Source organism: Pseudodesulfovibrio piezophilus C1TLV30 (assembly GCF_000341895.1).
GTDB classification, from domain to species: domain Bacteria; phylum Desulfobacterota; class Desulfovibrionia; order Desulfovibrionales; family Desulfovibrionaceae; genus Pseudodesulfovibrio; species Pseudodesulfovibrio piezophilus.
This window is the reverse complement of the sequence record NC_020409.1, coordinates 1-115,343: the sequence shown is the minus strand read 5'-3', so window position 1 is coordinate 115,343 and position 115,343 is coordinate 1. Positions and strand designations below refer to the sequence as shown.

Annotated in this window: 109 protein-coding genes and 5 tRNA genes (1 of these 114 running past the window's edge); 65 read left to right on the top strand and 49 right to left on the bottom strand. The window is 47.3% G+C overall.

All coding sequences use genetic code 11. The features are described 5' to 3' along the window. From BN4_RS00615 to BN4_RS00580, 8 genes are all read right to left on the bottom strand, one after another. Window positions 1–763, bottom strand: the start of a protein-coding gene (locus BN4_RS00615; RefSeq protein WP_015413407.1) for a 2-isopropylmalate synthase. Its footprint begins 773 nt before the window's first position; only the first 763 of its 1,536 coding nucleotides appear in the window; the start codon lies at window positions 761–763; its stop codon lies off the left edge, out of view. A 131-nt stretch (window positions 764–894) separates the two neighbouring features. Beyond that, on the bottom strand, window positions 895–1,665 hold the full coding sequence (gene pssA, locus BN4_RS00610) for a CDP-diacylglycerol--serine O-phosphatidyltransferase (RefSeq protein ID WP_015413406.1): 771 nt from the start codon (window positions 1,663–1,665) through the stop codon (window positions 895–897). A gap of 29 nt (window positions 1,666–1,694) precedes the next feature. Continuing rightward, complete coding sequence (locus BN4_RS00605) at window positions 1,695–2,342, bottom strand: phosphatidylserine decarboxylase family protein (protein ID WP_015413405.1); 648 nt, start codon at window positions 2,340–2,342, stop codon at window positions 1,695–1,697. 340 nt (window positions 2,343–2,682) lie between these two features. Continuing rightward, window positions 2,683–3,708 (bottom strand): hypothetical protein, encoded by a 1,026-nt coding sequence (locus BN4_RS00600; protein ID WP_015413404.1) that lies wholly within the window; start codon window positions 3,706–3,708, stop codon window positions 2,683–2,685. Window positions 3,709–3,882: 174 nt separating this feature from the next. Then, a tRNA-Gly gene (locus BN4_RS00595) sits at window positions 3,883–3,957 on the bottom strand. A 42-nt stretch (window positions 3,958–3,999) separates the two neighbouring features. Next, window positions 4,000–4,074, bottom strand: a tRNA-Gly gene (locus BN4_RS00590). Between the two features lie 4 nt (window positions 4,075–4,078). Further along, a tRNA-Cys gene (locus BN4_RS00585) sits at window positions 4,079–4,153 on the bottom strand. 5 nt (window positions 4,154–4,158) lie between these two features. Beyond that, a tRNA-Gly gene (locus tag BN4_RS00580) sits at window positions 4,159–4,233 on the bottom strand. Between the two features lie 217 nt (window positions 4,234–4,450). Between BN4_RS00580 and dksA the strand changes: the two genes are divergently transcribed. Both dksA and BN4_RS00570 read left to right on the top strand, forming a co-directional pair. Beyond that, the gene (dksA, locus tag BN4_RS00575; protein WP_015413402.1) at window positions 4,451–4,813 is read left to right on the top strand and encodes an RNA polymerase-binding protein DksA; all 363 of its coding nucleotides are present in this window, start codon (window positions 4,451–4,453) and stop codon (window positions 4,811–4,813) included. A 168-nt stretch (window positions 4,814–4,981) separates the two neighbouring features. After that, entirely contained in the window at window positions 4,982–6,361 is a 1,380-nt protein-coding gene (locus BN4_RS00570; RefSeq protein WP_231856558.1) for an NFACT RNA binding domain-containing protein, read from the top strand. Between the two features lie 24 nt (window positions 6,362–6,385). Here the strand turns inward: BN4_RS00570 and BN4_RS00565 are convergent, their stop codons facing one another. From BN4_RS00565 to BN4_RS00545, 5 genes are all read right to left on the bottom strand, one after another. Next, entirely contained in the window at window positions 6,386–7,369 is a 984-nt protein-coding gene (locus BN4_RS00565) for a VgrG-related protein (protein ID WP_015413400.1), read from the bottom strand. A gap of 101 nt (window positions 7,370–7,470) precedes the next feature. After that, window positions 7,471–8,574, bottom strand: coding sequence for an A/G-specific adenine glycosylase (gene mutY / locus BN4_RS00560; protein ID WP_015413399.1), 1,104 nt, complete (start codon window positions 8,572–8,574; stop codon window positions 7,471–7,473). Window positions 8,575–8,585: 11 nt separating this feature from the next. Beyond that, a complete protein-coding gene (gene gpmA / locus BN4_RS00555; RefSeq protein WP_015413398.1) occupies window positions 8,586–9,332 on the bottom strand; it encodes a 2,3-diphosphoglycerate-dependent phosphoglycerate mutase in 747 nt (248 codons plus the stop codon). A gap of 81 nt (window positions 9,333–9,413) precedes the next feature. Next, entirely contained in the window at window positions 9,414–12,065 is a 2,652-nt protein-coding gene (locus BN4_RS00550) for a tetratricopeptide repeat protein (protein WP_015413397.1), read from the bottom strand. 68 nt (window positions 12,066–12,133) lie between these two features. Then, a complete protein-coding gene (locus BN4_RS00545; protein ID WP_231856557.1) occupies window positions 12,134–12,985 on the bottom strand; it encodes a glycosyltransferase family 2 protein in 852 nt (283 codons plus the stop codon). A 91-nt stretch (window positions 12,986–13,076) separates the two neighbouring features. On the opposite strand from BN4_RS00545, the gene BN4_RS00540 reads away from it, so the two are divergent. Continuing rightward, a complete protein-coding gene (locus BN4_RS00540) occupies window positions 13,077–14,183 on the top strand; it encodes a glycosyltransferase family 4 protein (RefSeq protein ID WP_041720065.1) in 1,107 nt (368 codons plus the stop codon). Here the strand turns inward: BN4_RS00540 and BN4_RS00535 are convergent. The 5 genes from BN4_RS00535 to BN4_RS00515 all read right to left on the bottom strand — a co-directional run bounded on the left by BN4_RS00535 (window position 14,180) and on the right by BN4_RS00515 (window position 18,339). Beyond that, window positions 14,180–15,136, bottom strand: coding sequence for a lytic murein transglycosylase (locus BN4_RS00535; protein ID WP_015413394.1), 957 nt, complete (start codon window positions 15,134–15,136; stop codon window positions 14,180–14,182). The two genes, BN4_RS00540 and BN4_RS00535, sit on opposite strands and share 4 nt — an antisense overlap. Continuing rightward, entirely contained in the window at window positions 15,114–15,320 is a 207-nt protein-coding gene (locus tag BN4_RS18200) for a dual CXXC motif small (seleno)protein (RefSeq protein ID WP_041720064.1), read from the bottom strand. The genes BN4_RS00535 and BN4_RS18200 overlap by 23 nt, the downstream gene beginning before the upstream one ends. Before the next feature lie 4 nt (window positions 15,321–15,324). Beyond that, window positions 15,325–16,692: a TolC family protein gene (locus BN4_RS00525; protein WP_015413393.1), complete on the bottom strand. Its 1,368-nt coding sequence runs from the start codon at window positions 16,690–16,692 to the stop codon at window positions 15,325–15,327. A 109-nt stretch (window positions 16,693–16,801) separates the two neighbouring features. Continuing rightward, window positions 16,802–17,590 (bottom strand): MogA/MoaB family molybdenum cofactor biosynthesis protein, encoded by a 789-nt coding sequence (locus tag BN4_RS16980; RefSeq protein WP_015413392.1) that lies wholly within the window; start codon window positions 17,588–17,590, stop codon window positions 16,802–16,804. A gap of 14 nt (window positions 17,591–17,604) precedes the next feature. Next, complete coding sequence (locus BN4_RS00515; protein WP_015413391.1) at window positions 17,605–18,339, bottom strand: DUF1614 domain-containing protein; 735 nt, start codon at window positions 18,337–18,339, stop codon at window positions 17,605–17,607. 128 nt (window positions 18,340–18,467) lie between these two features. Here BN4_RS00515 and rfbA point away from each other — a divergent pair, with 128 nt between their 5' ends. Next, the gene (gene rfbA / locus BN4_RS00510) at window positions 18,468–19,358 is read left to right on the top strand and encodes a glucose-1-phosphate thymidylyltransferase RfbA (protein ID WP_015413390.1); all 891 of its coding nucleotides are present in this window, start codon (window positions 18,468–18,470) and stop codon (window positions 19,356–19,358) included. Between the two features lie 69 nt (window positions 19,359–19,427). Here rfbA and BN4_RS17900 read toward each other — a convergent pair whose 3' ends face one another. Continuing rightward, the gene (locus tag BN4_RS17900) at window positions 19,428–19,571 is read right to left on the bottom strand and encodes a hypothetical protein (protein WP_015413389.1); all 144 of its coding nucleotides are present in this window, start codon (window positions 19,569–19,571) and stop codon (window positions 19,428–19,430) included. Window positions 19,572–19,770: 199 nt separating this feature from the next. Here BN4_RS17900 and BN4_RS00505 point away from each other — a divergent pair, with 199 nt between their 5' ends. Beyond that, window positions 19,771–20,409: a PilZ domain-containing protein gene (locus BN4_RS00505; protein WP_015413388.1), complete on the top strand. Its 639-nt coding sequence runs from the start codon at window positions 19,771–19,773 to the stop codon at window positions 20,407–20,409. Window position 20,410: 1 nt separating this feature from the next. On the opposite strand, the gene BN4_RS00500 is transcribed toward BN4_RS00505, so the two are convergent. Beyond that, window positions 20,411–20,779: a hypothetical protein gene (locus BN4_RS00500; protein ID WP_015413387.1), complete on the bottom strand. Its 369-nt coding sequence runs from the start codon at window positions 20,777–20,779 to the stop codon at window positions 20,411–20,413. Between the two features lie 225 nt (window positions 20,780–21,004). On the opposite strand from BN4_RS00500, the gene rdgC reads away from it, so the two are divergent. The 19 genes from rdgC (at window position 21,005) to BN4_RS00400 (ending at window position 39,590) form a co-directional block, all read left to right on the top strand. Beyond that, window positions 21,005–21,619, top strand: coding sequence for a recombination-associated protein RdgC (gene rdgC / locus BN4_RS00495; RefSeq protein ID WP_041720514.1), 615 nt, complete (start codon window positions 21,005–21,007; stop codon window positions 21,617–21,619). Between the two features lie 8 nt (window positions 21,620–21,627). Next, the gene (locus tag BN4_RS00490) at window positions 21,628–22,149 is read left to right on the top strand and encodes a hypothetical protein (RefSeq protein WP_015413385.1); all 522 of its coding nucleotides are present in this window, start codon (window positions 21,628–21,630) and stop codon (window positions 22,147–22,149) included. Next, the gene (locus BN4_RS00485) at window positions 22,150–22,719 is read left to right on the top strand and encodes a GDSL-type esterase/lipase family protein (RefSeq protein ID WP_015413384.1); all 570 of its coding nucleotides are present in this window, start codon (window positions 22,150–22,152) and stop codon (window positions 22,717–22,719) included. It abuts the gene before it with no gap. A gap of 176 nt (window positions 22,720–22,895) precedes the next feature. Further along, complete coding sequence (locus BN4_RS00480; RefSeq protein WP_015413383.1) at window positions 22,896–24,611, top strand: YcaO-like family protein; 1,716 nt, start codon at window positions 22,896–22,898, stop codon at window positions 24,609–24,611. Window positions 24,612–24,889: 278 nt separating this feature from the next. Continuing rightward, a tRNA-Leu gene (locus BN4_RS00470) sits at window positions 24,890–24,976 on the top strand. Window positions 24,977–25,599: 623 nt separating this feature from the next. Continuing rightward, window positions 25,600–26,874 carry a lipopolysaccharide biosynthesis protein gene (locus BN4_RS00465; RefSeq protein WP_015413382.1) on the top strand — a complete coding sequence of 425 codons (1,275 nt, stop codon included), beginning with the start codon at window positions 25,600–25,602 and terminating at the stop codon, window positions 26,872–26,874. Window positions 26,875–27,152: 278 nt separating this feature from the next. Further along, window positions 27,153–28,151, top strand: coding sequence for an O-antigen ligase family protein (locus tag BN4_RS00460; protein ID WP_157871222.1), 999 nt, complete (start codon window positions 27,153–27,155; stop codon window positions 28,149–28,151). Window positions 28,152–28,163: 12 nt separating this feature from the next. Continuing rightward, entirely contained in the window at window positions 28,164–28,967 is an 804-nt protein-coding gene (locus BN4_RS00455) for a glycosyltransferase (protein WP_015413379.1), read from the top strand. Next, entirely contained in the window at window positions 28,957–30,021 is a 1,065-nt protein-coding gene (locus tag BN4_RS00450) for a glycosyltransferase family 4 protein (RefSeq protein WP_015413378.1), read from the top strand. The genes BN4_RS00455 and BN4_RS00450 overlap by 11 nt, the downstream gene beginning before the upstream one ends. A 17-nt stretch (window positions 30,022–30,038) precedes the next feature. Next, entirely contained in the window at window positions 30,039–31,166 is a 1,128-nt protein-coding gene (locus BN4_RS00445; protein ID WP_015413377.1) for a glycosyltransferase family 4 protein, read from the top strand. Beyond that, the gene (locus BN4_RS00440; protein WP_015413376.1) at window positions 31,163–32,464 is read left to right on the top strand and encodes a hypothetical protein; all 1,302 of its coding nucleotides are present in this window, start codon (window positions 31,163–31,165) and stop codon (window positions 32,462–32,464) included. The genes BN4_RS00445 and BN4_RS00440 overlap by 4 nt, the downstream gene beginning before the upstream one ends. A gap of 427 nt (window positions 32,465–32,891) precedes the next feature. Next, window positions 32,892–33,647 carry a DUF3450 domain-containing protein gene (locus BN4_RS00435; RefSeq protein ID WP_015413375.1) on the top strand — a complete coding sequence of 252 codons (756 nt, stop codon included), beginning with the start codon at window positions 32,892–32,894 and terminating at the stop codon, window positions 33,645–33,647. Further along, on the top strand, window positions 33,644–35,071 hold the full coding sequence (locus BN4_RS00430) for a MotA/TolQ/ExbB proton channel family protein (RefSeq protein WP_015413374.1): 1,428 nt from the start codon (window positions 33,644–33,646) through the stop codon (window positions 35,069–35,071). The genes BN4_RS00435 and BN4_RS00430 overlap by 4 nt, the downstream gene beginning before the upstream one ends. Continuing rightward, window positions 35,058–35,690 carry a MotA/TolQ/ExbB proton channel family protein gene (locus tag BN4_RS00425; protein WP_015413373.1) on the top strand — a complete coding sequence of 211 codons (633 nt, stop codon included), beginning with the start codon at window positions 35,058–35,060 and terminating at the stop codon, window positions 35,688–35,690. The genes BN4_RS00430 and BN4_RS00425 overlap by 14 nt, the downstream gene beginning before the upstream one ends. 4 nt (window positions 35,691–35,694) lie before the next feature. Beyond that, entirely contained in the window at window positions 35,695–36,105 is a 411-nt protein-coding gene (locus BN4_RS00420) for an ExbD/TolR family protein (protein ID WP_015413372.1), read from the top strand. Next, window positions 36,105–36,767, top strand: a complete 663-nt coding sequence (locus BN4_RS00415) for an energy transducer TonB (RefSeq protein ID WP_015413371.1) — start codon at window positions 36,105–36,107, stop codon at window positions 36,765–36,767. Before BN4_RS00420 ends, BN4_RS00415 begins: the two co-directional genes overlap by 1 nt. A 113-nt stretch (window positions 36,768–36,880) precedes the next feature. Beyond that, window positions 36,881–37,930 carry a tetratricopeptide repeat protein gene (locus BN4_RS00410; protein ID WP_162138606.1) on the top strand — a complete coding sequence of 350 codons (1,050 nt, stop codon included), beginning with the start codon at window positions 36,881–36,883 and terminating at the stop codon, window positions 37,928–37,930. A 332-nt stretch (window positions 37,931–38,262) separates the two neighbouring features. Continuing rightward, a complete protein-coding gene (locus tag BN4_RS00405; protein WP_015413369.1) occupies window positions 38,263–38,907 on the top strand; it encodes an HD domain-containing protein in 645 nt (214 codons plus the stop codon). A gap of 185 nt (window positions 38,908–39,092) precedes the next feature. Beyond that, window positions 39,093–39,590 (top strand): DUF922 domain-containing Zn-dependent protease, encoded by a 498-nt coding sequence (locus tag BN4_RS00400; protein ID WP_157871220.1) that lies wholly within the window; start codon window positions 39,093–39,095, stop codon window positions 39,588–39,590. A gap of 52 nt (window positions 39,591–39,642) precedes the next feature. Here the strand turns inward: BN4_RS00400 and BN4_RS00395 are convergent, their stop codons facing one another. The 4 genes from BN4_RS00395 to BN4_RS00380 all read right to left on the bottom strand — a co-directional run bounded on the left by BN4_RS00395 (window position 39,643) and on the right by BN4_RS00380 (window position 45,596). Then, window positions 39,643–41,973, bottom strand: coding sequence for an FAD-dependent oxidoreductase (locus tag BN4_RS00395; protein ID WP_015413367.1), 2,331 nt, complete (start codon window positions 41,971–41,973; stop codon window positions 39,643–39,645). A 31-nt stretch (window positions 41,974–42,004) separates the two neighbouring features. Then, complete coding sequence (locus BN4_RS00390) at window positions 42,005–43,639, bottom strand: glutamate synthase-related protein (protein ID WP_015413366.1); 1,635 nt, start codon at window positions 43,637–43,639, stop codon at window positions 42,005–42,007. Further along, on the bottom strand, window positions 43,603–44,739 hold the full coding sequence (locus BN4_RS00385; protein WP_015413365.1) for a class II glutamine amidotransferase domain-containing protein: 1,137 nt from the start codon (window positions 44,737–44,739) through the stop codon (window positions 43,603–43,605). Before BN4_RS00385 ends, BN4_RS00390 begins: the two co-directional genes overlap by 37 nt. A gap of 455 nt (window positions 44,740–45,194) precedes the next feature. Then, window positions 45,195–45,596: a type II toxin-antitoxin system HicB family antitoxin gene (locus BN4_RS00380; protein WP_015413364.1), complete on the bottom strand. Its 402-nt coding sequence runs from the start codon at window positions 45,594–45,596 to the stop codon at window positions 45,195–45,197. Between the two features lie 170 nt (window positions 45,597–45,766). Between BN4_RS00380 and BN4_RS00375 the strand changes: the two genes are divergently transcribed. Continuing rightward, the gene (locus BN4_RS00375) at window positions 45,767–46,192 is read left to right on the top strand and encodes an RrF2 family transcriptional regulator (protein WP_015413363.1); all 426 of its coding nucleotides are present in this window, start codon (window positions 45,767–45,769) and stop codon (window positions 46,190–46,192) included. A 110-nt stretch (window positions 46,193–46,302) separates the two neighbouring features. Here BN4_RS00375 and mltA read toward each other — a convergent pair whose 3' ends face one another. The 3 genes from mltA to BN4_RS00360 form a co-directional block, all read right to left on the bottom strand. Beyond that, window positions 46,303–47,514 (bottom strand): murein transglycosylase A, encoded by a 1,212-nt coding sequence (gene mltA, locus BN4_RS00370; RefSeq protein ID WP_015413362.1) that lies wholly within the window; start codon window positions 47,512–47,514, stop codon window positions 46,303–46,305. Beyond that, window positions 47,511–48,620: an AI-2E family transporter gene (locus tag BN4_RS00365; protein ID WP_015413361.1), complete on the bottom strand. Its 1,110-nt coding sequence runs from the start codon at window positions 48,618–48,620 to the stop codon at window positions 47,511–47,513. Before BN4_RS00365 ends, mltA begins: the two co-directional genes overlap by 4 nt. Before the next feature lie 70 nt (window positions 48,621–48,690). Continuing rightward, window positions 48,691–50,256: a hybrid sensor histidine kinase/response regulator gene (locus BN4_RS00360; RefSeq protein WP_015413360.1), complete on the bottom strand. Its 1,566-nt coding sequence runs from the start codon at window positions 50,254–50,256 to the stop codon at window positions 48,691–48,693. 433 nt (window positions 50,257–50,689) lie between these two features. On the opposite strand from BN4_RS00360, the gene BN4_RS00355 reads away from it, so the two are divergent. The 7 genes from BN4_RS00355 to BN4_RS00325 all read left to right on the top strand — a co-directional run bounded on the left by BN4_RS00355 (window position 50,690) and on the right by BN4_RS00325 (window position 57,099). After that, window positions 50,690–51,514 carry a transporter substrate-binding domain-containing protein gene (locus tag BN4_RS00355; protein ID WP_015413359.1) on the top strand — a complete coding sequence of 275 codons (825 nt, stop codon included), beginning with the start codon at window positions 50,690–50,692 and terminating at the stop codon, window positions 51,512–51,514. A 74-nt stretch (window positions 51,515–51,588) separates the two neighbouring features. Next, window positions 51,589–52,596, top strand: a complete 1,008-nt coding sequence (locus BN4_RS00350; RefSeq protein ID WP_015413358.1) for an amino acid ABC transporter permease — start codon at window positions 51,589–51,591, stop codon at window positions 52,594–52,596. After that, window positions 52,593–53,324, top strand: coding sequence for an amino acid ABC transporter ATP-binding protein (locus BN4_RS00345; protein ID WP_015413357.1), 732 nt, complete (start codon window positions 52,593–52,595; stop codon window positions 53,322–53,324). Before BN4_RS00350 ends, BN4_RS00345 begins: the two co-directional genes overlap by 4 nt. 265 nt (window positions 53,325–53,589) lie before the next feature. Next, window positions 53,590–54,576, top strand: a complete 987-nt coding sequence (pseB, locus tag BN4_RS00340; protein WP_015413356.1) for a UDP-N-acetylglucosamine 4,6-dehydratase (inverting) — start codon at window positions 53,590–53,592, stop codon at window positions 54,574–54,576. A gap of 4 nt (window positions 54,577–54,580) precedes the next feature. Continuing rightward, complete coding sequence (gene pseC / locus BN4_RS00335) at window positions 54,581–55,696, top strand: UDP-4-amino-4,6-dideoxy-N-acetyl-beta-L-altrosamine transaminase (protein WP_015413355.1); 1,116 nt, start codon at window positions 54,581–54,583, stop codon at window positions 55,694–55,696. Beyond that, complete coding sequence (locus tag BN4_RS00330; protein ID WP_015413354.1) at window positions 55,693–55,911, top strand: cytidylyltransferase domain-containing protein; 219 nt, start codon at window positions 55,693–55,695, stop codon at window positions 55,909–55,911. Before pseC ends, BN4_RS00330 begins: the two co-directional genes overlap by 4 nt. 138 nt (window positions 55,912–56,049) lie before the next feature. Then, complete coding sequence (locus tag BN4_RS00325; protein ID WP_015413353.1) at window positions 56,050–57,099, top strand: glycosyltransferase family 9 protein; 1,050 nt, start codon at window positions 56,050–56,052, stop codon at window positions 57,097–57,099. Between the two features lies 1 nt (window position 57,100). Here BN4_RS00325 and BN4_RS00320 read toward each other — a convergent pair whose 3' ends face one another. Next, entirely contained in the window at window positions 57,101–57,304 is a 204-nt protein-coding gene (locus tag BN4_RS00320; protein ID WP_015413352.1) for a hypothetical protein, read from the bottom strand. A gap of 24 nt (window positions 57,305–57,328) precedes the next feature. Next, window positions 57,329–58,000 (bottom strand): PilZ domain-containing protein, encoded by a 672-nt coding sequence (locus tag BN4_RS00315; RefSeq protein ID WP_157871218.1) that lies wholly within the window; start codon window positions 57,998–58,000, stop codon window positions 57,329–57,331. A gap of 237 nt (window positions 58,001–58,237) precedes the next feature. Here BN4_RS00315 and BN4_RS17400 point away from each other — a divergent pair, with 237 nt between their 5' ends. The 6 genes from BN4_RS17400 to BN4_RS00290 all read left to right on the top strand — a co-directional run bounded on the left by BN4_RS17400 (window position 58,238) and on the right by BN4_RS00290 (window position 63,413). Further along, the gene (locus BN4_RS17400; RefSeq protein WP_083863056.1) at window positions 58,238–58,420 is read left to right on the top strand and encodes a FeoB-associated Cys-rich membrane protein; all 183 of its coding nucleotides are present in this window, start codon (window positions 58,238–58,240) and stop codon (window positions 58,418–58,420) included. 54 nt (window positions 58,421–58,474) lie between these two features. After that, complete coding sequence (locus BN4_RS00310; protein WP_015413349.1) at window positions 58,475–58,717, top strand: FeoA family protein; 243 nt, start codon at window positions 58,475–58,477, stop codon at window positions 58,715–58,717. Between the two features lie 3 nt (window positions 58,718–58,720). Next, window positions 58,721–60,907 carry a ferrous iron transport protein B gene (gene feoB, locus BN4_RS00305; RefSeq protein ID WP_015413348.1) on the top strand — a complete coding sequence of 729 codons (2,187 nt, stop codon included), beginning with the start codon at window positions 58,721–58,723 and terminating at the stop codon, window positions 60,905–60,907. A 105-nt stretch (window positions 60,908–61,012) separates the two neighbouring features. Continuing rightward, window positions 61,013–61,975, top strand: coding sequence for a hypothetical protein (locus BN4_RS00300; protein ID WP_041720062.1), 963 nt, complete (start codon window positions 61,013–61,015; stop codon window positions 61,973–61,975). 20 nt (window positions 61,976–61,995) lie between these two features. Continuing rightward, on the top strand, window positions 61,996–62,379 hold the full coding sequence (locus BN4_RS00295) for a Rid family detoxifying hydrolase (RefSeq protein ID WP_015413346.1): 384 nt from the start codon (window positions 61,996–61,998) through the stop codon (window positions 62,377–62,379). Window positions 62,380–62,621: 242 nt separating this feature from the next. Further along, entirely contained in the window at window positions 62,622–63,413 is a 792-nt protein-coding gene (locus BN4_RS00290; protein WP_015413344.1) for a 2-amino-3,7-dideoxy-D-threo-hept-6-ulosonate synthase, read from the top strand. A 469-nt stretch (window positions 63,414–63,882) separates the two neighbouring features. Here the strand turns inward: BN4_RS00290 and BN4_RS00285 are convergent, their stop codons facing one another. Beyond that, a complete protein-coding gene (locus BN4_RS00285) occupies window positions 63,883–64,191 on the bottom strand; it encodes an Hpt domain-containing protein (RefSeq protein WP_015413343.1) in 309 nt (102 codons plus the stop codon). Window positions 64,192–64,323: 132 nt separating this feature from the next. On the opposite strand from BN4_RS00285, the gene mltC reads away from it, so the two are divergent. Further along, window positions 64,324–65,481: a membrane-bound lytic murein transglycosylase MltC gene (gene mltC, locus BN4_RS00280; protein ID WP_015413342.1), complete on the top strand. Its 1,158-nt coding sequence runs from the start codon at window positions 64,324–64,326 to the stop codon at window positions 65,479–65,481. A gap of 21 nt (window positions 65,482–65,502) precedes the next feature. Continuing rightward, the gene (locus tag BN4_RS00275; RefSeq protein ID WP_231856556.1) at window positions 65,503–66,420 is read left to right on the top strand and encodes a hypothetical protein; all 918 of its coding nucleotides are present in this window, start codon (window positions 65,503–65,505) and stop codon (window positions 66,418–66,420) included. Between the two features lie 140 nt (window positions 66,421–66,560). Here the strand turns inward: BN4_RS00275 and BN4_RS00270 are convergent, their stop codons facing one another. The 4 genes from BN4_RS00270 to BN4_RS00255 all read right to left on the bottom strand — a co-directional run bounded on the left by BN4_RS00270 (window position 66,561) and on the right by BN4_RS00255 (window position 70,303). Next, window positions 66,561–66,917 (bottom strand): hypothetical protein, encoded by a 357-nt coding sequence (locus BN4_RS00270; RefSeq protein WP_041720061.1) that lies wholly within the window; start codon window positions 66,915–66,917, stop codon window positions 66,561–66,563. A 2-nt stretch (window positions 66,918–66,919) separates the two neighbouring features. Further along, window positions 66,920–67,522 (bottom strand): hypothetical protein, encoded by a 603-nt coding sequence (locus tag BN4_RS00265; protein ID WP_015413339.1) that lies wholly within the window; start codon window positions 67,520–67,522, stop codon window positions 66,920–66,922. 79 nt (window positions 67,523–67,601) lie between these two features. Beyond that, on the bottom strand, window positions 67,602–69,155 hold the full coding sequence (locus BN4_RS00260) for a glycosyltransferase family 9 protein (protein ID WP_015413338.1): 1,554 nt from the start codon (window positions 69,153–69,155) through the stop codon (window positions 67,602–67,604). Window positions 69,156–69,229: 74 nt separating this feature from the next. Beyond that, a complete protein-coding gene (locus BN4_RS00255) occupies window positions 69,230–70,303 on the bottom strand; it encodes a putative nucleotidyltransferase substrate binding domain-containing protein (protein ID WP_015413337.1) in 1,074 nt (357 codons plus the stop codon). A 188-nt stretch (window positions 70,304–70,491) separates the two neighbouring features. Here BN4_RS00255 and BN4_RS00250 point away from each other — a divergent pair, with 188 nt between their 5' ends. The 4 genes from BN4_RS00250 (at window position 70,492) to BN4_RS00235 (ending at window position 75,555) form a co-directional block, all read left to right on the top strand. Next, window positions 70,492–70,758, top strand: coding sequence for a DUF485 domain-containing protein (locus BN4_RS00250; protein ID WP_015413336.1), 267 nt, complete (start codon window positions 70,492–70,494; stop codon window positions 70,756–70,758). A 1-nt stretch (window position 70,759) separates the two neighbouring features. Next, window positions 70,760–72,334 (top strand): sodium/solute symporter, encoded by a 1,575-nt coding sequence (locus BN4_RS00245; RefSeq protein WP_015413335.1) that lies wholly within the window; start codon window positions 70,760–70,762, stop codon window positions 72,332–72,334. Window positions 72,335–72,539: 205 nt separating this feature from the next. Then, complete coding sequence (locus BN4_RS00240; protein ID WP_015413334.1) at window positions 72,540–72,890, top strand: hypothetical protein; 351 nt, start codon at window positions 72,540–72,542, stop codon at window positions 72,888–72,890. A 142-nt stretch (window positions 72,891–73,032) separates the two neighbouring features. Continuing rightward, window positions 73,033–75,555, top strand: coding sequence for a TIGR03960 family B12-binding radical SAM protein (locus BN4_RS00235; protein ID WP_041720060.1), 2,523 nt, complete (start codon window positions 73,033–73,035; stop codon window positions 75,553–75,555). Here the strand turns inward: BN4_RS00235 and BN4_RS00230 are convergent. Then, entirely contained in the window at window positions 75,552–75,968 is a 417-nt protein-coding gene (locus BN4_RS00230) for a hypothetical protein (protein WP_015413332.1), read from the bottom strand. The genes BN4_RS00235 and BN4_RS00230 overlap by 4 nt on opposite strands. Window positions 75,969–76,194: 226 nt before the next feature. Here BN4_RS00230 and BN4_RS00225 point away from each other — a divergent pair, with 226 nt between their 5' ends. The 5 genes from BN4_RS00225 (at window position 76,195) to BN4_RS00205 (ending at window position 81,727) form a co-directional block, all read left to right on the top strand. Continuing rightward, window positions 76,195–77,754 carry an ABC transporter substrate-binding protein gene (locus BN4_RS00225; RefSeq protein ID WP_015413331.1) on the top strand — a complete coding sequence of 520 codons (1,560 nt, stop codon included), beginning with the start codon at window positions 76,195–76,197 and terminating at the stop codon, window positions 77,752–77,754. A gap of 96 nt (window positions 77,755–77,850) precedes the next feature. Next, on the top strand, window positions 77,851–78,828 hold the full coding sequence (locus tag BN4_RS00220) for an ABC transporter permease (protein ID WP_015413330.1): 978 nt from the start codon (window positions 77,851–77,853) through the stop codon (window positions 78,826–78,828). Beyond that, on the top strand, window positions 78,829–79,746 hold the full coding sequence (locus BN4_RS00215) for an ABC transporter permease (protein WP_015413329.1): 918 nt from the start codon (window positions 78,829–78,831) through the stop codon (window positions 79,744–79,746). Between the two features lie 3 nt (window positions 79,747–79,749). Then, a complete protein-coding gene (locus tag BN4_RS00210) occupies window positions 79,750–80,730 on the top strand; it encodes an ABC transporter ATP-binding protein (RefSeq protein ID WP_015413328.1) in 981 nt (326 codons plus the stop codon). Continuing rightward, window positions 80,723–81,727: an ABC transporter ATP-binding protein gene (locus BN4_RS00205; protein WP_015413327.1), complete on the top strand. Its 1,005-nt coding sequence runs from the start codon at window positions 80,723–80,725 to the stop codon at window positions 81,725–81,727. Before BN4_RS00210 ends, BN4_RS00205 begins: the two co-directional genes overlap by 8 nt. 82 nt (window positions 81,728–81,809) lie before the next feature. Here BN4_RS00205 and BN4_RS00200 read toward each other — a convergent pair whose 3' ends face one another. The 9 genes from BN4_RS00200 to BN4_RS00160 form a co-directional block, all read right to left on the bottom strand. Further along, window positions 81,810–82,205 (bottom strand): response regulator, encoded by a 396-nt coding sequence (locus BN4_RS00200; protein WP_015413326.1) that lies wholly within the window; start codon window positions 82,203–82,205, stop codon window positions 81,810–81,812. A gap of 93 nt (window positions 82,206–82,298) precedes the next feature. Next, window positions 82,299–84,008: an FAD-dependent oxidoreductase gene (locus BN4_RS00195; protein WP_015413325.1), complete on the bottom strand. Its 1,710-nt coding sequence runs from the start codon at window positions 84,006–84,008 to the stop codon at window positions 82,299–82,301. 53 nt (window positions 84,009–84,061) lie between these two features. Continuing rightward, window positions 84,062–85,237: an aminotransferase-like domain-containing protein gene (locus BN4_RS00190; protein WP_015413324.1), complete on the bottom strand. Its 1,176-nt coding sequence runs from the start codon at window positions 85,235–85,237 to the stop codon at window positions 84,062–84,064. Between the two features lie 716 nt (window positions 85,238–85,953). Beyond that, window positions 85,954–86,127 (bottom strand): hypothetical protein, encoded by a 174-nt coding sequence (locus BN4_RS17895; protein ID WP_015413322.1) that lies wholly within the window; start codon window positions 86,125–86,127, stop codon window positions 85,954–85,956. 112 nt (window positions 86,128–86,239) lie between these two features. Beyond that, window positions 86,240–86,791 (bottom strand): Fe-S-containing hydro-lyase, encoded by a 552-nt coding sequence (locus BN4_RS00180; protein WP_015413321.1) that lies wholly within the window; start codon window positions 86,789–86,791, stop codon window positions 86,240–86,242. Next, complete coding sequence (locus BN4_RS00175) at window positions 86,791–87,630, bottom strand: fumarate hydratase (RefSeq protein ID WP_015413320.1); 840 nt, start codon at window positions 87,628–87,630, stop codon at window positions 86,791–86,793. Before BN4_RS00175 ends, BN4_RS00180 begins: the two co-directional genes overlap by 1 nt. A gap of 116 nt (window positions 87,631–87,746) precedes the next feature. Continuing rightward, window positions 87,747–88,487 carry a fumarate reductase iron-sulfur subunit gene (locus BN4_RS00170; RefSeq protein WP_015413319.1) on the bottom strand — a complete coding sequence of 247 codons (741 nt, stop codon included), beginning with the start codon at window positions 88,485–88,487 and terminating at the stop codon, window positions 87,747–87,749. A 2-nt stretch (window positions 88,488–88,489) separates the two neighbouring features. Then, window positions 88,490–90,325, bottom strand: a complete 1,836-nt coding sequence (locus BN4_RS00165) for a fumarate reductase flavoprotein subunit (RefSeq protein WP_015413318.1) — start codon at window positions 90,323–90,325, stop codon at window positions 88,490–88,492. 12 nt (window positions 90,326–90,337) lie between these two features. Further along, complete coding sequence (locus BN4_RS00160) at window positions 90,338–90,988, bottom strand: hypothetical protein (protein ID WP_015413317.1); 651 nt, start codon at window positions 90,986–90,988, stop codon at window positions 90,338–90,340. A gap of 445 nt (window positions 90,989–91,433) precedes the next feature. On the opposite strand from BN4_RS00160, the gene BN4_RS00155 reads away from it, so the two are divergent. Next, on the top strand, window positions 91,434–94,118 hold the full coding sequence (locus BN4_RS00155; protein ID WP_015413316.1) for a M16 family metallopeptidase: 2,685 nt from the start codon (window positions 91,434–91,436) through the stop codon (window positions 94,116–94,118). Window positions 94,119–94,172: 54 nt separating this feature from the next. Here BN4_RS00155 and BN4_RS16975 read toward each other — a convergent pair whose 3' ends face one another. Continuing rightward, a complete protein-coding gene (locus BN4_RS16975; protein WP_015413315.1) occupies window positions 94,173–95,219 on the bottom strand; it encodes a GGDEF domain-containing protein in 1,047 nt (348 codons plus the stop codon). Between the two features lie 134 nt (window positions 95,220–95,353). On the opposite strand from BN4_RS16975, the gene BN4_RS00145 reads away from it, so the two are divergent. The 3 genes from BN4_RS00145 (at window position 95,354) to BN4_RS00135 (ending at window position 96,983) form a co-directional block, all read left to right on the top strand. Further along, window positions 95,354–95,932 (top strand): TetR/AcrR family transcriptional regulator, encoded by a 579-nt coding sequence (locus tag BN4_RS00145; protein ID WP_015413314.1) that lies wholly within the window; start codon window positions 95,354–95,356, stop codon window positions 95,930–95,932. A 72-nt stretch (window positions 95,933–96,004) separates the two neighbouring features. Further along, entirely contained in the window at window positions 96,005–96,517 is a 513-nt protein-coding gene (locus BN4_RS00140) for a carboxymuconolactone decarboxylase family protein (RefSeq protein ID WP_015413313.1), read from the top strand. 127 nt (window positions 96,518–96,644) lie between these two features. Beyond that, complete coding sequence (locus BN4_RS00135) at window positions 96,645–96,983, top strand: hypothetical protein (protein WP_015413312.1); 339 nt, start codon at window positions 96,645–96,647, stop codon at window positions 96,981–96,983. Window positions 96,984–97,049: 66 nt separating this feature from the next. On the opposite strand, the gene BN4_RS00130 is transcribed toward BN4_RS00135, so the two are convergent. The 3 genes from BN4_RS00130 to BN4_RS00120 all read right to left on the bottom strand — a co-directional run bounded on the left by BN4_RS00130 (window position 97,050) and on the right by BN4_RS00120 (window position 101,619). Continuing rightward, complete coding sequence (locus BN4_RS00130) at window positions 97,050–98,705, bottom strand: ribonuclease J (RefSeq protein ID WP_015413311.1); 1,656 nt, start codon at window positions 98,703–98,705, stop codon at window positions 97,050–97,052. Window positions 98,706–98,708: 3 nt separating this feature from the next. Next, window positions 98,709–99,431 (bottom strand): lysophospholipid acyltransferase family protein, encoded by a 723-nt coding sequence (locus BN4_RS00125; RefSeq protein ID WP_015413310.1) that lies wholly within the window; start codon window positions 99,429–99,431, stop codon window positions 98,709–98,711. 127 nt (window positions 99,432–99,558) lie between these two features. After that, window positions 99,559–101,619: an elongation factor G gene (locus tag BN4_RS00120; protein ID WP_015413309.1), complete on the bottom strand. Its 2,061-nt coding sequence runs from the start codon at window positions 101,617–101,619 to the stop codon at window positions 99,559–99,561. A gap of 265 nt (window positions 101,620–101,884) precedes the next feature. Between BN4_RS00120 and BN4_RS00115 the strand changes: the two genes are divergently transcribed. The 12 genes from BN4_RS00115 to tsaB all read left to right on the top strand — a co-directional run bounded on the left by BN4_RS00115 (window position 101,885) and on the right by tsaB (window position 113,602). Beyond that, on the top strand, window positions 101,885–102,847 hold the full coding sequence (locus tag BN4_RS00115) for a ParB/RepB/Spo0J family partition protein (protein WP_015413308.1): 963 nt from the start codon (window positions 101,885–101,887) through the stop codon (window positions 102,845–102,847). Further along, window positions 102,840–103,958: an SPL family radical SAM protein gene (locus tag BN4_RS00110; protein ID WP_015413307.1), complete on the top strand. Its 1,119-nt coding sequence runs from the start codon at window positions 102,840–102,842 to the stop codon at window positions 103,956–103,958. The genes BN4_RS00115 and BN4_RS00110 overlap by 8 nt, the downstream gene beginning before the upstream one ends. A gap of 55 nt (window positions 103,959–104,013) precedes the next feature. After that, window positions 104,014–105,609: a glycosyltransferase family A protein gene (locus BN4_RS00105; RefSeq protein WP_015413306.1), complete on the top strand. Its 1,596-nt coding sequence runs from the start codon at window positions 104,014–104,016 to the stop codon at window positions 105,607–105,609. 172 nt (window positions 105,610–105,781) lie between these two features. Next, entirely contained in the window at window positions 105,782–106,576 is a 795-nt protein-coding gene (rpsB, locus tag BN4_RS00100; RefSeq protein ID WP_015413305.1) for a 30S ribosomal protein S2, read from the top strand. Window positions 106,577–106,578: 2 nt separating this feature from the next. Then, window positions 106,579–107,406 carry a translation elongation factor Ts gene (gene tsf, locus BN4_RS00095; protein ID WP_015413304.1) on the top strand — a complete coding sequence of 276 codons (828 nt, stop codon included), beginning with the start codon at window positions 106,579–106,581 and terminating at the stop codon, window positions 107,404–107,406. 159 nt (window positions 107,407–107,565) lie between these two features. After that, window positions 107,566–108,288, top strand: coding sequence for a UMP kinase (pyrH, locus tag BN4_RS00090; protein WP_015413303.1), 723 nt, complete (start codon window positions 107,566–107,568; stop codon window positions 108,286–108,288). A 1-nt stretch (window position 108,289) separates the two neighbouring features. Then, window positions 108,290–108,844 carry a ribosome recycling factor gene (frr, locus tag BN4_RS00085; protein ID WP_015413302.1) on the top strand — a complete coding sequence of 185 codons (555 nt, stop codon included), beginning with the start codon at window positions 108,290–108,292 and terminating at the stop codon, window positions 108,842–108,844. A gap of 10 nt (window positions 108,845–108,854) precedes the next feature. Further along, complete coding sequence (locus BN4_RS00080; RefSeq protein ID WP_015413301.1) at window positions 108,855–109,565, top strand: isoprenyl transferase; 711 nt, start codon at window positions 108,855–108,857, stop codon at window positions 109,563–109,565. A gap of 106 nt (window positions 109,566–109,671) precedes the next feature. Continuing rightward, window positions 109,672–110,475, top strand: a complete 804-nt coding sequence (locus BN4_RS00075) for a phosphatidate cytidylyltransferase (protein ID WP_015413300.1) — start codon at window positions 109,672–109,674, stop codon at window positions 110,473–110,475. 13 nt (window positions 110,476–110,488) lie between these two features. Further along, window positions 110,489–111,703: a 1-deoxy-D-xylulose-5-phosphate reductoisomerase gene (gene dxr, locus BN4_RS00070; RefSeq protein ID WP_015413299.1), complete on the top strand. Its 1,215-nt coding sequence runs from the start codon at window positions 110,489–110,491 to the stop codon at window positions 111,701–111,703. Window positions 111,704–111,774: 71 nt separating this feature from the next. Beyond that, window positions 111,775–112,836 carry an RIP metalloprotease RseP gene (gene rseP / locus BN4_RS00065; RefSeq protein ID WP_015413298.1) on the top strand — a complete coding sequence of 354 codons (1,062 nt, stop codon included), beginning with the start codon at window positions 111,775–111,777 and terminating at the stop codon, window positions 112,834–112,836. Further along, on the top strand, window positions 112,811–113,602 hold the full coding sequence (gene tsaB, locus BN4_RS00060) for a tRNA (adenosine(37)-N6)-threonylcarbamoyltransferase complex dimerization subunit type 1 TsaB (RefSeq protein ID WP_015413297.1): 792 nt from the start codon (window positions 112,811–112,813) through the stop codon (window positions 113,600–113,602). Before rseP ends, tsaB begins: the two co-directional genes overlap by 26 nt. A gap of 268 nt (window positions 113,603–113,870) precedes the next feature. Here the strand turns inward: tsaB and dnaA are convergent, their stop codons facing one another. Beyond that, on the bottom strand, window positions 113,871–115,232 hold the full coding sequence (dnaA, locus tag BN4_RS00055; protein WP_051053295.1) for a chromosomal replication initiator protein DnaA: 1,362 nt from the start codon (window positions 115,230–115,232) through the stop codon (window positions 113,871–113,873). Window positions 115,233–115,343 lie beyond the last annotated feature (111 nt).

Here is a 115,343-nt window from a genome sequence, read left to right as displayed (position 1 = left end):
ACAACTCCTTGCGGGTATTGAGAGTCATCACCAGATCTTCCAGTGCGGCATTACCGGCACGCTCCCCAATACCAAGAATCGTGCACTCCACCTGTCTGGCTCCAGCACGGACAGCCGCCAGACTATTGGCAACAGCAGCCCCAAGATCATTATGACAATGGACTGAAATAATAGCCTTATCGACATTTTTTACATTGTCTTTGAGATATTTGATCATCTCATAATACTCAAAAGGCTGCGTATAGCCTACGGTGTCAGGTATATTGACGACAGTGGCCCCTGCCTCGATGACTGTTTCCGTCACTTTAACAAGAAAATCCCAATCTGAACGAGATGCATCTTCAGCGGAGAATTCTATATTATCGGTATACTGCTTGGCATGCTTGACAGCTTTCTCCGCCATGGCAAGAACTTCATCAGCTGTTTTCCCCAGCTTGTACTGCATATGAATTTCGCTGGTTGCCAAAAAGATATGAATACGGGGGTGGTTGGCCTCCTTGATAGCCTCCCAGCATCGATCGATATCACCGCTTACAGAGCGACATAATCCAGCAACCTGCGCCGACTCAACCACCTTGGCAATTGCCTGAACGGCTTCGAAATCACCTTGGCTGGCAATAGGAAAACCAGCTTCAATTATATCAACCCCGAGGGTTTCTAACTGTCGTGCCATCCGGATTTTCTCATCCAGGTTCATTGTAGCACCTGGCGACTGCTCTCCATCACGCAATGTCGTATCAAATACATAAACTCTTTCAGCCATGGTATCCTCCGATTTTCCCTTTTGGGATATGATCAATAAATGTTGGACAAAGTATATACGAAAATCACCAACACATGCTGCATGTGGGCGATTGAGATTAGTACGACGTACTAGTATGGGATGAGTGAGAGCTAGCCTAGCTCTTCCTTGGAGCTATCCCGTAGTAGTCGTTTGCCTCTGCGGGATAGTAGGAAAAGAGTGTAGAGAGGACCAGAAATGAGATAGCCAAGAAAAATGAGGAATCCCAAGACTTTTGGTCGAGAAGCAATGAGAGAAAAAAGCAAAATGGCTGTGACCATCCAACTAAAAGGGTGCGCCTTGAAGGCACTGATTTCCTTGAATGAGTAGAAACGCACAGTACTCACCATGAAAAAGGACAGCACGTAAACAAGCACCAAGGTACATATGGGCAGGACCGTCTCCATATACGCCTGGGGAACATATTCTGTGAAAAGAACCAGTGTGGCGAGCGAACACGCTGCAGCCGGGATGGGCAGCCCCACAAAATGCTTCTTGGAACTGGTAGCAGCCTGGACATTGAACCGGGCCAACCGCAAAGCGCCACAAGCCATGAAAAGGAAAGCGGCCATAAGACCGAGACGTCCAAATCCATCCAAAGCCCATAAATAGGTCATGGTGGCCGGGACAACGCCAAAAGCGACAAGATCAGCCAAGGAATCCAGTTGTACACCAAACTCACTTGTCGTCCCGGTCAAACGCGCAACCTTTCCATCCAAACCATCGAAAATACAACTTGAAAGAATGCACATGGCACACGCAGCATAGTCACCTTGGATAGCCCAGGTGAGCCCCAAAAAGCCAATGAACAAGCTGGCCGTAGTCAGCAGGTTTGGCAGGAGATAAACGCTTTTGTGTCTGGGCAATTTCTTTTCTTTAGCCATATTGAAGATTTTTACTATGGACTTTTCGGTTAAATGCTTCGTTTTTCTGCAAGAGCAGTTTCGCCAGCAACGACCTTCTGGCCGACACTGACAGTAGGTACATAGCCGTCAGGCATGTAAAGGTCAACTCTGGAACCAAATTTGATTAACCCAAAACGTTCACCACGTTTAAGCTTATCCTGAGGCTCTGCCCAGCAAACAATCCTGCGGGCGATAAGTCCGGCGATCTGGACCATGGTAAACCGCTGGTTGCCCTTTCCTGTCACAACAACGATATTCCGTTCATTATCAGTGCTGGCCTTGTCGAAAGATGCGTTAACAAACTTTCCCGGTATATAGCGAATTTGTTCGACCTTGCCGGAAACAGGCATCCGGTTCACATGAACATTGAAGACGTTCATGAAGATGGCAATAACCTGACGCTGCTCTCCGGTAATGGGATCAGCTTCTCTGGTCACTTTGATAATCTTGCCATCAGCAGGAGAGCATACCGCATCCGCATTTTCAGGTCCCACGCGTTCAGGATCTCGAAAGAAATGCCCTATGAAGCAGGTCAGGCCCAACAAGAGCAGAGCCATGAACCAACACCCAAGAATGGCGAAAAGTAGTGTCGTAAAAGCGGAAATAATTATGTAAGGGAGGCCTTCCAGGGCCACTCCGACGGACGGTTTATGCATTGACGTCTCGCTCCTTGAATTCTTTTCATTGGTATCTACCTGCAGTCCACGTAAACCGCAAGTTTGTTTTACACTCTATAAGCCGGAATGAACAGAGACGCATTTTCATGACCACATGTCACCCTCAGAGGGTACCGAGTCACTCAGCAAAGAGAAGAAAGCATAATTCCCCCTTCAAACGAGGAAAAAGGAAATTGGTCACTTGAGCATGACATCGGACTTAACCGAATAGAAAAATGTCTCTGCTCTCTAAACAACGGGAAAAGACTCATTAGAATGAAGAAGGAAGGAAGCCCCTCTCACTCGGGACAATTAAATACAAAAAATGGTGAAGACGAGGTCACAATAAAGCGGCTTCGAAATCCCGCCCCAGCTTGTGCATGGGAAGTACTTTCCCTTCGATTATCAACCCCTGAGGAATAAATTCCGAATCCATAAATTCGGCGGGAACAGTAAATCGGTTTTCCTTGGCCAGAATCACAGAGGTTCCCTCAACCCCACTATGCGCTATCAATCCCTCCGGAAAGTACGCTGCCTTATCAGCATTGACACCAACAGCAGCAAAAAATGCACTATATTTATTGAAAAAATTATCACGAGAAAGAGACTGTTGAATCCCAGCAACCATTTCATTTGCGACATAACTTATGGGACGCCCTTGCAGCATTCCATAAGCTCCTGGCCGCGTCGGGTCCGCGAGCATGACACTGCCCATACCAAGAGAGTGGACAAGATCATGTGTCCTTTCACCCGAGATCGTATCCGTCTGATATCCCAAGGTCTGGATATCGGTAAAACCATTGCGATGCGCCTGAATCTGTTGAGCTAAAAGCATGATACCCGTGCCTGCTCCGATATCAACACCAACATATGGACCGCCTGAGGCCTGCGGTGCATCCTGCTGCCCAATAACCGCTCTCATGATGTGTGCGGCTCTGGGAGCATCGGCAAGGACGCGCAAAACCATTGACCACTGACGAAGCCTATTCATCAGCTCAATGTCATCTGCCGGTTCATTCAAACTCTGATGTCGCGAAAACTGTTCATACAGTCGTACAATCTCGGTGAAACCAATCTCTTCTCCATGAGCGCCATCATGCACATAGGAGTAGAAATATTTAACCGCAACATTCAAGAACTGTTCGTCATGTGTTGGCTCATGAGGATCACATAAGCGTTCAAGGTCTTTTACCAAACTTGCCGAGGTATAAAATTCCGGTGCAATCCCCGGCTCGGAAGAATCAATTGCTGCAGTAAAATTTCTGGCCTGCATCCCAACCGACGCTAAGGGAGAATGCACATTCATAAGCATGGATCTGCGGGATATTTTTTTTTCTGGCGTAGCAGTTTGATCTATATAATTCATAGTATTCTCTGACGAGTCTTTGTGTTGGGAAAACTTTGCCGTCATCAGACTCAGTGCAGGGACCATACCGGAGTTGATCTGTTTTCATTAAAAAACATTGGTAAATATCAAGAAAAGGAAAATGCAGAAGAAAAACAAAAAAACCGGCCCTTTCGGACCGGTCATATTTTTGTATGGAGCGGGAAACGAGATTTGAACTCGCGACTTCAACCTTGGCAAGGTTGCACTCTACCACTGAGTTATTCCCGCTTGGGGGAACAGCCGGTTCAGAGCGAACCGGCTGGTATTATCTGGAGCGGGAAACGAGATTTGAACTCGCGACTTCAACCTTGGCAAGGTTGCACTCTACCACTGAGTTATTCCCGCAAGATGGAGGCGACATCCGGATTTGAACCGGAGAATGGAGGTTTTGCAGACCTCTGCCTTACCACTTGGCTATGTCGCCTCTTTTGGAGCGGGAAACGAGATTTGAACTCGCGACTTCAACCTTGGCAAGGTTGCACTCTACCACTGAGTTATTCCCGCCCTCAAAAGCGAATCACTGTTTACCCATGCCCTCTCCGAGTGTCAAGGGTATTTTTTCTTTTTTTCCTGTCGTCTATGCCAATATGAACTAGTTGATTTTTTTTAGTTAATGGAAAGACTTTACTTTTAGAGGCTTTTTGGTATACCTACGCGGCTTAATTTAGTAACTTGGTCAAACTAACTCCCAACCGAATGATAACACCACGGGGAGAACCATATGGACGCTAAAGATCTTCAGTTTTTCAAAGACATGCTCAATGGAATGTTGGATGACACGCTCAAAAAAAGCGAAGAGACCATCGAAGACATGACAGAATCAGGTGAAGTTTATGCTGACCCTGCGGATCGAGCAACTGCTGAATCAGACCGCGCTTTTACCTTGCGTCTTCGTGATCGCGAACGCAAGTTGGTCAAAAAAATTCAAAAGGCAGTTGATCGCATTGATGATGGGGATTATGGCATTTGTCAGGAATGCGGAGATGGTATTTCCATCCCGAGACTCAAGGCTCGCCCCATGACCACTTTGTGCATTAATTGTAAAAGCAAACAGGAAGCCGACGAAGCTGTTCGTGGCGACTAGCCACTTTCATGCTTCTTTGAGGGCCACAGAGCAATGGAGGCAAATTTCTTTCGCTTCCTCGGCGCAGAATTGGCCTCTCTCCTGATTGGCCGGAGAATAGACAAAGTCTTTGCCCCTGCCCCTGGAGTGTGGACCCTGAAAATTCAAAACTCAGGTGACCCTTTACACTTGCTCTTCAGGCCTGCAAAGACGGAAGCGCATCTTTTTCTCTCAGCCGTTAAACCAATCAACCCACCCAATGCAACAGCAATGGCCATGTGGTTTCGCAAACGCTTGCGCAACCGAAAAATCATAGGATGGAAACTGGATTGGCCAAACCTGAGATTGGCACTTGAGCTTTCCCCTCGCTTGGAGCCGGCCAGTGGAAAGTTCCTGGTTCTGAATGCCCGCTCCGGCATGAAATTCACAAATGAATTAATGGAGGGTTTCGGACAATCCCCGGAGTGGCCAGCCTTGGAAGATATCTTGGAAAATAAAGATATCTGGCGTGAATACCCCCACATATCCCCCCCCTTTCGTAAGGCATTATCAAATCTTCCAGAAGAGCAGCGGCATCATTTCTATATGGAAATGGCAAGCGGGAAAATGCCCTTATTCTTTCTTCATAAGTCGAAACAAGGATGGACGTCCCCTCTCTCATGGTCAAGAAAGGAGGAAAGTGAATCGTTTGTATCTGCTCTGGAGGCCGGGAACTCATACGGTGAAAGAACCCTTTTCCCGCTTCTTGAGATGGAAGAAGAAAAACCAGGACAGACCCTTTTGAAACGTGCGCGCAAAAAAGTAGAACGCAATCTCGCCAGGTTGGAAGAAGAAGAAAATCGCCTTCAAAAACTCGCCGATGAAAAAATCAAGGCAGAAGCACTTCAAGCAGAGTTGTATAAATTCAAACTGCTGGAAGGACTTGAAGTCATCACTGCGACTCACCCTCACCATGGGCCACAGACTATTCCTCTGAATCCCTATTTGTCTCCAACTGAAAACATGGAGCATTATTTCAAGTTGGCAGCAAAAGCAGATCGCGGCTTTCCGCACATCCAGCGACGCCGCACTGAGCTTCTTGCCGAACTCAAACAGCTGGAGGCAGGAGGCATCCCAGAAAGTCAGCAACAAGGGAAAAGCCCCCTCCCGGAAGCAACTTCCTCCCTCCCCAAACGATATAAAGGGCTGGCGGTTTCCCTTTTCCGATCATCCGACGGCTTCACCATACTCCGTGGCAAAAACAAACAGGCAAACCACGCCATGCTCAGTCGAGCCTCAAGTCCATTCGACTACTGGCTTCACCTCTCTGATGGCCCCAGTTCACACGTGATTCTGAAACGAGATCACCCAGGTCAGGAAGTCCCACAAAGGACTTTGGTTGAAGCCGCAATTCTGTGTGGGTTAAAAAGCTACCGTCAAGATGATGGTAAGGCAGATATTATGTATGCTTTGGTCAAGGATATCCGAAAGATCAAAGGATTTGCCCACGGGCAAGTGATGGTTGACCAGAGAAAAGGGACTCTTCGAGTGGATCTGGACCCGACTCTTGAGAAACGGCTCGGCGGATAGTGTATTCAGAAAAGCGAAAGCTCTCTACACAACCTGATTAATCTGCGAATCTCCGAGCATATTGAGTGCTAAGGTGCGTTCTGCATTCAATCGATTCGACACAGCCTGTTGTACCCGCTTGGTTGACGAGCTAAATTGTCCCTTACGTCTGTTATAGACGCCTTCGATCAATTTGGCATTAAATTCACTTTTTCCAACAGTTCCAGTGAAGTCATCCATGACCTTATTGAAAATACGAGAGGCACCGGTAGGTCCGTGCTGCACAGAAGTACTCCACAGCACTTCCTGCAATGCCTTGGGTGCATTGTTAAAATCAACCCCGGTTTGCTTGAGAATCATCGCCCTTGCAGGTTCATACGTCTCATTGGCAATAAATTCATGCTGCAGGGCTTCAAAACGTGTCGGATTTTCCGCCGCAAGCGCCTTCCACTCTGTCGGCATTCCTCCGCTTTTGGAGCCTGTATCCGTCGGACCTGCATTTCTCAAACGAGTACTCATAGTTGGTGCTTTGTCGTCAAGGAAAGTCAAAAAGCGATCCATGGTCCCAGGCTTAGACGCTATTTGATACTTACCATAGGACGTTCCCCCGACCCGGTCATATCCAATGGTCGCAACGCCGCCACTGCCAGACTCAAACCGTGCAGAGAGTTCCCCAACGGCTGGTTGAGTTGGTTCTTCAGTAACGACTTTCTGTGGTACGACATTCTGTGTTTGTTGCAACGAGGGTTGAGACTGTCCTGACCTTGAACGCATAATCCGGGTTATCGCGGTCAAAGCTTCGAACATCATGGCGTCCCCGATTAAAGACGAATCAAGGGATCCGGCAAGCCCTCCCTCCGCTCTATTCCGTGTTGCTTCTCCAAAAAGATTCTGTGTCAACTTCATCTGCATATCAAATGCGGTTTTCACTTGAGCAGAGCGCTCAGTGCTCAGCTTCCCAGTGCCACTTTTCCCACTTTCCTGAAGCGCGGCTATGGCGTTGTAATCGGTGATCGACCCGAAAGACATAGTACAACTCCTGCGTCAAAATTTTGGTCAGCCTAAAGGCCTACAAACAGAAGTAAGCAAAAGTTGTGCCCGGCGAGAGAAAAGCCCGATTTAATGAAAAATCACACCGAAAAGGAAAAGAGGGAGGAGTAGCGCACGTCTTCCCGCATCGACTCGAGCAGGCGTCTATGCCCAGAGGGGAAAGCAAAACCATCCAACTCATCCGGCAGGACAAAAGCGCCTTCCGAGGCTTCATTAAAAACAGGGGTAACAGGAGCGGTATCAGTCAGCTTACATAAATAACAATGCATGGTGACGCGATACCGGGTGTAAGAATATTTAATGACGCCAATCTTCTCGTGCGGGATAATATCCAATTCAACTTCTTCCATATACTCTCGCACAAGAGCTTCTTCGGGAGACTCACCACTCTCGATGCCACCACCGGGAAATTCCCAGAGTCCCGGCCAAATATCATCTGGTTTGCGCTTTTGAATAAGGACTTTCCCCGCACTCAAAAGGACACCAGTCGCCATTTCAATTTGAATGCTTTTCTTTTTTGGGGAAAGCACAGGGCGCTTATCGACTGTTTTATTTTTCAAGGCAACACAGTGATCGCTGACCGGACAATTTTCACACAGGGGACGTTTTGAACAGACAAGAGCACCAAGTTCCATAAGAGCCTGATTGAAAGTCCCAGGACGTGCCTCAGGAAGTATTTGGCACACCTGTTTGGCGATCTCATCTTTGGCAGCCTTATCGCTGACAGATATTTCAATATCCAGAAGTCGGGAAAAAACGCGAAGGACATTCGCATCAATTGCCGGAACAGGAAGCCGGAAAGCTATGCTGGCGATGGCTCCGGCTGTATACTCTCCCACACCGGGCAAAGAACGTATATCCTCAGGAGTCTGAGGGAAATCCCCTCCATATTCCTGAATGATAACTGCTGCGGCTTTTTGAATATTTCGTGCCCGTGAATAATATCCCAGCCCTTCCCACGCTTTGAGAATCTGTTCTTCATGAGCTTTCGCCACAGACTCAATATTAGGGAATTGATCCATCCAGTGCTCAAAGTACCCAATGACTCTATCAATCTGAGTCTGCTGAGCCATGACCTCGGATATCCATGTCCTGTATGGCGAACGCTCCAGTCTCCATGGCAAAGCCCTCGCATGATGATCATACCATGCCAACAAATCTTTCGTGAATATGTTCCCGTTCATGCGGGAGAGGATTACCCGCCCTTGGCCTGATTGGCAACTGCCTCGGCAGCCTTGGCGGCGGCTTCCTGATCACCAAGATAATAATGCTTGATGGGCTTCAGATTATCATCAAGCTCGTAAACGAGAGGAAGACCGGTCGGAATATTGAGTTGGGTAATCGCATCATCACTCACCTCATCAAGATATTTAACCAGCCCCCGCAACGAATTACCATGGGCCACAATCAACACACGTTTACCGGATTTTATCTGAGGTTCAATTGTCTCGAACCAATAGGGCATGGTGCGCTCAATAGTTAATTTCAGACTTTCACTGCAAGGAATATCCTTTTTCGCCATACTTGCATATCGAGAGTCAAAACCAGGAAACCGTTCATCATCCATTTCCAGCATGGGAGGAGGAGTATCAAAGCTACGTCGCCAGACAAACACTTGATCATCACCGTATTTGGCCGCAGTCTCTGCCTTGTTAAGCCCCTGCAGAGCCCCATAATGACGTTCATTCAATCGCCAGGTTTTACTCACAGGAAGCCAAAAAAGGTCCATTTCTTCCTGAACCAGCCAAAGAGTGCGAATGGCCCTTTTCAATACAGAGGTATGGACGACATCAAAAGAAAAGCCACCTTCCTTAAGGAGTCTGGCCCCCTCTCTGGCCTCCTTGACTCCCTGCTCAGTCAAATCTACATCCGTCCAGCCCGTAAATCGATTGGAAAGATTCCATTCGCTTTGCCCATGTCGAATCAACACCAGTGTATGCATATCCGCCTCCGCTTAATGACGTAACAATGGTAACTGTCTTACCCAGAAAAAATACTGATGTGAAGCCGCAATGAGTTATTATCAGTAACGTCGTGATGCTGAGGACCGACTTTCCTCATCAAGTTGATCAAAAAGTTCCCGCTTTCGTTTATCAAAAGAAAGCGCGCTCTTGATGACTGCCACCGCCAGGCAAAAGACGCTCAAAATAATGACAAATCCTTTGGTAAATTCCCAACGTTGCTCCCGTATGGCATCGAGAATCCAATTGCTCTGAATATCCCTTGTAAAATAGATGGTCGCGGGAATACCAACCAGAGCCAATCCCAATCCCAACAATTCAAGCCAGATAAAATTTCTCCCAAGCATCAGGACAAACAGCGTACTATCCCGAATAATACGAAGCGTGACCAGACGCCCCTGCAATGTATCTATGCGCTCTTCAATCTCATCAAGAAGCTTGAGAGATTTTCTGAAATTGTCTGCGTCCTTGAGTCGCTGAGTCTTGATCCAATTGATCTTATCTACACAAAAATTAAAATCCTTATTGAACTCAAGCAGCAATTTGGGAAAGGGAAACCATGCAGCTTCTTTCTGAATACTTTTCACGCGATCGGATTGATAGTCCAGATTGGCATCAATTCGCTTGATTTCCCGTTTAACTTCATCACCCAAACTGGCATCAAACTTCTCTGTGCCGCGTAAAAGTAAACGGTAGGCAACATAATTTTTGGTTTTTCCCAGATTTTCAAGGCGCTCCAATTCCTCGATCGCCGGTTCAAAAAAACTATGGTTTTCATCAAAACGCTTGGAAATATCTGTTGTTAAAGTACTCACTCTTTCTCGGACAGCTTTGACTTCTTCGTCAGCTTCTGCCCATCTATCCCACAGGGAACTCATAAGCTGCACGCGCCCACGATCTATTTCCGGGTCAATAAGAATTCGATTGAATATGTGCGGGTCTCGATCGATAAGGTCAGAAAAAACATCCATGGCCTGACCAGTAAAACCCATTTTTACCATACACACGCCCTGTCTGTAGACAGGATCAATCCAGGTTGGTGATGCCGAATTGGCGTGCTTGTATGTGTTAATTGCATCTTTGAGATTCCCGTCCACTTCCATAAGCCGGGCCTGAAGGAAAGCAATGTACCCCTGCTGCAACGGGGTATAGCTCATACGCTCCGCTTCTTGCCAATGAAAGAGCGCCTGCGTCTTGTCTCCTTTTTCCAGATTCCAGAATCCAAGGAGAGAATGCGGCTGATAGCTGCGTGGATACTTAAGCTGTGCATCTTTGATGACCCCTTCTGCAACTTCCAACTCTCCCGCTTCAATGTGCTGCAAAGCATCCCAAATGAATTCACCCTCCTGAGGAACTAATTGATTCATACTCTCAGGCCATTCCTTGGCTCGACTCCGCCAAACGACACGAAGGGTCCGTAACTGAGAAGGCGCATTGATCTCAAAAACAGCGCGGGCCATGAGCCCGTCCAACCCTTTGCTGGAATTGAGTAATTCAAGCATGTCGTCAGCGAAACTCTCTTCTTTGACATGCGTATCCACCTCAAGGAATCCTTTGGTAAAATCCTTGATATCGGTTTTCGCAAGTTTCTGCCAAACCTGAGGATGTAAAGCGGTCAAAGATTTTGAAGGACAATTCTTCGGTTCATGGTTCACCTGCCCACAATAGTAGCAGCATGTCCCCTCAGCACCAACAAGGACGTTCGCAAGAACAACCTGCATGGCACCATGATCAATTTGTTCTCCCCCTTCCCTCAGCGCTATGGTTCCCCACGAATCAAGCGAAACGGCTTCACTCCCGTAACGAGCTTCATTCATGCGAAACCATTCTGAAAGAAGGAAACCATCCATGAAGCGAACATGCGGAAAATCAGGAGCAAGGCGGTTCCAATCAAGTCCTATTTTTTTGGGAAGATCCGTTGAGAACGGAAGGTTCTCCTGAGAAACAGCGACCATGACAACAGGCCAGTATCGCTTCTCTGGATCATCTTTGACCCGTTTGATCAACGTCAGGATTTCACTGCAAAAAGACCTGAGCAATTGAAAATTATCCAGGGGGAAGAAAAGAACTCCCTCCTTGATGTCAGAAATATACTTGAGACCAAGCCTCTGAAGTAACTCTATAATTTCAGCCGAGAAATCGCGCCATCCCAAAATGGCTTCCTTGTCGGACATCCGCCCCAGCGGCTTGACGACAAAATACCATTTACGGATTGTTTCATAGTCCAATCCCTGGTCGGCATGAAAGCCAAGCCAATCGACGGAAGCAAGTCCTTCGAGCATCCCTGCGTCATGCGTCGTCAGACCACGTATGGTTTCCACTTCACCTTTGAGCTTAGGATGAACGACAACCTCAAATTCATCAGGGACCGGGGTTTCCTGTCTTTCCAATTCCGGCGGCAAGGAAATGGCATATTCCATCGCATACCCCACCAGGAAGGTCATGGGGATTACCTGACAAAAAATTGACATGGGGTTGACCCGAGCCCATATCTGGAGTCTGGCAAGTGCGCGAAATATTTCTGGTGTATTACAAAACCAAAGGGCCTGATCTGTGTCTTTGACTATGCAAAGCGCACCATATTCACGAAGAGTATTTTGTACAGCATTATTCAGTTTTCCCTTCCATGAAACCCATACGCCAAATCCCGATGCAACCAATCGTGATTGGCTGATCTCGGGAAGTTCGTCTATAAGTTTGGCAATGCTTGGCACGCGGTCACCTCAATGCTTTTGTCGATAAGAGCGACAAAAGCGTTTTTTTAAACCAGATCAATAATAATTTACATTTCCATGTCACGGACCAGAACTTTCATCCCATCACGTACAGTGCAAAACAAGTTCCAAACCCTTTCAGCTTCATCACTTTTCCCTCTCTTCTCACACCCCATCCGGTATATGGATGTTTTGGTTTCCAATTCCTGCATTGCACGTTCATATTGCCGGGCATCAAGTTTCCCGCTTTGCAGAATTTTGACAAGCGCATGGATGCGATAGCGATCCGGACATGGGACATTGTTTGACAATTGATCGGCACGCCCACCATATTTTATAGTCAATTGATCAGGGACAAGTCCGATAGGATAGAACAAGCAGGCCCGAAGCCATAAATCATAATCTTCGCACGAAGGCATAGTTACATCGAATGGACCGATGTGCTTCCATGCCTGTCGTGTCAACATTGTACACGACGGGCTAATCAAACACATTTTGAGTGAATCTTCAAAGAACCACCCTTCCGGCTTGGCATATTTGGCTGGCTGATTGACTCGCTTTCCCTTACGGAACCAAATCTCATTTGTCTGACTTATCTCGTACCCTCCCTGCTGCATATACTTTAATTGAGCTTCCAATTTATTCGGTAACCATTCGTCATCCGAATCGAGCAATGCCATATACTCTCCACAGCTCAATTCAATAGCCTTGTTACGAGCAGCAGACACCCCCTTATTCGCTTGATGAAAATACCGAATTCGCGAATCCTCATAGCTCGTGACTATTTCCGATGTATCATCGGTAGAACCGTCATCCACAATGATCAATTCCCAATTTTCATAGGTTTGTGCCAGAACAGAATCCAATGCAATAGAGAGCAATGACGCCCTATCATAAGTAGGGAGTATGATTGAAATCAATATATTCCTCATCAATGGTAGACCTTGCGTTAAGAACGGTGAACTGTCATGCTGTATTATCAAACAACGGTTCAAACCCGTAACGGATTTTATGAAAATATTCCAAGTCATCAATGTTCGGTGGTTCAATGCAACCGCCTGGTATGCCATCACCTTGAGTAAACTTTTGACTGATGCAGGGCATGAAGTCACGGTAATTACTCAAAAAGGAACGGCTTCGGAAAAAATAGCCCAGGAGATGGGACTCAACATTGTGGCAGTGGACTTGAATACAGTCAGTCCTCTCCGCTTTGCCGCCGCAACTCGTCATATCATACAACTTCTCAGGGCGCACCGTCCCGATATCGTCAACTGCCACAGAGGAGAAGGGTTCTTTATCTGGGGTGTTCTCAAATTACTGGGATGGCGGTTCAAACTTGTCAGGACACGGGGAGATCAGCGCCCTCCCAAAAGTGACTCCTTCAACCGGTGGTTACATGCACGAATAGCAGACGCTGTCGTCGTTACCAACAGACGTATGGCAAAATATTTTCTTGAAACCATGCGTACTCCCAGCAATCAGCTATGGCTTATCCATGGAGGTGTAGACACAAAACGATTTGCCTTCACAAATGAAGGACGACAAGCAGTCCGCAAGGAATTCGGTTTTACAGAAGAAGACACTGTCATCGGCCTCTTGGGTCGTTTTGACCGCGTGAAGGGGCATAAGGAAACAATTGAAGCTCTCGCGCGTTTGAAACAACACGGGGTTGATTCCATTCGCCTCTTCCTTATAGGATTTGACACAGCCATGAGTGAAGCTGATATTCACGAAAGCCTCGCTGAAAACAATCTCGAAAACATCACTCGCATTAGCGGAAAACGTAACGATGTGGCAGCCTGTATTTCTGCCATGGATATTGGGGTGGTCGCATCTCTCTGGTCGGAAGCAATTGCCCGTTCGGCATTGGAAATCATGGCGGCAGACCGCCCTTTGATATCAACCAATGTCGGTGTCATGCCAGACCTTGTCTCTCAGGATGGTCTTGTTGAACCAGGAGACGTCACAGGGCTTTCGCAAAAATTGCACACAATAATTGACGACACAAGAATGAGCAAAAACCTGCTGGAAGCCCAAAAAAGAACGCTGTCTCAGCTCACGCTGGAAGAATTTCTTAAACGGAGTCTCAATTTGTACCAAAGTCTTCTGGATGACTAGTTCCCAAAAAAATCGTTTGTCTTCCTGAGTTTGTCGGCAACAGCCATAATGGTCAGAGAGTAGCTTTCTGAGTGATTATAGCGGTAAATGACCTTCAACTGAGCCTTCCGATCCAAATCTTTTTCCCACCCGTGTTTTTTGATAAAATTAGCCATGCTATGAAGGGCATCGGCAGTATTGAACAAATCCACAATGCCATCACCTGACCCATCAACACCATAGGCGAGAGCACTCGACGGGATAAACTGACACTTCCCAATAGCTCCATACATAGAACTGGGAATTTCCAAAGGATCGTGCCCATTCTGCCTAGCATATGTGATAAGTGACTTGAGTTCCCCATAGGCCCAATTTGCTTTTTGACCTGTCCGACGCATCAGCCAATCCTTGACTTCATCGGACACATTTTCAAGATCGAGATGCGCTTCAATGAGGCTGAAATCTTTAGACAACGCCATATTCGAGAGTATTGTCAGCGCATTGTAACGCCCCACCTGATTCCCTAATTTCGTTTCGACCAGAAGAAGCGCTGTTAAAATATCACCGGGGACATCATACTTCCTCTCAATTACCTCAAAATCCTGCCTATGCTCTCGATAGTAACCATATGCACCAGCGATCAATATAGGATTGAGATACTTTCCCATGGCCTGTGGTTTTGTCCGGGGTCTTTTCTTAGAAACAGAAAGTTTAGTGGCAAGAAGCGCGTTAATTTTTCGCGCCATGATGTCAGGAGAGAAGCGAAGACTGGTTCGTCCGAAAAGTGATTTGATATAAGTTCGATCAAAACCGTCCTGAATCAATCTCTCTTCCAGAGGCTCCCAGATGCTCCCTGTTTGAGCCCAGCCAAGGGATGAAGCACTGAAAAAGAAAAAGGCGGCCAACGAAAAAACGAAGGCCGCACGATTGAGGCGACTTGAAGCGACAAAGTCAGATTCGATCCATGGGCACAAACCCCATCTCCTCCTCGAACTCGTCATCCATGCGAGATGCATATTTTTTCAGTTCGTACGACTTCCCACAGGAAGGACAACGGAGCAGCACTTCTTGGCATCCACGATCAGCTGTTAATTCAAAACCGCATTTTTCGCACACCATACCTTGTGCCTGCCAAGAACGTTTTCGTCCAAAAGTCATGGCTTTACCGGGCCTCGGCCAGTCCAAGATTTTTTTCACCCATGGCAACATACAAAGCTGAAATGGCAGTTCCGTAGTCAGCCAAAGCCTGAGACAACTGGGCTTCGCTTGTCGTGAGCCGGGCCTGTGCGTTCAATACGTCCGTATTTGTTCCCACTTGAGCCTGATAGCGGGCAACAGCCATACGGTATGCTTCTTCGGCGGCTTCAACTGATTTTTGGGCAACCGTTATACGGTCAGCGGCTTCCTTGATATTCAGCAGAGAAGTCTTGACTTCGAAGCCGGCATTAAGGCGCGTATCTTCCAACTGAGCCTGAACCTGCTTAATGGTTTCCTCAGCCTGCTTGTAGTCATAATAGTCAGCTCCACCCTCGAAGATTGACATGGAAGCAGTCACGCCTACAGTCCAATATTCCTGGTAGCTGTAGGGGTAATCGCCTCCCTTGCCAAGTCCGGCATCAACGCCTTTTTTGTAATAATCCCAATCTGCGTTGACCTCAGGATAAAAGCTACTGGCAGCTCTGGTTGCATCTTTTTCAGCAATCTCGACACTCTTCTCGCCGATAGTCAGATCAGGACGTCTTTCATACGCCCGACTCAAGCATTCCTGCAATGTCAGATCAAAAGGGATATAGGTCAATTCTCCGACATACTCGACATTGGATTCCAAGGGGATATTCAACAATGTATTGAGCTGCGCAATCTGAGTTGAGACAGCATTTCTGGCTGTCAAAAGATCCTGACGAGCTGTTGCCAGATCAACTTCCGCGTCGAGGACTTCCGCTTTAGGGCGAAGTCCGACTTCGTAGAAGGCATTAATGACTTTCAATTGGGATTCGAGACGTGCAACGGCATCTTCAGCGCTTTTGACATCCATCCGAGCTTTGAGAAGTGAAAGGAAATTGGATTGCACACTTGAAATGAGGGTCAACTCGACATCAGTCAAGGAAGCCTGATTCGACTCCTCAGTCAGCTTGGCCTTTTGCCAAGTGGCCAGCAGATTGAATCCCTGAAAGACTGGTTGAGTCACATTGACGTTGGCGACCCAGTCTTCGTGCCTCCCAGAGGTGGTCAGAGCACGCCCGTAGTTGGTGAAGCCGTATGAAGCTTGCGCTTTGGGCAGGAACTGCCCAAAGGCAGAGCGTGTCCCGTAAGTTGAACCAGTCAACTGGGCACGAATGGCTGTCATACTCGGGTTGAGAGAAAGCGCACGTTTGACACTCCTCTCAAGGTCAAAGACTCCCGAAATATCCTCTACGGTTTCCAGCTTTGCACCTGGAGCGGGATCAGCGTCTTGGGCCAAAGCGAATGACGAAAAGATCATGATGACCATGACGGCCATGGGTAAGAACAGAAACCGTTTAAGACGCATAATGTATTATCCTGTTTTGCTGTTTTCTAGATGTAGTTGAACTTGCAACAAATTCATTCCTCACTATCTAACAACTCTTTATTACCTGTGCAACCACAAATAGGTTGAATCAAGTATAAAGAGAAGCACAATCAGCAGAATCACCCTGCAATTTTTCCAAGGTATGCTTCAGGGTTGGTAAAAGAGGCTCCAAGCACTCCGCCACTGCTTTCGGACTTCCAGGCATATTGACTATTAAGGTTTCACTCAAAGTCCCAGCAATTGCTCTTGAAATTGCTCCGTGCGGGGTTTTGGACAAACTCGCTTCCGTCATGGCTCGTTCATATCCTGGCAACCGTTTTTCAATAAGGGATAAAGTTGCTTCAGGGGTTATATCTCTCGGGCCGACACCGGTCCCCCCTGTTGTCAAAATCAAGTCAAACCTCTGAACCAGGGCCAAATCTGCCAAAAGACCTTTTAATTGACGAGGGTCATCGGGAATGATGAACCCTTGAACAAATGCCAAATCAAGCTTTTCAGAGACGAGCTTCGCTATGAGAGGGCCGGACTTATCTTCACGCTTTCCGGCCGCACCTTTGTCACTCAAGGTCACCCATGCAAGAGAGTAGCCATTTTTGGTGACATCAAAGTCAAATTCGCCTTGTGGACAATCAGTCATTGTCTCCAGAACGACCTGTCTGGTGGAAGCGCTTTCCCCACAGCCAGGAACCCAACCAGCAGAAACCACACGAAGGAGTATAGAATCATTTCCGAGGATGGATCCTGCCTGCAAAAAATGAAAAACATTCTCGGTCCCTTCCAGCTTGAAAGGAGAAAGCAGACCGTCTTTGGCGAGGGTATGATACTCACCCTTGGGAACACCTGTCACTACAGTAACCCGAACGCCACTGTTGCTCATATTGACCTCTTTCTTTACGCTAAAAGAACAGCAAGAATCCCGGCGATAAAGACACCGCCAAAAGTCCCAGCACCACCGATCGAGACAAGCGGTGCCCCGACAGAATTTCGAATGCGCGGCAGCAAAAGGGGAAGTAGATTCCCTCCCAAAAGCGTTCCCAATGTCCCTGCGACATAGGCTGCCACTGGCCGAAATGGTTCTGGAACAAAAAAGAATACCGAGATAAATGTCATCAGAGCCGGCATAAAGAGCGGCACGCGAAGCCCTGTGAAAGGATCAGCTTTGGAAAGAGCAAAGCAGCCTCCTGTTACCATCAGTAAAGCAAATCCAATCCAGGCAAATGACTCCAGCGCATGCCCTTCTGTTCGCATACCGAGTAGGAAAGTTATACTGAGTAAAACTGGGAGGATACATCCACCGACATTCATTGCAAAAACTTGTTTTTTCAACTCATTGGCCGGTTCTTCCTCCAAATGCACAGGGCGACCGAATTCATCCACGGAAAATCCCATGGAACGAGGTCGGGGCACCACGACAAGCCGTTCACTGGTATAAACCGGAAGGTTGACCACACGTCCGACAAGGATGGCAATAAACATCAAAACGCCCTGGGCCGGAGTCAGGCCGAGCTTGGAAAAAGCCTCTGCCACGATGGAAATAGGGAGAAATACAAAGACAAAAAAGAGGCAGACCATAAAAAGGAGAACTGCAAAAATACCGCCGGAAAACTGAAAATATGGATTCTTCATTTGGTTGACCCGTTTACATAAAAGCGGGTTGCTTTTTGTTTTATCCCGGAACTATAGTGTTACGGACTTGACGTTCGGATGTATCCTAACTCAACTACGAAGTAAATCACAGGACCAACGAGGCTTCAATGAAAGGCATTATTCTGGCAGGTGGATCCGGTACCCGATTGCACCCGCTGACACGAGTTGTCAGCAAGCAATTGCTTCCAGTCTATGACAAGCCCATGATCTATTATCCACTCTCTACCTTGATGCTGTCAGGGATAAAAGAGATACTTGTAATATCCACCCCGCATGATCTACCACAATTTCAAAAGCTTCTGGGTGATGGATCGCATTTAGGCATCCACCTTGAGTATAAAGTCCAGCCCACCCCGGATGGACTTGCTCAAGCTTTCATTATCGGAGAAGATTTCATTGGAAATGACACTGTTTGCCTCGTCCTCGGAGATAATATTTTTTATGGGCATGGATTAGGTTCTATCCTCAAAAAAGCTGGAGAGCTAAAGCAAGGTGGTATTGTTTTCGCCTACCTGGTCAAAGATCCCGAACGATACGGTGTAGTGGATTTTGATACTGACTTTCGCGCCTTGTCTATTGAGGAAAAGCCAAAACACCCAAAGTCAAAATATGCGGTCACCGGACTTTACTTCTACGATAACGATGTCATCAGGATAGCCAGGGGGCTTACCCCATCAGCTCGTGGGGAGCTTGAAATTACTGATATAAACAAGGAATATCTTGCCAAGGAAAGCCTTGAAGTGCAGACCCTAGGCAGAGGGTATGCGTGGCTCGACATGGGAACCCACGAATCCCTGCATGGTGCAGGAAGTTTTGTACAGGCAGTGCAGGAGCGTCAGGGATATATTATCTCAAGCCCGGAAGAAATCGCCTACCGAATGGGCTTTATTGATGCTCGACAACTCAACAAACTTGCCTGTGATTTGAGCAAAAACAGCTATGGACAGTATCTCCTTGAACGAGTTCTGGAAGATGAGCCAGGAAGTTGCTCCAGATAGAAAAAAGCGCTCCCCTTATGGAGAGCGCTTTTTGAAAAAGCAAACTGTGACAAATGCCACGTTTTCTTTTTAGTGGTGATCTTCTTCCATAGCTTCCTTGACCCGGATAACACCGATGGTCAAAATCCATGCAAGATAAATAAATATCAAAGACACACCGACAAAACCAGGGCCTGAGCTATTCGCCATCCCATGAAGCAACTCTCCAATCATTGTAAACCTCCTCGATCAACCCTTCTTAAGCTTGAAAATATTTTTTGTATTTCTCTCTTAAACAAAGAAAAGTCAACCCTGTTGGGGCAAAAAGACTCGCACGAAGACAAAACAATTTGACGCTTCACTTGTCAGGAGAAGCAGTTTTGCCTAATACGGATTTGTGAAGAGTACATTTCAAACCACATGGCGGTGGTGTATGGATTTTTTCCATTTAATTACAGCATTATTCTGCAAGAAAAGAAAACAGTCTTCCTCCGGAACAAAAAGTACCGTTCGCGTACAGAAGGGGGCGTCCTCGAATAAGAAGAATGGTACCAAAGCAGATTCGGTAAAAAACGATTTTCCATCTGAATCTTCTTTTCTTCCACCAAATCCATCCGTAAAAGACCTCACATGTAAAGAACAGAATCGTCAAAGATCAAAGAAGGATACAACAACGCAATCTGACGGTTTCTGCATTTCTTTAAAAGAAAAAGATGCCCAGGGAAAAAAGAGGAATGCCCTCCGACTTGAGATAGAAGGACTTGAAGTTCATGTCATACGGCTGAAGAGTCATTTTCAAGTCACCGACATAAGCACGACCGGACTTGGATTTGCCTTTGAAAAACCACGGCTCAAAAGCGGTGTTATTTTAAAAATGGATCTTTACCTGCATGGAACGCTCAAGGTCTCCGGCCTTTCCTGCAAGGTCAAACGCCATACTTACGGTTCAGTTGGTTGCCTTTTCACCAAACTCGACAAAGCTCAGGATGACAAAGTGCATGAGATAGTCCTGATGGGGCAAAAAAAAATCATTCAACGCAAGCAGACACGTTTTAAGGACAAAGACGATTAACCTAAAGTTTCTCTTTCAGTTCCCGGACCAGAATATCCAAATCATTCGGGCCACCAGAGATATGATCTTCGGGATACAATAATGCGGTCATAAAAAAGACACTTCCGATGCGCAAAGCTGTGCTGGCACTCATTGAGAACTGCTCCAGCTTCCTGGCAATGTCTTTCCCCAACTCACCATCCACGGCTTCCGTCAACGGCCACGCCTTTTCGCCAAGAGCCGCAAGTATCTCTGCTTTTTCCTCCAACTTCACCTGGAAAGCCCTTTGCCCTTTTTCAGCAAGAAGAGCCTCCCCTTCTTTCTCCAAATCATGAACAAGCGTGGCCTGTTGAGCCAAAAATTCGACCAATTCGTTAAGTGCTTTAGCCATAACAACTCCCATTTCTATGAGCTTACGCCGCGAATCATGCAAAAAGCAAGAAGTCATCTTTCTCAGCCGAGATATCTTCACTCCGATGTTTTCAATTTCACCCCCAAAATTATTTTCTCAAGAACATGCAGAGCTCTGGCTATTCGCTTTTCGCTGGACAATATGTGCCAGAGATTTTACCTCAGTTCCTACTGAAACTAACGTATGGATTATGAGGAGTCGGAGTTGAGTATACTATCCGCAAGCATTGGACTGACACGATATAGGGTCATCGAAGAAGTTCCCCAGGAAATTTTGAAACAAGTCCCTGAAAAATTACAGCAATTCTGTTTTGTTGACATTGATGCCACAGCTGACGAGCGGTCATTCGGATGGACAAATATAGATGACATGCTGGATATGAACTGGACACAATCTCCGCCGGAAAAAGCGGAATATTTCACCTTTGGACTCAGACTTGATACTCGCAGGATTCCACCGGCAGTACTCAAAAAACACCATACTGTCGCACTGAATAAAGAGTTGGCACACAATAAGGAACAGGGAAAAAATTTTGTGTCGCGTGATCGAAAAAAGGAACTCAAGGAACAAGTCGTTCTCAGACTCCGGGCACGCACTTTCCCGATTCCAGCCATGTTTGACATAATTTGGAATCCGACCACCAACCGCATCTATCTGACAACGACCAATGCCAAAGTTTGCGCTCTGTTTGAAGATTATTTCGCGCTCACGTTCGATCTTCATCTCGAACCGCTGACACCGTTCTTCATGGCCATGGATATCCTCGGAGAAGAGGCTGCCCCACGACTTGAAAATCTTGAACCGACCATCTTTGTTTAGGAGCTGCCATGGATCTCTCTCTTGTTGAACGCGAAAACACCCTGCTTGGTCAGGACTTTTTGACTTGGCTGTGGTACAAGACTGACAATGAAAACATCCTCTTTCAGTTGCCGGACAAACGAACTTTTTCCCTGAACATGGAACAAAAACTTTCAGTACAGGGCGGCGAAGGCGAAACCAAATCCACGGCGACAGTGTCTAGCCCCGGCGGTGAAATGACTGAGGCAAAGACTGGTCTGAAAACAGGTAAAAAAGTCAATAAGGCACAGCTCCTTTTTTCGATGGATCAGGATGACTGGCTTGTTCAGGTCAATAGCTCCGACTTTGGTCTTTCTGGATTAAAAACACCCAAGATATCGACAAAAGACGATGAAGGGGATGACCCGGATGCAAAATTCCTTGAAAAAATGTTCCTCATGGAACGGTGCCTTGAAATGTTCGACATTGTCTTCACTCAATTTCTCAGACTTCGCATGAGCAAGGAATGGAATGAAGAAGCAGCTCAAGTCAAATTGTGGATTGGTGGATAAATGTCTCAGGGACCAATCCGCATAGCTTGCTTTGGTGACAGTCTGACAGAAGGGTATGGACTGGCCCCCAACGATGCGTTGCCGTCTCTTCTTCAAAAGAAACTCAGAGATGACGGAATTGAGGCAGTGTGTCTCAATTTCGGCGTCTCAGGTGAGACTTCCACCGATGGGCTGGACCGCGTTGAGGCCGTGCTGGCGGCGAAACCGCACGGAGTTATTCTGGAATTCGGCGCAAATGATTGCTTTGTCGGCGACCCTATTTCTACCATTCAAAATTCACTCTCAACACTCATTGAAACATTCACCAACCAACGCATTCCAACCCTGCTGGTTGGAATCTCTTCTATTCTGCAAAGCGACCAAGACTACAAAGATCTTTTTGACCCGATTTTCCCGGAATTGGCAGCGCACCATAATCTGCTGTTTCTCCCTGACATTCTCGCCTGCTACCATGGGAATGTATCACTTACGCTTCTTGATGGCATGCACCCCAATGAACAAGGAGTACAAGCCATCGCAAACGATTTATATCCTCTTTTGCATACGTTGATAGCTCAAATAAAAAGCTGACTTTCTCTTCACCAACACGCACCCTCATCACTCCATCCTCCCCTTTCAATAAGGATGAGGGGCTTGTCTTCATCATAATATTCCCCTAGCTTACCTCTCTCAACCAATACCTCTCACGAAGACTCCATGCAAAATGAGCCACCGCGCCAGAGAGGAACAAACGAGAGAGAATTTTTATGCGCTATAAGTTGCAGATGATGAACACTGACTTTGGTGTTGGAATGTTTGCGGCACTCCCTGACGTCAATTTGAGTTTCAACGAAATGATGGCTTACCTTCGCAAACACCCCTACGATGACTACATGCACGAATTCGTGCTCCAGGGATTTAAAAATTTCAGGACCAAGAAACTTGAAAAACTGATCATTCAAGTCATGAAGGACAAGGGGCAATCAGACCCGATCATGGCAGCCATCCTTTACGAGGCCTGCATCTGCCATGAAAGGCAACGCCCACTGCTCGGGCTGTTCGCAGGGATTGACCCTCAACGTCTTGTGGATTTTACACCAGCCATCCACATTCGCTCAATGCTTCTTCATGACCAGAAACTTCACCAGCAGTGGATTGCCCACTTTGGTGATAATATTTTTAACATGACACCACTCCCTGCTCCGGCTCAGTTAGATATCCCCCCCATATTCACAAAAAGAGAATATCTTTCTACTCACTGGTACACAATCAAAGAGGCATATCATGAACTCAAAAAGGAATTTCCCCCGGCTCAAGCCCGGCGTCCTTTGCAAGAGACCATTGACTTCGCCTTGTCGGTTCTCGAAAAAGCCGACGCCTTTTTAGGCCCAGCCATGGAGCATAAGGCATCTCTTTCACCAATTGCCCGCCTGCGTCACTGGATGGTCAAGATTCGTAGCAGCAATGGGAGACTTGCCAACTCACTGGAAGGTATTCAAACATGCTATGGTCGCGGGCTGATTCAACAAAGCGCTGAGGCGTCGTATGCAATGGAGTTAGCTGAACGGTTTTCCTCCTACGCCTCTTTCGGAGCGAACGGTGTATTAGGCTACAAAAAAACATACCCCATGACATATGCAGCCTATGAGACACTCAAGACTCATGCGATCAACCCTAACGACATAAGACTTGAAGTCCCCTATACCGGTCAAAAACTCAACTGGCTTGAAGGGCAGGCTCCTGATGGAAAAGGAAATCTGAACCCGATACTCATTCCTGCACAGTGCATTTTTCTCTTCTGCAATCTTGACGAGCAAAGCTTGTTTTCAGCCCTTGGCTCAACGGGACTGGCGTCAGGCAACACCATAGCGGAGGCAAAGGTCGCCGCACTGACAGAGGTTATTGAACGCGATTGTGACGCCACTGTCCTCTTCGATCCAAAACGTTGCTTCAGAGTTGAATCAAAAGACCCAGAAATCGCACGTCTTCTTCAAGCTTATAAAGATGATGGAATAGACATCTGGTTTCTTGACGTGACTTCCGAGCTAGGCATCCCATGTTATAAATCAGTCGTGTTGGGAAAATTGGGCGATGTCAATAAGGGATCCGGCTGTGACCTCAATGGAAAATCAGCGCTGATATCCGCCATGACGGAAACCGCCTACCCCTACCCAGGCCCCTCAAGTGGCCCCGCCCCAGAAGGACTTGAGACCAGACAACTTGAAGACCTACCCAATTACTCTACAGGGAGCGCAGAAGGTGATTTGATGATTTTGGAAAAGACCCTGATATCCAACAGGTACAATCCAGCCTATGTTGATCTGACACGGAAGGATCTGAATATTCCGGTTACACGCGCCCTCGTTCCGGGCCTGGAACTCATCTCCGACTTTGACCACTATTCACGTGTCAGCTCAAGACTTTTCAAAAACTATATGAAAATGTTCCCTGAAGACACACATCGTGCGGATTCTAGCAGGTAATCGAACTTGACACTTCTTCATATTTGTTTGCGTATAATTGATAGAGTCTCTTTTGACGGTGGTGTAATCATATTGGATGATTTTCTGGCAAAGTGTTCATGTACACCAAGTGCCGCGTCATCTGACCATCACCATTCTCAGTCAGAGTGACTCCATCCCCTGTACTTGGCGTACTCTCTAAGGGCATATCCACCTCCCCGGATATGCCCTTTTTACTGAATACCTTCTCAAAATATATTGACTGTCCGCCGCATTGCAGGATACTGACAATATCCCTCGCCTGGGTGGTGGAACTGGTAGACACCAGGGACTTAAAATCCCTTGTTCGCAAGGACGTGCGGGTTCAAATCCCGCCCCAGGTACCAAAAGAAAAAGGCCTTGGAGAGTTTCTCCAAGGCCTTTTTCTTTTGGTGTACCTTATACAACGCAGGAATACTCGCTAGTCTCTTTGCATAAATGAGCAGCTCAACAAAAAAACAACAGTCCGGGAAAACAGGACAAACAAACTCTCTAGGCGTCTGGGAGAATCAGACACATTCCCATTCCATACTTTTAATGTTGATATATTTACTGTAATATAAGACTGTTATCTGAAAAGATTAATTCCGGCACATTTCTTCCATACCAGAATTGATTAGTTCGAAACGCTTATCAGGTAGACTCTTCCCAACAAAAGGCCACGAGATCACACACAATGTTTTATCCCATACTTTGCCACTCCAAAGTCGAACGTTCGGAAAACTTTGGAAGGCTCCTTCTATGCATCAACTCAACCTCCTCACCTACAAATAGAATGCATTGTTTACATCTTTATGGTGAGCAATACGAAAAGATACGCTGAAATATTGAGAAAAAGAGAGGGCTTTTCTTAGAATTGAAGTCAGGAATTTTATTGTTTTGATCCGCGGTTTCTATTGCGAATAAAGCCATGCAAGTATGATTCACCATGAGTAGAATAACAAATTTCCTCAGTAAAAAAAATAGATGAATGGTAAATCACTATATAAAAAAATATAAAAAGGAGCTTTCCTATTTTATAGCGAATGCTCCAATGGCAATACTGGCCTCATCATTACCGGGATTAGTTAACTATGCAGTAATCATAATCCTTACTTCTTTCTATGAAATTGAATCCGTCGGTGAGTACCGATTGATAATGTCCTATTATGGTCTCATCGGGCTCTTTTCCTTTCTTGAAAGTTCCAAGATCGTGATACGATCATATGTTTCTGAAGAGAAAGAGGCTGTTGCATCAATCTTTTACTTGCGACTTTATGGGATGCTCTGTGTAACATCCATTCTCTTCCTAATCTGGATTAGCCAAGACTCCGGAAACAATTTTATTAGCAAAGAAATGCTGATGGCGGCTCTATTTGGATGTATTATATATCCAACGGAACTATATCTTTCCTACCTACAAGCTACTTGTAAATTCCAACGACTTGCGTTTTTAACACTTGCAAAATACAGCTTCTCAGTAGTTCTATTTCTCATTTCAATGCACTATTACCAATCTGTTTTTTACTCTATGACTGTGCAACTGGCAACAATGGGACTCTTCAATATTGGGTACTTTTTGAAATACTACTCAAAATTTATACTTAGTGCAGGTATTACAGCAGCAAATCCATTAGTACTTGTAAAACATAAGACATCAAAAGAATCCCTGATTCTAAGCTTGGCAAATTGGCTCCCAAGCTCCTTGGAACACGTAGATAAACTTATAATAGGTCACTTTTTTGGGCTTGAAAGCTTAGGTATGTATACATTGGCATTTTCTACTGGCCGGTTTATATACAATGGATTAAAACCAGCATTTTATATATACTACAAGAGCTATGTAAAAGCTCTTCCGAATAATAAGCTTATACAACTAGCAACTGTTGCGTTTACTTTTTTGGGTATTATTTTATCTATCGGATTTAAATATTTATATACTCATAACTATCTATCAAGTTCTTTTGTAAAAGTAGAACCTGTTGTATATATTATGTTTATATCCTACGGAATAGCTTTAGCGGATACAATCTATTCTCAGTCCTATGGCTTGAATAAAGTTACAAAATCATGGCACCTACTTGTATCCAATGCCCTCATCAGTATTTTTTGCCTCATACTGTTTGGTATAGCCCCAATAGTTCCTGCTGAGTGGGCATTTATCATATGTGCATCACATTATCCCATTAGACACCTCGGGACGATAAGCATTTTATCATGGCTACGGCATAGCCAATTCACTATTATTGAAAAGAAGCTGGTATAGTAATGCAATTGCAGTCTATACAAAATGGTATTTTTGGAAAATTTGTATACTTTCTAACAATATTACTCTTCTTTTTGTCAATTGCTCTTGTACGGTTTATGATTTGGAATATTCCTGCTCGTGCTTTTCTGGTTATTTTTATATTTCTCCTCTGTTTATTTGTCCAACCCCATCTTCTAAGCAAAGCAATACATGATTTGTTCGGTATCTTTATCATAATTTTTTATACAGCTTTACTTGGTTGTGTGCTGAGTTTCATCAATGGTCAGGACATTGGAATGATTGTAGAACAAATAATCGAAATCCATATCCAGGCTGTAATAGGCGTGTGTTGTGGGTATTTCCTCTTAAATATAATTGGCCCAAAGAGGTTGGGGAAATCTTTTTTAATGACAGTATTCGCATCAGGAATTTTAGCACTCTTCCAATTTGCTCATGTTGATTTTGCATGGAACATAAGAGAATATCTTCAACAATATCAAAATTTTATAGACGTCGTATATCTTACAGAACGAAGTCGTGCATTTGGATTGTCATTAACCCCTGTACACTTGGCCACCCAAGTCTGCTACGGCTTTGCAGTTTGGACCTCGTTGAGATTACTCGCTGCAGATAATTATCAAAACAAACACATGTTCAGGATAGCCTTGAAGCCCTTAACAGTCATGATCATCTTTGCGGTGGCTTCGGGCAATCGTTCCCCTTTATTAGGATTTGGAATATTCATACTTGTTGCGCTCTTCTTCGCAAGACCCCTTTTAACTCTCCTGGTTGGCACACTCACAATACCCCTGCTGTTTGTTTTGTGTGAAAATTACAATGCCGTATATGGATATTTTAAGGGCTACGAAATCCGTGCATTAAGAGTCGGGGACAAGTCATCACAAGGAAGAGAAGTTTTAAGAGCGTATGGTTGGCTCCTCTTTCGATATAACCCGTTTGGGTATGGTTTAAACTTTTCAAGTGTCAATTATGCCAGCAAATTTTGGTCACAGATATCACAATTTGAGAATGCCCAGTCAATACTCGTTAATGCCGTACACAATTATTACCTCAACATCCTGCACAAATACGGAATCCTAATACTCCCGGTCGCATTTTATGTATTCAGAACGCTGATACGTCATTTATATATACTTATGATCTTCATTCCATACATTGTACATGCATACTTCCACAATGATGGACCACTACAAAGTGATTTTATAATATGGTACTTTATACCGTTATTTCAATTAGTGGTAAGTAATATTTCAAGCGACAGTAAAGAAGCATAGGAATAATTTCATATGAAAAAATTATTTTCAATTGTAACCAACACACTTGGCCACTCAAATAAACTCATTGAAGTACTAGAGATATACCTCAGTTCAAACCATGACATTGAAATAATCCTCACGCTCGATAACCCTTCTCTTTCCTTCTCACAAATCCTTCCCAGCAGTATTCTCAATGAGAAAAGGATGGTTTTAATAGAGAATAGCAGCACTCTTGGCCCGGCAATATGTGCCAACAATGCAATTCAAGCTTCATCTGGGCAGTATATAGTTAGAAATGACGACGATGATATACCAAAGCATGACAGACTAGGATGCATTCTTGATTTCTTTAATAATAATCAATCGTGCGATATTGTATATTCCTATGCTGAAGGGATCCTCGAAGGATCTTCGAAAAAATGGCTTATTGAAGGGCCAACGCATGACTCTGATATAAAGAAGTTATTACTTAAGAAGAATTTCATTGTCCATTCAACTGTTGCTTTTAGATTTTCATCATTCAAAAGGATCGGTTTCTACAACAACTCATTCTTTTTTGCACAGGACTATGACCTGTATCTGAGAGCTTCACGAAGTGGATTGCGTTTTGGCTGCATACCTAAGAACCTGTTAACACGAGTTTATCATAACCAATCGATAACAGTAAAAAAAAGAAAGCGACAGATTCTGCACTCGATGGCAGGTCGACTACTGCATCATGCACAAACAGAAAATGATCAAAATCTTATCGTCATAATGATCCGCTACCTGTCTCTTTTGATACTCCCTAACTGGGTTCGAACAGTACGAAGAGCGTTGGGTCATGGCAGATAAACAAAAGATATTGATAGTAGGACCCCGGGGCATATTTGGCTATGAAGGGGGAATAGAAAAATTCTCTGACCAGTTCATTTACCGCGCTGCTCATATTCTTGAGATTGATGTACTCACTCTCCACCCATTCAAAGGCAAAAGACTCAAAGGGTTGAAAACAATTTCAGTCATGCCCACACATGCATTAAAGACTGACAAGCTGAACTATATTATTTCAAGTATAAAACAACATCTTAAAAAAAAATATGACCATATTTTTATATTAGGAACTAATTTTTCCATACTCATCCCATTCTTTAAAGTGATATTCTGGAAGAAAGTGAAGATTCACTTACGCAGCGGATCTGTCGATCATACCCTCAAAAAATGGCCGCCGGCGATTCGCCTGGCCATGCAGTTAACTGAACGGTTTTGCAACTATGCAGACACCGTTATTTCAGTCTCTCCAAGCATCCAACGTCATTTGGCATCAATTGGAGTTCATTCCCATTTGATCAGGAATGGGCTTGATAAAAGTCACAAAATGCCCCTTGCAACAAGAAAAAAATGTAAAGTCGTATGCGTGGGCAGAATTACAGCCCAAAAAAATTATTCCGTGCTCATTAACGCAGCCCGCCTTATTGATGACACCAATATCAAGATAGACATACTCGGTGGTGCTGATTTGTCAGATGAAATGCATCATTTAACACAGCTAATGACGTCAGCGATCAAACCCAAAATCCAATTCCACGGGGGAGTGAGTCGGCAGATGGTATACCACCATTTATCAACGGCATCTTTGTATATAAACTGTTCTGTGCATGAAGGCATGTCAAATGCCATTCTTGAAGCTATACAAGCCGGCACTCCCCTTCTCCTTTCTGACATTGAGGCCAACAGGGATTTACAACTCCCGGACTTTCACTATTTCGACCCCCATTCACCAGAAGACCTGATCCTCAAAATTCAAGATGCGTTGTCATACATGGAAAAGTATATCGTTCCGCTTGATCGGTTTGACGATTGGGATCAAACAGTTGATTCAATAATTCATGTCACCGGCATGGTGTAAAAAGAAGGATATATCCCATGAATCTCGTATTATTCATGACGTGCAAAGGCTCTCTCAAAAAATGGATAAGTGAAGGTATCGCCAAAAGAGAATTCGAACTCTACTTTGAATATCTGCAAAGAAATCTTATCGATACTTTGACTCTCTTTTCTTATTGCCCAGATGACCATTTGTCTCTTGATCAAATGGAACTTCCATCTGATATTAAGAAGAAAGTTTTTTTTGTAACTCCAGAGAGGGAGCTACTGTCTGGCATGGATCATATCAGATATTCATTCAACATCCGAAAAATTCGAGAAGCGACTGGTGGTCGCCGAGTTATATGTAAAACGAACCAGATTAACGGGTCTTGGTCCGCACTGATTGCAATCTTCTTCGGTGGGATATTCTTTTTGCGCTCGGGGTATATTCTCTCCCGTCGTTGCTTTAAAAATGGAGACTATTTCAAGGGGGCTCTTGCTCTCACCTTAGAACTAATAGCGACCAATTTTGCGAGCTTGATATCCGTGACCACTCCAAATGGGAAAAAATCTTTGGCGCGACTCAAAATAATGAATTCAGCTAAAATTTTTATAGCTCCAACCTACGTAAATACAGAGAGATTTAGACCTGATCCCAATATAAATCGCAAAGAGGCGATTGTCTTTGTTGGCCGATTGGAGACAGGCAAAAATATAATCGCTTTAATAGAGGCAGTCATGAACACTGGAAAAAAACTGCTTATTATCGGCAGGGGCAGCTTGGAGCAAAAAGTGACCGATTTGGTAGCACAAAGCAAAGGGACTATTGAACATAGACAATTCATGACAAATGAAGAAATAGCCGAAGTGTTCAAGACACACAGATATTTTGCACTTCCGAGTTTTCACGAAGGGCTTCCAAAGGTTCTGATTGAGGCCATGTCTGCGGGGATGGTCTGCATGGGCACCCCCACTTCTGGCATTGCGGACTTAATTTCACACAATGAAACGGGCTACCTGATGCAAGGCTATACTGTCGATGATATACAAAGATGCATTGAGTATACATATTCTCAGCCAGAAAGTGACCAGGTTGCACAAAAAGGCAGAGCTTTTATCAAGAAAAAACATTCAATTGATTCATATATTGATTCTGAATTTTCTCAACTTAAGGAAATGTCATGATGCTTTCACGCTTCCCCCTCCTTATTTATGCTTTTTTACTTTATTTTTTCCCCTGCACAATAGCGTCAGCTGTTGAAGTCGATGATTTTACCGTGAGTGGAGGACTTGTCACCGGGAGCAATATTATCCATGTTACTTCTCTCGATGATGATGGCCCGGGAACCTTACGCGAAGCATTGGAAAAGGACGGCCCTAAAATAATTGTTTTTGAGGAATCCGGCACCATCCTCCTCAAATCAGACTTGATAATAACACATGACAAAACCACAATTGCAGGTGAGACCGCTCCTTCTCCCGGAATAATCATCCATAACGGGAGTCTCCATATTCGCGCTAGTGACATTGTCGTCAGTCATGTCGCAATATATCCCGGAAGTTCAAATGACCCCCAGATCGCCGAAAATCGAGATGGGATATCCATTTACGGCTCCCCTAGCAAAAATATACAAAGAAATAACATTTTACTTCATAACGTCAGTGTCGGCTGGGCTGTAGACGAGAATATCGGAATTCAAGGGTTAACCGATCACATCAAAATCGTCAGATCGCTGATTGCTCAACCACTCGTAACAGGAGGGCACCCCAAAGGGAGCCATTCCATGAATATCCTTCTAGGCGGAACCGTCAAACGTGTCATCATTGTCGGCTCGGTTCTGGCAGGGGCTGAATACCGAAGCCCTCGTCTATTAACGGGAAACCGAGTGAGTTTTATTAACAATGTGATCGTCGGCCCAGGCCTGCGAGCGACACATCTGGACACCAGCCAGACAGTTCTTCAGCCAGGAGCTATTGATCTAATAGGGAATGTTTACTTTCCCACGGCTGCAACAAAATGCAACAGCTATGCTATAGATATTGACAGTCAATTTTTAAAAGCAACTCCAGCCACAACTGTCCACTTGGATGATAATGCCGTGCTGGAAAGCTGTAAAACTGATTGTTTAAAACTGACGAATGCAACCATGAACCTGCTTGCAGAAGAACCCGTGACTCAATTCGGTTGGAAGGTCATATCGAGCAAGAACGTTACAGAGGGCGTCTATCCGTATGTAGGCAGTCATCCTGCACAAAGAAACCCAATTGATGCAAAAGTGATAAGGAGTATAGAAGACTGCAGCATCTCACTCATGCAAGAAATGCGGGATACAGGTGGATATTCCTCACTCAAGTCCATCCCTACAAATGATGACGTGCCTATATCGGAAAAACTCACTTCACCTGAAGATGTGGACACCATGAAAGCATGGCTCCTAATGCTGCACAAACGTGTCACCCATGGTGCTGATTTCATATATTAATTAGAAGGTTAGTATTGAATGCAGACTCCAACACTTCTTGTTCTTTGGCAGGTACAATAGATGAGGTGCCCTTGGGCAGACTTTGAAAATTGACCACACGAACTGCCACTTCCCCCTGGCACAAAATTGAAAAGCAGCACAAATATACTCCCTCCTCAAAGAACTCGTCGTCCCCTTATTGACTTTCAGTTGAAAATGATTTTCACTGTCATCCGCCACACCCGCTTACTCACAGACTCTCTCCGAAAGGGAATAAGGCAATACATGATCTTTCACGAATCACATTGTGAGATTATCCTATTTATTATTTGAAAATGATATTCAATTTCGTTTATAAATTTATATTATTAAACTTTATAGTGCTGATATAAAAGAATTTATTAACATATTTTAAAAATCCCCCAAAATGGGAGAAGGAAGAAACGAGATGCTGAAAACAATTGCCATTTGCATGGCTTGTTTTTTTACTTGGTCAACACACGCATCTGCAAATGACCAGGCCAAAGATATTCATGCGCGGGCAACCCGTGCCATAACTGAAGAAGCAGCCAGCCAAAACCAGTATCAAAACTGGTCTGACAAAAAAGAGGAAGTCTCTTCTGAAATCAGAGACCTCAAAGCAATGGATTCTTGGCTTGAGTTTCAAAACACAAAATATGCCAAATACATACAGAAGCAAGAAACTGTTATTGCAGAATTGCAAAGAAGAAAAGAAGAAGCCAAACGGATCAGTATGGAACTGGAACCTTTTCTTGAAACCATTGTGAATCGCTTGGAACAATTTGTCGCTCAGGATCTCCCCTTCTTGAGTGAAGAACGTAACAACCGTATCCGATTCCTCCATGAATCCCTGGACGATTATCATCTTTCTCTTAGCGAAAAACTCCGCCGTGTCTTCGAAGCCCTTCAGGTTGAGATGGAATACGACCGAAATGTCGCATCCACCAATGAAGAAATGCTGGTAGATGGCATCCCGACGCGAGTATCTATTTTCCGTCTTGGCCGAACTGCACTGTTCTACCAAACAGCAGACGGATCTTCCGCCGGAGTCTGGAATCGACAGACGAGCACATGGCAACCTCTTGATGCCACATACTCAACAGATCTCTCTCGAGCCAGGGAAATGGCATCCCGACAAAGATCAGTTGAATTGATCACTTTGCCTGTGGAGGCTGTACAATGAAACGCATTTTCTTGACTTTACTGATAATGACTCTCTTTGCTTCAATTGCATATGCTCAAAACTGGCAAAAAACCGCCCAGAGCATCAACGCTATGGTGGCGCAAGCTGAGCATAATGCTCAAGAAACAAGATCCATACTTGCAAACGAGAAAAAGCTTGTCGTCGCTGACAAAAAAGTCCTGGAACACCGGATAGCTGATAAAAAGAAACGTTTTGCCAATCTTAAGCAGCGCTACGATGAACTTTTAAAAAAAGAAACCCAACTCAAAGAAGACCTTGAACAGCAGGCTCACGAACTCAAAACCATTGATGGAACGATCAGAACAGCAGGGAAGCAGGCGCGCGACTACTTTCATGAAAGCCTCACAACACCCGAATTCCCAGAGCGGAGTGCGATTCTAAAGACAATCCTCACCCCGGACACCTTTCCAGGACTGCTTGGTATTCAGCGTCTTTTGAGCCTCTATCTGGACGAAATGGAAGCTTCCGGAGCAGTCATTCGACGGACAGGAGCCTACATCGGTACAGATGGACAGGACCACACCGGCGAAATTATCCGAATAGGCACTTTTTCAGCAGCGTATCGCGAACAGGACGGATCGCTCGGTTTTCTGCGTCCCACAGCCGGAGGGGAATCGCTTGTCGCTGTCAAAGGTGACCCAGGATGGTCCATGTCCAGCACCATGAATGCTTTTTTTGACGGGACCAGCGCAGCCTTTCCCATCGATATATCAAATGGTGCGGCTCTCACCAGATTGGCTCAAGAACAGAAAAGCGTCATGGAGTGGCTCAGTGCCGGAGGATTACTCGTCTGGCCCATCATCCTTGTCGGCGTGGTAGCCATCATCCTTATTTTGGAACGATTCTACACCTTGAGCCGAATCCGTGGCAATTCGACGCGCAATATGAAAGCCATATTGACCATGGTTTCTGAAGGGAAATGGAAGCAGTGCCAAGCTTTTTGCAGTGAAAAACGAAAATTCCCGACATGCCGTATCATAGGGCATACTTTACAATACATGGGAAATACCCGCGAAATAATAGAAAATGCATTCCAGGAAGGTCTTCTTAAAGAACTCCCAACCTTGGAGCGTTTTCTGCCCACTCTTCATGTTCTGGCAGCAGTGGCTCCCCTGCTCGGTCTTCTCGGAACAGTGACAGGAATGATCAATACATTTCAGGTGATCACTGTTTACGGAACAGGTGATCCAAGAATGATGTCAGGTGGTATCTCCGAGGCTTTGGTTACGACACAACTCGGGCTTGCTGTCGCTGTCCCCATCATGATTCTGCACCATATCCTTGAGCGACGCGTGGATCAGATAATTGGAGACATGGAAGAAAAGGGAACCGGCTTTGCTGTTGCTTTGATGAAACAGGGACAAATCAAGAAAAAACAGGAGGAACTCGATGCAGCTGCATGATCTTGCTTCACGTCTTGCCGGGTATTTTCAGGCAGGTGGGGACATTATGTACCCACTCATCATTCTCTCCTTGATTATGTGGACCTTGGCAATTCTCAAAGGGATCCGCTTTGTTCGTGAATGGAAACAGGAAGTCCCGGCTGAAGCCTGCCTGGACTACTTTCAGGAAACGCAAGAAGCTGGCGACCAGAATTTGTCTGTCTGGCAAAAAGAAATATTGGCAGACTATATGCGAGACAGGTGTGACGACCCTGATCTGAATCGAGAAACTCTCGGGGTTCTCCGCATGCGCCAGGAGTCCAAAGTCATGCGTCACATCGGCACCATTCTCATTCTTGCCGCCATAGCTCCCCTTCTGGGTCTCCTTGGTACTGTAACGGGCATGATTTCCACTTTCGATGTCATTGCTCAATTCGGAACCGGAAACGCACGGGCACTCGCTTCCGGTATATCAGAAGCTTTAATCACGACGCAGAGCGGTCTTGTTGTTGCCGTTCCAGGGCTTATCATGGGTGGATTGTTATTTAGACGTGCCGAAAAGCTCAAAGGCCGCATTGAACTTTTCTGCATTGCGTTGCAAGAGCATACTGACGGATTCATGAGGAGAAGAGAGGGATAGCATCATGAAAAGCATTCGGTCCATGCGCAATGGACGCTCCCGCAGAAGTGACATCAACATGACACCATTAATTGATATGGTTTTCATTCTGCTCATATTCTTCATAGTGACCACAAGCTTTGTGCGTGAGGCTGGTGTTGATGTGCAACGCCCATCTGCCCAGTCTGCTGAAACCAAGGAAAAAGCCAATGTCATTCTAGGACTCACTGCCGATGGTCACATCTTTGTCGAAGGCAGAGCACTGGATATTCGATCAGTTCGAGCTTACATGGAACGATTTCTGGCAGAAACACCAGAGGGGGCTGTCGTCATTGTCGCTGACAAGCAAAGCATGACCGGCGCAACTGTTCAGGTCCTTGATCAGTGCCGACTCGCCGGTGTGAAGAATATCAGTATCGCGGCAAGGAAAATATAATGATACTGAGAGCCCGTGGATCAGGCGATTACCTCGCCGCAAGCATGGTTGCGGTCATGATTGTCGGATTAATCTATGTGGGTGTCCTTCTGCTTAATGGCACAGAGCCATCAGGAGATTTCTCCGTTGTCAAAGGAGCTATACGCATTGCTGCGGAACAACAAGAGAGACAGGTCGCCCCCCTCGAACGCAACAAGGAAATCAAAGAACAAAAGCCACCGGAACGTTTGCCAAAAACAATGTCATCAAAACCCAAAAGCAATACAAGCAAACCTCTTCTCAGCTTCAATGTCCCGCAGTTCAGCGCAGATATGCACCCTTCACTTGACGGTGAAATAGCTCTCCCCGTGAGCAATTTGGGCGGAGTCGGTTTCAATATGGATGAAGTTGATGAGGTTCCACAGGTTCTTCGGCAGGTGACCCCGGAGTACCCATACAACGCCAAAAGGAATCACATAGAAGGACGCGTCGTTGTGCGTATGCTGGTTCTTAGCAACGGAGCACCAACAAACTTGACTGTTCAATCATCTGAACCAAACGGTATATTCGACAAAGCCGCACTCAAAGCTGCCAAGCGATGGAAATTCAAACCTGGCCACTACAAGGGACAGGCTGTAGATACCTGGGTTCTTCTTCCTTTCAATTTTGAGCTGACACAATGAAATACTTAATAATAACAATAATTTTTATAACTTTATGGATCCTCACGCCTTCCCAGAGTGAAGCAAAAATCCCCCCGGAAGCGCGCCAGACACTTGTCCAAGCTGAAATACTGATGGATAAAAAACAGTATGTCGAGGCAGCAGAACTGATAGCGCAATATCGTAAGACCACCCGGGAAACGATCTCTGCCGAAGTCTACATTGCACAAGGAGGAGCACTTTATCAGGCCCAAAAAATGCAACAGGCTCTACTCCCTTTTCAAGAAGGCCTTACTCTCTATCCTGACAATGAATATCTCAATCTGAATCTCGGAATTGTTTATTATGAACTGAAGCAATTCACCGAAGCCGGCAAGCTTCTGGAAAAAACCTATCGCGTGCAAAAAGAAAAAAAACCAGAATTTCTCTATCAGGCAGGCTCAGCATACTATCAGGGTAAGAAGTTTGATAAATCGGCTCGAGTCATGACTTTCCTCATCAAAGAATCACCTTCTCCACGAGTGGAATGGGTCCGGCTTGCCGTTCATGCACTTCTCGGAGCACATCGGCAAAAACAGGCCGAATCGATGCTCATAACATTCCTGAGTGTCAGCCCCGAAGAATCGGACTACTGGAAGTTGCTTGCTAAACTATATCTCGACAAAGAAGAATACGCCAAAGCCGCAGCTTCTTTGGAAATAGCCTACCGACAAGGCACCCATTCCACACAGGATCTTGAACGGCTCGCTTCCATATACCGTTATCAAGGAGCAACTCTCATGGCTGCCCAAACCCTTCAACGAGCATACGGAGCTTCTCCTAGCCAGGAAAACGCACTTAAGGTCGCTGCTCTTCTGGCTTCAGCCGGCCGTGTTGAGCAGGCCGTGGACTACGCCAGTAAATACAGTACCAATACAACCGGAACCTTGGCCAAAGCACGAATCCTTTTTCATTCGCGTCGGTTTGACGAGGCAGAACGCGTTCTCGGCTCAATAAAGGAAAGTCAAAAATCTCCCGAAGTGCATTTTTACCTGGCCCTGTGTGCATGGGAACGTGGAGACTGGGATCATGCCCGACAGGAATTCAAAAGGATTGCTGGCACCAAACAATTTCGTAATCAAACCAATTCCTATTTAGCTGTACTTGACGATATCGTTGAAGCTCGTCAAAGCATTGAGAATTAATAGCTTGTATACAAGTCGTCACTCAAGGGAATGTTTCGTCTACTTCGTCAAAACATTCCCCTTGTTTCTATTCTCTATCCCCCTATTTTACTTCTAATACGTCACAATAAAGCCTTAAATCTGTAAAAAGTACTCATTACCAGAAAACAGAGAGCTTGCCTGCGACTTGCGGGCGATGTGTCTAAAGAGTGGAAAGAAGCAAAGATTGACACGACAACTTATCCAATTTATTTGTTTCTGATCTTTCACACACAATACATTATTCTTTGCATCTATCATATTGAAATAATTAATATTAGTCATAAAATAATCCAACCTAGCTTTCGTTGACCATGAAAAAAGTACATACCGCCATCTGGAATACCGCCCTCCCCTTCCAAGATAAACGTGATGATGCAGGGCACGCCTTCATTACCCTTGAATACGCAAAACAGCTTGTGGACCTTGAAGGAGGAAATCCCGATGTGGTTCTCCCCGCAATCATCTTGCACGATACAGGGTGGAGCAGATTGGCTCGTGAAGAATGGATGGTTGTTTTCAAGCCGGACGCAACTCCGGAAGAAGAGATGATCGTCAGATTGCGGCATCAGGAAGAAGGCGTTATCATAGCAAAAAGCATACTGGAAAGCTTGGACTACACACCGCTCTGGGTTCAAGAAATTCTCGAGATTATTGCTGAGCATGATACTCGTAAAGGGTTCATCTCGAATGACGAAGGGCTTGTACGAGATGCCGACAAGCTGTGGAGATTTTCAAAAACCGGCTTTGATGCGGACGTTGAACGCTTTGAGATTGATCCTGACTTTCTCTACCACAAACTTTCCAAACAAATTTCCAGCGACGGTTTTCTCTATTCCGACATATCAAGGGAATTGGCTTATCAAGAATTAGAAAGACGGAAACGGGAATTTATGAGGGTTGCAGGCGGACAAATACATCGAAATAAAAAAGACAGTTCTGTCTGCAATACGATGTAACCAAGATTATTATCTTGACTATCAAGGCTGCTCAACTCTGAAAACAGCCCTTCTTTATTGCTATTTCATGCCCTTTGGTGTGAAATAATTTTATGTATACCCTCCGAAAAGGAAAAAATCTCCAAGCCCTCTTCTTGGGAATCCTGATACTGATCTGCAGCCAACCTGCTTTTGCAGAGGTCATATTGAGTGAAAAAACTGAATATTATCCCGTTCATGGAACAGGGAAAAAAGCCATCACTCAGAGTCTTCGAAAGAACTCACCTCACAAAAAAGGTCAAAACTACTACCCTGCCTATACTCAAACGGACATTAAATACCAATATACATGGGGAAACCGGGCAGGACGATGCTCTGTCGTCAAGGTAAAGGTTTTTCTAACATTAACCTATGTCTACCCTCAACTCAGCCTCTCTCAGTCCAGCCAAACCCAGACATGGTGGAATGAAAAGGTCAGAAAATTTGAAATTCATGAAAAGATTCATGGCAATATCTCAAAACGAGCCGCCCATGAATTGGATAGAAAGCTTCGCGCGCTCAAAGGCATTAACTGCTCCAATGCCAAACAGATCATAACGAATCGAGCCAGATTCATTATCAGACAAATGAAAAATTCACAGGCCGAATATGATCGGATCACACGTCACGGTCTTGAACAGCACAAATACCACGGCCCTAAATAAAAAGGCGGTAAGATCAACATCTTACCGCCTTTACAAAACAATCTATATGGAATTATTCCATGGGGGCAGGAGCCTTCATATCCCAGATACCACAGGGACAGGAATTTGCGCAAAACCCACAGGCTATGCATTTTTCAGGATCAACAACACGTTCGAACCCGCCATTGGCGAGAGCTGTTCGAGAGATTGCCGCCTGCGGACAAACCGTATCACAAATATAGCAATCCCGACATGAACCACACGAGGAACACTCTGCTCCACACTGATTCATATCACTGAATTCTATAACCCGAGGGTCAAAGTACTCAAGAGTCATGCGAGTATAGTCAATCATATCCTTGGTATCAGTCATAGGTCGACGACCATTAAAGAGGTCATCAATGACCTCTGCGGCTCGGCGTCCATGACCTATCGCATGCGTCAGCAGTCCGGGGCGTACCACATCACCAATGGCGAAGACCTGTGAATCTGTCGTCTGGTAATCATCATTAACCACAACATGCCCACGATCCAGCGCAATATTGCTTGGCAAAAAGTCGATGTCAGGCGCATCACCAATAGACATGATGACTGTATCTGCCTCCAACAACTCACCAGACTGCAACAATACACCTTTCTCGGTAATTTCCTTGGTGAAACAGGGCCACTTGAACCGCGCTCCGACCTCTTCAGCCTCCTTGCGTTCCTTGCCAAAAGAAGCCGGCTCCTGAATATCAATCAGAGTAATATCGTCTGCACCGACGCCTGCAGCAACAGTGGCCACATCACAACCAACATTACCAGCTCCAATAATCACGAGTTTTTTACCGATATCCGCTTTTCCTTGCTTGGCATCCTTGAGGAATGTCAAAGCTGGGTAAATGCGCTCATGACCCGGCACAGGAATGACGCGAGGTTTCTGAGCGCCTGTTGCAAGGATAACGTAGTCATACTCTTGTTTGAGTTCAGCAAACTCGGTGGCTTTGAGTTCCTGCTGCAAATGAACATGCGGTAAAACCTTGGCTGCCCGCTCAACTTCTGCTTCAACCACTTCCTTAGGTACTCGGCTGTACGGTATGGATGAGGTAATCTTGCCACCAAGGGTTTCAGCCATGTCAAAGACAACTGCTTCATGTCCCTTCATGCGAATCTGCCATGCAACAGATATCCCGGCCGGGCCGCCACCAATGACGGCAACCCGCTTTCCTGACAGCTCCGGCAATTTCGGCGCCTTGGATTTATTTCCCTCTCGACCGAGTTTGGTAATATCCACAGAGGCCATGCCCTGCTGTGTTGAGCGAGTACACCCTTCCATGCACAGATTCGGGCAAAGATACCCGCAAACTGTAGCAGGAAAAGGCGTATATCCTAAAGCAAGATCAACGGCCTCATCAACAAGACCATCTCTCACCAACCGCCACCGTTCCTGAACAGGCATACCGGTCGGACAATTAGACTGACAGGGAGCCATATACTTCCTATTTTCCCAAACAGGAATACTCCGACGCAAATCTCCGTGGACAATAAGTGGAATAGGTGATCGATCAAGATCGGTCAGATCTCCAATCATCCCCCCACGACCGAGTTCTGCATCCCACACATTCGCGCGGAAATCCGACATTGAAGGACGAACTTTCCCCTTCTTTTCATACGGAGTCTTAGCTCGGATGAGTTGCCATTCCTCTCGTCTGGTCAATCTCTTTAACAATCGGGAGCGTTTTATTTTCTTGAGATAAGAGGCCATATTCTCAATCAGCCATGCCCACGTTTCATCATTGATGGGTTCCATAATGGCATCAGCCTGGGAGAACCCGTCAATAGGGCCGCGAACAAAAATCCGTCCACCAACCATGCCGACACACGGACGGTAGCCAAGAATATTTTTAGGATTTTGAGCCTCATGTCCACAAATGACAGTCGTCCCACCAGCCATGAACTCGGCGAAATAATCACCTGTTGACCCGAGAACCCAGAGTTCCGGAGGAGCAAATCGAGGGTTTGTTTTGGTCATGGTCATGCCACGGGCACCGATATTACCGGCTATAAAGACCTTGCCCTGAGCCATGGCGTTGCAGGCACCGTTACTCGCATCTCCATGCACAATGATTTCGGCACCGGCATTGAGCCATCCGACATCATCGGAAATACTTCCCATGACTTCGATGGTCGTGCCGGGAAATCCCTTTGATCCAATACGCTGCCCTGGTGAGCCAGTGACAGTGATGGAAATAGGATCTTCCTTGGAAATCCATAATCTACCGCCGATGCCATGCTGGCCCATGGCATCAATCTCCAGCTTACGCGCACCATTTTTAACTGCGCGCTGGATACGCTCTTCAAGGATTCGCGATTCGACGCGAACACCATCTTCAGAGCCGTCTATGTGTTGTGTTCTTTTAGCCATTGTATTCTCCGTCTATCCTGAACTTCGATGGTTAAATCACGTACTTGATGCCGAGACGTTCGGCAGCGGCCTTATCGCTGATACCGAGTCCATCGGACATGCCGATAGGCAGAGACGTTGAACGTCCCAGAGGCGCGAAGACCTTTCTCAATTCCGTATCGAAGCTCAGGTAGAAATCCACCACACGTTCCGCGACCTTTTCCGGGTCCAGACGGCGATACACTCTCGGGTCCTGAGAGGTGATGCCTTTGGGACACACACCAATATTGCACACGTTGCAACGATCTTTCTCGCTGCCGACACAACCGGCACCGGCCTGCATGACGTATTTCCCTATCTGCACCATACTGGCACCCAGCATTATCAATGCTGCGGCATTTGCCGCCAGGTTCCCATGCTTGCCTATCCCTCCACCTGCAATCAACGGAATCTCGTTCTGGGCACCGGCAACACAGAGTGCCGAATAACAATCACGAAGGTTCGATGCGATAGGATGTCCCATGTGGTTCATGGAAACATTATAGGCCGCTCCGGTTCCTCCATCCTCGCCGTCAATGGCAAGTCCTGCCGCATAAGGATTACGGACAAGGTTATTGAGGACCGCAAGCGAAGTCGATGATGCTGAGATTTTCGGATAGACAGGGACACGAAATCCCCAGGCCATGGACATGGATTGAATCATTTTGGCAACAGACTCTTCGATGGAGTACTGTGTCTGATGCGTGGGAGGGCTAGGCAGGCTGATTCCCTTGGGGACACCGCGAATGGCCGCGATCAATTTATTGACTTTGTACCACATGAGCAGTCCGCCATCACCAGGTTTGGCTCCCTGTCCGTATTTGATCTCAATAGCACAGGGATCGACTTTCATTTCAGGAATGGCATGAATGATCTCATCCCAACCAAAGTACCCTGACGCGACCTGAAGAATAACGTATTTCAGGAATTTCGACCGCAACAAACGCGGAGGACATCCACCCTCACCCGTACAGATGCGCACCGGCATATTCAATTCTTCATTGAGGTACGCCACGCCCATCTGGAGACCTTCCCACATATTCGGGGACAATGCGCCAAAGGACATACCTCCGATAACCAGAGGGTAAATTTCGCGCACAGGCGGTTTCCAGCCATTTTCCTGATGACATTTGATCTGTGCTTCGGGAGACAGTACCCGTCCAAGCAACGTTCGCACATCGAACTCGTGACGGCCCGCATCAAGCGCAGGGTCTGTCAACATTGAAATACGGATAAACTTAAGCTGGTCGAGTAAACTTTCACTGCTATTTCTACGTCCACCACGGGTACGAGACTGCCCACCACGATTATTCTGAAACTGAAGTGTCGTGGAATCGTACTGACGCTCTGGCTTGATGGCATTATTAGGACACACCATATTGCACATGGAGCACCCTATGCAGGCATAGGCGGGATCGGTACGCTGCCGAATTCCGTAAAAAGTAGAAAAAGTGTTTGAAGGCTTGGCCTGCAGCCCCATGGGAGCATTGATTTCGCGTTTGCGAAACACACCAAGTTCAATAGCATTGACCGGACAGACCGAAGTACAACGCCCACACTTCGTGCAAGTATGAATATCCCAATTGATCTGCCAAGGCAGATCCTTGAGACCTATCGTTGAAGGGCTAATTGGTCTTTCTGAGAGCATTGGACAACCTCCCGGCAATCAGGTCTGACGATCGCGGTATCGAGATGCATGGGTTGAAAATCTTTACTTCTGTCACGTTCGGGAATTGCGGCGTTCAGGCCACATATTTCCGAGGAGAAGGCATACATGCCTATCTCGGGATTGCCCCCGACAACACCCGGACGCAATTTCTTGCGGTCCTGGGCCATGAACATGGAGCCGTCATCAAGGCAACCAATCACACAGTTGGGGCCATCGATGATCAGTTTTCGACACGACTTTTTCAGATTGGAAAGAAGCTCACGGTCTGGATGATCCGCCATTTCATCATCGTTCATTGGAGTAATGATGTGTTTGTAGGCGCTGATATCAAGCCCCAGTTTCTTTGTCGTGAAGTGTGCAATGTGGGTAAATACTTCGGAATCAGACTGATAGCCCTGATATCCAGTGACGCCACGTGACTGGAGATACTCCTTGATGGGAATAAACGCTGTATTCTCTCCGTTTGTCATGGTGCCGACACCCTCAATGAAGAAGGGGTGACAGGCGTATAGATTAATAGCGTAGTTCGTATTCTGACGGCCCTGAGCAAGGATGTGCCTTGCATACAGTTCCTCGCGACCCAACTGTAAATACTCGCCTATTGCAAGAGGATCACCGACTTCCTTGATCATGATGGTATCCGGCCAAAATGAAAAAACCATGATGTCTCCGGTCTTTTCACCTTCTGCACGTAAATCAAGTCGCACCTGAACAAGGCGCTGTCCTCTTTCATCTTTGGACAATGCATTCCACTCGGGGGGCATTTTGTATGCCATGGCAGCGTAGGTACCACGACGGGGGGTCCCGACCGGAGGCATTCCCTCAGGAGTGTACATGGCTGAATAGTCTGCCTCAAATCCACGCGCCGACATATATTCAGATACGCGATTGAGTCCGGCTTCAGTAAAGATACCGGATAGAATGGGACACTCTTTCAATTTTTCAAAAGGGCCGCCGAGTCCACTGAGGTATAGCCCGACACCCGATCCGTCGTGCCCTTCCTTCATCACATTCAGGGCATCGATGGCGAGCATGGGGGACACCGGATCGCGGCTTGTGAGCGCAAATAAACGGCACATGGTCTCTCGTCTCTCCACAGTTAAATATTACAGGGTCCGAATGGAATTGTCAGAGCACGAATCCCCTTCCAACAAACAGGTAAACATGCTGTTTTTACACAACAATCCACATAGAACCACTCCCGAAGCCATGAATACCTTCAAGTTTATCTGCCATCGTCGTGACAAACACCCCTAAAAGCAACTCCTTCACCGCAGTCAATTCACAATTTTGCAATCAGACAGGTGAACTATCAACTACACAGAGTGCAAAATCATCCTTTAGCCCGGCAGGAGACCGTAGACTAAAAGCGAAAAGGCCGCAACCCAGCAATAAAATCTTTTTTTGACATTATTGTAATAATGCAGAATCAAGCCGACACACTAAAGAAGAATGCCTGAATCAAAAAGCGATTCAGGCATTGAAATACTAAGAAATGACACCATCCGATGTCTGCGAGAAAACAGGGGAGAGGCTAATCCGAAAAAATATCCATTTTTATGGCTTCACGTGATGCCACCGCAAAGAAATCAGCAGGAGAAACCCCATATTGACGACAATACTTCTCAATTCGTACCAAAAGATGGCTATGCATAGTCACCTCAAAATCTTCAAAGTCACTTCCATCTCCGGCAACCACAATGTTTATTGCTTTTTTCTCTTTGTGCTCAGGCTGTGCCATAAGCTCCTTCTTCCCAGTTGGCTCCGGCATTTCGTTGCCAGCTTCCAAAAAGAACTCAAGAAACAAGGCAAGGGCTTCGTGAGCTTGATCAACCGCTTCATCAAGGTTTTCCCCGAATGTGGTACAGTCTGGAAAATCAGGAAAACCCACAGAATACCCATTTTTTTCTCTTTCAAACAAAGCTATATATTGCATGCAACCCCTTCTAGTATGAGATATAAAGTATTTAGTGACGGTACTCTCAAACGCTTTTCATCGCAATAAACAGGTTCCTTGACGCACCCATTTGTTTAAATTACTTATTAATTATTATTCTTTATTCAGGGTGATAATCGATTACCCGAAACTCAGAGCCAAGACACATTATGAAATTATCAGCTCGTTCCCGATATGCCGCCAGACTCCTGCTCGACCTTGCCATGCACGAAGCCGACAAGCCGATCAGAACTGCTCTGCTTTCCGAAAACACAGGGATCACTGTTCAATTCATTGAACAAATCATTCGTCCCCTTAAAAAAGCCGGACTGATTAAATCCGTACGAGGGGCTGCCGGGGGCCACATTCTGGACAAAGACCCCGCCCATATAACACTCGGAGAAATTGTCCGCACAATGGAAGGGGCAATCAATATTGCCAATTGCCTTGAATGTGAAACAAAATGTGAGCGGTCTCAAGCATGCAGGACCAGGTCTGTCTGGGAACGCGCCTCACGAGCCATGGAGCAAGAACTCGACTCCATAACTCTTGCTGAACTCCTGGAATCGCCTGAAGACTGCCCCAACATGGACTAGAAAAGGACCGTTTCCCCTGCTCTTCCTTCAAAAAGAAAAAGGGGGGGGAGCGTCGTCAGATGAAAGGCTCTCGAACGACGAAAACAAGATAAACTAAAGTCCAATCAAGACTATTTTATGGCAGAAGCCAAAGTTCGCTTACTGACGAGCATGAAAACTTCGGATTCTTCCTGTAAATGACCAGCCAGATTTTCTGCTTCTTCCCCGGAACCACAAAAGAGATCCATCCGTGTTCCTTTGATTGCTCCCCCAGTATCCTGAGCCAAAACCAGGGCTGTAAACGGCTCTGTCTCACCGGACTGGTAATTCATGAGGTTGGTTTTCAGCGCAAGCACACTGCCGAGAGGAACCATGGTGGGGTCCACAGCAGCGCTCAATCGAGGAGTCAGAATCGACCCGATGGAACCGTAAGGCCCCACGTCCGAAAGGTGAAAGAAGACATAACTGGGATTCTCGAACATTAACTTCTGGGCGACATAAGGATGGGCATCAAGAAAAGCTCTGATTCGTTGCATACTCATTTCCTCACGAGGAACAAATCCTCTCTCAATCAGCAACTTACCCAACGAAACATATTTGTGCCCGTTCTTCCCGCCATAAAGTATATGTTTGACAGAGCCATCCCGCAAGACCAGCCTTCCAGACCCTTGGATCTGGAGGAAAAAGACATCCACGGGATCCTTAGCCCATGCAAGCTCGTCCCCTTTCCCTTCGAGCCCCCCTTCTCCGTCAATAGCTTCTCTGTCGAGGTACGGCTCAACACCATCTTCGCCGATTCGATAAACGAGAGTTTGCCCTTTCCATCTATGGTGAAATTTTCCAAGGTTCAGTGTCTTAAGATCTTCCGGCACACCATACAAAGGGTATTGGAAAACGCCGCCTTTGGTCAGCGAAGCTTCAAGCCACGGCTCATAGTAACCGGTTAGCAAAGTTCGAGGTGAGACCTTAAGCCACTCAAAATGTTCAGAAAGTAACTCAGGATGGCTTTCAAGGTGAGGCAACAAGGCCAAAAGCTCCGCCACACTATCCCCTACTTGCTCCCAGGTCAGGGTCAACCCCGGTCGAGTCACACAAACACTCTGTTGAGGCCGTCTGAGAATATACCCGAGACTGTCTTCCAGACCGGCTTGAAGATCCATCCAAGATTCAAAGCCTTGCGATTGGATGGAGACTTCCCCAGCTATCTCCTCAGCCTGAGATTCTGTAAGAGGTTCGTAGTACGGAGAAACATTTATCGAATCCGGAATGTTACCGGCAGAACATCCCCAAAGAGAAGCAAGTGTCAGAAGAAACAGACAATAAAAAAAACGACCTGACATCATAATTCATTTTCCTCTTTATGGCTGAGGTCATCCGCATACTCTTCCATATATATATGAAGCATGACCATGGCGAAACTCAGGATGAGGGGACCATAAAAAATGCCGAGCATACCGAAAGAATAGATACCGCCAAGGATGGCAAGAAAAATATAAAAAGTGGAAACGCGAGATGCCTCGCGCATAAAGATCGGTCGTAGAACCGTATCAATGCCAACAACGAAGACTCCGCACCATAAAGCGAGAAATGTTGCCATTTTCCAGTCTCCTGCCAAGAAAAGGTAACAGACAGCAGGGACCCATACCAAACCGGTTCCGACGACGGGAATCAATGAGGAAAGTGCCATCATGGCTCCCCAAAAGAAAGCGGGAATGCCTACGACGGCAAGGCCAATGCCACCAGCAATTCCTTGAAGGACCGCAACCAGCAGGCACCCCATAAGAACCCCTCGAGCAACCCTTTTGAGAGAATCAATAATATAATCCTCCTGCCTGCTTCTCAAGGGTGAAAGGTGTTTGAGCGAATCAACCATTTTCCCGCCATCCCGTAAAAAATAAAACAGGATGAAAACCATAAGAAGAAAGTGCAGGACCAAGGAAGCCGCATTCTTGACCATCTTGGAACCAAATCCAAGCATGACCTGAGCAAATCCCTTTGAATACTGAATCAGACTCGCCTGGATATCAAAATCGTTCAAATGGAGAAAAGGAAGAGCCTGGTGTATCCAGGCCTCGTACTTTTCCAAAAGATGTATATTTTCGAGAGAATGAATATCCACAGTGGTCACCCAAGAGTTCAGGGCGACCAGGGATTCAACACCTTGACTGATCAGCGCAATGACCAAAAAAATCATCGGAAGCAGCAAACAGAAAACAATAATGGCGACAGTTATGGTCGAAGCCATTGCCCGTTTGCCTTTAGTGACTCCCAAAGCCCAATGAAAGACAGGAGAAAAAAGAACTGCGAGCACCGTCGAGAAAATCAATGTATGGACAAATGGTGCGATCAGGGAAAAGCCAAGATACAGGGACAGTATCAGCAGCAAGATGAGAAACACCTTGTAGATAGTCCCCGGAGGAAGTGTTGAGGGCCGATTCATATCGTTCATGGTTTTTCTATACTCCGTACTATCATCAATATTACCAGAACGATGGTCTCGTCAATGACACAAGAATCCGCTATGGGCGGTTTAGAGTTGCCTCAATGATCGCCGCAACGGTGTCAATATCGACCGGTTTGGCGACATAATCATTCATACCAGCGTGAATGCACCGCTGCTCATCTCCCCACATCGCATGAGCAGTCAAGGCAATAATCGGGATATCCGGCTCCAAGCAGCCTGTTCCAGGTTCCCGTATATGCCGAGTCGCTTCGATCCCGTTCATGACAGGCATCTCCACATCCATCAAGACAATATCGAACGAATTGACCTTCAGCGCATCGACAGCCTGCAACCCATCCTCCGCCAGCTGCACCTGACATCCCATTCTTTGAAGCAGACGAACAACATACCGCTGGTTGACCAGATCATCCTCAGCGACCAAAACCGAAACTCCCTCAAGGGGCTTTTTGTCTGCCAGAGTGCTCGTTAATGGAGTCTGAACTGCGTAACGGCTTGCCTTGAGCGGAATGGAAAAGGAAAAAGTGCTTCCCTTATCCACCTCGCTTGAGCAATGCACAGAACCTCCCAACAGTATCACCAGCCTTTTAACAATAGCCAGTCCAAGCCCAAGCCCGCCTGAAGTGTGAGAAAGATAATCTTCAGCCAAGGTAAAACTTTCAAAGAGTGAATTCAACTTTTCGGGAGGAATACCTATCCCTGTATCCCGAACGAGTATACGAATGACTATCAGGTCTTCATCCTTGCGGTCATTGCCTTCACTCTCCATTGGAGAAACATCAACGGAAATAAGCCCGGAACGAGTAAACTTCACTGCATTGTTGACCAGATTCCCCAGCACCTGGCGAACCTTAGCAGAATCCCCTCGCACCCAGGACGGCACCTCTGAGGAAAGACTATACGAGACCTCTACCCCCTTGGCAGCTGCGGTTCTTTCATACTGGGAGAGAATCCCTGTCACCAAATCTTCGAGACGAAAATCAATCTCACGAAGCTTGAAAGTGGATGTTTCCAATTTGGAATAATCAATAATCTGGTTCAATACGGATAAGAGCGACATTGACGATTCTTTTATCAACTGCACACTTTCTCGATAAGGGTGTCCAAGATCAGAAAGAAGGAGAAGTTCTGTCATCCCGAGAACTCCATTCATCGGAGTACGAAGCTCATGACTGATAGTAGCCAGAAAAGACGTCTTGGCCTGGCTGGAGGTTTCTGCCGCCTTTTTTGCCTTGAGTAACTCTCGCTCCATCTGATGTTTGTAGAGTCCAACTTCAATGGCCGACTTAAGCTCTTTGTGATCAACGGGTTTGAGTAAATAGCCGTACGGCCCAGAGACCTTGGCCCAATGTAGAGTTTCATCATCGGCATAAACCGTCAGATAAATAATGGGCACATCAAACAGCCTTGATATCTCATTGGCAGCCTCAACCCCATCCATCGAGCCTTCCAAACGAATATCCATCAAAACAAGGTCAGGATTGAGCGTATCCGCCATGGAAATGGCTTCCATCCCGGATGAGGCCAACCCAACAACCTCATAACCTGTTCTCTCCAGCGCATTCTGAATATCCAAACGGGCAATGGCATCATCCTCGACAACAAGTATTTTTTCCGTCCCCATAGAATTCCCCCATATTGTCAGCAAAAGACACACCATCTTAGCAGCACATCTGTTACCATACCAACCAAGAAAACGTCAGTTTTCTCACTATGCGTAATCCATGAAGTTACATCAAGAAACCTTTCATTCCATTGATTCTTTTTTATCCTTCTTCAATACAGCAAAAGGAGAATCTCTTCGAATTAAATTCAATAAGAACCGCAAGAGAGCGAACAATAAACACACTTTCAACTTTTCAGCCAATCCTCCCTCCCCTTACACATCTTGTTTTTTTTAGTAATCAAAGCTATGAAAGACAGTCGCCCGACGCTCATTTACCCGAATGAACGTGCGATACATGTTACAGGAACCAAAGCTTTCAAATCGGTGTTTACCCGGACACCATGAAGAAGCGAAGGTATACTAATCAACACAGTTCCATCTGGAGGAAAGGATGACCCTAATTATTACTCTCTTGGCAATGCTGTCTCTGCTTTTGTGCGCCGCCATGTCTGCCAGTGCGGCAGATATTGACCTTGCTCGAAAATCCACCCTGGAAAAAGTCATTCAGAGCGGAACGCTTCGCGTCGGTCTTGAAGCGGGCTACATGCCGTTTGAAATGACAGACAAGAAAGGCAATATTGTCGGATTCGATGTCGATATGGTCAAGGAAATGGCCAAGGCCATGGGGGTCAAACTGGAACTGGTCAACACTGCTTGGGACGGGATTCTCCCCGGCCTTATGTCCAATAAGTACGACTTGATCGCTTCTGGTATGACTGTCAATCAGGAGCGAAACCTGAAGGTCAACTTTGCCAATCCGTATATCATTGTCGGGCAGACAGCGCTTATCAATAAAAAATGGGCCAACGAAATCTCGTCCTACAAAGACCTCAATAACCCGGCATACATTATTACTTCAAAGCTTGGCACAACCGGTGAGCAGGCTGCCAAACGCATGTTCCCCAAAGCAACATACAAATCCTTTGAGACAGAAGACCAGGCCATGCTGGAAACTCTCAACGGCAAGGCTACTGCCATGGTTTACGACCTGCCTATGACATCCATCTTCTTTGCGCAGCGCGGTAAAGAAGCTGACATGAAATTCCTGGACAAACCCTTCACCTACGAACCTCTTGGCTGGGCCATCAACAAGGGAGACCCGGACTTCCTGAACTGGCTCAACAACTTCCTGGTTCAAATGAAGAATGACGGCCGTTACGATCGAATCTACAGTAAGTGGTTCGATTCCAACAAATGGCTCAAGGATATCCAGTAGACGACGGATCAACTCACCGGGGGGCGCTACCGCGCCCCCCGGTTCTTTACATCATATATTCATAGAGAACTTTAATGACCGATATGGAAACAGTTGAGCCTCAAAAAGGCTTCAACAAAAATTTCTTCTGGAAAGTCGTCTATGTAGTTCTGTTGGTGGGAACGTGCCTGAGCTTTTATTGGGCCACACAGCAGACTGATTACATTTGGCGCTGGAACCGTCTCCCCCGATACTTTTACTACATCGAAACTGTCGATGTAAAAGCTGAAATCGAAGGAGAAGTCACATCCATCAGCAAAAAAGGAGACGACTCTGTTGTCATCGTCAGCGATGGGGCCGAGTCTGAATATTACACGATCCCCGGTTCGGACCTGCGTGTGGATATAGGTGACACCATTTACATGGGTGATTCCCTCGGTGAATATGAGGAAGGACGATGCGGGCTTTTACTCGAAGGTCTTCTTGTTACGATAGAAGTCAGTCTTGTTGCCATAGTATTTGGCATACTCCTTGGATTATTTACCGGTCTGGCACGGCTCTCTTCCAATCCCTGTATTAAGTGGACAGCCATTACCTACATTGAGTTGATCCGTGGGACTCCCCTGCTTGTCCAAATCATGATCTGGTATTTTGTTATCGGGACAATCATCAACAACCTCTCCCTTAAAGCTGGCTTGCCACAAATCCCGGAACTGTGGTTCGGCATCGCCTCATTAGCCATTTTCGCAGGGGCATATGTCGCGGAAATTGTTCGCGCTGGCATCCAGTCTATCCATAAAGGCCAAATGGAAGCAGCCCGCTCCCTTGGGATGACCAAAACAACAGCAATGATCAAAATCATTCTGCCCCAAGCCTTTAAACGTATCCTGCCCCCGCTTGCCGGTCAATTTATCAGCCTCATCAAAGACTCCTCCCTGCTCGGCGTCATCGCCATCAGGGAAATGACCAAAGCGACCCGAGAAGCGGTCACGACCAGCCTGATGCCTTATGAACTCTGGTTTTTATGCGGCGTCATGTACCTGGTCCTGACATTCGCTTTATCCATGTTTGTCCAGTATCTGGAAAGAAGGACGACGTCATGATAGATGTCCAAAACATATATAAAACATTCTTTGTCCCACACGAAGTACAGGCTCTCCATAATGTCTCCTACCACGTCGATCCAGGAGAAGTGGTCGTGGTCATCGGTCCTTCGGGATCAGGAAAGTCCACATTCCTTCGATGTCTGAATCGATTGGAACATGCCAATACCGGGCATATAATGATCGACGGAACAGACATCCTTGATCCCAAGACTGATATAAATAAAGTCCGTATGGAAGTTGGTATGGTCTTTCAGTCTTTTAATCTCTTCCCTCATTTGACGGTTCTGGAAAATGTCACGGTCGGTCAAACCTCCGTTCGTAGGCGAGGGAAAAAAGAATCTGCTGAAAAGGCGATGACATTGCTCAACAAGGTTGGGATTCACGCCAAAGCAGACAACTACCCTGCTCAACTTTCCGGTGGACAACAGCAACGAGTTGCCATCGCCAGAGCACTGGCTATGGACCCCAAGGTCATGCTTTTTGATGAACCCACATCCGCTCTTGATCCTGAGATGGTCGGAGAAGTCCTCGATGTCATGAAAACACTAGCCAAAGAAGGCATGACTATGATTGTCGTGACCCATGAAATGGGGTTTGCGCGTGAAGTCGCCGATCAAGTCGTTTTCATGGATGAAGGTAAAATCATTGAAGTCGGCACACCGGAACACTTCTTTACAGCACCCCGGAATGAACGGACAAAGCTATTCTTGAGTCAAATTCTATAAGGCTCTGCATAAACGACAAAAATGATACACGATCCCATTGGGGAGTGTGTTTCCAATGCCACTTTGAAAAAAACCAAATACAACGAATTTCAGTTGTATTTGGTTTTTTTCAATAGTGCTGCCCCGGAGCAGGTCCGATGATCCCTTGACAGCATGCCAACATCGTCTATTAGTATCTCACTGATTTGGGATGCTGAATTTCTTGGCATCTGGGCTTGAAACACCTCAAGAGCTCCCATTATCTTTTCACGAACAGGAAATATTGATGCTTGATGGCAAAACCATATTGATTACAGGCGGCACCGGATCGTTCGGCAAGAAGTTTGTCGAGATGGTGCTTGAAAAATATAATCCCAAAAAACTTATCATTTTCAGTCGTGATGAACTCAAACAGTTCGAAATGGCACAGGATTTTTCTGCCGACAAATACCCTTCCATACGGTATTTTATTGGCGACGTCCGGGACAAGGAAAGATTGTATAGAGCGTGCAAAGGTGTTGATGTCATTGTCCATGCTGCAGCCATGAAACAAGTCCCGGCCTCTGAATACAACCCGACTGAAGCGATTAAGACCAATATTTATGGCGCTCAAAACCTCATCAATGTCGCCGCGGACCTTCAGGTTGAATGCGTTGTCGCTCTCTCAACCGACAAAGCTGTTGCGCCAGTCAATCTCTACGGGGCTACAAAACTCGCGTCTGACAAACTCTTTATCGCTGCGAATGCATTTGCTGTTGGCCCAAGGTACTCGGTTGTCAGATATGGTAATGTCCTAGGAAGCCGAGGGAGCGTGGTTCCCTTTTTCATGAAAAAACGCACAGAAGGCGTACTTCCGATTACGGACGACCGGATGACTCGATTCTGGATTATTCTCGAAGAGGCGGTTGAAATGGTCTTCCGTGCCATAGAGCACTCTGCTGGCGGAGAAATTTATGTTCCCAAGATACCAAGCATGAAAATCACAGACATGGCAACAGCCATAGCTCCGGAGTGCGAGCAAACTGTCATTGGTATCAGACCGGGTGAAAAACTCCATGAATGCATGATTCCCGCTGAAGAATCCCGCAATGTAGTCGAGACTGAATACGGATACACCATTCTCCCGGAAACCGGCGTCATGACATACAAGGGAGACCTGAGCAATACCAAACCGGTTCCAGAAGGTTTTGCTTATAATTCAGACACCAATGCTGACTGGATATCTGTTGAAAAGCTCCGTGAGACATTAGTCAAGCAAGGGTACAAACTATAATCCCATGCCAAAAATTCCATACGGAAGACAATGCATCGATGATAATGATATCAAGGCCGTCACAGAAACACTCTGTTCCGATTACTTGACGACTGGCCCCAAAATCACTGAATTTGAAAATTCCGTTGCCTCCTTTTGTGGAGCAACGCACGGAGTGGCGGTATCCAATGGAACGGCTGCGCTCCATGCGACTCTGGCTGCACTTGATATCCAACCAGGAGATGAAATCATCGTTCCTCCGATGACGTTCGCAGCTTCAGCAAACTGTGTGCTTTACCGAGGGGCAACGCCGGTTTTCGCTGACGTTGAAGAAGGAACCCTCCTAATCGATCCTTCAAGGATTGAAGAAAAGATCACCGATAAAACCAAGGCGATCATTGCAGTCGACTATGCAGGACAGCCGTGTGATTGGGATCAGTTGCACAGCCTTGCCCTCAAGTACAACCTTCCACTGGTTGCGGATGGGTGCCATGCACTGGGGGCACGCTGGAATGGGAAAAAAGTTGGAACAATGGCCGACATGACTGTCTTTTCTTTTCACCCGGTCAAACATGTTGCAACAGGTGAAGGAGGCATGATTCTTACCAACTCCAAGCAGTTGGCAGAGAAACTCAGAATATTTCGCAATCACGGCATCACCACCGACGCCCGGGCGCGGGAAAAGACCGGAGCGTGGTATTATGAGATGCAGGAACTTGGGTATAATTACAGACTGACAGATATTCAGGCAGCGCTTGGCATTAGCCAGATGAAAAAATTGCCGAATTTTCTTGAGAGACGCCGCGAAATAGCAACATTCTACGATCACCAATTCACCAAGAGTACAGTTCGCCCCCTCACAGTTCACGCAATGGCTGAACATGCATACCATCTCTACGTTGTCCGCTTACAAAATCGGGACACGGTATACGAACAACTTCGCAACAAAGGCATTTTCGCTCAAGTTCACTATATTCCTGTTCACCTGCACCCATATTACAAAGAAAACCTCGGGACATTCGAAGGCTTGTGCCCGGTTGCCGAGGCAGCATACCAGGAAATTCTTTCTCTGCCCATGTTCCCATCGCTTACTGATGAAGAGATGCATTATGTCGCAGACACTGTTCTGGAGCTGGCATGAATATAGCGATCATACCAGCCCGAGGCGGGAGCAAGCGTATCCCTCAAAAAAATACCCGAAATTTCTGTGGTAAACCTATCAGTGGATACTCTATTGAAGCTGCTCTCGAAACCAATCTTTTCGAACCGTCATCGCTACCACTGGCAACTATTGAATTGCCGATATTGCACATTATTTCCAACAATATCAAACTATTAAGTACTTTTCAATATTAGCTTGATACTTTTTACTTCTATTCTTGGGAAGCAACTCCCCTCAAAATAGAGATTCCAACTTATCAGCTACTAGTTAGTGCTTATTCTATATAAAAATACTCAAAAAAAATCACAGCCAACACAAAAATTTCAAACAATATGAAACCCAATTTAACAACATATACCCCGAAGCGAATTCTCGTGTGCCAGTTACGGCAGATTGGAGATGTGCTGCTTTCGACGCCATCTATTCGGCTGTTGGCAGAACGCTACCCAGATGCACAGATTGATGTTTTGACAGAAAAAAAATGTGTTCCGGTTCTGGAAAACAATCCCAGAATCGCTGCCATCAAATCAATCGATAAGGCTGCTTTGAAAAATCCGATCAAAGCTCTCGCCTATTATGCCCACGTTGGAAGAGGAAACTACGACCTCATTGTTGATTTTCAACAGCTTCCCCGATGCAAATGGGTTACCCGTTTTTCAAATGCGCCTGTCAAACTGACATATACTCCTCCATGGTACAACAAACCAACCTATACTCATTGGGTGGATATGGAATACGGATATGCGGCCAAATGCAAAGCCAGTGTACTCAAACCACTTGATATTGAATGGAATGGAGAAAAACCAGAGCTATGGTTAACTGACAAAGAGCGCACTTTTGCCACTGATTTTCTTGAGCACAGTGGAATCAAAAACTCTTTATTCATAACGGTTGACCCAAGTCACCGCCGCGAAACCAGACGCTGGCCAAGCCGTCATTTTGCAGAACTTATTCGACTGCTGAAAAAACATCATCCAAGCCTCCATGCTGTCATCCTCTACGGTCCGGGAGAAAAAGAGCTTGCAGAAAAAGTCGCAGCCCAAGCGGGCAAAAGAGCTTTTGCAACGAACTCCATGCTCTCACTGCGAGAAATGGCCGCGATACAGGAACGCGCTTCCATGCACCTAGGGAACTGCTCTGCACCCAGACACTTTGCCGTGGCAGTTGATACTCCATCACTGATCATCCAAGGCGCAACAGGGACAGGCTGGGGCTTCCCTTCTGAAGAGCATGTAAGTGCTACAAAAAAACTTCCCTGCTATCCTTGCAACAAGAACAGTTGTCGATTCGGCACACGTGAATGTCTGGAAGAATTCTATCCAGACGATATTCTTGACGAGGCCTTACGAATACTCAAATTTGGCTTGCAAAAAAAAACATAGACTACTTGTTCTTATCTTTCCTGTCATCACGCCTGTTTTTATACGTAATAGAGGCAAGACATCCGGCTAATCCGCCAAGAACAACAGCTTTGGTAGCCGGAATCAACTCCGTAAAGCTGAAAAAATATCCAAGAGCACACCCGGCTATAATGCCCTTTGCCAAAGCATCAATCCACGCCATGAACTCTTTTGAGTCGTCATTCATCGTTACAAATCCTTAAAAAAATACTTATAGTAATGAAAAAAGCTGCGTAGACTGCTGCGGTGTCATTGATTCAAAACTCGTTCCTATACCCGGCATCCGCATAGCTTCTCCCCAGCGACCGCACCAGCGTATTTTCAACTCTATAGGAGTTTTGTCCTCAAATTCATTGACAACTATCCATGCTGAACTCAGTAATTGCCAGTCACTCACAGAATAAATGAAACATCCGTGCTCTGAAAGATTGACTGTCACTGTTCGCTCTGCAGCCAAAGCGGCATCACATATGGTATCCAAAAGCAATACATTAAGAATGACTTCCTTTCTCGGCGCCACTCGTATTGACCTTGGATAAAACGGAACGCATTCTTCGAGAATAAACTCACCGAGATCCCTATTATCGCGAAGAGTCCCCCCTTGCGCAAGTCCACGAATCCCTCCAAAATGAGGATTGTACATCAATCGCAGAACAGGAAACCGATCCATTATCCGGGTGATTCTATTCTTATCTTCACAATCACACCGAATCATGGTGGGAACATCAACAAGTAGCCCGCTATATGCGACGCATGTAAGAGCAGCCGTCATGCCATCCGGCGAAGAAATACAGTCCACCTGAACATCCAAACCCTGAAGGACTTTGATGTAAGCCGTTCGGGCCAACCCCGCTTCAGCTATAAGTAAAATCTTTGTTTTCAACGTATCAAGCCTCCCAAAACAGAGATGCATAGGACCATAAATGCTCCATATTGACAAGCAAGGTGAACGATCCTTTTTTCTGATTGGAAAAACACCTTTACTCCAACCCTGACAGAAATCATCTCTGTCACAATAAATAAATGATATTGTCCCCAATCGTCACTTGACATCGATTCTCAATATCACTAAAAGTCGTACGTCAGCCATAAAAATGGCTTTAATCTTTTGGGGGTTTCAATGTTAGATTCTATTATCGTCGGCGCCATCGTCCTGTTGGCGGCATTCTTTGTAGGCAAGCGACTTTACAAGCAATTCTCTAGCAAATCATCTGCTTGCGGGTGTTCTGGATGCGGAGATAGCGGGTGTTGTTCCAGCATCAAGTCATCCCCGGATTCACACAGTTGCGAAAGTGCAAAATAATTTTTGCACTTCTGTTGATAATGAATTTCAACTCCAAGTAAGAGGATCTCACCAATGAGCAAAGAAATCTGTTTGAGAGAAGCAAAAGTAAATGAGACGCTGAAAATCGTCACAGTTATGGCCGGAGGAGAACTCGGCCGTCGGATCAGAGACATGGGGCTTATCCCTGGGACCGAGTGCAAAGTCATTGGCCGGGCTCCACTCAAGGACCCGGTTGCCTTACGACTGAAGGACTTCACACTGACACTTCGCAATAGTGAAGCAGACCACATTACCGTATCGACTCAGGAGGCGTAAACAATGGCACAGCACACAATCGGCATCGCAGGCAATCCAAACTGCGGTAAAACAACGACTTTTAATGCCCTTACCGGCGCACGGCAACATGTCGCCAACTGGCCAGGGGTCACTGTTGACAAAAAATTCGGTTACATTCACAGCGGAAATGATTCTCTTGAAATCGTTGACCTCCCTGGAACTTACTCTCTGACTGCGTATACACAGGAAGAAATTGTCGCTCGAAATTTCCTGGTCGACGAACGCCCAGAAGCCATTATTGATGTACTGAACGCCGATGCCCTGGAACGCAACCTCTACTTGGCTGTGCAGATCATGGAACTCGGTGTGCCCCTGGTACTCGGGCTGAACATGATGGATGAAGTCAAATCCAGTGGAAAAAGCATTAATAGTCAACGCCTGGCTCAACTCAGCGGATGCGAAGTTGTCGAAACGGTAGCCCGCTCAGGCAAAGGCACGGATGCACTGCTTTCTGCCGCGCTCAAGCTCTCCAAGGAAAGAAAAGGACAGTGGAATCCTTTGAATATTTCCTATGGTCCAGACCTGGACCCGGTTCTCGACGATATGATGAAAATCATTGAAGCGGAAAATTTTCTTACCAGCAAAGTTCCTGCACGATGGACAGGGATCAAATACCTTGAAGGTGACGAAGAAGTCATGGTCAAGGGGCGGATGGCCAATCGCGCACTGTCGGATAAACTGGAAGCGATGGCCAAAAAAGTCGGTCAGCATACAGAAACGACTTTAAAAGCTTCTCCGGACGCTATTATCGCCGACTATCGCTATGGATTTATTGCCGGAATTATCAAGGATGTAGTCTCCTACCCAGTCCACAACGAAGATCGTATCAGCCGTTCCGACAAAATGGATAAGGTCCTGACGCATACAGTTCTTGGACCACTGATTATGCTTGCCATAATCTATGTAATTTATCAGGTCACTTTCAGCGTGGGTGAGATTCCCATGGGATGGGTGGAAAACTTTTTCGGATGGGCGAACGAAACCGCGACCAATTTATTACCCGACGGCTTGCTGCGTTCTCTGATCGTCTCAGGTATTATCGATGGTGTCGGCGGCGTTATGGGATTTGTTCCGCTTATTATGTGCATGTTCCTCATGATCTCCTTCCTGGAAGACTCTGGTTACATTGCACGTATGGCCTACATGCTTGACAAGGTCTTCAAGATTTTTGGTCTTCATGGAACATCAGTTTTACCCTTCATCGTCTCTGGCGGTATTGCTGGAGGTTGTGCGGTGCCAGGCGTCATGGCTACCAGAACCCTGAGAAGTCCAAAGGAAAAATTGGCCACTATTTTCGTTGCACCATACATGACTTGTGGTGCCAAGGTGCCTGTCTTCCTGATGTTGACAGCAGCGTTCTTCCCGACCAATGCAGCTTCTGTCATGATGATGATCACTCTGGGTGCATGGTGCATGGCCTTGATTGTGGCACGCATGCTCCGGTCATCTGTCATCAAAGGTGAAGCCACTCCATTCGTCATGGAGCTTCCCCCTTACCGTATGCCAACCTTCCGAGGTGTTCTGATTCACACATGGGAGCGTTCCTGGGAATATATCAAGAAAGCCGGTACCATCATTCTCGGCATATCCATTTTGATATGGGTCATGATGACCTTCCCGCAGATGTCCGAAGAACGAGCCGCTGGCTTTGAAGCTCAACGCGCCCCAATAGTTGCACAAATCGAAGCTCTTGGTGACAATGCCCCGGAAGAAGCAGTGGCTGAACTCGAAGACAAAATCACCGACATCGATAACTTCGAAGCAGAAGAAGCAATTCGCGGAACTATCGCAGGGTCCATTGGAACTGCCTTGGAACCCATTTCCAAGCTTGCTGGATTTAACTGGCGTACCAATATCGCTCTGACAGGTGGCTTTGCGGCCAAGGAAGTCATCGTCTCTACCCTCGGCACAGCCTACTCCATCGGAGAAGTTGATCCTGAAGAAGTCGAACCTCTCTCTGTTCAGCTTGTGAAAGATCCCGAATTCACCACGGCTTCGGCTGTGGCACTGATCATCTTTACAATGTTGTACGCTCCTTGCTTTGTGACAGTCGTCGCCATGGCCAGAGAGTCCAGCTGGAAATGGGCATCCTACAGTGTTATCGGTTCGACAACCCTTGCTTTTGTCTTGGCTGTCCTCGGTTTCAACATCACCAACGCGCTCCTCTAACAGTAAGTAATATGACTCAATCAAAGGGAAGTCCTCCAGGGCTTCCCTTTTCTTTTCCCCCTGATTGACCTATGGTCCGGGAGCGAGAAGAACTGAATTGGGAAAATGATGCTTAATACCCTGAAGAACTTGCTAAAAGATGCGGCTAAGGCCAGCCTTGAAATGTTCAAGGTCATGATTCCAATCATCCTTCTTGTCAAAGTATTTCAAGAACTTGGCCTTATCCAATATCTGGCATGGCCCTTGACCCCAATTATGGGACCTTTGGGACTCCCTCCTGAAATGGGTCTCGTATGGGGGACCGCCATAATCAATACAACTTATGCAGGACTCATCGTCTTTCTTTCTCTGGCATCTGAAACGACGTTGACAGTTGCTCAGGCATCAGTCCTTTCAGTCCTCATACTTGTTGCCCATTCTCTCCCAATGGAAAGTTCCATTGCCCGGAAATCCGGCGCTCGATTTTTCTTTCAATGCTTTATCCGCCTGACAGGAGCATTGATCCTCGGCTTCCTTCTCCACATTTTTTTTACAACGACTGGCCTTTTGCAAGAACAAGCGATTTTTGCTTTCCATGCTGCCCCAGAAATAACGCATTCCACCTCTCTCTTTTTATGGGTCTTGGATCAAATCCGAACTCTGGGCTCCATTTTTTTTATTATTCTCGGCCTGATGACCATCATGAGAATTCTTCAGTTCATCAAGGTCATAGACCTCATAAACAGAGTCCTGCGCCCCATCCTGAAAGCTATCGGTATCGGCCCTAAAGCATCTGCAATCACAGTCATAGGTCTCACTATGGGCCTGTCCTATGGGGGTGGATTGATTATCAATGAAGCCCGTAATGAAACGATTGGCAAGAAAGATGTCTTTTACTCACTCACGCTCATGGGGTTGTGCCATTCTCTGATTGAAGATACTTTTCTCCTCATGCTTATCGGAAGTAATTTTCACGCCATATTCTGGGGGCGGCTCTTCTTTGCGATCATGGTCATGGCCGGTATTGTTCAGATCGTCAGGATGCTCCCCGCAAGCTTTACAGGCAAATATCTGTGGGTTAGAAATTAATTGATAAAAAGGAGTATATCATGTCTGACATCAAGCTTATCCATACTGATCAAGCACCTGCTGCCGTAGGACCGTATTCTCAAGCGACTAAAACTGATGGGAAAATCTATGTTTCCGGACAACTGGGGCTGATTCCAGAGAAAGGGGAACTTGCCCTTGGGTTCGAGGCCCAAACCCGACAAGCCCTTGAGAATTTGAAAACGATTCTTGCCGCCGGAGGTTCCGGGCTGAATAAAGTACTTAGCGTTGATGTCTTTGTTACTGACATGAGCCAATTCCCAAATCTGAATGCCATTTATGCCGAATACTTCTCGGCTCATAAGCCAGCCAGAGCTGCAATTGAAGTCTCAGCCCTTCCTCTTGGCGGACTCGTCGAATTCAAATGCATCGCACTGGCTGATTGATTCGATAATCTGAGATCATAATGGAACTTCACTTGACAGTCGTCAGGAGCATCAGCTAATCAAAATAAATCATGCATAAAAATACCGCTCGTTTCTTTTTCTTTTTTAGCTTCTATTTTAGAAATACCTGCGGTCTTGGTGTGCACTAGTTCATAATAAACAACGAATCACTAACGAGGCCGCGGGACACCGCGGCCTCGTTTTTTTTGGGCCGCACCACGGCTCCAAACAAGGAGAACACAATGCATCTGGGTAAAGCGATTCGAATGGAAAGAATCATGAACAGGAATAACGGCCGTACGATTGTTGTCCCACTTGATCATGGCGTTACTATCGGCCCCATCTATGGACTGATTGATTTACGAGATACCGTCAACCAGGTTGCAGAAGGTGGGGCAAACGCCATGCTCATGCATAAAGGAATCCCACGCTGCTCCCATAGAGCTGGAGGAAAGGACATCGGCTTGATCATTCACCTTTCAGCGTCGACCTCCCTTTCTCCATTTCCCAATGCGAAATCGATGGTCGGGACTGTTACCGACGCTATCAAACTTGGTGCTGATGCGGTCTCAATCCATGTCAATCTAGGCGATGAAACAGAACCCAATATGTTGGCAGACCTGGGAGCCCTCTGCTCTGAAGCCAATGAATGGGGAATGCCTGTTTTGGCCATGATGTACGCCCGAGGCCCCAAAATTACCAACGAATACGATCCCGCCATTGTCGCACATTGTGCTCGTGCCGGTGTTGAACTCGGTGCGGATATTGTCAAGGTCAACTATACTGGAGACCCGGCGTCTTTCACTCAAGTTACAGACGGATGTTGTGTTCCCGTGGTCATAGCAGGTGGACCGAAGATGGAAAACGACCGTGATTTGGTGCAAATGGTCTATGACTCCATCCAGGCTGGTGGATCCGGCCTCTCTGTCGGCAGAAATATTTTCCAGCACAAACATCCTGCCAAAATCGTCGCGGCGTTAAACAAAGTCGTTCACGAGAACTGGGATGTTGATGCAGCCATGGAACTTTTATAGGCAGAGGCAGGCAATGAGAATATATCGGAAATATATGCTGCCCTGTCATTTTTTCGACAGAGATGCACATTTTTTCCCCTATCGGAAAAGACGAAAGCGCTGGGACAGCCCTTAACTCTCTGATATAGTACATAGTAAAAATAATCAGCCCAGGCCTCTATCCACTGGCATGGATCGTGCTTATATATAAAGTACCTGGGATACAGGTCAGGCTGGAAAGCGATCGGGGACCAACATAAACAGAAGGTTGAAAAGGCCATAAGCCTACTTAACAAAACGTTCCAGTCCATCCGCCAACGGTTGAACGGGTAAAAGAAAATTCAAAAGGGCCTTCTCTTAAGAGAAAGCCCTTTTGAATTTTCTTTTACCCCGCCCTTGTTGACCAGTATGGAGCTCAGACCGAGAAATAAAAACCGAAGACACCCTCGTGCTCAGATTCACTGGGTACAATACAATTGTACAAGCCGAGTTATTTACCGAATTTCACTTTAACAGTGGACAGATACAGTTCCATACGATCAATATGCATATGGCTTGTTACACAATCTTTCATTTTTGCGGCTTCTTCAAGAGCAAGACCAATCTTCCCCATTCCCTTGAAACCGTATCCATACCCAGTTCCTTTGGCCGTATGCCCGAGCCTGGTCAGCGTCTCAAAATCCTTGCACTCCAAAGCAGTGCGCATGCTTTTAATATCCTTGCGAGAATTATCAAAAAAACGTTCCATCAACTCTTCAAGGTCAGGATCGATGATCTCGACAATCGGTGTATCAATCATACCACCCTCCTGGGTGAACCTGTTGTGTCAAGATTTACACCAACTTGAAATTACTTCAAAATATTCATAACGTCTTAGGCACATTCGCCAGTCGCATAAAAAATGTCAAGTAGAATTAGAGTGTTGCATATAATGAACCACCTCATACTAGCCTGTTTTCTCTGTATATCCATGGTCTCATGTACACGATATGATGCTGTACGCATTGTCCGAGCGGCAGCGACAGGAAATCCTGCAACCGCAGCACAGGCATTGGCACGAGATAAAGCCATCGGCTATGCAACGAACCCTGAAGCCCTTGCAACGGATATCAAACACTTCTCCTCGATGGTTGAGAAGCTTGTCACGTCAGTCGAAAAAGTTTGGGGGAAAGAGAATGTCCGCCTTCCTGAACCTAAAAGTTACGTCAAATATACGGACAATTATCTCTCCAGAGCCAGCATCGATTTCGATAGCGGTGTCATAACAATCGAAACCCTTGCAACAGAAACGCCAAAAAAAAACTTGAAGAATGCGATTGTAACAACTCTCCTGACCCCTGGAGATCCCAGGGCTGTCGATCTCTACTCTGCACAAACGGTAAAACTGGGTGATACACCTTTTCTTCTTGGCGAAGTTAAGGATCAAGACAACAAGGATATCCGTTGGGCATGGCGTGCTGAACACTTTGCCGACTATCTGATCAAAAACTCTCTTGAAACAAAAAAGAATGGTCACAAGACAGTCCACTCTGTCAGCATAAGCATGGTCAGGGATCATCTGGACATCAGAGCGAAAAAGTACGAACAACTGGTCAAATCGGCAGCAAAACGATTTTCTGTCAGCAAAAATCTCATTTATGCCATCATGAAGGTAGAATCGGACTTCAACCCATTTGCCACGAGCGCAGCCATGGCACTGGGACTTATGCAGGTTGTTCCCAAAACTGCCGGTAGCGATGTTTATCAATTTTTGCATGGGAAAAAAGGCACCCCATCCCGAAAGGATCTACTCATGCCGGCAACCAACATAACATACGGCTCGGCATATCTTCATTTACTCGACACCCGTTTCCTCAATGGGATCAAAAGCCCTGTCTCAAGAGAATATTGTGTCATAGCTGGCTATAACGGAGGAGCTGGAACTGTTTTGAACACTTTTAATAAAAACCGCAAAAAAGCAGTAGCCGCTATCAACGCAGCCCCGCCGGCTAAGGTCTACAGCACCCTGCGCAAACATCTCGCTTATCAAGAAACAAGACGATATCTTGGCAAAGTGCTCGATGCGAAAAAACACTTCGTCAACTTCTAAATAAAGCGCCCAATGCTCCCCATGGAAATTATCACCGAAACGATTCAAGCAGTGACACTGGCAATACACCGTATCGCCCCAGGGCTGTCCGTTCAGGCCATGCGCTCCACAGGGGCGATCGCCCTTGGCATTCTCGCACTTTTTTTACTCATTCGCGCCATACGACTCTTTCGAGGAAGCGGGAAACAAACATCCCACAAAAGGTATAATATCCCTCGTATCCTTCAGCAGGAAGGCGCTACCATAGATATTCTCAACTCGCTGGATCAAGATGGTGTGGCAATTCGATGCGTCATAACTTCAGCATCCTCGGGAAAAATTCATTGTGAGATCATAGAACGACTGGATACTCTGAAAATACATGAAGGCAACGACCTTATTTGTCTCTTTGCTCCACTGAAGACAGACAAGGGAAAAACCAACTCCTTTACGGCCAAGCTGATTGAGTCGGATAAATCCGGCCGAAAAACAAACAGAATCATCCTCACGGCCCCAAGAGAATACACGCTCATCCCGCGCCGAAAGCATAGCCGAAAAAAGGTTGCCGACCAGCAGTTCATCCGTGTCAAATTATGGGTCGAGGATGCGCGTACATCCGACATTCCATTCGAAGATGCGGCAGCACAAATAGCAGTCAACTCCTTCACCGATGAAGGGCCAGGGCAATCAGCCAATGCAGTAATAAATATTTCGAACGGAGGACTTGGCCTCAGTGTTCAAAATAGCATCATCCCAGAAACCTGCGCTGTAGGATCACCCGTTGTTATCAATCTGTTCATGTTCAACTTTCGGGAAAAATCATTCAAACCCTACTGGTATTTCGGGAAAATACGAACTTTGGTAGAAGGTCGTCCGGGTTTTTCTCGAATGGGAATCCAGTTCAAAGGCATGGGAGAACCGTCTGAAAAGAATGGTGTCATGGAGTGGGAGGAATTCTGAGTGCCCGCCTCGAATGAGACGCTTGCCTGGTCGACCGTTACACGCTGAACATGAAACGAGTTGCCTCTCATCAAAATGGAAAGAACGCCCTGACCATATACTGATCAAGGCGCTCCGGCTATCCACTTTTTTCGAGGAGATCAGCCTTTTTTGCTGACAAACCGTTCCCGTGCGAGCCGTGGCATATTGCCAGAACCAAAACTGTATCCGGCTATCCGGCGATTTTGTTGTTTCATGTTTGAAAGATCACGTTTGAGCGAAGAACGTAATCGATACCCGGCATCGGTTATTTCATCAAGAAGTGACTTCAACTCGACGAGACGATCGGCAATCATGGTCTGACTCTCTTTATCAAGCCCTGCCATTGCTTCGTCGAGGATCCGTTCACGATCCTTGGACAATTTTTCTGCCTTGAAAACATCACCACGAGACAGAAATCCCAGCTCCTGTCGCCCGAGAGACAATGCTTCGTCGATCATTTGTCGCCGAGTAGCCATATCTACCTCTTTGCCGTGCGAATGTCGTCGCGAATCTGTTTGATGACTTTCTTCCATTTTTCCACCGCCGGGAGAAATTCATATTCAAGCAAGTCTGCAAGAAGAATCCAATCCTCATTTTCAAGCACCGAAGACATCTCCGTAAACATGTCATTCAACTCTTCGGCATTCTGCTCATATTCCTTATGATCTTTGAGCGAATACTCATCGCGCAACACACCGATCATACGCAGAAAATTCCGGATGACTTCCAATAAATCCTGATATGTTTCAAGGGCCTCGGCATCATCTGCCTGACGGAAAAGCTCGGCGACATGCTTGCCTCCTTCAGCCATGATGTTGACAACCTTATAGAGTTCCAGGGTGATCTCCACAGCCATGTCATCTGTGGCCATGGTCACGATCTCAATGGATTCAACATCCGACATTTCAATATCTTCGGCCTGATGAGGATAAATTTCAGTGAAAGGCTCCTCATTGACCATGACATCTGTGACTATACGATTTTCCAGATGCCCTTCTTCCACGACCTTATTGAAAACCTGCTCAAGATTTTCAAAATTCTGGCTGCTGATATCATACTGTTTACCATCAATAACAATCATTTCAATCTCCTCCTCGAAAAGGGATGATAAATTTTCCGTTTAAATCGGTTCGATCGACTTATTACAATATTCGTGCCGATCACTTGAATTCATACAACATTGAGGCAAAAAGTTCTCGGTATCGTTCTGTAACTTCGAGCAGGGAGTCAAGGTCATCACCACACCCCTGGGACTCGAACATCCATAAAATTCCCAAGATGTTAAGATAACGATTTGCCCCCAGTATATTTTGCAAACGTTGCCAGGATGCAAGGAATTTACTTTTGGCTTGCGGTCGCGGATTTTTAGCAAGCAGCATGCCCTGCTGGCTCAATAAAAAAAGCATATCGTGAGCACTCGTCAAAGTTTTGGATATTTCATCGGCCATAGGTGCAGAAAGGGTTGAGACAAGTCCTGTTTTCTCAGGCGGAGAGTCTCCATCCAAGAAACGGGAATAGTAAGCATGTTGCATGGCAATCCAAAGAGTACGGTCTTCTTGATCGTGCCCAGAAAGTGAAGTCAAGCCCATGAAGCCATCTTCACACATTCTGGTCAGCCAAGCCCTGCTCCCTGAGGCTTTGACACCGCCCCTACCCTGCAAAAGAACCGTAAGCGCCTCGTAAAAGACCTCGGACGTGACTATTCTCCGACAAACATGTTGATTGGGACACGGCTTACCAAAATCGCACGGATGACACTCCAGATCAGGTTCAAGACAGATATTGCCTGCACTGTATGGGCCGGTATCCCAAGGTTGAGCTGTTGCAAGAAAGACCGCACAGACAGGAATACCAAGCCCTGCCGCAAGGTGCATCGTTCCCGTGTCATTGGTCATCAGCGCATCACACTGACACAAGACCCCAGCCAATTCCACAAGAGAAGTTTTGCCTATAAGGGAAATGACCGGAAATAAAGCGCCCTCCACAAACCGTTCCCCAAGCTCTGCCTCCCCTTTGGTCCCGAGCAGAACAGGGATGAGACCGTCGTGCTCCCAGGCCAGACGTGCTGTTTCTCGGAAAGAATCCACAGGCCATCGCCGCCGATCTTCGCTCGCACCCAACTGAACAGCAATATAACCTCGCCCTTTGTGAGGCATGGCGGAAGCCAAAACACCTCGTGCATGTTCAAGGATGTTTTCATCCGGTCGAACCAAATCAAGAGTACTCCCCTCGCCCCTCAACTCAGCAGTCCGGCGAAAGATGTCACACACATTGAATGGACTGGCACCACGATTACTTCCCCCGATTTGAAGAAAGGCAGCCCACGCAGAAGTGTCCGCATTGAAACCAAACTCATCGACCCCGAACCCAACGACACTCGCATCTGCCACAGCAAGGTCGGACGCAAGCAACCGAGAAGAAATGGACGGAGTCAAATTAACAACACGATCTGGTAAAAAAGCATCAAGGATATCCGCCTTGAATTGAGAAGCATCCCGAATCGCCAACTGCCACTGCTCATCAAGCTTGGAAAGTAATCCTGCTCCAGGGAACGAAAAGACCTTCTCCACCCCGTCAAGCAAGGTTGCTGCCGAAGCAAAATTCGAGAGGCAAACAAGGGCCACACGATGGCCCAAACTAGTATAACCGGAAATAACCGGCTGCGTCTGGATGAGGTCACCAAAACGAGTCAGATTGATAATCAGAACATTCACGAGGCAGTTCCTTTCCTGTTGTGCTGTCAATTCACTGTCAGCTAGGTACAGAGTGCAAATTCAGCACCGGCATCTCACAATCCATCCCCTGCCTGAACACGCTCCACGAATTTTGCAACGGTATGGATTGTCTCTTTCAACTGAGTCTCACCCTCCCCATCCAAAACCGACGGATCAAGATAACCATGATACGGAATGCTGTGCCGAAAGCAGGAAAGCCCGATTTCGAGTCGTTTCCCCTGAAGAAACTCCCACGCTTTCAACAAGTGTTCGCCAAGGTGCCTTTCAATATGTCCGGCGCCCACAAGCAGACGGAGCCTGTCGCAGGTATTATGGGAATGCAAGCCATACTTGAGTGCAAGTATCCGAATACTTTTGATGATATGGGTCAAAATTGATTTCTTGAGATTCAGGCACCCCTGCCATGGTCCTTCTTTTTCTGTAATAAAGGCCCCCCAGAAAGAGAGCGGGAGACGGTATTCGGTCAACTCTCCGATCAGCAATGATAGTGTGACAGGTTTGGTTCTCACATACTCCCAGACCTTTTCTCGCAAGCGGACGACTTCAGGCTCGGAGCCGAAGACTGCCTTGAAATCAAATATAAGACCTGATTGCCACGGTCCTTTTTCTATGGGATTCGACAGCCAACCGATCAACCGATGACACCATGTGTCAAAATCCCCACGCCACTCCACATTATTGACCATGACTTCACCACCACACAAAGGCAACCCCGCAGCATCAAGTGAAACAACAATCGATTGAGTGACCTGCTCCAAGTGGTCTCGATCGACAAAAGTATGTAAAAGCAAACCATTATCCTGATCAGACCCCAAGATCTGCTCATCGCGCCCGCCAGAACCAAATTCCATAAATGTGCACTGTGCCAACCATGGGGCATCTTCTGAATGCATTTCCAGAACAGCTCGAATCACGGACCGGTTGAACGCCGAGAGTTGCTTGCAGACCTCTTCGGCACTCGCCTCACACTCTGCCCCCTGCTGAACCAACTCATACCGTCTTGCACAAAGCACCCCCCAGTTTCCAGAGCAGACCATCTCGGAAATATCATCAAACTCAATGAAAGAAACGAATCGACCGTTCACCGATGTTCTTTCTCCTGATCGTCCTGAATCAAACGTATCCATAGCAATCTCCATGGCTCGGTCCAGACCGTTAACCGGAAAAAACCTCCCGTTAACCGGAGCCTGCAACAGAGATTTCTCCGTCACCGATAAGGTTTGACCGTTGACCGGAAAGGCAATGCGTCATTCAGATTCACTACTGTAAAAATAATCCGACAGCAAATTAACTCAATAAAAAAAAGGGGAGAATCATGAATCAAATTGAATCAATTCGGAAAAAACAACTTTCATTCGCGCTTGGCATAGGCATTCCGTATTTTGCCTTTGTTATTGCCATTTTCCTGCTTGTTTATCTTGCAGGAGATATGATCAGTCAAATTTCCATTCTGGCACTCCCGTTACACTACTGGCTGGTAGCCGTGGCAATCTATCCCATAACCTGGGGATTATTCATCTGGTATGTGAGCAAGGCCAATGAAATGGAAGATGAAATAGCAACCGAAATTCAGGGAGGATAAAATGGAAGCCGGATATCAAATACCTGTCATGGCCCTGATCCTCATCGGCTGCATGTTGACGTTTACAATAGTGACAACATTCATGTTTCGCAGCCAAAAGACTTCTGCTGACTATTATCTGGCAGGACGCAAAGTCAATTCGTTCATCAATGCTTCCGCCATTTCATCCGACTATTTGTCAGCCGCTTCATTTCTTGGAGTCGCAGGCGTGGCATTCCTGTACGGTTTTGACGGTATTATCTATGCACTGGGTTTTTTCGTCGGATATATTGCACTCCTTCTGTTTCTGGCAAGCCCACTGAGAAAGTTCGGTCGTTACACTGTACCTGATTTCGTTTCAGAGCGTTTTCACTCAAAGACAGCACGCATACTCGGTGTCATCGGTGTTCTCTTTGTTTCCTTGTTCTACATGGCTCCACAAATGTTGGGGGCCGGGAAGGTCATGGGGCTTCTGCTAAATATCGACTACGAACCCTCCATTATTATCATCGCCTGCATCATCACATTCTATGTAACCGTTGGCGGTATGAAGGCAACAACGATTAATCAACTGGTCCAATTCTGGATTCTCTTCGGAGCCATGTTCCTGCTCGCATTCATCCCATTCATGGTAAAAGGATATACTTACAGCGATGTTGTCAGCTTTTTGGCGACCTTCAAGGGCCCGGACCCTGTGACTGGAAAGATCTTTGATGGAGCCGCATACACCGGGCCTGCGTATTGGTTGACGAATCTCAAAGACACATTGTCTCTCCTGCTGGCTCTCATGTTCGGCACAGCCGGTTTACCCCACATTCTAGTGCGTTTCTATACTGCACCGGATGGCAAAGCTGCACGCAGAACAGTCATATATGTTCTTTTGCTTATCGGCATGTTCTACATCCTTAGTCCCTATGTCGGTCATGTCATCCGCTATACCTATATGCAAGGTGAATCCATGGATGTCTCACCTCATCTCATGAAATGGCTCGCCGTCAATGGCAAGAATCTGGCAGTCCCGGTTGCTGGTTCTCATTTTGGAGGACAGATCTTGCTCGGTATTGTCGTTGCAGGAGCCTTTGCGGCCATCCTGTCCACTGTCGCCGGATTGATTATAGCCTGTGCGGGAGCAATCGGACATGACCTCGTGGTCAATATTTTCAACCCTGACATGCCGGAACAAACTCGCGTCAAAGTCGCTCGGCTCTCTTCAATATTGGTCGGGCTACTTGGCATCCCTCTGGGCTTCTGGGCGGAATCCATGCAGATAGCCGTTCTCGTCGGATTAGCCTTTGCCATCGCTGCTTCCACCTTTTTTCCCGTACTTGTGATGGGGGTCTGGTGGCCTCGAATGACGAAAAACGGTGCATGTGCAGGATTGACAACGGGCATTATCGGCTCATTCTTCATGATACTGGGAAAAGACCTGCTTCCCGATTTTTTGCAATACAAAAATCCGGGTGGATTCGTCATGCTCTTCTCCTTTTTAGCCATTTACGTGGCCTCAAAAATGGAAGTGTCCACCAAAGGAGAATCTGCCCTTCCCCCAGATACACAGAAAGTCATGGCGATACTGCACGGTCCCGAAAAACTCTGATCCGATATCGATATCTCTCACCTTGAAAAAGATCGGGGACGACCGTTACAGTCCCCGGTCTTTATGATAAGTAAAGGGAGTCGAGGTATGATGGCAATGGCCCCCCAAGGACTCACACAAGAAGAAAATACTCCATTCCTTGACACTGAGCCACACCATACATACTTAGAACACCGACCCCACAACACATTAAGGAGATTAATTTATGAGCTACGATATCAGACTGGTCAAACTTATCAGCGGCGATATGGTTGTTGCCAAATTCAACGAGGATGCCAAGATTCTCGAAGACCCGGCCACCATTCAGGCCATGCCAACCCAACAGGGAACACAGATGGTCCTGCTGCCATTTGGATACCCTTTTGACCAGGAAATGCATGGCGAGATCTCCATGGAACACATCCTGTTCGAATACAAGACCTGTCCGGAAGAATTGAAGACGAAATATATCGAAGCAGTAACCAATATCAGCATGTCCAGCGGTGGGCTTGATCTCTCTGGCGGTGCAGGGCCTGACGGCCTTGGCGGCGGTGGCGGCGGTCTCAACCTCGTCTAGCGGGTCCCGCTTTTTTTGATACTTACGGGGTCGGTTTCATTATACCGACCCCGCTTTCTTTTCATTGCAACCTGAATGTCATGAACAAAAGTCCCCAGAAACGGAAACTGAGTTCATGATGCCAATACGTGGTCAACTACCCATGAAAGAACTTCTGCCCATCCTTCCCCGACCGTCCAGATACCTTGGTAGCGAATGGGGTGTCACCATCAAGGACCCGGCCAATGTCACTGTCCGATGCGGCCTCGCCTTCCCCGATATGTACGAAGTGGGCATGTCCTATCTGGGACAGAAAATCCTTTCAGAAACAGTTAATGTTCACCCACAGTTCTGGGCAGAGAGAGTTTTCACACCATGTGAAGAGACCGCTGCCCTCCTGCGCGAACACGACACACCACTGACAACCCTGGAATCCGATACGCCTTTGGGAGAACTCGATGCTATCGCTTTCAGCCTGACGCATGAGCTTTGCTATACCAATATCCTCTACATGCTTGATCTGGCGAATATTCCGTTCAGAGCCGCAGAAAGAGACACCTCCCACCCACTTGTCATCGCAGGAGGTGGTGCAACGTTCAACGCAGAGCCTGTGGCTCCCTTTTTTGATGCCATGGTCATCGGAGACGGTGAAGAAACGCTTCCCGCCATCCTGTCCAGCATAGAACAAGCCAAAGCCACAGGGACCTCGAAAGACGACCTCCTCAAAGAACTCGCCACCATTTCAGGTGTTTATATACCTTCATTTTTTGAAGACCAAGGACCGCACACCCCACTCAAGCCTTTGCTGCCAGGATATGAGACCGTGGAAAAAGCCATTGTGGCCGATCTGGATAAGGCACACTTCCCACGCGGCCAGGTGCTCGCCTTTGATGCAATCCATGATCGCCTGACAATGGAAATAGCCAGAGGATGCACCCGAGGCTGCCGATTCTGCCAAGCGGGTATGATCTACCGCCCGGTCCGAGAGCGCTCCCTTGAAACCCTGGGGGACATCCTCACCCGTGGTCTGGATGAAACGGGCTATGAAGAAACATCCATGCTTTCCCTTTCCACCGGAGACTTCTCTGCTCTCAATACTTTTTTTACCAGCAGTTTTGATCAATGTGCCTCGGAACAAATTGCCATATCACTTCCTTCACTCCGGGTCGGTTCACTCTCATCCCCGATCATGGAACGAATCTCCTCCATTCGAAGGACTGGAGCGACCATTGCCCCCGAAGCCGGGAGTCAGCGCCTGCGAGATGTGATCAACAAGGGCGTGGACGAAGAAGGCCTGCTCGAACACGTTCGCATGCTCTTTGAAAACGGTTGGCAAGGAGTCAAACTCTACTTCATGATAGGACTGCCGACCGAAACGGACGCGGACCTCGATGCCATAGTCAACCTCTGTCTCAAAGTCAGAGACGCCGCAGGCAGACATATCAAACGTCTTCAGGTAACAGCGGCAGTTTCACCATTTGTCCCGAAACCACAAACACCATTTCAGTGGGAACCCCAAATATCCTATGATGAAATATATCGGCGTATCGGGTATTTGCGAGACCAATTCCGCCGACATAAACGCATCAGTATGCGATTCCATGAACCGGAGATGACATCACTTGAAGGTGTTTTCTCGCGTGGGGACAGACGGTTGGCAGAGGTCGTGGAAAAAGCATACGCCAAAGGCGCCCTTTTTTCGAGTTGGAAAGACCATCTCAGACTCGAACCTTACAAAGAAGCAATGGATGAAGCTGGTTTGTCCTGGGATGAGTTCATTGGTTCCAGAGACCCCGAAGGCGCGCTTCCATGGGACCACTTGTCCTGTGGGCTGACCAAGAAATACCTGCTGAAGGAACGGAACCGAGCGCTTGATGAAAAAATAACCGAAGACTGTCGGTACAATGCATGCCACAATTGCGGTGTGTGTGGGGTGGGTGAAAAAAAATCCACACTGAAAGAACAGGCCAAAATAAAAGATATTCGCCCAAGAATGATCTTCGAAGAACGAGACCAGGAAGGAGAACAGCCTCCCTACTCCGTCGAGATTCCCGATTTGACCATAAAAGCAGCTCACTTCCGTCTCTGGTACGAGAAGAATGGACCAGCAACGTATTTAAGCCAGCTTGAGCTTCAGGCCGTTTTTGAACGTGCTTTTCGTAGAGCAGGTCTACCTATGAGCTTTTCCGCCGGTTTTCATCCCATGCCCCGACTCTCGTTCGGCAAGGCTCTCCCGGTTGGCGTCTCAAGCGCAGCAGAGTGGATCAATGTCTATTTACGCGAAGACTTTGAACCGGTGGAAGTTATCAAGCGCTTGATGCCCACCATGCCCCTTGGACTGAAACCCCTCAAAGCGGATCGTCTCTCCATGGGGAAAAAGCAACCCCAAGCAGTAGAGGAAGTCTTTGAGTTATCCCTGGCTCACAATCAGGAAGCACACCTCGCGCGCTGGAAGGACTTCATGGAAACCGACAAATATATCGTTGAAAAGCGCACCAAGAAAGGGATGAAGAATTTTGATATCCGTCCCCTTGTCAAAGAGATCACGGAAACAGAAACAGGACTCACTCTCGTGCTTGATTGGCGCGAAGCGTATATGAGTCCTCTGGTTTTGAGCAAACACGTCATGAATGACGCCTCTCCTCTGGAATTCCAATTGACCAAGGTCGCACAGCGTTTCTCCTAAAACACAGAACGCTTGTCCCCCACATTGATACTGATGCGTTTGTAAAGAACTGAATCCCCCCCCTTGACGGGGACCATCTTCACCAGAATATCAGACGACCCGTCAGCCAGAGCTTTGAAAGCGTACTGGACACGGGTTTCGTCTTGTTTTTCATATTTGGTGTAATGGATCAATTTCAGCAAATGCGGATCAAATGAGGCTCCCACAATGACATATCCTGCGGTTTTCGGCTCCGGCATATCCACGGCATGACTCTCACCCTTTTCAATATTCACAACGAATTCAAACCCATCATCCAAAAAAAGGGTTTTCATCGAATCTACCCCGTCCTCATCGCTGTAAAATACGCCACATCCGACAAAAAAGAGAATAAAAATCGTCAAAAAGGTATTTAAAACCCATCTTCCGAACATAATTCAGAGACTCCTCAATGCACTTTTATTTAAGCACAGAGTTGTTAAAATCGCTTGATAAGTGTAAGACAAACGCGTTTCCGTCCAACTTTGTATACTGTGTTTCCACCACGAGGCAATACTTCGTTATGAGGTTGACCGGAACAGTTTTGCCCGAGGGGCAATGGAGAGGTTACTTTTGTATCGGTTTCAGATGCAATGAGTTCAAATTACGGAGGAATCCTTTATGAAAAAGATCACGAGCCTGGCGATTACATTCATTGTTGCGGCAATGCTGTTCGCCACCCCGGCAATTGCCGGTAATACCCTGAAACTAGCCATGGACGCCGATCCGGTATCCTTGGACCCGCATGTCCAGTTGTCCGGTGGCATGCTCCAATACTCCCACATGGTTTTCGATCCCCTTGTCCGCTGGGACAAAAACGGTGGATTTGAGCCTCGCCTGGCCGAAAGGTGGGAAGTCATTGGTAAAACTGTTACTCGCTTCTATCTGCGCAAAGGTGTGAAATTTCACTCAGGCAATGAATTGACCGCTGAAGATGTCGTCTTCACTTTCAATCGCCTGAAACAGTCTGATGACTTCAAAGGACTGTTCACCGCCTTCGATGATGCTGTTGCTACTGATAAATACGTTGTGGATCTCGTCACTTCCGAGCCATACGGTCTGGTCATGGCGATGGCTACCTACCTTTTCCCCATGGACAAGGCCTTCTACACTGGTATTGATCCGAAAAACAACAAGCCCAAAGACCTGATCCTGAAAACTGACTACACCTTTGCCAACTACAATGAATCAGGCACTGGTCCTTTCATGGTTACAGAGCGTGAACAGGGTGTGAAGACCATTTTCAAACGGTTCCCTGACTACTGGGACAAGAACACCGGTAATGTTGATGAAATAGTTCTGACCCCGATCAGCGAAGCCCCCACCCGCGTGGCTGCTCTTCTGTCCGGTGACGTTGACTTCATCATGCCTGTTCCACCGAATGATCTGGAGCGTATCAAGAACACTGATGGTCTCAAACTCGTCACCATGTCCGGTTCCCGTATCATCACTTTCCAGCTGAATCAGAAACGCAGGCCTGAATTTGCCAACCTCAAGGTTCGCCAGGCCATGGCTTACGCGTACAACAGTGTGGGCGTTGCGAAAAAGATCATGAAGGGCTTTGCCACACCAGCAGCCCAGAACTCTCCTAAAGGATATCAGGGCCATAACCCGGAGCTTACACTTCGTTATGACCTGGCCAAAGCCAAGCAGTTGATGAAAGAAGCCGGCTATGAAAACGGATTCAGCTGTACTATGATCGCTCCCAACAACCGATATGTGAATGATGAAAAGATAGCTCAGGCATTTGTTGGTATGATGTCCAAGATCGGCATCACCGTCTCTCTCAAGACCATGCCCAAAGCCCAGTATTGGGATCAGTTCGATGCCAAGGTAGCCGATATCCAGATGATCGGTTGGCATTCCGACACTGAAGACTCCGCCAACTTCTTCGAATATCTCTACATGTGCCCCAACCTGGAAACAGGAAAGGGACAGTACAACTCTGGCAATTATTGTAACGCCGAGGTCGACAAGTTGACAAACGAGTCCAACTCAGAGACCAACCTTGAAAAGCGCACGGCCATGCTGCAAAAGATAGAAAAAATCCTCTACGATGACGCAGCCTTCATCCCCCTGCACTGGCAGAACCTGTCCTGGGGCTCCAAGAAAAATATGAACACCGAAGACATCGTGAATGTCATGAACTTCCCGTACTTCGGCAATTTGGTCATAAAGTAACGACAAATTCGTCCTTGCCAAAATCGTAAAACAACCCTAAAGGGGAACCCCGGACTTGTCGGGGTTCCCCTTTAGAACTCTTACTCAAAAGAAATTATGTTTGCATTCACAGTAAAACGCATCGCCCAGGCTCTTTTGGTCATGTTGATCATTTCCATGATCGGCTTTTCCATCAAGAGCGCTTTCGGTGACCCAGTCCGCGAACTTGTGGGCGAACGAGTCACACCGGAAGAACGCGCACAGATCAGAGAGAAACTCGGGCTTAACGACCCATTCATGGTTCAGTACGGACGTTTTCTCAAAAACGCCATACACGGAGACCTCGGTCGTTCCTTCTTCTTTAAAAAACCGGTAACGGAAGTCATCATATCCAAGGCTCCAGCCACATTGGAACTGGTCTTCTGTGCCTCACTCATCGTCATCTGTCTTTCAGTGCCGTTGGGTATATACTCCGCAATTCACCCTAAACGGCTGTTCAGCAAAATTGTTATGGGCGGCTCCATCGTCGGCGTTTCCATGCCGGTCTTCCTCACGGCCATCCTACTCATCTACGTTTTCTCCGTTGAACTTCACTGGCTTCCGTCTTTCGGACGGGGAGAAACCGTCCAGCTTTTTGGCTGGTGGGATAGTGGGTTACTCACACTGGATGGCCTCAAGCACTTGGTCATGCCATCCATTGCACTCTCATCCATCATGTTGCCTCTTTTCATCCGCTTGATCAGGTCGGAAATGATGGAAGTCCTTGAAAGTGAATACGTCAAATATGCATGGGCAAAAGGGCTGAAGCCCCGCAGAGTATGGCTTGTCCATGCCTTTAAGAATACTCTCCTGCCGGTTATAACGGTCGGTGGTGTTCAGCTTGGCATCATGGTTGCTTTTACCATCCTCACCGAGACGGTTTTCCAATGGCAGGGCATGGGATCCATGTTCATCCAATCGGTGGAAAGAGCAGATACTGCACTGATGGTTTCGTATATCGTTGTTGTTGGATTCATCTTTGTCGTGGTCAACACGCTGGTTGATCTCATCTATGGTCTGGTCAATCCGACCATCCGCGTAGCGGGGAGGAAATAGATGCGATCCAGATGGCAACGATTCCGCGAATCATTCTTCTTGTACAGTTTCCTAAGGGATCCGATGGCGTATGTCAGTTTCGCCATTCTGATGATCCTGTTGATAGGCGCATTCGGAGCTCCGCTCATCGCGCCGCATGATCCCTATAACCCTACGACCATTGACATCATGAACTCCGAACTCCCTCCAGCCTGGGCGGTAGACGGAACGACCAATTTCCTCCTGGGAACGGACGACATGGGCCGCGATATGTTTTCCACCATGCTTTACGGCATGCGGATATCCATCATTATCGGTATTGGTGCCGTGCTTCTCCAGGCAACACTCGGCATTGCGATAGGCCTGTTATCCGGCTATATTAAAAAGCTGGATACCATCCTGATGCGAATTGCCGATGTTCAGTTGTCATTTTCAACCTATATGATCGCCATTTTCATTGGAGCGATCTTTCAAACCATGTTTGGTGTGGCAAATTATGAAAAGATTGCTGCTCCACTCTTGATATTGATCATCGGTCTGGCCGAATGGCCGCAATATGCCCGAACTGTTCGAGCATCTGTTCTGGCTGAAAGCAAAAAGGAATATGTTGAAGCAGCACGGGTCATCGGGCTGTCCAAAGTCCGCATCATGTGGCGCCACATCCTCCCTAATACACTTTCACCAGTGCTGGTCATATCCACTGTTCAGGTCGCCAATGCCATTATGAGTGAAGCGGCGTTGTCCTTCCTCGGCCTTGGAATGCCTATGACCAAACCGTCACTGGGGTCACTTATTACGGCCGGGTTTGACTACATATTCTCCGGTTCATGGTGGATTACCATTTTCCCAGGCATCCTCCTCGTCCTGTTGGTCCTTGTGATCAACCTTTTAGGCGATTGGGTGCGCGATTATCTCAACCCAAAACTGTACAAGGGGTAAATCATGGAACAACTCCTTGACATAAAAAACCTCAATGTTGATTTCAAACTGCGGGAAAAAACCCTTCGAGCCGTCCGTGATGTCTCTTTGTCCGTGGGCAAAGGAGAACGCCTCGGTGTGGTCGGAGAATCCGGTGCAGGCAAGTCGGTCCTCGGCTTCTCCATCATCAATCTGATCTCCAAGCCGGGACAGATTACAAGTGGTGAAATTCTTTTCAACGGAACCGATATATCCCAATACTCCAATGAGGAAATGCGCAAAATCAGGGGCGATAGAATCTCCATGATTTTCCAGGACCCCATGATGACCCTGAATCCTGTGCTGACTATCGGCACTCAGATGAAGGAAACCGTGCTGGCGCACATGAATGTTACGGACAAGGAAGCGGAAGCAATCTGTCTAGAAAAATTGCAAAAGGTCTATATCCCTTCACCGGAAAAACGCCTCAAGCAATATCCTCATGAATTCTCTGGAGGCATGCGGCAGCGCATAGTCATCGCCATATCGCTGCTGACCAATCCAAGCTTGATCATCGCGGATGAACCCACAACAGCCCTTGACGTGACCATTCAGGCCGAGATCATGGATTTGCTACTCGAATTGTGCAAAACAGAGAACATGGGACTGATACTGATCACCCATGATCTTGCAGTCGTTTCCGAAGTGACTCAGCGTATTGCAGTGCTGTACGCTGGACGAGTCGTTGAAATCGGCCCCACCATGCAGATCATTGAAAACCCTCAGCATCCCTATACACAAGGACTTCTACAGGCGTTACCGCAAATGGCTGGCGGAGCAAATCGACTCAACCAGATCCCTGGCATGATGCCCTCGCTCTTCCAGATGCCCCAAGGATGTCCCTTCGAGCCTCGGTGTGAATATACAATGGAAAAGTGTAGACGCGATACTCCCCAACTCTGTGGGCTTGAAAATGGAGCGCAAGTCGCCTGTTTTGCCCGCGAGGAAGGAAGCAACAATGAATAAACTTCTCGAAATAAAAAATGTCGATAAACACTTCGATATTTCCGGGTCTTTTCTTGACCAACTTCGAATTGAAGGTGGTAAAATCAACCGCAAAAGAACTGTGGTCAAAGCGGTTAATAATGTAAGCTTGGAAATATTGCCCGGTGAAACTCTGAGCGTCGTTGGCGAGTCCGGCTGTGGGAAATCCACTCTGGCACGGACGGTCATGGGACTTTATCAGCCGAACAACGGTGAAATCCTCTATCGAGGGGAGCGCATCGACCATTTGTCTTCGGCCAAGATGAAACCATATCGTACCAAGATGCAAATGGTCTTTCAGGACCCATATGCTTCATTGAACCCACGTATGGCTGTACGAGAGATTCTTGAAGAGCCGGTAAAATTCCATAATCCGCATATGTCTCGCGGGGAAGTCAAGGAAACAGTCGCCGAAGTCATGCTTCAAGTTGGCGTGGACCCCAAATGGGCTTCCAACTTCCCGCATGAGTTCTCAGGAGGACAACGGCAACGTATATCCATTGCTCGTGCTCTGGTCCTTGGACCAGAGTTTGTCGCTGCGGATGAACCCATTGCTGCGCTTGATGTCTCAATTCAGGCACAGATTCTGAATCTGCTCATGGATGCGCAGGACCAACGTGGATTGACATACCTCTTTATCAGCCATGATCTGAGTGTTGTCGAGCACATCTCCACACGTGTCGCCGTCATGTATCTTGGCTGTATCTGCGAACTGGCCACATCTGCTGATTTATTTAGTACTCCCAAACATCCATACACACAGGCGCTGCTCTCAGCCATTCCTCGTCTCGGCGGGCAGGCTGGAGGCCATACCAGACTCTCTGGAGATGTTCCGACTCCTATAAACCTTCCATCTGGATGTGTCTTTAACGGACGCTGCCCTCACGCCAATGATCGGTGTAGAAACGAGATTCCTCTTGGGCGGTCAGTTGACGACAGTATCGTCGCCTGTCACGCAGTGGAAGAAGGACGCATCTGATAACGGTCACAACAGTCTAGAAAAAAGGGGAGGAAAGTCATTTGACTTTCCTCCCCTTTATATTTGTCTCTCTTACACCACGCTAAAGGATCAAATTTTCTCGCAGCTCTTCAAGGACCTTGTCTTTTTCAAGAGGCTTAACAATATAGCAGGAAGCATGAGTATTGAAGAAAGCCTTACTGACATTCGTATCATCAACCAAGGATGTGATCATCACCAGTTTGAACTGGTTGATTTCAGTGATCCCACGCTTTCTCTCTTCTGCCCGCATGATCTCGGCGGCTTGATGCCCATCCATTCCAGGCATGAGAATATCCATCATGACAACGTCATAGGGATTTTTCCCCACCAATGCACGAAAAAAGGATTCAACTCCTTCTTCACCTGAGAGCACACAGTCGCATTCAGCCAAACCATCAAGCAGCGACTTGAGATACAGATGGATACTTTCATCGTCATCGACTATCAAAAAGCGCAAATTAATCCTCGCTTTACCGCGTCTTTCTAGATGATCCCCTCAAAGTGGTTCATAACAGGTAGCCATTCTACCTGAATCGTTCAGACTATGCAATTATACATCTACACCATATTTCTTGATGGCGGCCATCCCCCCCTGCACATTAATAACGTCCTTGAACCCTCTGTCATCCAGCATGACTTGGGCTTCATAGGAACGTGCGCCTGTATTACAGACAAGGACAACAGGCTTATCTTTCGGAATTTCTTCAAGATGTTGGTATATTTGTCCTTGAGGAATATTGTGCCAGTAGTCCGGGTTACGTTTGATATACTCTGCTGCATCCGCCTCTTCGCGGCAATCCAGAAAAAAGCACGCACCCTGTTCCCGCTTATCCCACAACTCCTGAAAACCGTCAGGCCCCACTCCTCTATTTATCCCATTCAGCGCATTGTCTGCAAGATTGGCCAGAGAGTTCAGGATGTCCATTGCGGCAGCAAAAGGCGGAGAATAGGCCATTTCCATATTGGAAATATCATCAATAGTCGGTTTGTTCTTAAGTATCGCCGCCACTGAATTGATACGGCCCACCAGGGCATCCTTGGCACTGCCGTATCCTTGGACACCAAGTACGCGCCGCGTCTCTTTCTCCACGACCATCTCAAGTGTCATAAGTTCCTTGGAAGGATAAAAATGAGCGCGATCCATTTGGATGAGCAATACACTGATTGCATCAAACCCAGCTCCAGTGGCTGTTTCGAGACTCAAGCCGGTTCCGGCAAGGGAACTTTCAAAAAGCTTCACTACAAACGAACCGACAACACCATCAAAACGAGCATCGCCACCAGCCAGATTGGTCCCGATTACCCGCCCCTGCCGATTGGCCATGGACCCAAGCGGCAGAAAGACAGGCTGCCCGGTTATCAAATGTTTGACTATGGCACAGTCGCCACCGGAGTAGATGGCTGCATCATTTGTCCGCATGAATTCATCCACGATGACCCCACCGCGATCATGCACTTCAAGCCCAGCTTCTTTTGCCAGGTCGGAATTGGGAATTACACCGGCAGCGATGATGACCGAATCCGCATCAAGCGTCCTCTTGTCTGTCACCACCCGAGTAACCTTGCCATCCTCCCCTTCTATAGCGACAACTTTCTCACCAAAATAGAAGTTGACGCCTCCCTCTTCCATGTGCTTCTGGGCCATGGTTGCGAGGGCCGGACTGACGAGCCTCGGCATGATCTGATCGGTAATCTCAACCACACTGGTTTCAACCCCCCACATATCAGCAAAGGCTTCAGCCATTTCCAAGCCGATGAAACCGGCACCAACGATGACTGCATTGCCAACTTCACCTTTGGAAATACCGTCACGGATGCGCGTGGCGTCATCGGGGTTACAGACATAACTGACCCCTTTGAGATCCTCTCCCGGCAAATTCAATTTTCTGGGAGAAGCGCCTGTGGCAATGACGAGCTGGTCGTAATCGATAAACGACTTTTCGCCATTGTTCATGTTCTCCACTTCCACCCGCTTGTTCTCGCGATCAATCCTGGTGGCTTTTGTAAGAATCTGGACATCTACTCCTTTGACATCCTTAAAAAATTGAGGGTCCCTTACCATATGAAAACTGGTTGTGCAGAGTTCTCGGGCATCAGAAACATCACCCGAGACATAGTAGGGGATTCCACAGCCGCCATAGGAAATGAGCGACGATTGGTCGATCATCGTGACGGTGGAGCCTGGTTCGAGTCGCTTAAAGCGACATGCAGCTTTGGGCCCAAGGGCCACGCTGCCAATTACGACAATGTGTTGTGACATGGAGCTAACCTTGATGGCTTACATTTTCAAATCGTCCCTCTCGACCGAAAATGTCATTGCAAGAATTCCTTAAGACATTCACCCAGTCTTTTGATACCCACTTCAATCTTTTGCTCATCGGAATTGGAGAAGTTGAGTCGAAGTGTGTTTTCACCAGAACCATCCACATAGAACGGCCTGCCGGGAACAAACGCCACCTTCTTTTTGATGGCAGTATCAAAAACATCCATGGAAGAGACACCCTCGGGCAACGTGCCCCACAGGAACATTCCGCCCTCCGGTTCGATGATACTGACACCGACCGGGAAATATTGATGAATCATCTCAACCATACACTGACGCTGCCGCCCATAGCGTTCCTTGATCAACCCGACATGCGATCCAATGTCATTGGTCTCGAGGTACCGCCGCATAATAGCTTGAGCGACCGTGCTCGTATGAAGGTCGGAGGCCTGCTTCGCAATAACAAGCTTGTCATAGACTTCTTTTTCAGCCACAACCCACCCAATCCGAAAACCCGGTGCAGCTATTTTTGAAAAAGACCCGCACAGAAGACCTGGTTCGTGACACAAAGAGTATATACTTGGAAGATCTTCCCCCAAAAAACGGAGTTCACCGTAAGGGTCATCTTCAATGAAAAGGACACCATATTTGTCTGCCAACTCTGCCACGGCTTGACGCTTTTCCAGTGAATAGGTCACGCCAGAAGGATTCTGAAAATTTGGCACGGCATAGAAACACTTGGCACCCTGCTCGAAGCGTTTTTCCAACTCAACAAGGTTCGGGCCATCGGATTCAAGTGTAACCGTCAAGAACTCCGGCTCGAAAAAAGAAAAAGCCTGAATTGCTCCAAGATAGCCTGGGCGCTCGATAACGACCTTATCTCCCCTATCAAGAAAAACCTTGGCCACAATATCAAGAATCTGCTGAGAACCGGTGGTCACGAGTATGGAATCAGGATCAACCTGAAGACCTCGCTGCTCATATCGGCTGGCAATAATAGTCCTAAGGCCCAAATCACCTTCAGTGGTGGAATACTGGAGGGCTGATGCTCCGACTGCCGCAAAGACTTCCCGAGAAGCGGTATCCATGGCATGAACCGGAAACAATTCAGGATTGGGAAGTCCCCCGGCAAAAGAAATAATTTCTGGGTCAGCGGTCACTTTGAGTATTTCCCGGATGAACGATCGATGGACCGTCCCCATCCTCCGGGCGAATTTATCGGACATATCTCTCTCCTTGCAAGATGCATGAGTTACTCCTAAAAAAGCTCTCTTGCAAGGGCTTCCGCCCTCAAGCGGTAAGAAAACAACTCCCCAACATTGCAAAATATACTTGTTTCTCAAGAAGGCTTTTCCGAAGGTTTATTACCGACTGAAGAGGTCGGATTTTCTCCTTGTTGACTATACCCAAATGCAAAAAAAAAGGGAGCGACCAACAAAGGTCGCTCCCAGAGCAAGAAGAGGAGAAGAAAGAGAGCCTCAAGTAATATTGACTTGAGTGAGACACTCTCCAAAGACAAGGCCCATTGAATAAGCCTTTTACCATACAGTAATAATATCTATTCTCATTTAGTTGTCAAGAATATGGGGCAAAAGATATGATGGGAAGATTGACTGGTAAAGAAAAGACTCGTCGCCGGTATCTCAAAAGGGAACATATAAACACAGTTCCATTCATAGCCTTCCTTCTCTCTTTAATGCACTTTAACTGCATCAATTAAAAGACACTTTTGAATAGAAGAATCTTCGTCTCCCTCGGGGGAATTTTCAGAGACTAGAGAGAACCATCTGAAATTGGTGTGTATGACGAGAGCCAACGGGGTAGATTGAGAAACAGTGGGGAAAAGAAAAGAAAGACAGCCCACTTATGAGCTGACTGGAACAGGAATGATAAAGCCGCGAAGGTAAATGAAAGAGGGGCCATCAGGCCCCTCCATTATATCTTATTCCTTATCCGGAGACCAATTGGGATCACGATATTTATCAGGATTATACAGACGCCAATCACGCCCATCATCATACTTCTCATCCGCGCCGGGAAAAGGAGTATAGGTCTTCTCTTCGTCTTTTTTCTTGTCTTCATGACAATCAATATTTTCAAAATATGATTTTTCCATGACAACACCTCGGTTGGGTCGAATTATGCCCGTAGTTTAGCAATAAACATGGGCCGAACGACAACGTCGCTCACCCCTTTGGTGAATGATTAATGAACTCCTGTCAAGCGACTTACTGTGACGCTTCCATGTCCGGTTTTACGTAGAGTTCCCCACCGTGACAGTCGTTAATCACCAACAAGGGAAAATCCTTCACCTTCATTGCCCGAACGGCCTCTGGCCCAAGTTCTTCAAAAGCGATAACCGTTGATTCGACAATAGAATTTGAAAGCAAAGCCCCTGCTCCACCTGTAGCACCCAAATATACGCCCTTATGCTCTTGCATGGCAGCCTTGACTTCTTCAGAGCGTTTCCCCTTGCCAATACTGGCTTTCATGCCCAGGCCATAGAATCGAGGTGCGTAAGTATCCATTCGGTAGCTGGTGGTGGGACCGGCTGAGCCTATAGGTCGACCAGGAGGAGCCGGAGATGGACCGACATAATAGATTGCCGACCCTTCCAGAGCAAATGGGAGAGCACTTCCTTCATCCAACAATTCGACAAGCTTCTTGTGCGCTGCATCACGAGCTGAATGAATGACTCCTGTCAAAAAGACAACGTCCCCTGCCCGGAGTTGTGCAACATCCTCATCTGTCAGCGGCATGCTCAACTTATATTCAGCCATTATAACACCACCTCTTCATGACGTTGTGAATGACATTGAACATTGACAGCCAAGGGCAAACTCGCCAGGTGACAGGGCTCCATGGTTATCTTGACACTGAGAACCGTTGTTTTTCCCCCAAGGCCCATTGGACCGATGCCAAGCTTGTTCAAAGCCTCTTCCAACTCCTTTTCCCTGGCCGCAATTGCAGGGTCAGGATGGGTATCGTTCAAATCACGCATCAGTGATTTCTTGGCGATTTTTGCCGCATGGTCAAAAGTTCCCCCTATTCCAATACCAATAATGGTCGGAGGGCAGGGATTCGGACCGGCTTCCGCTATCCGGTTGACAACAAATTGTTTAATTCCGTCCCACCCTTGAGCCGGAGCCAACATGGTTACGCGACTCATATTTTCAGAACCGCCTCCCTTCGCCATAAAGAATATCCTAAGAGAATCGCCCGGAACCACGTCAAAATGAATGATAGCCGGAGTACCATCCCCGGTATTGTCCCGAGAAAGCGGGTCACAGGCGGACTTGCGCAGAAAACCATCCCTATAGCCCTGGCGCACTCCCTCATTGATCAATTCCCGCAAATTGCCCCCCACCACCCGACAATCATCCCCGATCTCAACGAAAAAAACGGCGAGACCACAGTCCTGGCATAAGGGCAACTTTGTTTCCTTTGCCAAATCCGCATTTTCAAGAAGCTGCCGCAATACCTCCTTGGCGGAGGGAGCAGTCTCTTTCACCAAAGCCATTTTCAACTTCTCCCGTACATCTGTCGGAAGTTCGGTATTGGCACTCATGCACATTTTTGCCACCGCTTGTACAACGGCTTCAGCCTGAATCTCTCTCATCGTACCCCTCTCGTCGATCCGACCAATCTTTGACCGACCCTGTTATATCCTGTGTCAATCGCTCTCCGACAAAACAATCGCCTCTCCCCATCCGAAAAAGCTCTTGATCAAAGACTCTATCCCTTAAAAAAAAGCCGCTTCAGAGATGTGATCCCCATTTTGCGGCGTAGGAACCCGAGTTGATTCTGTAACGGAAGGTGCTTCGGACACACATCCTCACAGGCCAGCAATCCCATACACCCGAAGATCCCCATGTCATTACCAATAATTTCATAGTGATCATCGTTTGTACGCTGATCACGCGGGTCAATGAGAAAACGCCCTACCCGAGTCAATCCGGCTGCTCCCAGAAAATCGTCACGCAGACGAGCTGTGCCACATGCCGAGATACAACACCCACACTCAACACACCGTTCCAGCTCGTAAATGGCTATGGCGTCCCTGTTTTCCATCCGCTCTTCAAGAGCGCAAGGATCAAATGCCTTATCTGTGTGAATCCACGACTCTGTTCGTGTATACATTTCGCGAAACCACGACCCGGTATCTACAGACAAATCGCCAACCAGTTTGAAAACCGGCAGGGGCAAAAGAGTGATCTCCCCAGGAAGATCTTGCGTCTTCGTATGGCAGGCAAGTCCTGGACGGCCATTGATGACCATACCACACGAGCCACAGATACCGGCCCGACAACAAAAATCAAATTGAAGTGCCGGGTCCTGCTCTTCACGCAGCCGATTCAGGGCGATAAACAATGTCATGGAATCTGTTTCTTCGAGAACAAATTCCTCCATCCTCGGCCGTGATGAAGACTCTTCCGGATTGTATCTGAATATGTTGAATTTCAACAACCTGGACATGACTATGCCCTCCCCTTATCAGCTCGAATAATCTTTGAGTGACCGTATCCTCTCTCTCCCGGTGGAATTTCCACTACCTTCGTTGCAGATTCGTACTCAAGCGTAGGCAGAGTGTCGTCTGGATTCTTCCAATACGCCAAAGTGCGATTCAGCCAATCCCGATCATTTCTAGCCGGAAAATCTTCACGATTATGCGACCCGCGTGATTCCGTTCGCATAAGAGCTCCATAAGCAACCATCAACGCCATCCGCACTTGCCCTTCAAGTTTGAGTGCCGCAGCCAATTCAGGATTGACACCTTTGCCGTCAGAACGAAGCCCGATATGCTTCGCACGGATTAAAACCTCCTGAAGAGATGCGACACATTTCTCCAATCCTTCCTGATTGCGAAAGATATTGGCCCCCTTATTCAAAGCATCCTGCATGGCTGAACGAACCCGGTAGACATTCTCGGAACCATGAGAACACTTTCGCAGTGCATCTATCCTTGTTTCATGACGAGAGACGGCACTATGGATGAGTGCGGTATCGAAAACAGTTTCACTCCCTTGAAGGTATTCTGTGATTTTTTTCCCTACGATACCACCTGCCACAACAGTCTCTGCCAGGGAATTCCCACCAAGCCGGTTAAAGCCGTGCATATCCCAGCACGCGGCTTCTCCTGCGGCAAAAAGCCCTTTGAGCCCGTAAACCGCCCCGTCCTTGTTGGTCCGAACGCCCCCCATAGAATAATGCTGAGTCGGTCGCACGGGAATCAGTTGGTGTATGGGATCAACACCCAGAAAAGATGTGCATATTTCATGGACCTCCCGAAGCTTTCCGGTAATATGATCCTTACCTAAATGACGGATATCGAGCCAGAGGTGCTCGCCATAGGATGATTTGACCCCATAGCCCTCGCGCATATGATGGGTCATCCACCGAGAAACGACATCACGCGATGCCAATTCAGCCTTGTCCGGCTCATATTCATGCATGAAACGTTTCTCATTGACATCCAACAGCGTTCCCCCATCCCCTCGACATCCTTCCGTGACCAGAATATCGGTAGGAACAATCCCGGTAGGATGGAACTGTACCGCCTCCATGTTTCCCATGGGAACCACTCCGGTATCGATGCAGAGCGTATGCGCCCCACCGTCGCAGATCACAGCATTTGTCGTATTAGGGTAGACACGCCCAAAACCGCCTGAAGCAATCATGGTCGCCTTGGACAGATAAACGAGCAACTCTCCGGTACGAAGACACCGCGCCACCACACCGGAACAGGTTTCACCATCCTGAATCATGCCAATGGCCTCGGTTTTATCATGGACCTCCACGCCAACCTGAGCACAGCGATTATCCATGGTACACATCACGGCATGCCCTGTGCCATCCGAGGTGTAACAGGTACGCCATTTGGCAGTGCCTCCGAAGGAACGGGCCATGATCAACCCCTGTTTTTCTGTCTTTTCCACCTTTTCAAACTGCTGGCCACCCTTGTAATAAATCGATTTACCGGAAACAACCCGATTCCAAGGCACTCCCCAATGTGCCAAGCGGCGCATCTCAACAGGAGCGGTATCGGCAAACATGCGGGCGACCTCTTGATCACATCCCCAGTCCGAGCCTTTGACAGTGTCAGCAAAATGAACGTCAGGACAGTCTCCCTCACCCATGACACTGTTTCCCAGTGAAGCCTGCATGCCCCCTTGTGCTGCCGACGAATGGGACCGTCGAGCAGGGACAAGGCTGAGACAAGTGACGGAAAAGCCTGCATCAGCGGCCTCCACAGCAGCACGTTCACCGGCCAGCCCCGCTCCCACAACAAGTAAATCGGTGTAAATAGTCTGCATGATGATTCTCCGTTAAGCCACACTCAGAAATAAAAAGCGAAGTAAGGTGATGAAACCAATGGCGATGAACAGCATTGTCAGGATATTCTCGCCTCGCTTGAACCTGGCACGCTGGGAATCTTTCACAAATCCCCATTTCACCGCAATACGATAAAAACCAATCCCGACATGCAGTTCAATCAATGGGAGTAGAACGAGATAGAAAATAGCCCAAAAGCCACTTTGAACTCGAGCAGCAGATTTCATGGCGGAAATAGGCAGGTCTGTCAGAACCACCCATATGTGAATTGAACCCATGATGAGAATAATCATGGCCGAAAGGACCTGAACCAGCCATAACCACGTATCGCCATGCCGCATCATTCTAGCATGCTGCCACGCGACCTTCTGCCCATCAAAGCGAAAGGGTATTTTCCTGGCCGCAAGCACGAAATGGGTCAGAAAAACAAGAAAAATGACTGGGCCGCCCACTTGTGCCATACCTGTTGATTCAAAAAATTCAGCAATATAATCCATGAGATCAGGGCTGATGACAACACTTGATACCAGAAGCATGTGACACCACATAAACAGTATCAACCCGGCACCAGAGAGCATCTGACACCAGTCCATCACACCATCCCATTTACCCGGCTTCCCAGCAGGCGCGTAACTGACAGACATGCACCACCTTCCTTGGGTTAAACAAAAAGATTCGACAACAATCGGTAAACCCTATGCATGACAACAAATTAATGTCAACAGACTCCCTCTTTTCCAGATGCTTACAACAAACTTTCCATGATTTTATCCAAAGCGTACTCCTGCCATACTTCGGCAAATAAAGCATCTCCATCGTGTAACAGAGAGAAGCAACCACTGCTTTCCTTGACCCCACATCATTTCTCCCAACCATCCCCCACTTCACAGACAAAATCATGGTGTTTTTCCGGATAGCGGTTTCCATTTATGAAAGCCTCAGTTAGGGTTCGCCCTTGCGCGGGACAATATTCAGGTAAATATCCGCTTGCCATGACTAAAAAGAGATTTATCTACGTATGATCGAACTGAGAAAAAAGATTCGACTCGACTCGACTCGAGTTGCGAACGACTTTAATGGAGAATCACCATGTTTCGAAAAGCACTTCTGCTGGGGGGATTGCTCATGCTCCTGACCAGTTGCCAAACTACCATGAACAAAAAAATCACATCACCAGAAGTGGCCCCGACGCTCCCGAGCCTGAGCGAGACACACGATGGAGACACACATATCATCAAATTACAAAACGGCTTGACTGTTCTCATCAAACAGGATGATCGCTTTCCCCTGGTCAATGCCCGGCTCTACGTCCATGCTGGCAGTGCCTACGAGACTCCCCAGCTCGCGGGAATCAGCCATCTTCTGGAACATATGGTTTTCAAAGGCACCAAAAAACGGGGACTGGGGCAGTCTGCCCGTGACATCGAATCTGTCGGCGGTTCCATGAATGCGGCGACCAGTTTTGATTATACCGTATTTTATGTTGAAGTTCCTGACTCATCATGGAAGCTGGGACTTGATGTCATTACCGATATGGCTTTCAACCCGACCATTGATCCTGACGAATTGAAAAGCGAAAAAAAAGTTGTTCTGGAAGAGCTCGAGCGGGGTGAAGATACTCCCGGCAACAAGCTGTTCAAGACACTTCAAGGCATGATCTGGAAAGGGACCAGCTATGAATGGCCCATTATCGGCTCCCGTGAGACGGTCTCTTCATTCACCCACAAGGACATCAAGCAGTATATAAAAGACTTCTATCAGCCTCAGTCCATGCTGCTCGCCGTGGTCGGCAAAGTTGACCCTGATCAGGTCCTGGCTGAAGCACAACGACTACTCGGTCACCTTTCGAACACCAAAACCGTCACGCCGCCTGAAACCATCACCATCCCCGCGACTGGACACGGTCCTCAAGTGGTCAAACTGCCTGGCAAATGGAACAAGGTTTATCTTGGAGCCGCTTTTCCCATTCCACACGGCACTTCTGCCGAGATGGCTGGATTGGAACTGCTCTCACAACTCATGGGCGGAGATGATTCCTCCCGTCTCTATCGAAAATTCAAATATGAAAAACAGTTAGTTGACGATATTTCAGTATCTCCTCTTGCCCTTGAGCGAGGGGGGATGCTCTATGTTAATGCCACCCTCGACGCTGATAAGGTCGATCAATTCTGGGCAGAATTTATGGCAGAACTATCATCCTTTGACGCCACGAGTTTTTCTGACAGAGAGATAGAACGTGCCCGGCTCAACCTGGAAGACTCCATGTTTCTGGCCAAGGAAACACTCTCGGGACTGGCAAGTAAAACCGGTTACTTTCAATTCTTCGAAAACGGTGAACAGGCTGAAAAAAATTATCTATTTGCATTGAGCCAGGTGACCCGCGAGGAAATGAAAACTCTCTATGCAAAATACATCCGCCCAGAACAACTTGCGACTGCTGTCCTTGTTCCCGAATCAAGTGAGCTCTCACCTGAAAAAATGGTATCCGTGACACAGTCTCTCTGGTCGACTCAAGACAATATTCAAAAGACACAGATTCACAAAATGGATACAGCGGAACAGGTGGTGGAACTGCCAGGAGGCAACAAGCTTGTCCTACTGCCGGATGCAACCCTGCCTTATACCGCCATGTCCATATATTGGACTGGTGGCGATGGAGAGTTATCCCCCGATCAACAGGGATTGGCCGCTCTAACTGCCAAATCCCTCACTCGTGGCACAATGAACATGTCGGCTACAGAAATTCAGGATTTCCTGTCTGACCATGCTGCGTCGATCGGTTCCAGCGCCGGACGAAATGTCTTCGCTCTTGAAACAAAATATCCAGTTCGTTTCACAGACAAGATTTTGCCGCTGATACGTGAGGTTCTGACTGCGCCCGCCTTTGACGCCAAGGAAATTGAACGCGCCAAACAGGATCAGATCGCCGGAATCAAGCGTCGCGAAGACCGCCCGCTCGGCCTTGCTTTCAGACAGCTTTTCCCATTTCTTTTCAAAACAGGCCCTTATGCACTACTGCATCAGGGGACACCGGAAGAAGTGGAGCAACTCTCCCAGAGCGACATCATGCGCTTCTGGGGCAGACAATCCATGCATCCCTTTACCATTGCAGTCTGCGGACAATTTGACTCTGAAATGATCAAAGCGTTTTCCAGCGATATATCGCAGACGCTGACAGCGCCGGGCAATGGGTATGAATTCACGACACCGGAATGGAATACCGAACGGGAACGGACACTGCACCTTCCTGATCGTAACCAATCACACATCTTGATGGTTTTCCCGACTCCGGGTCAATCGGACCGAGACACCTCCGCCCGCCTGGAGCTGCTCAAGGCTGCCCTTTCCGGCCAGTCTGGTCTGCTTTTCCGAGACCTGAGAGATAAACAAGGGTTGGCTTACACAGTCACCGCTATGTTGTGGCAAAGCAAGAACACCGGATTCATGGCACTTTACATAGGAACCGGGCCGGACAAGGTGGAAGCCTCGCTGCAAGGATTCAACAAAGTGCTGGCGGACCTGACTGCCAAGCCACTGCCGGAGGAGGAGCTTGCCCGTGCCAGAAATATTCTGGTTGGAGATTACTATCAGGAGCACCAGTCGCTCCTCTCCCGTAGCCGCCAGGCCGCGAGCCTTCTTACCAGAGGGTTTGACCGGGACTACGAGCACGATATAATCGAACGCGCAAAAACAGTGACTCCAAAAGAGATTCAGGAGCTTGTTCGGGATTATCTCGACCCGAACAAGGCGTACATGATGAAAGTCACACCATAATCCCAAAAGGGAGACCGATGTGTCGGTCTCCCTTTTTTTGTGAAGAAGGGATGGTCATGAAACAACCACGCCCCCTTCTCCAGTCTCCTTGGCCTTTTCAAGATTTTTCGCAGCCACGGACAGAACTTCTTCCAGATTGACACAACACGTCCCGACTTCAGCCTTACCCGACATTAACGTCGCAGCCCCCACGCTTGCTGTACATCCCTGCCCGTCAGAACTGCATGCTTGAATGGTTTTGGCAATTTTTGCTGCCATATCATCTAAATGACAATGCTCAATGGCATAAAACAGAATCATGAATTCCTCCCCCCCAAACCGGGTAACCAGATCCGAAGAGCGCACAACCTGCCGCAAAGCAGAGCCAATGCTTTTGAGCAGCTTATCTCCAGCCTGTTGTCCGTAGAGAGCGTTGAATTTCTTGAAATCATCAAGATCGGCAAGAATCAGTCCGATATTCTTTCGATCTCTGAGCGCTAAATCCATCAAAGGCTTTGAGGCATTGAAAAAGCCACGCTTGTTCATCAATCCGGTCAGCGGATCAGTATTAATCGTTGTCGCCAATCGTCTGTTCTCCATCCATAACATCTTCATGGTCTCACCCAACAATTCCATTTCTGGCGATGCTCCACAAAAACGGGTGACTCCTTCAAACAGATCACTCACATGAGACTTGGGGTCACCCCAGTTTCCTCCTGAAGCTGAAACCAATCGAAGCTCTCTGGCAAAGTCGAACAAGATTTCAAAAACAGGGTACAGCAAATAATACTCAAGACGAAAAGCAAGTATGAACATATCCTTGGGAGCCATTTCGGTCGCAAGATTCGATGAAAATCCCATGGCCCGCTCATGATGCCGGGTCAACTCCTTCTGGATTCTCTCCGGGTCATCGAAGATGTCCGGAATCATCCCAGCTTGAATAAGAGGAAGCAATGACTCCCAAAACACCACGAGCTGTTTTTCTCCTTCAAGCATCTTCCCCCAAAAAGTCTGTAATGCATCATCCTGAGCCGACGCCTGAAAAAAACCATAGACTCGACAGGTTATTTGCCCGACTTTCAAGCAGGCCGTACAAATGTCCCAAAGGATACCATTGCCCATATCCGCTCCTGAATCATATTCGCACAAAGGATTCATATACCCCTGATAACCTCATTCCACCTCTTATTCCATGCCTGTTATCTTTCCTGTTGACAGGGGCTAGACGATCGGTCTAGTGACAAATGGGAAAGCTTATGAGTGAAAAAACAAAACAACGCATCATCAAAGCAGGAGCCGAGTTGATCCATAAACAAGGATTCAACAATACCGGACTGAAGGATATCCTTGCTGCGGCTCAAGTTCCGAAAGGCTCCTTTTATTTCTATTTCAAGAACAAGGAACAATTCGGCATAGAGGTGATAGACTATTATAAAGAGCGGTTTAGAGAGTCAGTCCTGATAATCCTCTCAGATCAATCGATCCCTCCACTTGTTCGCATGAGACATTTTTTTCAGCATTACCATGATATCATGAAATCAAACGGCTATAAACGTGGATGCCCTATAGGCAACCTGACTCAGGAGATGGGCGACCTAAGCGAAGCTTTTCGTTTCAAACTCAAGCAATCTCTGGATGGTATGGCCACAACCATCGAGTCCCTTTTGAAAGAATCCATCGAAAGAGGAGACACGCCAAAACTCAACACTCGAACAACAGCCATTTTTATTATCGAAGCATGGCACGGAGCTCTCATCAGGATGAAAGCGACAGAAGATGACGAACCTCTTTCCATATTCTATTCCTTTATTTTTGGCACCATCTTGCGAAAATAACTGTTTTTTAGTTTATCTTTTTTTACCAACATTATAGACGACCGGTCTACTACAACAAACTTAGGAGATACCATGTTTCTTATCGATTACATCACCCCAGAGAAAGCAGAAGGAAAAATCAAGGAAATCTATTCGATGATTCCCACAGGACGCCCTGTCCCGGAACCGATGCAATTATACAGCGCAAGCCCACGGTATTTGGAAAAACAAATGGAGATACTGCAAACGATCATGAAAGATGGCGAATATGAACCGGAATTATTGGCAGCCATGCGTTATATCGGCTCCATAAATACCTGCTTCGGATACTGCGCGACATATAACAAAGATATACTTGGCTCCATGGGACTGAGTGAAGAAGAAATAGATGCGCTGATTACCGATCCGTACCAAGCTTTTGAAGCCAAAGAGGCTTCTCTCCTCGCTCTGATAAGTAAGGCAATGACAAAGCCGGAAAGCGTTTGTAGTGCTGACATCAATACTGCCAGAGAGCACGGTTGGACTGACTCACAGATTTTTGAAAGCACAGCCTATGCCGCTCAGATGGCGACCCTTGGAATAGTTGTTGGCGCGTTTTCCAAATAACTCCTGTAAGGCCGGACGGTCTCCGGCCTTCACTTCCACATGCCGGGCGCAAAGACTTGCTCATGTTCCCCCAGTGGGGTACAAATCCTCAGCTTGAATTCATTTACTTAAGAAGAGGACCGACGAAATGGCGCTTATTTTCGGCTCACCCAAAAAACAGGGTGCATCCAGGGAAGATGTAAAGATGGATCATCGCCTGACTCTTGCCAAAGAGATGTATATGGCAGGAAAAATGAAAATCATGACCACCGAGACCATCCCCGGCCGGGAAATTCAGTCCGCATTCGGTCTCCTGGTGTGTAGAAGCTACACCTTTGACAATGCCCTGTATGGACTCATGGCCCAAGCGGTAGATGTCAATGCCGATGTCATTATCGGATACCGCGAATCTGTTGCCTTCCACCCTGAGGGTGACAAGTACTATTCGTGCTATGGCACTGCGGTCAGAATGAAAAAGCTTAAATAGCACATGAAAACAGAAAAAAAGGCCCGGTTTCATTTTCATGAAACCGGGCCTTTTTTTCTGAGATCATTACATTGAGATCACAAGAGGAACCACGACAGGGTCTCTCCCTAGAACCTTGCGGAAAAATCGCCTCAGCGCAGAACGAATTCGTTCCTTGAGTTTTTCGGTTTCGCCCGGCGTGATATTCTCATGAACATCCAGGATGATACATTTGGCATCATCCAGAACATGACGATATTTTTGCTCGAAAACAAAACCCTTTGATATAATATCCGGTCCCATGGAGATCTCACCAGAGGCTTCATCGACCACAATGACTACAATCACCATCCCCTCTCCGGCCAGCAGTTGCCGCTCCTTGAGGACAGATTGTCCGACGTCACCAACCCCTTTCCCATCCACGAGAATCTTTTCAGCTGAAAAAAGCTTCCCAAATTCCATACTCCCATCGGCATGAAAAACAATGGGTTGTCCGTTTTCCACAACCAAGGCACAGTCTTCTTCCACACCACATCCGATAGCAAGCCTTTGATGCTTCACCAAATGACGGTATTCCCCATGCACCGGGATAAAATATTTTGGACGAACAGTCTCAAGCATCAATGTCAATTCTCCCGCATGAGCATGTCCCGAAGCATGAATACCATGCATCTTTTCATACAGGACCTCGGCACCCAAGCGGTAAAGGTTGTTGATGACCTTGGTTATGGCTTTGACATTTCCCGGAATGAAACGGGATGACAAGACATACAAATCATCCGGTTTGACGCTCAATTGCCTGTGTTCCCCCATAGCCATCCGCGAAAGAGCAGCCAAGGGTTCGCCCTGCGACCCAGTAATGAGCAGGACAAGCTCTGAATCCCCGTATTCATCGAGTTGGTCAAGGTCCACCAAAATCCCTTTGGGTATTTTCAGATGCCCCTGCTCTCTCGCCAAGTCTATATTTCGAAAAAGGCTACGCCCTGAAACTGCGACCTTACGCCCTTCGGCATCAGCCAAATCAATGACTTCCTGCATTCGTTGAATATGACTCGAAAAAAGAGAAACAAGAATACGACCTTTCGCCGTAGAGAAAATCTCGCGGAGAGATACCTTGATTTCCCGTTCTGTCAGGGCAAACCCTTCCCTCTCCACATTGGTCGAATCCGAGAGCATCACAGTCACACCCGATTCGGAGAATTTACGGAATGCACCAAGATCAGTGGCATGCCCACCAAGAGGATTCCGATCAATCTTGAAATCTCCTGTATGAACAACTCGTCCGACAGGGGTTTCTATACCAAGACCGAAACCTTCAATAATTGAGTGGCAGACAGGGAAAAAATTAAATTTAAAATCACCAATGAGCACCCTGTCGTACGGGCGGACAGGACGAAGGTCGGCCCAACGGTCCAAACCATGTTCACGCAATTTGCTCTCAACCAAGCCAAGGGTGAATTCACTCCCATACACAGGAACATCGACATTTTGTAAAAGCCAGGGCAAGGCACCAATGTGATCTTCATGCCCGTGAGTGAGCACGATACCGTGCAATTTCTGCTTGTTTTCAAGAATCATGTCAAAGCATGGAATGACCACATCCACACCAAAATGATAATCCTCCGGAAACATGAGCCCACAATCGACAAGGGCCATGGACCGATCCGTCACATAGGCCATACAGTTCATACCGATTTCACCAAGCCCGCCCAAGGGATAAAGACTGAGGGATGTCGAAGACATTATTTATCCTTCAGCAAGGAGTTCCTTGTACGCCTTGCTCATCATCGCGCGCAAATCGTCCTTGAACTTTTCGCGCTCTTTCAGGGTGTATTGGGAAGGATCTATGATGGGCAATGCCTTAAATCGAACAACCGGACGGTTGTCGATAATCATTTTCCCCTTGGGCATGACACGCCCGGTATGCGCCATAACAAAAGGAACCACTGGCAAACCGCACTTAAGCGCAATGATCATGGCACCGATCTTGAACTCCATTAAATCATCCAGATTGTCATTGCGAGTCCCTTCTGGAAATATCAAGGGAGAAATGCCTTTTTGAGCCTGCTCTACAGCATCATTGAGGCTTTGCATGGCAGCACGGCGGTTATCCCGATCAATACAAATATGCCCGGAATGCGCTAGTGCTTTCCCGTATATCGGGATATCAAAGAGACTTTTTTTTGCTACGAAGCGAATGCGATTGCCCTTCAAGACTTTAAAGAGCACCGGGATGTCGAGATTACTCTGATGATTCCCAATAAAAACGTAATGGCCCTTGGGGTCAACGTCCCCCATATCCGTTTCTATGGTAATGCCGGAAAGCCACACTGCCGCCGCTCCCCATTTCAGTCCCCAGCTATCATACTCTTCCGGCGCAGCCTTTTCCGGATCAACCAAAAGCATTCGTATGCTATAATACAGGGTTACCGGAACCAGCAGAACGACAAAAAATATCCTTTTAAACATGAATTATCCTTATTGTTTTGGCTCACGCATGAGTAAACCAAATCCTCACGCTAAACAAGAGCGCAAGCACAAAAATAAAGGGGCAGCGAGTCGACTCGCTGCCCCTATTCATGTGAGATTTTCTCAATTAATCGCTTTCAGCCGATTTGGAATGTGCCGCGATAACCTTTTCTGCTTCCTGTGAAGGGCATTCTTCATAAGAAGCAAATTCCATGAAGAATGTTCCCTGCCCTCCAGTCATGGAATTGAGATCCGGAGCATATTTCAGCATTTCAGCCATGGGAACATGGGCCTTTACCTCTGTCAGGCCGGCCTGGGAATCAGACCCCAGCACCTTGCCCCTGCGTGAAGAAAGGTCACCAATAACATCCCCCATAAAGGAGTCCGGCACCGCCACAGTCACCAGCATGATCGGTTCAAGAAGGGCCATATGAGCCTTTTCTGCCGCCTTCTTGAAGGCAAGGGAACCTGCAATCTTGAAAGCCATTTCTGATGAATCGACATTGTGATAGCTGCCATCATACAGTGTGACCTGAAAGTCGATAACCGGATACCCAGCAAGCACGCCTCGAGCGGCAGATTCCTGTATTCCCTTATCTACGGCAGGAATGAACTGCCGAGGAATGGATCCTCCGACAATCTTATCCACGAACTCATATCCCTCACCCGACCCTTGAGGGGCCACATGGATAAAGCAATCACCAAATTGCCCTCGGCCGCCGGACTGTTTCTTATGGCGCCCCTGCACTTCCCTGGCTCCGGTTTTGAATGTTTCGCGGTACGGGACCTTGGGAGTCTTCAGGACAATATCAGCCTTATAGCGCCTTCTGGCTTTTTCTACTGAAATTTCAATATGATTTTGCCCCATACCGGACAGAAGAATATCACCGGACTCTTCATCACGAGACAGGGTCAACGTGATATCCTCATCAAGCAGTTTGGCGACAGCTGCATATACTTTATCTTCATCACCCTTTTCAGCAGGAGCCAAAGCAAAGGTAATAAGCTGTGGTGCGCGTTCAGGCTTGATCAATTTGAATACGTCTTTCTCTACCAGAGTATCTCCCGTAGCCGTATTCTTCAATTTGGCAAGGGTGACGATAGCCCCAGGTCCCATGGCCTCTTTCGACGGGATTTGCTCCTTGCCACTTGTCAGCAACAATTGCCCCACGCGCTCTTTTTCACCGTTCGAGGCGTTCAACAAATGGGAATCCGGCTTGATTTGTCCTGATAACACACGAGCCAGTGTAAGCTGTCCGGCAAAAGGGTCAGCTTGTGTTTTGAAGACAAAACATGCCAGAGGTTCGTCTGGAGAACTCGGACGTTCCCCGTCTTCGCCAACCCAGGGAGCATGGTCCAATGGACCAGGCAAGAGTTTCTGTACAGTCTCAAGGATCATCTGTCCGCCTTGATTATTCAAAGCAGAAGACACCACGACAGGAACGAGTTCACCAGATGCAACTCCGGCTTTGAGACCTTTTATGCTATCTTCAGGTCCCAATTCCCCCTCCTCGAAATATTTTTCCATGAGGTCTTCATCGCTTTCCGCGATATTTTCAATCATGGTCTCTCGGAGACTTTCCACTTCATCCGCGATCTCGGCAGGAATATCAGCTTCCGTAACGGCACCATCCGCACTAAACAGAAAAGCTTGACCTGACAACATATCAACCACACCCTTAAAGTCTTCCCTGACACCAATGGGATAATAAAGAAGGACCGGCCGCGCACCCAATGCATCAGAAATACCAGTAAAAGCAGCATCAAAATCAGCTCGATCACGATCCATTTTATTGATGACAATCATGGCTGGTAATGCCCGAGCCTGAACTTGAGACCAGATTTTTCTGGTCAGCGGCTTGACTCCATCGACAGCATCAAGGACAAGCACCACACCGTCAGTTGCGGTCAAGCTATAGGATAAATCTCCGGCAAAGTTGGAATCCCCCGGAGTATCAATGAGAAAATGATCGTTTTTTTTCCATTTGTAATGAGCAAAACCAGGCTGAATGGAACCGCGCCGCTTGATCTCCTCAGGCTCATAATCGAGAATGGTATTCCCATCTTCGACTTTGCCGAGGCGATTGACGACGCCAGCGTTAAAAAGAAGCATCTCGGCGACAGAGGTCTTGCCGCTGCCGCCATGACCGACAAGTGAATATGTTCTCTGGGTGTTCAAGTCAGGCATTCTCTACTCCAGTATATTTATTGGTTTTTTACTCTAATTTGGGGCACCTCCGACCCCGTTTGGTCTAGGACACTTGGTTTTTGACAGGTTTAGTCCTATAGGAAGAGCAACGCGAAAATGTCAAGAGGGGTAAGCTGAGAAACACGGCTTCTCATCACATTGAAATAACAATGACTTTGTGTGTTCACCCTTACTGACCAAACAAAATCATCTTATTTTATAGAACCTTACGTTATAACCATTGAAGAAATGCCAGGAGCACACTTTGCAGCTTTCAAGCGAAATCATTACAGCTTCCGCTCAAGCTATCCAGACCACAGGCTCTCACCTGTTCTGGTCCGAACAGACCAACACTTCATTGAAGACTTCCCTTGAGGAAGTCGGTCAAACCACCCCAATCCTTGTTCAGGAGACAGAAACAGGCTTGGAACTCATATCCGGCTTCGCCAGAGTCATGATTCTAAAGGAACTGGGAAAGCCCGTTCTGGTCAGGTTGGTCGAGAGACTGACTGACATGGAGAAGGGGCTACTCTATCTGATTGAGAATACCCACCGTCTCCAAGATGATGGAATGAAACTCAAAGCACTTCGGTATTTCCGTACATTCACCTCAGAGAAGGAGATCCGGCAGACAGTTCTCCACCGTCTTGGTATCAAGCCGAAAAGCAAAGACGCCAAGCTCTTCATGACATGGCTGGAATTACCTGAAAACTGGCAGTCTCACCTGACCGCAGGGCGCATTCCCTTAGCTGCGGGAACCATCATTGCCAAAATGAATGACTCTGACAGACACGCCGTAGAACAGCTCTTCACAAACTACTCATGGTCACGCTCTAACGCCGTCAACGTGCTGACGTGGCTTTTCGAAACCTCTAAAATGACTGCTCATTCCATAGCGAACATTATGAATACAACTCATATGGACACAATGATGGGCCTGACTCTTTCTCCCAAGGACACCATTGCCCGCCTTGTCTCAACGGCAAAAAAAGCCCGCTACCCAGAGTTGACATCTCGCCAAAAGTCCTATGCCGAAACATCTGCAAAATTGGTTGCCGGAACAAAATGGCAGCTAGAACAACCAGATAATTTCGAAACAAATGAAGCAGAGCTGACTCTTCGAATCAAGAATTCCCAGCAGCTAAAAACAGCGCTCCACGATTTGGAAGACATGGTTACACGCCCTGAGTGGGAAATTCTCTGGACGATTGGAACCAGCCATGACTAAACAGCTCCCCAATCACCTGCGTCGCATCTCCCACATATTCGTTGATGAATCCATGCAGGATTCACTGATAGCAAGGAGAGTACAGAGGCGCCTTGCGGGTACGGATAAAGCAAACCTCCCGTGGACCGTCGTCTCCCCGGACATGGACCGTATTGAATTCAGCAAAGGTTCCGAACAGGCACTCTATCTTAAAGAATACAAAGGGAAATTCCTCCGATTCTGCCCTGGTACCAAAGCCTACCACTGCTGTGGATATCGTATCATCCACATTGGAGAGAACTGTCCGATGGCCTGTTCCTACTGTATCCTCCAGGCCTATTTCCAGGACCAAGTCCTCAAGATATGGGCGAACCAGGGTGACTTGTTCAGTGAACTTGCTGAGGGTTTTGCCAATCAGGCACAACGCTTCCGGGTCGGGACTGGAGAGTTCACAGATTCTCTCGCTCTGGAACACCTGACCGGATACAGTCATGATCTTGTCGAATTTCTGAATAACTACAGCAATGTAGCCCTTGAACTCAAGTCAAAAGTCGTTGATCTTTCATGGATGGATGCAGCCAAACGAACAGACCGAATTCTTCCGGCATGGTCCATGAATGCTCCCTTCATCAATGAACATGAAGAATTTGATGTCTCCACTTTGCGGGAACGACTCTCGGCTGCCAGGACATGTGCGGAAGCTGGTTTTCGAGTCTGTCTTCACTTCGATCCGGTCATTCATTATCCAGGCTGGGAAGAAGGCTATGCGGAAACCATCGACCTGATTTTTGATTATGTTAAGCCACACCAGATCGCCTACATGTCAATCGGCTCATTCCGATGCATGCCACAACTCACGCCTATCATTGCTGACAATTTCCCCAAAACGACATACATCTATGATGAGTTCATTCCAGGACTCGATGGCAAGGCCCGCCTCCTTCGCCCCCTGCGAGTGAAGCAATTCTCCTTCATCGTCAATCGACTCCGTGCGCATGGTATGGACAAACAACTCTATTTCTGCATGGAATCCACGGATGTCTGGAATGAAGTATTCGGTTATGCCCCAAAAGATTTTGGCGGATTGGCCAAGCGACTGATGGGACAGTCCTTTGATGATCAAAGCCAATGAACTTCCCGTTCAAATCAGATAAACTCGCCCGAAACTACCCAAGGATATGGAGAGAATGAACGACATCTATACCCCGACTGATCGTTTCGAAGAACTGGATCGCATTAATCTTGACGCTGTTTTCAAAGTCCTGGGAAAGGTGGAAGACAATCTCTATCTTGACCATGAGATGTGCTCCGTCTTTTTGGCACGCATACTAAATGACCAGACAGCCAATTCCCATCCGAAAACAGTTGATACAATTACGCGTCTTCTGCGCAAATCCATTGCACTCAGCCCATTCAATCACATGACATTAAATCTTGCGGCTCAACTTTCCGGAGACCCGCTCCTTCTGGAGCGAGCCAAGAAAATTGCACGATTTGAGGATGCCCCCTCACTCATGGATATGCGCCGAGTCATGTCGAGTCCGTCTGCTTTGCAGCGTCGAATCAATATATTGGAAGACATTCTCACCCAAAGGCCCGGACACATCGTCGCAGCCTCGCAACGCCTGCTGCTCGATTACTACCAAGGGAATGAACCAGGCCCATGGTTAAGCAAAATCGTCATCCCACCTTTTGCTCAGCCACAATGGGATGAACGCCTGTTTCTTCACTATTCAGAACTCGGTATGGCTGAAGACGCCCTGAGATTATGGCCCAGCCTCATTCAATCGAACAGAACTTCAGAGGTGCTCCTTAACCGTGCGGCTGAAATGTTTGCTCAAACAGGAGAGACACTTCAAGCGATTGATCTCTATGAGAAGTCACTCACCCAGGACCCTGCTCAAGGTCCGGTTAGGTACAGACTCAGCGAATTGAAAGGACCAACTCTTCCGGATATGGGACTTCTCGATACAAGCAATGTAACGATCTGCATTTATTCATGGAATAAAGCTGATGACCTCAAAATGACTTTGGAGAGTCTGGCAAAAACAACGCTTGGTCCGGCGAAGATTCGCATTCTTTTGAACGGGTGCACCGACAACAGTGAGGCTGTGACCGAATCAGCCCGCTCTCTCTTTCCTGACAACGACTTTCAAACTTTGGTTCTGCCCGTGAATGTGGGTGCTCCTGCTGCGAGGAACTGGCTTGGAAGCCTCCCTGAAGTCCGACAAAGTGAATTTGTGGCCTACCTTGATGACGATGTGGAATTACCCTCGGATTGGCTCGGTCATTACCTGACAGAAATGCAAAAGCACCCCACTGCTTCTGTGGTCGGGAGCAAAGTCATTTTCGGAAGCAACCAAAGGATGATTCAGTACCTCTACCGAAGCTTTTCCTTGGCAGAACCAGGCTTGCTCAAACTCACAGATCCCACTTCCATCGCCCTGACCGATATCGGCCAATATGACTTCTGCCGCTCCACAGATCATGTAATGGGGTGCTGTCACCTTCTTCGCATGGCTCATATGCCGGATGGTCCGGACTTTGATCTCCGATATTCGCCATCACAAGTTGACGACATTGCACATGACATCAAATTAAGGATCAACGGTGGAGAAGTTCGCTATTGTGGACTGGTCAAATGCATTCATCATCAAAACACAGGTGGCGGATTCATGAAAAAATTGACACAGCCACAACTCGGTCAGATTCTGGGAAATGATACAAAATTTTATTACTTTTTTCAGGAACATCTCAGCCGTATCAAAGAAATAATGAAATGAACTCTCTGAACAACTTTTCAAAGAGCCCACTTTATCACTTGTCATCTATATGATAATGGGCTAATTACCCCCGACTTCAAATTCACACATCCCGCCCATAACTCCGGGTGGTCCGTGATGGCACGGACTCCTAAATGGACTGCGGGATGGACGAAAAACCCAGGAGATTATCATGGCTTACGTTACTATGAAGCAGATGCTGGAAACCGGCGTCCACTTCGGCCACCAGACCCGCCGTTGGAACCCCAAAATGCGCCCCTACATCTTCGGCGCACGCAACGGTATTCACATCATGGATCTGCAGCAGACCGTCAAGATGTTTGCGACCGCCCATGACTTCATCGTCAACACCGTCGCCAAAGGCGGCAAAGTCCTGTTCATCGGCACCAAGCGTCAAGCTCAGGAAGCTGTCACACAGGAAGCGGAACGCGCTGGCATGTTCTTCGTCACTCACCGCTGGATGGGTGGCACACTGACAAACTTCCAGACCATCAAACGCTCCATCGACCGCCTCAAGAATCTCGAGCAGATGTTCGAAGATGGTTCCATTTCCCGCTACACCAAAAAGGAAGCAGTGGGCATGAACCGCGAGGTCAAGAAACTGAACCTTGCTCTGGGCGGAATCAAGGACATGCACGATGCTCCGAAGGCTGCTTTTGTCATTGATCCCAAGCGTGAACACATCGCCATTCAGGAATGCCGCAAATTGGGTATCCCTGTTGTCGCCGTTGTTGACTCCAATTGCGATCCCGACATGGTAGACTACATCATCCCCGGCAATGACGATGCAATCCGCGCCATCAAGCTGTTTGCCACTCACATGGCCGATGCCTGCATCGAGGGAAGCGCAATGCAAAAAGATTTCGCAGCCAAAGCTGCCGAGGAAGCCAAAGCCGCCAAAGCTGAAGCCCCTAAAACCGAAGAAAAGGCTCAGGCTCCTGCCGAAGCCCCTGCTCAGGAGAAGTAAGAATGGCTATCACTGCATCTCAGGTTAAGGAACTGCGCGAGAAGACCGGCGCAGGCATGATGGATTGCAAAAAAGCCCTGGTAGAATCCGGTGGCGATGAGGAAAAAGCAATCATGTACCTTCGCGAGAAGGGCCTGTCCAAGGCTGCCAAAAAAGCCGGACGCGCCACATCTGAAGGACTCGTCACCCCTTACATCAGTGAAGATGGCAAGACTGCCGTTATTGCTGAATTGCTGTGTGAAACCGACTTCGTTGCAAAAGGGGACGATTTTGTCGCCTATGCAAATGCTCTCTCCGAGAAAATAGCAGAACTGGATGTCACTACTGGCTCCGCTGCCGATCTGCCCGCAGAGATAGCTGACGTAACCGACCTCATCGCCAAGTTGGGCGAGAACATGGGCGTTGGTCGTTTTGCCAAGTTCACAACCGAAGGCGTACTCGGTGTCTACATCCACTCCAACAACAAACTCGGTGCCATTGTCGAAGTGACTGGCTCTGATGATGTTGAGATGGCTAAAGACATCGCCATGCACGTTGCGGCCATGAACCCATCCTGTATTACTTCTGCAGAACTGCCTCAGGACATTCTGGAGAAGGAAAAAGCCCTGTACATGAAACAGGCCATGGATGAAGGGAAGCCCGAGAACATCGCTGAAAAGATCGTCATCGGTCGACTCAACAAATTCTACTCTGAGGTATGCCTGATCAATCAGTCCTACATCAAGGAAGATAAAAAGTCCGTTAAGGACATCCTCGGCAAAGCCGAGGTCGCAGGCTTTGTGCGACTTGCCCTAGGGGAAGACGCCAAGGAAGAAGAAAGCGAAGACTAAACAAAAAGCGGGCCGCAAGGCCCGTTTTTTTTGGTAAGCATACAGGCTGTTGAGAAAAGTGCGATTGCCCCGGCAATCCGCTCTTTATCGACAGCCTGAAACATGCTATCGCCTGATGGCGAGTTTATGGAATCATGAGAAACTATACACGAGGTGGTAATGAACAAAGCGCGGTATAACCGGGTATTGCTCAAGCTCAGCGGCGAAGCTCTTGCCGGTGAACAAAGCTTTGGCATAGAACCGGAAGCCATTAACCAGTTTGCCAGGGAGATCGCCGAAGTCGCGGCCACAGGGCTACAACTCGCCCTCGTCATCGGTGGTGGAAATATCTTTCGAGGCATGGCAGCCAGTGCCAAAGGCATGGACCGGGCACAAGGTGACTACATGGGGATGTTGGCAACCGTCATGAATGCTCTCGCTGTTCAGGATGCGCTGGAAAAACATGGGTGCGACACCCGCGTCATGACAGCTATATCCATGGCAGAGGTGGCTGAACCATATATTCGCCGCCGGGCACAACGCCACATGGATAAAGGCCGCGTAGTCATTTGCGCGGCCGGAACAGGCAACCCGTATTTTACCACCGACTCTGCAGCCGCCCTTCGTGCATTGGAACTCAAATGCGATGCAATCTTCAAGGCAACCAAAGTGGACGGTATATACGATAAAGATCCTGCCAAATACGCCGATGCTGTCAAGTACGATACAGTTTCCTACATAGAAACATTGGAAAAACGCCTCGGAGTTATGGACTCCACAGCCATTTCCATGGCACGAGACAACGACCTGCCGATCATTGTTTTCAATCTCTATGAAGAAGGTAACATCCGCAAGGCAGCCAACGGAGAACCCATAGGAACGACAGTTCAAGGAGGAGACTAATATGCAATCTCTGCTCGAAGATGGAAAAAAACGCATGACCGGGGCTTTGACAGCCTTGGACAAGGATTTTGGAAAATTGCGCACAGGGCGTGCTACGACATCCCTGGTGGACAACATTGTCGTGGACTACTACGGCACCCCTACCCCCATAAGCCAGTTGGCCTCAGTCTCCATCCCTGACTCTAAGACTGTCAGCATCCAACCATGGGATAAAGGCGCATTCGGAGCCGTGGAAAAGGCAATCATGAATTCCGATCTCGGTCTGACCCCTGTCAACGATGGCAAGATCATCCGTATCGGCATTCCACCTCTCACAGAGGAACGCAGAAAAGATTTGGTCAAAATAGCCAAAAAATACACTGAAGAATGCAAAATAGCCATTCGCAATGTTCGCCGCGATTTGAACGATTCGCTCAAGGCCATGGAGAAAGAGAAGGACATCAGCGAAGACGAGAAGAAAAAAGGCGAAGCCGACGTGCAGAAGCTGACCGATGACTATGTCAAGGAAAGCGATCAAGCCTTTGTTGCCAAGGAAAAAGAAATTCTCGAAATCTAAGGGACCATTCTTGGACACTACCTCTATACCTGCCCACATTGCCATCATTATGGATGGCAATGGGCGGTGGGCGAAACAGCGCGGGCTTCCTCGAACTGAAGGCCATAAAGCCGGAACCGAGACAGCTCGCACCGTTGTATCGCGCTGCCATGAGTTAGGAATTAAACACCTGACTCTTTACACTTTTTCAAAAGAAAACTGGTCACGTCCCAAGGCTGAAGTAAAAACTCTCTTTGAGTTGCTGACCGCATTTCTCAAACGGGAAGAAAAGAGTCTGAAAGAACAAGGGGTCAAACTCAATGTTCTCGGCGATATCAATGACATGCCCATGACGGTTCGTCAGGTCCTCAAACATGTCATGCGCCAGACACAGGAATGCTCGACAATGACTCTCAACCTTGCCCTGAACTATTCGGGCCGGGACGAAATTCTTCGTGCCACCAGAGCACTGCTAGAAAAAGGACTTGAATCCTCTGAAATAACAGAGGAAATTTTTTCAAATGAACTCTGGACAGCAGGTCAACCCGACCCGGATCTAATCATCAGAACAAGTGGAGAACTTCGTCTCTCCAATTACCTTCTTTTCCAATGCGCCTATTCTGAATTGTACTTTACAGATATCTACTGGCCGGATTTTTCATCTGATGAACTTGATAAAGCTCTTGTTGAACTTGGTCACCGGCAACGTAGATTCGGCAAAACGAGCGATCAATTGACCTAAGCCAATATGAAGAGCGCAACGCATGTTGCCCCTGGTTTCCAAATAGCGTACATACTGAACACTCGCGCATAAAGCGCTCACTTAAAGCACCCGCTGAATATTACATATGGACATATCTCTTCATAAAAAAAGAATTGTTACAGCGATAGGCCTCGCGCTTATCCCGATTCTTGCTCTCGTCTTCCAAGGTTGGGTATTTTTTACTGTCCTTGCACTTTTCTGCTCCTTTACTCTCTGGGAGTTTTACAATCTTTTCAAGTCACACCAGGGTATCAAGACTGTCAAAAGTCTAGGGGCCATTTATACTTTTCTTTTACTGGCAGCTTTTTCGACGGGTAATCTTCTCTACCCTGCCCTGGTTTTCATGAGTGCCTTCTGGACAGCGGCCTTCATTTTTCTCTTTCGCTACAGCACAGACCTGAATGCATCATTTGTTCAGGCTATGATTTTTTTGACAGGACTTCTTTATATACCTGTCAATTTTCACTTTTTTTTGCATTTTAACAGATGGGAATGCGCTCTTGTCATTGGAGCGGCGGCCATTTCGGATACTGCAGCGTTTTATAGCGGGTCCCTGTGGGGCAAGAAAAAGATCTGGCCCAAAGTCAGCCCGAAAAAATCCTGGGCAGGCAGTATCGGGGGGATGACTGCATGCACTGTGTTGATATCCGTCTATGGCTTAATTTTTGGGCATGCATCCCTTTGGCAATGGATATTCCTTGGTATTATTCTCAATATTGCCGCTCAAATGGGTGACTTCTTCGAATCCGCTCTGAAGCGCTCCCTTGCGGTCAAAGATTCCGGCTCCATACTGCCCGGTCATGGAGGATTGCTGGATCGCGTGGACTCCATGCTTCTGGTTGTTCCCGCATATGGTCTGATGCGCATGGTTCACCCTTATTTTCAATAACCACGGACACACTGTGCAAACGTATATTTCTCCCTGGCCGCTTTCTGTCCCTCAACCTGATTTTCCTCGCTCAATCTGCATACTAGGAGCCACAGGCTCCATAGGGACAAGTGCACTCAAGGTTATCCGCAAACACCCGGATCTATTTACGGTGACAGCTCTTGCGGGCGGCGCTAATGCCAAACGGCTGGCACAGTTATGTGTAACGTTTCGCCCTCCGCATGTCGGTGTTCTGAATGAACAGGTCAGACAGGATTTCATCAGTTATCTCCCGTGCGGATATACGCCGGAAATACATGTCGGACCAGAAGGATATGCGACGCTTGCCGCGCTGAACAGTGTCGACCTCGTTCTTTCCAGCATCGTTGGCGCAGCTGGATTCATTCCCACCTTGGCAGCCGCTCAGGCAGGAAAAATGATTGGCCTTGCAAACAAGGAATCCCTGGTCCTTGGCGGGCATGTGATCCGTAAGGAATGCCATGCATCCGGTGCTACGATATTTCCTGTTGATTCAGAGCATAATGCCCTCTTTCAAGGACTTGTCGGACACCAAAGTAGCCAGGACGAAAACACTGACTTGAAGCGCCTGATACTGACTGCCTCTGGCGGTCCCTTCAGAGGCAGGAATAAAAACTTCTTGCAAACGGTGACACGAGACCAGGCTCTTGCTCATCCCAATTGGGACATGGGTGCCAAGATATCTATTGATTCTGCGACGTTGATGAATAAAGGGCTTGAAGTCATAGAGGCCTGCCATCTCTATGGAGTACCGGTTGAAAAGATTGATGTCGTTGTGCATGCTCAATCAATCATCCATTCGCTGGTCGAATACATGGATGGGTCACAACTCGCTCACTTGGGAAATCCGGATATGCAGATTCCCATTGCTCACTGTCTCTGCTTTCCCCGACGTGTTGAGGTCGATGTCCCACAACTCAACCTCGCCCAAGTTGGGACGCTGACATTTGAAGACCCTGATGAAGAAGCTTTCCCCTGCTTACGCCTCGCCCGCGAGGCTTTTGCCGCCGGACAAAGCCACCCGATAGTTCTCAATGCTGTCAATGAAGTTGCTGTAGCTGCTTTTCTCAATGAAAAAATACACTTTCTTGACATCCCCCAAATGATCGAACAGGCACTGACCTCTCATCAAGCTGTGAAAGTTGACACTCCGTCTGCTATTTTAGAGCTTGACCGCATCACTCGGGAAGAAGCAGAGTCTTCTCTCTAGCCAAATGATAATGAATGCTTATAATGAGTATCGTCGCACTTTGAATAACCCTGCGACACAATGAGGAACATATGCTGATAAGTGCCATCGCTATTGTAGTGGCCCTCGGAGGGCTTATTTTCTTTCACGAGCTCGGCCACTTTGCCGTAGCACGTCTCTTTGGAATGGGCGTCAAGGCTTTCTCCCTTGGGTTTGGTCCAAGACTGGCCGGGACCGTCTCGGGAAAAACCGAATATAAACTGTCCCTCATTCCATTAGGGGGATATGTTCAACTGGCAGGGGAAGATGGTGAAGAAGAGGAAGATGGATTTTCTGACGAGGAACTTTTTTCCAGCCGCCCGGCATGGCAACGCATGTGCGTTGTCGCTGCTGGTCCTTTTTTCAATTTTCTTCTCGCTTTTATAATCTTCTGGTTTCTTGCACTCGCTCAAGGGCAGGGAATCATTCTTCCTACCGTTGGCGGAATAATGGCCGACACTCCTGCGGCTTCGGCCGGATTCCGACTGGATGACCGGGTACTCTCAATTGATGGAACCTCCATCAATTCGTGGACAAAAATGGTCACTACAATCCGTGAAAGCGGAGAAAAAAGTCTCGAATTTATTGTTGAACGGGACGGTCAAACAGTCACTCTTTCCGTCACTCCCAAAGTCAATACCGTTAAGAATCTTTTTGGCGAGGAAGTCACTGTCCCCATGGTTGGCATCAGTCAAGGAGGCAAGGTCGAATACCACCCAATAGATGGAACCGGAGCCGGTCTTGCTCTGGAGCACACATGGAATATGGCTCACGTTGTGATCAAAGGTTTCCTCTCCATCATCGAACGACTGATTCCCGTTGAAAGCATCGGGGGGCCAATCATGCTGGCTCAAATGGTTCATGACAGCGCCCAGACCGGCATATATGCCCTTCTCAATATGGTTGCCATCATCTCCATCAACCTGGCAATTATCAATTTGTTGCCTATCCCTGTACTTGATGGTGGGCACATTCTGTTCTTTGGCTTGGAGCTTATTTTCAGGCGCCCTTTGAGCGACCGCTGGAAAGCTCTGGCGATGCGTTTTGGCATCATGATCCTCCTCCTCCTTATGGCATTGGCTATTTTCAATGATTTCCGCAGACTCCTTTCATAACTCGCAGAAACTGCTTCTCGCTATGGGCGGGACTGAAGAACGGTTACAGCTGGTTTTAGGAAAGCCGACGCAAACCGGGTACCAGATGGTAGCCTCACGAGAATGGACTGTACCGAGAGAATCCCTCCGAGTCCTGACTGCCGGACTGAAAGAGACCCTGGACACCCTCGGTCTCACAGTGTCCGATATAGGTCGTATCGCTTGTGTACGTGGCCCCGGCAGCTTTACCGGGCTGAGACTTGTCCTTGCAGCAGCCGAAGGCCTTGCTGCCGGATGTAACGCATCTCTGGCTGGAATTGATTACCTCGCCATGCTCGCGAGAGGACCGGCCCCCCTGCTCTCCGGCACCCTGCATGTCATGACGTACGCACGCAAAGGACTCGTCTACCTCAGGACATTCAACACTCCGTCCATGGAAGAAATCTTCCCCCTCACATCACTCTCACTTGATGCCGCAACTGAGCAAATTCTTGCCCAGGGCACACAAGCTGTTGTGATGGGGAGTGGCCTTCGCAAGAATCAAACCTATTTTGATGATTTCCAGAAAACCCACACAGGCTTTACCTTTCTTTCAAAAATATGGGATAATGCTTCACCTGAGCTTCTTCTGGAAACTGCCGCTGTTGCCGAGTTTGACGAAGCCCATATCACCCCGCTGTATGTGCGGGTCACAGATGCAGAGGATAACCTTGCTGATATTGCAAAAAAACGCGGCCTCGACCCACGAGAAGCCCGCAAAAGGCTTGATGAACTCCAAAATAGGTAAGCCCCTCACTTCTCACAGCCTCTCCCCCCAAAAAAAATCTTGACGCATGGCGCTCCCAGAGAACCATGCGTTTTTTTACGAAACATGCTCTGTCCCACTCCTAAAATGGCACAACCAAATAATTTCAATAGACTTTCCCGTACGAATACCGTCATGAAAAGAGCATCCTTTTTTTGAAAAGGATGCTCGACATAGGCAATATGCCCCCCGGAACAACAGGCTCATGAATGATGCCAAATGATCCGAGGGGACATGTGGGGGGCTTGTATTAAGGAGTAAGTCGCTCTGTTGTCTTCTCTAGCTGACGCCCCAATGGGGTCTGAAGAGAAATTTCCCGCTCAACTTTGGTGATGCCTTTGAGGACTGTGGAATGCCGGCGACCCAACTTTTCACCAATGGATTTAAGAGAAAGTTCAGTGTGCTTGCGGGCCAGATAAAAAGCGGTGTTCCGAGCCAGAACAATTTGTCGTTTGCGGCTTTTGGATTTCAGTTCTTCTTCCGAGAGTGAGTAACTTTTACAAATAAACTCAATAATATGTCCGAAATCCGGAGTCGGATTCTGGACAGCATAGTTATCCAGCACTTCCCATGCGAGATTCATGGTTACTGCTCGGTTGAGTAAGCGAGCTTTCAGGACCATGTTGTTCAAACAGCTCTCAAGCTGGCGGATATCAGTCGTGATTCGTTCGGCAAGCAACTCGGTAACTTCAACAGGAACATCCACCTGAAGCTTGCGAGCCTTCTCCTGTACGATCCGGCGGCGAGTCTCCATATCAGGCCTATTGATATGGGCCAGAAAGCCAGAACAAAACCGAGAGACCAAGCGGGAGTCGACCCCGGAAAAGTCTTTAGGCATGAACGAGCTGGTCAGGACCACTTTGCAGCCACGTTCACGTAATGCCCCCATCGTACAGAGCAGTTCTTCCTGCATCTTCTCCTTACCCTGAAAAAAATGCACATCTTCAAGAAGCAAGACATCAATACTTTCACGGAATTGAGCTTTGAACTGATCGATCTGCTTTCCCCGTATGGCAAGGACCATCCGAGTGGCAAAATTCTCTGACGAAAGACAGGCAACCCGGACATTCTTTTTATTGGCGGTTGCACAAAGTTGTTGCCCCACTGAATGCAGCAGATGCGTCTTGCCGAGCCCTGGCTCAGAACTCAAAAAGAGGTGATCGGAAACAAAAGCGGTGTCACAGATAGAGCGGCTTGCCGCACAAGCCAGTTCATTACTGGAACCAACGACAAAGTCGTCAAAAGAAAAACGCCAATTTTGAACCGGAATAGGTTTTGGCGTATTGACAATGGGCAATCCCAACGGAGTCGCCGATGGAGCCTTACCCAACGGTTTTGTCCGTACAGTCGTCATGGCCGGTTTTGTTTTCTTTTCGGTGCTTGCAGATATGCTTATCTTAGGCTCACTCCCCATTACCTGGGTTGCGGCCTCGCGGATGACCTGAAGAAGTCTGTCCCGAACCCAATTAGCAACAAAATCATTCGGTGCGGTAAGTATCAGTTTATTGCCTTCGACAGTGCCTCTGAGAGGCTTGATCCAGACGGTATACACGCCAGGATTGAGGCTCTTTTCGAGTGAACGGAGTATTTGCTTCCACGCAGTCTTCATCATGTGGTCGGTAATAATTGATTGTGGGTGCTCAGACAATTCTCGAATTCCTTTCGTATGCACAATGCACATGAGACTTTATCTACAGAGAGGTGACTCTTTAATAGACTTAAA

Bases quoted from the DNA above. Each gene is read 5' to 3' on its own strand.
- pssA (WP_015413406.1), bottom strand. From the start codon at position 1,665: ATGGCTAAAGAAAAGAAATTGCCCAGACACAAAAGCGTTTATCTCCTG.
- BN4_RS00605 (WP_015413405.1), bottom strand. From the start codon at position 2,342: ATGCATAAACCGTCCGTCGGAGTGGCCCTGGAAGGCCTCCCTTACATA.
- BN4_RS00600 (WP_015413404.1), bottom strand. From the start codon at position 3,708: ATGAATTATATAGATCAAACTGCTACGCCAGAAAAAAAAATATCCCGC.
- dksA (WP_015413402.1), top strand. From the start codon at position 4,451: ATGGACGCTAAAGATCTTCAGTTTTTCAAAGACATGCTCAATGGAATG.
- BN4_RS00565 (WP_015413400.1), bottom strand. From the start codon at position 7,369: ATGTCTTTCGGGTCGATCACCGATTACAACGCCATAGCCGCGCTTCAG.
- mutY (WP_015413399.1), bottom strand. From the start codon at position 8,574: ATGAACGGGAACATATTCACGAAAGATTTGTTGGCATGGTATGATCAT.
- gpmA (WP_015413398.1), bottom strand. From the start codon at position 9,332: ATGCATACACTGGTGTTGATTCGACATGGGCAAAGCGAATGGAATCTT.
- BN4_RS00540 (WP_041720065.1), top strand. From the start codon at position 13,077: ATGAAAATATTCCAAGTCATCAATGTTCGGTGGTTCAATGCAACCGCC.
- BN4_RS18200 (WP_041720064.1), bottom strand. From the start codon at position 15,320: ATGACTTTTGGACGAAAACGTTCTTGGCAGGCACAAGGTATGGTGTGC.
- BN4_RS00525 (WP_015413393.1), bottom strand. From the start codon at position 16,692: ATGCGTCTTAAACGGTTTCTGTTCTTACCCATGGCCGTCATGGTCATC.
- BN4_RS16980 (WP_015413392.1), bottom strand. From the start codon at position 17,590: ATGAGCAACAGTGGCGTTCGGGTTACTGTAGTGACAGGTGTTCCCAAG.
- BN4_RS00515 (WP_015413391.1), bottom strand. From the start codon at position 18,339: ATGAAGAATCCATATTTTCAGTTTTCCGGCGGTATTTTTGCAGTTCTC.
- rfbA (WP_015413390.1), top strand. From the start codon at position 18,468: ATGAAAGGCATTATTCTGGCAGGTGGATCCGGTACCCGATTGCACCCG.
- BN4_RS17900 (WP_015413389.1), bottom strand. From the start codon at position 19,571: ATGATTGGAGAGTTGCTTCATGGGATGGCGAATAGCTCAGGCCCTGGT.
- BN4_RS00505 (WP_015413388.1), top strand. From the start codon at position 19,771: ATGGATTTTTTCCATTTAATTACAGCATTATTCTGCAAGAAAAGAAAA.
- BN4_RS00500 (WP_015413387.1), bottom strand. From the start codon at position 20,779: ATGGCTAAAGCACTTAACGAATTGGTCGAATTTTTGGCTCAACAGGCC.
- BN4_RS00490 (WP_015413385.1), top strand. From the start codon at position 21,628: ATGGATCTCTCTCTTGTTGAACGCGAAAACACCCTGCTTGGTCAGGAC.
- BN4_RS00485 (WP_015413384.1), top strand. From the start codon at position 22,150: ATGTCTCAGGGACCAATCCGCATAGCTTGCTTTGGTGACAGTCTGACA.
- BN4_RS00480 (WP_015413383.1), top strand. From the start codon at position 22,896: ATGCGCTATAAGTTGCAGATGATGAACACTGACTTTGGTGTTGGAATG.
- BN4_RS00465 (WP_015413382.1), top strand. From the start codon at position 25,600: ATGGTAAATCACTATATAAAAAAATATAAAAAGGAGCTTTCCTATTTT.
- BN4_RS00460 (WP_157871222.1), top strand. From the start codon at position 27,153: ATGATTGTAGAACAAATAATCGAAATCCATATCCAGGCTGTAATAGGC.
- BN4_RS00455 (WP_015413379.1), top strand. From the start codon at position 28,164: ATGAAAAAATTATTTTCAATTGTAACCAACACACTTGGCCACTCAAAT.
- BN4_RS00450 (WP_015413378.1), top strand. From the start codon at position 28,957: ATGGCAGATAAACAAAAGATATTGATAGTAGGACCCCGGGGCATATTT.
- BN4_RS00445 (WP_015413377.1), top strand. From the start codon at position 30,039: ATGAATCTCGTATTATTCATGACGTGCAAAGGCTCTCTCAAAAAATGG.
- BN4_RS00440 (WP_015413376.1), top strand. From the start codon at position 31,163: ATGATGCTTTCACGCTTCCCCCTCCTTATTTATGCTTTTTTACTTTAT.
- BN4_RS00435 (WP_015413375.1), top strand. From the start codon at position 32,892: ATGCTGAAAACAATTGCCATTTGCATGGCTTGTTTTTTTACTTGGTCA.
- BN4_RS00430 (WP_015413374.1), top strand. From the start codon at position 33,644: ATGAAACGCATTTTCTTGACTTTACTGATAATGACTCTCTTTGCTTCA.
- BN4_RS00425 (WP_015413373.1), top strand. From the start codon at position 35,058: ATGCAGCTGCATGATCTTGCTTCACGTCTTGCCGGGTATTTTCAGGCA.
- BN4_RS00420 (WP_015413372.1), top strand. From the start codon at position 35,695: ATGAAAAGCATTCGGTCCATGCGCAATGGACGCTCCCGCAGAAGTGAC.
- BN4_RS00415 (WP_015413371.1), top strand. From the start codon at position 36,105: ATGATACTGAGAGCCCGTGGATCAGGCGATTACCTCGCCGCAAGCATG.
- BN4_RS00410 (WP_162138606.1), top strand. From the start codon at position 36,881: ATGGATAAAAAACAGTATGTCGAGGCAGCAGAACTGATAGCGCAATAT.
- BN4_RS00405 (WP_015413369.1), top strand. From the start codon at position 38,263: ATGAAAAAAGTACATACCGCCATCTGGAATACCGCCCTCCCCTTCCAA.
- BN4_RS00395 (WP_015413367.1), bottom strand. From the start codon at position 41,973: ATGGCTAAAAGAACACAACACATAGACGGCTCTGAAGATGGTGTTCGC.
- BN4_RS00390 (WP_015413366.1), bottom strand. From the start codon at position 43,639: ATGCTCTCAGAAAGACCAATTAGCCCTTCAACGATAGGTCTCAAGGAT.
- BN4_RS00385 (WP_015413365.1), bottom strand. From the start codon at position 44,739: ATGTGCCGTTTATTTGCGCTCACAAGCCGCGATCCGGTGTCCCCCATG.
- BN4_RS00380 (WP_015413364.1), bottom strand. From the start codon at position 45,596: ATGCAATATATAGCTTTGTTTGAAAGAGAAAAAAATGGGTATTCTGTG.
- BN4_RS00375 (WP_015413363.1), top strand. From the start codon at position 45,767: ATGAAATTATCAGCTCGTTCCCGATATGCCGCCAGACTCCTGCTCGAC.
- mltA (WP_015413362.1), bottom strand. From the start codon at position 47,514: ATGATGTCAGGTCGTTTTTTTTATTGTCTGTTTCTTCTGACACTTGCT.
- BN4_RS00365 (WP_015413361.1), bottom strand. From the start codon at position 48,620: ATGAACGATATGAATCGGCCCTCAACACTTCCTCCGGGGACTATCTAC.
- BN4_RS00360 (WP_015413360.1), bottom strand. From the start codon at position 50,256: ATGGGGACGGAAAAAATACTTGTTGTCGAGGATGATGCCATTGCCCGT.
- BN4_RS00355 (WP_015413359.1), top strand. From the start codon at position 50,690: ATGACCCTAATTATTACTCTCTTGGCAATGCTGTCTCTGCTTTTGTGC.
- BN4_RS00350 (WP_015413358.1), top strand. From the start codon at position 51,589: ATGACCGATATGGAAACAGTTGAGCCTCAAAAAGGCTTCAACAAAAAT.
- BN4_RS00345 (WP_015413357.1), top strand. From the start codon at position 52,593: ATGATAGATGTCCAAAACATATATAAAACATTCTTTGTCCCACACGAA.
- pseB (WP_015413356.1), top strand. From the start codon at position 53,590: ATGCTTGATGGCAAAACCATATTGATTACAGGCGGCACCGGATCGTTC.
- pseC (WP_015413355.1), top strand. From the start codon at position 54,581: ATGCCAAAAATTCCATACGGAAGACAATGCATCGATGATAATGATATC.
- BN4_RS00330 (WP_015413354.1), top strand. From the start codon at position 55,693: ATGAATATAGCGATCATACCAGCCCGAGGCGGGAGCAAGCGTATCCCT.
- BN4_RS00325 (WP_015413353.1), top strand. From the start codon at position 56,050: ATGAAACCCAATTTAACAACATATACCCCGAAGCGAATTCTCGTGTGC.
- BN4_RS00320 (WP_015413352.1), bottom strand. From the start codon at position 57,304: ATGAATGACGACTCAAAAGAGTTCATGGCGTGGATTGATGCTTTGGCA.
- BN4_RS17400 (WP_083863056.1), top strand. From the start codon at position 58,238: ATGTTAGATTCTATTATCGTCGGCGCCATCGTCCTGTTGGCGGCATTC.
- BN4_RS00310 (WP_015413349.1), top strand. From the start codon at position 58,475: ATGAGCAAAGAAATCTGTTTGAGAGAAGCAAAAGTAAATGAGACGCTG.
- feoB (WP_015413348.1), top strand. From the start codon at position 58,721: ATGGCACAGCACACAATCGGCATCGCAGGCAATCCAAACTGCGGTAAA.
- BN4_RS00300 (WP_041720062.1), top strand. From the start codon at position 61,013: ATGATGCTTAATACCCTGAAGAACTTGCTAAAAGATGCGGCTAAGGCC.
- BN4_RS00295 (WP_015413346.1), top strand. From the start codon at position 61,996: ATGTCTGACATCAAGCTTATCCATACTGATCAAGCACCTGCTGCCGTA.
- BN4_RS00290 (WP_015413344.1), top strand. From the start codon at position 62,622: ATGCATCTGGGTAAAGCGATTCGAATGGAAAGAATCATGAACAGGAAT.
- BN4_RS00285 (WP_015413343.1), bottom strand. From the start codon at position 64,191: ATGATTGATACACCGATTGTCGAGATCATCGATCCTGACCTTGAAGAG.
- mltC (WP_015413342.1), top strand. From the start codon at position 64,324: ATGAACCACCTCATACTAGCCTGTTTTCTCTGTATATCCATGGTCTCA.
- BN4_RS00275 (WP_231856556.1), top strand. From the start codon at position 65,503: ATGGAAATTATCACCGAAACGATTCAAGCAGTGACACTGGCAATACAC.
- BN4_RS00270 (WP_041720061.1), bottom strand. From the start codon at position 66,917: ATGGCTACTCGGCGACAAATGATCGACGAAGCATTGTCTCTCGGGCGA.
- BN4_RS00265 (WP_015413339.1), bottom strand. From the start codon at position 67,522: ATGATTGTTATTGATGGTAAACAGTATGATATCAGCAGCCAGAATTTT.
- BN4_RS00255 (WP_015413337.1), bottom strand. From the start codon at position 70,303: ATGGATACGTTTGATTCAGGACGATCAGGAGAAAGAACATCGGTGAAC.
- BN4_RS00250 (WP_015413336.1), top strand. From the start codon at position 70,492: ATGAATCAAATTGAATCAATTCGGAAAAAACAACTTTCATTCGCGCTT.
- BN4_RS00245 (WP_015413335.1), top strand. From the start codon at position 70,760: ATGGAAGCCGGATATCAAATACCTGTCATGGCCCTGATCCTCATCGGC.
- BN4_RS00240 (WP_015413334.1), top strand. From the start codon at position 72,540: ATGAGCTACGATATCAGACTGGTCAAACTTATCAGCGGCGATATGGTT.
- BN4_RS00235 (WP_041720060.1), top strand. From the start codon at position 73,033: ATGAAAGAACTTCTGCCCATCCTTCCCCGACCGTCCAGATACCTTGGT.
- BN4_RS00230 (WP_015413332.1), bottom strand. From the start codon at position 75,968: ATGTTCGGAAGATGGGTTTTAAATACCTTTTTGACGATTTTTATTCTC.
- BN4_RS00225 (WP_015413331.1), top strand. From the start codon at position 76,195: ATGAAAAAGATCACGAGCCTGGCGATTACATTCATTGTTGCGGCAATG.
- BN4_RS00220 (WP_015413330.1), top strand. From the start codon at position 77,851: ATGTTTGCATTCACAGTAAAACGCATCGCCCAGGCTCTTTTGGTCATG.
- BN4_RS00215 (WP_015413329.1), top strand. From the start codon at position 78,829: ATGCGATCCAGATGGCAACGATTCCGCGAATCATTCTTCTTGTACAGT.
- BN4_RS00210 (WP_015413328.1), top strand. From the start codon at position 79,750: ATGGAACAACTCCTTGACATAAAAAACCTCAATGTTGATTTCAAACTG.
- BN4_RS00205 (WP_015413327.1), top strand. From the start codon at position 80,723: ATGAATAAACTTCTCGAAATAAAAAATGTCGATAAACACTTCGATATT.
- BN4_RS00195 (WP_015413325.1), bottom strand. From the start codon at position 84,008: ATGTCACAACACATTGTCGTAATTGGCAGCGTGGCCCTTGGGCCCAAA.
- BN4_RS00190 (WP_015413324.1), bottom strand. From the start codon at position 85,237: ATGTCCGATAAATTCGCCCGGAGGATGGGGACGGTCCATCGATCGTTC.
- BN4_RS17895 (WP_015413322.1), bottom strand. From the start codon at position 86,127: ATGGAAAAATCATATTTTGAAAATATTGATTGTCATGAAGACAAGAAA.
- BN4_RS00180 (WP_015413321.1), bottom strand. From the start codon at position 86,791: ATGGCTGAATATAAGTTGAGCATGCCGCTGACAGATGAGGATGTTGCA.
- BN4_RS00175 (WP_015413320.1), bottom strand. From the start codon at position 87,630: ATGAGAGAGATTCAGGCTGAAGCCGTTGTACAAGCGGTGGCAAAAATG.
- BN4_RS00170 (WP_015413319.1), bottom strand. From the start codon at position 88,487: ATGTCCAGGTTGTTGAAATTCAACATATTCAGATACAATCCGGAAGAG.
- BN4_RS00165 (WP_015413318.1), bottom strand. From the start codon at position 90,325: ATGCAGACTATTTACACCGATTTACTTGTTGTGGGAGCGGGGCTGGCC.
- BN4_RS00160 (WP_015413317.1), bottom strand. From the start codon at position 90,988: ATGTCTGTCAGTTACGCGCCTGCTGGGAAGCCGGGTAAATGGGATGGT.
- BN4_RS00155 (WP_015413316.1), top strand. From the start codon at position 91,434: ATGTTTCGAAAAGCACTTCTGCTGGGGGGATTGCTCATGCTCCTGACC.
- BN4_RS16975 (WP_015413315.1), bottom strand. From the start codon at position 95,219: ATGGGCAATGGTATCCTTTGGGACATTTGTACGGCCTGCTTGAAAGTC.
- BN4_RS00145 (WP_015413314.1), top strand. From the start codon at position 95,354: ATGAGTGAAAAAACAAAACAACGCATCATCAAAGCAGGAGCCGAGTTG.
- BN4_RS00140 (WP_015413313.1), top strand. From the start codon at position 96,005: ATGTTTCTTATCGATTACATCACCCCAGAGAAAGCAGAAGGAAAAATC.
- BN4_RS00135 (WP_015413312.1), top strand. From the start codon at position 96,645: ATGGCGCTTATTTTCGGCTCACCCAAAAAACAGGGTGCATCCAGGGAA.
- BN4_RS00130 (WP_015413311.1), bottom strand. From the start codon at position 98,705: ATGTCTTCGACATCCCTCAGTCTTTATCCCTTGGGCGGGCTTGGTGAA.
- BN4_RS00125 (WP_015413310.1), bottom strand. From the start codon at position 99,431: ATGTTTAAAAGGATATTTTTTGTCGTTCTGCTGGTTCCGGTAACCCTG.
- BN4_RS00120 (WP_015413309.1), bottom strand. From the start codon at position 101,619: ATGCCTGACTTGAACACCCAGAGAACATATTCACTTGTCGGTCATGGC.
- BN4_RS00110 (WP_015413307.1), top strand. From the start codon at position 102,840: ATGACTAAACAGCTCCCCAATCACCTGCGTCGCATCTCCCACATATTC.
- BN4_RS00105 (WP_015413306.1), top strand. From the start codon at position 104,014: ATGAACGACATCTATACCCCGACTGATCGTTTCGAAGAACTGGATCGC.
- rpsB (WP_015413305.1), top strand. From the start codon at position 105,782: ATGGCTTACGTTACTATGAAGCAGATGCTGGAAACCGGCGTCCACTTC.
- tsf (WP_015413304.1), top strand. From the start codon at position 106,579: ATGGCTATCACTGCATCTCAGGTTAAGGAACTGCGCGAGAAGACCGGC.
- pyrH (WP_015413303.1), top strand. From the start codon at position 107,566: ATGAACAAAGCGCGGTATAACCGGGTATTGCTCAAGCTCAGCGGCGAA.
- frr (WP_015413302.1), top strand. From the start codon at position 108,290: ATGCAATCTCTGCTCGAAGATGGAAAAAAACGCATGACCGGGGCTTTG.
- BN4_RS00075 (WP_015413300.1), top strand. From the start codon at position 109,672: ATGGACATATCTCTTCATAAAAAAAGAATTGTTACAGCGATAGGCCTC.
- rseP (WP_015413298.1), top strand. From the start codon at position 111,775: ATGCTGATAAGTGCCATCGCTATTGTAGTGGCCCTCGGAGGGCTTATT.
- tsaB (WP_015413297.1), top strand. From the start codon at position 112,811: ATGATTTCCGCAGACTCCTTTCATAACTCGCAGAAACTGCTTCTCGCT.
- dnaA (WP_051053295.1), bottom strand. From the start codon at position 115,232: ATGATGAAGACTGCGTGGAAGCAAATACTCCGTTCACTCGAAAAGAGC.